Source organism: Ehrlichia muris AS145 (assembly GCF_000508225.1).
GTDB classification, from domain to species: Bacteria; Pseudomonadota; Alphaproteobacteria; order Rickettsiales; family Anaplasmataceae; genus Ehrlichia; species Ehrlichia muris.
The window spans coordinates 576,714-692,056 of the sequence record NC_023063.1; the positions used below are offsets into that span (position 1 = coordinate 576,714).

At 28.4% G+C, this 115,343-nt stretch carries 86 protein-coding genes, 4 tRNA genes and 3 pseudogenes (2 of these 93 cut by a window edge); 29 read left to right on the plus strand and 64 right to left on the minus strand.

Annotated elements, in window-relative coordinates:
- The 3 genes from MR76_RS02185 to MR76_RS02195 form a co-directional block, all read right to left on the minus strand.
- Positions 1-288, minus strand: the start of a protein-coding gene (locus MR76_RS02185) for a DUF3023 domain-containing protein (protein WP_024072063.1). It extends 1,164 nt beyond the left edge of the window; the window shows 288 of its 1,452 coding nt (coding positions 1-288); the start codon lies at positions 286-288; its stop codon lies beyond the left edge, outside the window.
- 670 nt (positions 289-958) lie between these two features.
- Positions 959-2,368, minus strand: coding sequence for a glutamate--tRNA ligase (gene gltX / locus MR76_RS02190; protein WP_024072064.1), 1,410 nt, complete (start codon positions 2,366-2,368; stop codon positions 959-961).
- 485 nt (positions 2,369-2,853) lie between these two features.
- Positions 2,854-2,924, minus strand: a tRNA-Thr gene (locus MR76_RS02195).
- A 133-nt stretch (positions 2,925-3,057) separates the two neighbouring features.
- Here MR76_RS02195 and MR76_RS02200 point away from each other — a divergent pair.
- From MR76_RS02200 to MR76_RS02210, 3 genes and pseudogenes are all read left to right on the plus strand, one after another.
- Positions 3,058-3,469: pseudogene (locus tag MR76_RS02200) on the plus strand (DNA-formamidopyrimidine glycosylase family protein).
- A gap of 275 nt (positions 3,470-3,744) precedes the next feature.
- A complete protein-coding gene (locus MR76_RS02205; protein WP_024072067.1) occupies positions 3,745-4,263 on the plus strand; it encodes a hypothetical protein in 519 nt (172 codons plus the stop codon).
- A gap of 124 nt (positions 4,264-4,387) precedes the next feature.
- Positions 4,388-5,920: an acyl-CoA carboxylase subunit beta gene (locus MR76_RS02210; RefSeq protein ID WP_024072068.1), complete on the plus strand. Its 1,533-nt coding sequence runs from the start codon at positions 4,388-4,390 to the stop codon at positions 5,918-5,920.
- Positions 5,921-7,317: 1,397 nt separating this feature from the next.
- Here MR76_RS02210 and prfA read toward each other — a convergent pair.
- Positions 7,318-8,397 (minus strand): peptide chain release factor 1, encoded by a 1,080-nt coding sequence (prfA, locus tag MR76_RS02215; protein WP_024072070.1) that lies wholly within the window; start codon positions 8,395-8,397, stop codon positions 7,318-7,320.
- A 162-nt stretch (positions 8,398-8,559) separates the two neighbouring features.
- Between prfA and yihA the strand changes: the two genes are divergently transcribed.
- From yihA to hemF, 4 genes are all read left to right on the plus strand, one after another.
- The gene (gene yihA, locus MR76_RS02220) at positions 8,560-9,162 is read left to right on the plus strand and encodes a ribosome biogenesis GTP-binding protein YihA/YsxC (protein ID WP_024072071.1); all 603 of its coding nucleotides are present in this window, start codon (positions 8,560-8,562) and stop codon (positions 9,160-9,162) included.
- On the plus strand, positions 9,134-10,102 hold the full coding sequence (gene argB, locus MR76_RS02225; protein WP_024072072.1) for an acetylglutamate kinase: 969 nt from the start codon (positions 9,134-9,136) through the stop codon (positions 10,100-10,102). The genes yihA and argB overlap by 29 nt, the downstream gene beginning before the upstream one ends.
- 204 nt (positions 10,103-10,306) lie before the next feature.
- Positions 10,307-11,473 carry a porin gene (locus MR76_RS02230; protein WP_024072073.1) on the plus strand — a complete coding sequence of 389 codons (1,167 nt, stop codon included), beginning with the start codon at positions 10,307-10,309 and terminating at the stop codon, positions 11,471-11,473.
- Positions 11,474-11,820: 347 nt separating this feature from the next.
- Complete coding sequence (gene hemF / locus MR76_RS02235; RefSeq protein ID WP_024072074.1) at positions 11,821-12,675, plus strand: oxygen-dependent coproporphyrinogen oxidase; 855 nt, start codon at positions 11,821-11,823, stop codon at positions 12,673-12,675.
- A 185-nt stretch (positions 12,676-12,860) separates the two neighbouring features.
- Here hemF and miaA read toward each other — a convergent pair whose 3' ends face one another.
- Positions 12,861-13,754 carry a tRNA (adenosine(37)-N6)-dimethylallyltransferase MiaA gene (gene miaA / locus MR76_RS02240; RefSeq protein WP_024072075.1) on the minus strand — a complete coding sequence of 298 codons (894 nt, stop codon included), beginning with the start codon at positions 13,752-13,754 and terminating at the stop codon, positions 12,861-12,863.
- 115 nt (positions 13,755-13,869) lie between these two features.
- Here miaA and MR76_RS02245 point away from each other — a divergent pair, with 115 nt between their 5' ends.
- From MR76_RS02245 to serS, 3 genes and pseudogenes are all read left to right on the plus strand, one after another.
- Positions 13,870-14,334 (plus strand): hypothetical protein, encoded by a 465-nt coding sequence (locus MR76_RS02245; RefSeq protein WP_024072076.1) that lies wholly within the window; start codon positions 13,870-13,872, stop codon positions 14,332-14,334.
- Positions 14,335-14,430: 96 nt separating this feature from the next.
- Positions 14,431-15,648 (plus strand): 3-hydroxyacyl-CoA dehydrogenase, encoded by a 1,218-nt coding sequence (locus MR76_RS02250; RefSeq protein WP_044171454.1) that lies wholly within the window; start codon positions 14,431-14,433, stop codon positions 15,646-15,648.
- A gap of 72 nt (positions 15,649-15,720) precedes the next feature.
- Positions 15,721-16,991 (plus strand): annotated as a pseudogene (serS, locus tag MR76_RS02255) (serine--tRNA ligase).
- Positions 16,992-18,552: 1,561 nt separating this feature from the next.
- Here serS and MR76_RS02260 read toward each other — a convergent pair.
- Entirely contained in the window at positions 18,553-19,773 is a 1,221-nt protein-coding gene (locus MR76_RS02260) for a dicarboxylate/amino acid:cation symporter (protein WP_044171456.1), read from the minus strand.
- 306 nt (positions 19,774-20,079) lie between these two features.
- Here MR76_RS02260 and MR76_RS02265 point away from each other — a divergent pair, with 306 nt between their 5' ends.
- Complete coding sequence (locus MR76_RS02265; RefSeq protein ID WP_024072079.1) at positions 20,080-20,769, plus strand: VirB8/TrbF family protein; 690 nt, start codon at positions 20,080-20,082, stop codon at positions 20,767-20,769.
- A gap of 605 nt (positions 20,770-21,374) precedes the next feature.
- On the opposite strand, the gene MR76_RS02270 is transcribed toward MR76_RS02265, so the two are convergent.
- Positions 21,375-21,935, minus strand: a complete 561-nt coding sequence (locus tag MR76_RS02270; protein ID WP_024072080.1) for a hypothetical protein — start codon at positions 21,933-21,935, stop codon at positions 21,375-21,377.
- Between the two features lie 169 nt (positions 21,936-22,104).
- On the opposite strand from MR76_RS02270, the gene MR76_RS02275 reads away from it, so the two are divergent.
- Positions 22,105-23,406 (plus strand): DNA recombination protein RmuC, encoded by a 1,302-nt coding sequence (locus tag MR76_RS02275; RefSeq protein ID WP_024072081.1) that lies wholly within the window; start codon positions 22,105-22,107, stop codon positions 23,404-23,406.
- 97 nt (positions 23,407-23,503) lie between these two features.
- Here MR76_RS02275 and MR76_RS02280 read toward each other — a convergent pair whose 3' ends face one another.
- From MR76_RS02280 to MR76_RS02300, 5 genes are all read right to left on the minus strand, one after another.
- The gene (locus MR76_RS02280) at positions 23,504-23,785 is read right to left on the minus strand and encodes a DUF2312 domain-containing protein (RefSeq protein WP_024072082.1); all 282 of its coding nucleotides are present in this window, start codon (positions 23,783-23,785) and stop codon (positions 23,504-23,506) included.
- 201 nt (positions 23,786-23,986) lie between these two features.
- Positions 23,987-24,655: a transaldolase family protein gene (locus tag MR76_RS02285; protein ID WP_024072083.1), complete on the minus strand. Its 669-nt coding sequence runs from the start codon at positions 24,653-24,655 to the stop codon at positions 23,987-23,989.
- Positions 24,656-24,660: 5 nt separating this feature from the next.
- Complete coding sequence (locus MR76_RS02290; RefSeq protein WP_024072084.1) at positions 24,661-25,047, minus strand: F0F1 ATP synthase subunit epsilon; 387 nt, start codon at positions 25,045-25,047, stop codon at positions 24,661-24,663.
- On the minus strand, positions 25,047-26,516 hold the full coding sequence (gene atpD / locus MR76_RS02295) for a F0F1 ATP synthase subunit beta (RefSeq protein ID WP_044171609.1): 1,470 nt from the start codon (positions 26,514-26,516) through the stop codon (positions 25,047-25,049). Before atpD ends, MR76_RS02290 begins: the two co-directional genes overlap by 1 nt.
- Positions 26,517-26,694: 178 nt before the next feature.
- Positions 26,695-26,777 (minus strand) — tRNA-Leu (locus MR76_RS02300).
- Between the two features lie 188 nt (positions 26,778-26,965).
- Here MR76_RS02300 and mgtE point away from each other — a divergent pair.
- The gene (gene mgtE, locus MR76_RS02305) at positions 26,966-28,336 is read left to right on the plus strand and encodes a magnesium transporter (RefSeq protein WP_024072087.1); all 1,371 of its coding nucleotides are present in this window, start codon (positions 26,966-26,968) and stop codon (positions 28,334-28,336) included.
- A gap of 377 nt (positions 28,337-28,713) precedes the next feature.
- Here the strand turns inward: mgtE and MR76_RS02310 are convergent, their stop codons facing one another.
- On the minus strand, positions 28,714-33,018 hold the full coding sequence (locus MR76_RS02310; protein ID WP_144445931.1) for a hypothetical protein: 4,305 nt from the start codon (positions 33,016-33,018) through the stop codon (positions 28,714-28,716).
- A gap of 430 nt (positions 33,019-33,448) precedes the next feature.
- On the minus strand, positions 33,449-35,728 hold the full coding sequence (gene clpA, locus MR76_RS02315; protein WP_024072089.1) for an ATP-dependent Clp protease ATP-binding subunit ClpA: 2,280 nt from the start codon (positions 35,726-35,728) through the stop codon (positions 33,449-33,451).
- Positions 35,729-35,887: 159 nt separating this feature from the next.
- Between clpA and MR76_RS02320 the strand changes: the two genes are divergently transcribed.
- Positions 35,888-36,571, plus strand: a complete 684-nt coding sequence (locus MR76_RS02320) for a TerC family protein (RefSeq protein WP_024072090.1) — start codon at positions 35,888-35,890, stop codon at positions 36,569-36,571.
- A 37-nt stretch (positions 36,572-36,608) separates the two neighbouring features.
- Here the strand turns inward: MR76_RS02320 and rbfA are convergent, their stop codons facing one another.
- The 23 genes and pseudogenes from rbfA to rplU form a co-directional block, all read right to left on the minus strand.
- Positions 36,609-36,956, minus strand: a complete 348-nt coding sequence (gene rbfA / locus MR76_RS02325) for a 30S ribosome-binding factor RbfA (RefSeq protein ID WP_024072091.1) — start codon at positions 36,954-36,956, stop codon at positions 36,609-36,611.
- Positions 36,953-39,508, minus strand: coding sequence for a translation initiation factor IF-2 (infB, locus tag MR76_RS02330; RefSeq protein WP_024072092.1), 2,556 nt, complete (start codon positions 39,506-39,508; stop codon positions 36,953-36,955). The genes rbfA and infB overlap by 4 nt, the downstream gene beginning before the upstream one ends.
- A gap of 22 nt (positions 39,509-39,530) precedes the next feature.
- On the minus strand, positions 39,531-41,090 hold the full coding sequence (gene nusA / locus MR76_RS02335) for a transcription termination factor NusA (protein ID WP_024072093.1): 1,560 nt from the start codon (positions 41,088-41,090) through the stop codon (positions 39,531-39,533).
- 166 nt (positions 41,091-41,256) lie between these two features.
- Positions 41,257-44,355, minus strand: coding sequence for an efflux RND transporter permease subunit (locus MR76_RS02340; RefSeq protein ID WP_024072094.1), 3,099 nt, complete (start codon positions 44,353-44,355; stop codon positions 41,257-41,259).
- Between the two features lie 74 nt (positions 44,356-44,429).
- A complete protein-coding gene (gene tatC / locus MR76_RS02345) occupies positions 44,430-45,179 on the minus strand; it encodes a twin-arginine translocase subunit TatC (RefSeq protein ID WP_024072095.1) in 750 nt (249 codons plus the stop codon).
- Positions 45,180-45,199: 20 nt separating this feature from the next.
- On the minus strand, positions 45,200-46,468 hold the full coding sequence (ispG, locus tag MR76_RS02350; protein ID WP_024072096.1) for a flavodoxin-dependent (E)-4-hydroxy-3-methylbut-2-enyl-diphosphate synthase: 1,269 nt from the start codon (positions 46,466-46,468) through the stop codon (positions 45,200-45,202).
- Between the two features lie 107 nt (positions 46,469-46,575).
- Positions 46,576-48,327, minus strand: a complete 1,752-nt coding sequence (locus MR76_RS02355) for a TRP75-related protein (RefSeq protein WP_024072097.1) — start codon at positions 48,325-48,327, stop codon at positions 46,576-46,578.
- A gap of 261 nt (positions 48,328-48,588) precedes the next feature.
- Positions 48,589-49,752, minus strand: a complete 1,164-nt coding sequence (gene dxr / locus MR76_RS02360; RefSeq protein WP_024072098.1) for a 1-deoxy-D-xylulose-5-phosphate reductoisomerase — start codon at positions 49,750-49,752, stop codon at positions 48,589-48,591.
- 52 nt (positions 49,753-49,804) lie between these two features.
- Positions 49,805-51,229: an NADH-quinone oxidoreductase subunit N gene (locus tag MR76_RS02365; RefSeq protein WP_024072099.1), complete on the minus strand. Its 1,425-nt coding sequence runs from the start codon at positions 51,227-51,229 to the stop codon at positions 49,805-49,807.
- Between the two features lie 21 nt (positions 51,230-51,250).
- Positions 51,251-52,702 carry a complex I subunit 4 family protein gene (locus tag MR76_RS02370; protein ID WP_024072100.1) on the minus strand — a complete coding sequence of 484 codons (1,452 nt, stop codon included), beginning with the start codon at positions 52,700-52,702 and terminating at the stop codon, positions 51,251-51,253.
- A gap of 4 nt (positions 52,703-52,706) precedes the next feature.
- Positions 52,707-54,571, minus strand: a pseudogene (gene nuoL, locus MR76_RS02375) (NADH-quinone oxidoreductase subunit L).
- A gap of 82 nt (positions 54,572-54,653) precedes the next feature.
- Entirely contained in the window at positions 54,654-54,980 is a 327-nt protein-coding gene (nuoK, locus tag MR76_RS02380; protein ID WP_024072101.1) for an NADH-quinone oxidoreductase subunit NuoK, read from the minus strand.
- On the minus strand, positions 54,964-55,569 hold the full coding sequence (locus tag MR76_RS02385; RefSeq protein ID WP_024072102.1) for an NADH-quinone oxidoreductase subunit J: 606 nt from the start codon (positions 55,567-55,569) through the stop codon (positions 54,964-54,966). Before MR76_RS02385 ends, nuoK begins: the two co-directional genes overlap by 17 nt.
- 741 nt (positions 55,570-56,310) lie before the next feature.
- Positions 56,311-56,886 carry a hypothetical protein gene (locus MR76_RS02390; protein WP_024072103.1) on the minus strand — a complete coding sequence of 192 codons (576 nt, stop codon included), beginning with the start codon at positions 56,884-56,886 and terminating at the stop codon, positions 56,311-56,313.
- An 898-nt stretch (positions 56,887-57,784) separates the two neighbouring features.
- Entirely contained in the window at positions 57,785-58,366 is a 582-nt protein-coding gene (locus MR76_RS02395) for a hypothetical protein (RefSeq protein ID WP_024072104.1), read from the minus strand.
- A gap of 250 nt (positions 58,367-58,616) precedes the next feature.
- Positions 58,617-59,198, minus strand: a complete 582-nt coding sequence (locus tag MR76_RS02400) for a hypothetical protein (protein ID WP_024072105.1) — start codon at positions 59,196-59,198, stop codon at positions 58,617-58,619.
- Between the two features lie 262 nt (positions 59,199-59,460).
- Positions 59,461-60,042, minus strand: coding sequence for a hypothetical protein (locus MR76_RS02405; RefSeq protein ID WP_024072106.1), 582 nt, complete (start codon positions 60,040-60,042; stop codon positions 59,461-59,463).
- A gap of 262 nt (positions 60,043-60,304) precedes the next feature.
- Positions 60,305-60,541 (minus strand): hypothetical protein, encoded by a 237-nt coding sequence (locus MR76_RS02410; RefSeq protein WP_024072107.1) that lies wholly within the window; start codon positions 60,539-60,541, stop codon positions 60,305-60,307.
- 126 nt (positions 60,542-60,667) lie between these two features.
- Positions 60,668-60,886, minus strand: coding sequence for a hypothetical protein (locus MR76_RS02415; protein WP_024072108.1), 219 nt, complete (start codon positions 60,884-60,886; stop codon positions 60,668-60,670).
- Positions 60,887-61,073: 187 nt separating this feature from the next.
- The gene (gene nuoF / locus MR76_RS02420) at positions 61,074-62,336 is read right to left on the minus strand and encodes an NADH-quinone oxidoreductase subunit NuoF (protein ID WP_024072109.1); all 1,263 of its coding nucleotides are present in this window, start codon (positions 62,334-62,336) and stop codon (positions 61,074-61,076) included.
- A gap of 108 nt (positions 62,337-62,444) precedes the next feature.
- Positions 62,445-62,521, minus strand: a tRNA-Ile gene (locus tag MR76_RS02425).
- A 16-nt stretch (positions 62,522-62,537) separates the two neighbouring features.
- On the minus strand, positions 62,538-62,804 hold the full coding sequence (gene rpmA / locus MR76_RS02430; RefSeq protein WP_024072110.1) for a 50S ribosomal protein L27: 267 nt from the start codon (positions 62,802-62,804) through the stop codon (positions 62,538-62,540).
- 4 nt (positions 62,805-62,808) lie between these two features.
- A complete protein-coding gene (gene rplU / locus MR76_RS02435) occupies positions 62,809-63,117 on the minus strand; it encodes a 50S ribosomal protein L21 (RefSeq protein WP_024072111.1) in 309 nt (102 codons plus the stop codon).
- A gap of 191 nt (positions 63,118-63,308) precedes the next feature.
- On the opposite strand from rplU, the gene eno reads away from it, so the two are divergent.
- Both eno and cgtA read left to right on the plus strand, forming a co-directional pair.
- Positions 63,309-64,574, plus strand: a complete 1,266-nt coding sequence (gene eno, locus MR76_RS02440; protein WP_024072112.1) for a phosphopyruvate hydratase — start codon at positions 63,309-63,311, stop codon at positions 64,572-64,574.
- Positions 64,571-65,587 (plus strand): Obg family GTPase CgtA, encoded by a 1,017-nt coding sequence (gene cgtA / locus MR76_RS02445; RefSeq protein WP_024072113.1) that lies wholly within the window; start codon positions 64,571-64,573, stop codon positions 65,585-65,587. The genes eno and cgtA overlap by 4 nt, the downstream gene beginning before the upstream one ends.
- 434 nt (positions 65,588-66,021) lie before the next feature.
- Here the strand turns inward: cgtA and rsmH are convergent, their stop codons facing one another.
- The 4 genes from rsmH to MR76_RS02465 form a co-directional block, all read right to left on the minus strand.
- Positions 66,022-66,924: a 16S rRNA (cytosine(1402)-N(4))-methyltransferase RsmH gene (gene rsmH / locus MR76_RS02450; protein WP_024072114.1), complete on the minus strand. Its 903-nt coding sequence runs from the start codon at positions 66,922-66,924 to the stop codon at positions 66,022-66,024.
- 264 nt (positions 66,925-67,188) lie between these two features.
- Complete coding sequence (locus tag MR76_RS02455) at positions 67,189-67,710, minus strand: 5-formyltetrahydrofolate cyclo-ligase (RefSeq protein ID WP_044171611.1); 522 nt, start codon at positions 67,708-67,710, stop codon at positions 67,189-67,191.
- 4 nt (positions 67,711-67,714) lie between these two features.
- Positions 67,715-68,437 carry a 16S rRNA (uracil(1498)-N(3))-methyltransferase gene (locus MR76_RS02460; RefSeq protein ID WP_044171460.1) on the minus strand — a complete coding sequence of 241 codons (723 nt, stop codon included), beginning with the start codon at positions 68,435-68,437 and terminating at the stop codon, positions 67,715-67,717.
- 15 nt (positions 68,438-68,452) lie between these two features.
- Entirely contained in the window at positions 68,453-68,896 is a 444-nt protein-coding gene (locus MR76_RS02465; protein WP_024072117.1) for a peroxiredoxin, read from the minus strand.
- Positions 68,897-69,041: 145 nt separating this feature from the next.
- On the opposite strand from MR76_RS02465, the gene ileS reads away from it, so the two are divergent.
- Positions 69,042-72,365, plus strand: a complete 3,324-nt coding sequence (ileS, locus tag MR76_RS02470; RefSeq protein WP_024072118.1) for an isoleucine--tRNA ligase — start codon at positions 69,042-69,044, stop codon at positions 72,363-72,365.
- Positions 72,366-72,545: 180 nt separating this feature from the next.
- On the opposite strand, the gene argS is transcribed toward ileS, so the two are convergent.
- Positions 72,546-74,276: an arginine--tRNA ligase gene (argS, locus tag MR76_RS02475; protein WP_024072119.1), complete on the minus strand. Its 1,731-nt coding sequence runs from the start codon at positions 74,274-74,276 to the stop codon at positions 72,546-72,548.
- 368 nt (positions 74,277-74,644) lie between these two features.
- On the opposite strand from argS, the gene recO reads away from it, so the two are divergent.
- Positions 74,645-75,379: a DNA repair protein RecO gene (gene recO / locus MR76_RS02480; RefSeq protein ID WP_024072120.1), complete on the plus strand. Its 735-nt coding sequence runs from the start codon at positions 74,645-74,647 to the stop codon at positions 75,377-75,379.
- Positions 75,380-75,625: 246 nt separating this feature from the next.
- Complete coding sequence (locus MR76_RS02485; RefSeq protein WP_024072121.1) at positions 75,626-76,192, plus strand: hypothetical protein; 567 nt, start codon at positions 75,626-75,628, stop codon at positions 76,190-76,192.
- A gap of 226 nt (positions 76,193-76,418) precedes the next feature.
- On the opposite strand, the gene MR76_RS02490 is transcribed toward MR76_RS02485, so the two are convergent.
- Positions 76,419-76,495: transfer RNA gene (locus MR76_RS02490), tRNA-Pro, on the minus strand.
- 198 nt (positions 76,496-76,693) lie between these two features.
- Here MR76_RS02490 and MR76_RS02495 point away from each other — a divergent pair.
- From MR76_RS02495 to MR76_RS04650, 3 genes are all read left to right on the plus strand, one after another.
- A complete protein-coding gene (locus tag MR76_RS02495; protein ID WP_044171614.1) occupies positions 76,694-77,269 on the plus strand; it encodes an RlmE family RNA methyltransferase in 576 nt (191 codons plus the stop codon).
- Positions 77,270-77,453: 184 nt separating this feature from the next.
- Positions 77,454-78,956, plus strand: coding sequence for a YifB family Mg chelatase-like AAA ATPase (locus MR76_RS02500; RefSeq protein ID WP_024072123.1), 1,503 nt, complete (start codon positions 77,454-77,456; stop codon positions 78,954-78,956).
- 134 nt (positions 78,957-79,090) lie between these two features.
- On the plus strand, positions 79,091-79,492 hold the full coding sequence (locus tag MR76_RS04650; protein ID WP_024072124.1) for a hypothetical protein: 402 nt from the start codon (positions 79,091-79,093) through the stop codon (positions 79,490-79,492).
- A 290-nt stretch (positions 79,493-79,782) separates the two neighbouring features.
- Here the strand turns inward: MR76_RS04650 and MR76_RS02510 are convergent, their stop codons facing one another.
- Positions 79,783-80,619, minus strand: coding sequence for a YihY/virulence factor BrkB family protein (locus MR76_RS02510; RefSeq protein ID WP_024072125.1), 837 nt, complete (start codon positions 80,617-80,619; stop codon positions 79,783-79,785).
- Between the two features lie 159 nt (positions 80,620-80,778).
- Here MR76_RS02510 and thiL point away from each other — a divergent pair, with 159 nt between their 5' ends.
- Positions 80,779-81,726 carry a thiamine-phosphate kinase gene (thiL, locus tag MR76_RS02515; protein WP_024072126.1) on the plus strand — a complete coding sequence of 316 codons (948 nt, stop codon included), beginning with the start codon at positions 80,779-80,781 and terminating at the stop codon, positions 81,724-81,726.
- Between the two features lie 235 nt (positions 81,727-81,961).
- Here the strand turns inward: thiL and dnaQ are convergent, their stop codons facing one another.
- From dnaQ to MR76_RS02605, 17 genes are all read right to left on the minus strand, one after another.
- On the minus strand, positions 81,962-82,687 hold the full coding sequence (dnaQ, locus tag MR76_RS02520; RefSeq protein ID WP_024072127.1) for a DNA polymerase III subunit epsilon: 726 nt from the start codon (positions 82,685-82,687) through the stop codon (positions 81,962-81,964).
- Positions 82,688-82,896: 209 nt separating this feature from the next.
- On the minus strand, positions 82,897-84,381 hold the full coding sequence (locus tag MR76_RS02525) for a hypothetical protein (protein ID WP_024072128.1): 1,485 nt from the start codon (positions 84,379-84,381) through the stop codon (positions 82,897-82,899).
- A 419-nt stretch (positions 84,382-84,800) separates the two neighbouring features.
- On the minus strand, positions 84,801-86,831 hold the full coding sequence (locus MR76_RS02530; RefSeq protein ID WP_024072129.1) for an ECH_0525 family surface protein Esp73: 2,031 nt from the start codon (positions 86,829-86,831) through the stop codon (positions 84,801-84,803).
- Positions 86,832-87,276: 445 nt separating this feature from the next.
- Positions 87,277-88,725 carry a porin gene (locus tag MR76_RS02535; RefSeq protein WP_024072130.1) on the minus strand — a complete coding sequence of 483 codons (1,449 nt, stop codon included), beginning with the start codon at positions 88,723-88,725 and terminating at the stop codon, positions 87,277-87,279.
- Positions 88,726-89,165: 440 nt separating this feature from the next.
- Positions 89,166-89,921: a cytochrome c1 gene (locus MR76_RS02540; RefSeq protein ID WP_024072131.1), complete on the minus strand. Its 756-nt coding sequence runs from the start codon at positions 89,919-89,921 to the stop codon at positions 89,166-89,168.
- Between the two features lie 2 nt (positions 89,922-89,923).
- Positions 89,924-91,150 (minus strand): cytochrome b/b6, encoded by a 1,227-nt coding sequence (locus MR76_RS02545; RefSeq protein ID WP_024072132.1) that lies wholly within the window; start codon positions 91,148-91,150, stop codon positions 89,924-89,926.
- Between the two features lie 29 nt (positions 91,151-91,179).
- Positions 91,180-91,743, minus strand: a complete 564-nt coding sequence (petA, locus tag MR76_RS02550; RefSeq protein WP_024072133.1) for a ubiquinol-cytochrome c reductase iron-sulfur subunit — start codon at positions 91,741-91,743, stop codon at positions 91,180-91,182.
- Positions 91,744-92,243: 500 nt separating this feature from the next.
- Complete coding sequence (locus MR76_RS02555; RefSeq protein ID WP_024072134.1) at positions 92,244-93,116, minus strand: hypothetical protein; 873 nt, start codon at positions 93,114-93,116, stop codon at positions 92,244-92,246.
- A gap of 84 nt (positions 93,117-93,200) precedes the next feature.
- A complete protein-coding gene (locus tag MR76_RS02560; protein WP_024072135.1) occupies positions 93,201-94,004 on the minus strand; it encodes a metal ABC transporter permease in 804 nt (267 codons plus the stop codon).
- A 6-nt stretch (positions 94,005-94,010) separates the two neighbouring features.
- Complete coding sequence (locus tag MR76_RS02565; RefSeq protein WP_024072136.1) at positions 94,011-94,373, minus strand: Mth938-like domain-containing protein; 363 nt, start codon at positions 94,371-94,373, stop codon at positions 94,011-94,013.
- Between the two features lie 327 nt (positions 94,374-94,700).
- Positions 94,701-95,567 (minus strand): translation elongation factor Ts, encoded by an 867-nt coding sequence (tsf, locus tag MR76_RS02575; RefSeq protein ID WP_024072138.1) that lies wholly within the window; start codon positions 95,565-95,567, stop codon positions 94,701-94,703.
- Positions 95,557-96,423 carry a 30S ribosomal protein S2 gene (gene rpsB, locus MR76_RS02580; protein ID WP_044171466.1) on the minus strand — a complete coding sequence of 289 codons (867 nt, stop codon included), beginning with the start codon at positions 96,421-96,423 and terminating at the stop codon, positions 95,557-95,559. The genes tsf and rpsB overlap by 11 nt, the downstream gene beginning before the upstream one ends.
- 344 nt (positions 96,424-96,767) lie before the next feature.
- Complete coding sequence (locus tag MR76_RS02585; RefSeq protein WP_024072140.1) at positions 96,768-97,346, minus strand: Maf family nucleotide pyrophosphatase; 579 nt, start codon at positions 97,344-97,346, stop codon at positions 96,768-96,770.
- Positions 97,339-97,587: a translation initiation factor IF-1 gene (gene infA, locus MR76_RS02590; RefSeq protein ID WP_024072141.1), complete on the minus strand. Its 249-nt coding sequence runs from the start codon at positions 97,585-97,587 to the stop codon at positions 97,339-97,341. Before infA ends, MR76_RS02585 begins: the two co-directional genes overlap by 8 nt.
- A 153-nt stretch (positions 97,588-97,740) precedes the next feature.
- Positions 97,741-98,817, minus strand: coding sequence for an efflux RND transporter periplasmic adaptor subunit (locus MR76_RS02595; RefSeq protein ID WP_024072142.1), 1,077 nt, complete (start codon positions 98,815-98,817; stop codon positions 97,741-97,743).
- 36 nt (positions 98,818-98,853) lie between these two features.
- The gene (lpdA, locus tag MR76_RS02600; RefSeq protein WP_024072143.1) at positions 98,854-100,251 is read right to left on the minus strand and encodes a dihydrolipoyl dehydrogenase; all 1,398 of its coding nucleotides are present in this window, start codon (positions 100,249-100,251) and stop codon (positions 98,854-98,856) included.
- Between the two features lie 22 nt (positions 100,252-100,273).
- Positions 100,274-101,374, minus strand: a complete 1,101-nt coding sequence (locus MR76_RS02605; RefSeq protein ID WP_235111241.1) for a PQQ-binding-like beta-propeller repeat protein — start codon at positions 101,372-101,374, stop codon at positions 100,274-100,276.
- A 716-nt stretch (positions 101,375-102,090) separates the two neighbouring features.
- On the opposite strand from MR76_RS02605, the gene gpmI reads away from it, so the two are divergent.
- Positions 102,091-103,596: a 2,3-bisphosphoglycerate-independent phosphoglycerate mutase gene (gene gpmI, locus MR76_RS02610; protein ID WP_024072145.1), complete on the plus strand. Its 1,506-nt coding sequence runs from the start codon at positions 102,091-102,093 to the stop codon at positions 103,594-103,596.
- 69 nt (positions 103,597-103,665) lie between these two features.
- On the opposite strand, the gene der is transcribed toward gpmI, so the two are convergent.
- Complete coding sequence (der, locus tag MR76_RS02615) at positions 103,666-104,994, minus strand: ribosome biogenesis GTPase Der (protein ID WP_024072146.1); 1,329 nt, start codon at positions 104,992-104,994, stop codon at positions 103,666-103,668.
- A gap of 239 nt (positions 104,995-105,233) precedes the next feature.
- On the opposite strand from der, the gene carA reads away from it, so the two are divergent.
- The 5 genes from carA (at position 105,234) to MR76_RS02635 (ending at position 109,357) form a co-directional block, all read left to right on the plus strand.
- On the plus strand, positions 105,234-106,349 hold the full coding sequence (gene carA / locus MR76_RS02620; protein WP_024072147.1) for a glutamine-hydrolyzing carbamoyl-phosphate synthase small subunit: 1,116 nt from the start codon (positions 105,234-105,236) through the stop codon (positions 106,347-106,349).
- A gap of 391 nt (positions 106,350-106,740) precedes the next feature.
- Complete coding sequence (gene ispH / locus MR76_RS02625; protein ID WP_024072148.1) at positions 106,741-107,697, plus strand: 4-hydroxy-3-methylbut-2-enyl diphosphate reductase; 957 nt, start codon at positions 106,741-106,743, stop codon at positions 107,695-107,697.
- A gap of 157 nt (positions 107,698-107,854) precedes the next feature.
- Entirely contained in the window at positions 107,855-108,322 is a 468-nt protein-coding gene (dut, locus tag MR76_RS02630) for a dUTP diphosphatase (RefSeq protein ID WP_024072149.1), read from the plus strand.
- Between the two features lie 111 nt (positions 108,323-108,433).
- A complete protein-coding gene (locus tag MR76_RS04980; RefSeq protein ID WP_268744738.1) occupies positions 108,434-108,559 on the plus strand; it encodes a hypothetical protein in 126 nt (41 codons plus the stop codon).
- A gap of 198 nt (positions 108,560-108,757) precedes the next feature.
- Entirely contained in the window at positions 108,758-109,357 is a 600-nt protein-coding gene (locus MR76_RS02635; RefSeq protein ID WP_024072150.1) for a DUF2460 domain-containing protein, read from the plus strand.
- A gap of 155 nt (positions 109,358-109,512) precedes the next feature.
- Here the strand turns inward: MR76_RS02635 and MR76_RS02640 are convergent, their stop codons facing one another.
- The gene (locus tag MR76_RS02640; protein ID WP_024072151.1) at positions 109,513-114,717 is read right to left on the minus strand and encodes a type IV secretion system protein; all 5,205 of its coding nucleotides are present in this window, start codon (positions 114,715-114,717) and stop codon (positions 109,513-109,515) included.
- A 36-nt stretch (positions 114,718-114,753) separates the two neighbouring features.
- Positions 114,754-115,343 carry the final stretch of a type IV secretion system protein gene (locus tag MR76_RS02645; RefSeq protein ID WP_024072152.1) on the minus strand. It continues 3,391 nt past the right edge of the window, so the window shows 590 of its 3,981 coding nt (coding positions 3,392-3,981); the start codon falls outside the window, past its right edge; it ends in the stop codon at positions 114,754-114,756.

The window sequence follows — 115,343 nt, forward strand, 5'->3', positions numbered from 1 at the left end:
GACATCTTCTACCCTCAGCGCTGACCTAGTTGCGCTGCACACAAGTTTACATAACTCGGCTTCAGCTTTCTTTTCTTCAAAGTCCAACTGTTCTAGTATATGATGTAGATCTGTACCTGCAGATATTCTGCAATGTCTTGAACCTCCTAGAATGGGTGATGAGACTCCTCCTCCAGTAGCCCCACCTGGTTCATTATCTATAGTACCTTCTGTGCTTTTTTTATCACTTTGTTGTCCAGAAGAACTTTCACCCTTGCCTTTGAATACTTGTTGTAATTTCGAAAACATCTACACACCACTAAAATAACACATATTATCTAATAATATATCATAATAGTTGTATAGTCAATAAATTATTATTATTTCAGCTATTATAATTATTATATTAATATATTATTTCTATTAAAGTCTGCGTGTTTAAGCTAATTTGTATATTTTTATTATGATAAAGATCTAGTAAAAATGCTGTTTACATCTTAGTAATTATATGCTTTTCCTTGCTTCCTTTTATTATTTTTAACGTTTTGCTAAAAAAAAGGACTACAGCATCATGAAGAAATTTTTCTTATTATATTTTTCATTATTAATGATATATCATTTTAATAGCTTATCATATTTATAAAACTATTTTTAGATTTATGATAATTAGTATCGTTATAATTTTTTTGTAAGTGATATTATTACTTTCATCTTTTTTTTATGTATTTTCATCTAGCATATTTAGTAGTACATAAATTGAAAACCTTTCTTTATTATACTGCTAATATCGTTGATTTTGTTGTTAATAATATTACTGTTATATCTTTTGATGATTCCATTTTTTGCATTACACTAAGATTGCAGGATATTCTGATGTAATTATACATTTATTTCATGATAGTTATGAAGTTTTTTTTTTAACTATACACTAGTGTTTAAAAATTTTGAATTGCTTTTTACTAATGGTAGAATGAAAAAGTTACTTTATGTTTTGCACATACTTTATGCGTTGCAAACATTCTTTTTGTTCAAAATTAATCATAATTCCAATAATACTTGGTGCATTCATTCTTCCAATAATAGATGCACGCAAGCAATGATAGATAGTACTAATTTTGATATTCAAATTTTGTGAGATATTTTTTATTGTTGATGTTAATACACCGTTATTCCATTCATATTCTGAAATTTTTGATAATTCGTCATATAAAATGGAAAATATATGCTTGTAATCCTTTATAGTAATGCTAGATTCTTGGTCAATAGAAATTGGGATATCTTCAACATAAAATAAGGACTCATTGGCTAAATTTACTAAACTTTTTGTCCTTTTCTTTAATTCATTTAACCCTTTTAATAAATATCCTTTTTTTACGTCATTTATTGTATATCCTATTTTTTCTTCTATGATTGGAATGATCATATTAAGAATTACTTTATCCTCAGTTATATTAATGTAATGATTATTTAGAAATTCAAGCTTTTTATTATCTAGTCTTGCTGGAGATTGTCCGATGCCCTCTATAGAAAACAACCTTATTGCTTGATCTACAGTAATAATTTCATCATTTTTATGACTCCATCCCATTCTTAATAAGTAATTAAATATTGCATCTGGTAATATACCTAAGTTCTTATATTCATGTATGCCAATTGCTTGTTGTCTTTTAGATAACTTATTGCCATTTTCATCATGTATCAATGGAATATGAGCAAATTTAGGTGGATTCCATTCTAATGCGTTATATATTAATAATTGACGTGCTGTATTCGTTAAATGATCTGTTCCTCTAATAATGTGAGTAATGTTCATATCATGATCATCTACAACTACAGATAGAAGATAGGTTGGGGTATTATCAGAACGTAATAAAATCATATCGTCTAACTGTGTATTATTTACTGTAATGTTACCATATACTTTATCATTAAATGATGTCATACCGTCAGCAGGACTTTTTAATCTAATAACTCTAGTGAGATTATTACTTGGTGGATTTTTATTTTTCCATATGCAATTGTGTTTGTAATACAAACCTTTTTTACTAAATTCTTCTTTTTCTTTACTTATGTCTTCTTCAGAACAATAACAATAATATGCTTTATTATTTAATATTAGTTGATTTGCAATTTCAACATGCCTGGATATATTTTTTGATTGTAATATCATTTCTCCATCATATGAAATCTTTAACCAAGACATTGCGTTAATAATGGAGTCTATAAGTTCTTGAGATGATCTTTTCTTATCAGTGTCTTCAATACGTAATAAAAATTTACCATTATTACATTTAGCATATAACCAATTAAACAAAGCTGTTCTTGCACTTCCTAAATGTAGATGTCCAGTTGGTGATGGAGCAAATCGAGTTATTACGTTATGTGACATAAAAACAAAGAACCTTATAAAGAGTAGAATTGTTTTATATTTCAATGTTTTTGTAAAGTAATTATGTGCAGATACATATGACAAAGTAAGTATCTTGAATTGTATCTATACTATTCGTAGATTGTAGCTTTTTAAAGTTGGTTATATCATGTTGTTGTATTTACTATAAGAAGAAGTGTGCAGTATAAACCTAATGATACTAGAATTATTGCAATGTCTAAATTGATCAATTTTAAAGGCAGGGAAGTAATACAATATTTTTAATCTTATAATAATTCTAATTACAATTGATAGATCTTTTGCAAATTTATAATGTGATAATTATCTATAATAATATGTTACCTATAGTAACAATAAGTTTATTAGTTGAAGTATCATATAAATAGTTAGTATCAAACTTCTGTATAAAGCCCTGTATGAATAGCAGGAATTAGATTTACTAATACTTTACAATTTTATAAAAAAACATATGCTTAATAAATGGGTGCCGTTACCAAGAATCGAACTTAGGTACCATCATTACCAATGATGTGCTTTTCCACTAAGCTATAACGGCTTAATTAAATTTATTTTATTTTTTTATTATGGATAAGTCAAAAAAATTAAAAATATAAATAAAAGTAAAGCTTTATCTAATGCATTAAAAGCTAATCTGCTCCGTAGGAAACATAAGCAACGTCAAATGAAAGATGCCAGAACTACCTGAAGTAGAAATAGTTTGTAGAGCATTATCTACTGAAGTTTTAAATAAAATTATATTAAATATAGAAATCAATATCTCAAATAACCCGGAAGGGTAAATATATTATTTTAATGCTCAGCAATCAGTACTATATAATTATACATTTAGGTATGAGTGGCAATTTGGTTTGTAATGAGAATTGTATTAACCAAAAAAACCACAATCATATAATTTTTTACCTTAGTGATAATAAATTACTTATTTTTAATGATCCAAGAAGGTTTGGAATAGTGATATTACTAAATTATAATAAATATACAGAATTTTTTAAAGACTTTGCTATTGATGCATTATCTGATGAATTTAATAATGGTATCATCTCACAGGAAATGGATGTTTTAAAAAAGATTATTAATTGAATGGTAACAAAGCTATGAGCTTTGATAGTAATCTAGAGGAATTGTTTCAAAAGTTTTACAAAGTTAAAAAGTATGTTAGAAAATCTGAATCAATTAAGTGTTTTTATCCTATATAAATCTTTGGTAGTAAAACACATAATAGTTAAATTATTATAGATTTTTTATTTACATTATGATATAGCCTTATAGGACAATAGTTAAATTTTGGTATAGTTATTAAATCATTAATTTTCTTATTAGATAAAGATGGCAATGCTTTCTTATCTGACACAGATTTGTATAAGAACGAAAATGGAAAATTTGTTACAGATGATCCATATATTAAAAGTTTAATATATGATCCTGAAGAGGATTTATGTACCGGTTTAGCAAATTATAATCAATATTTATATGAAGCAAGGTTTGATCGATATTGCACTATTAAAGCTAAACAATGTTTAAATGAAATTGTGATACTTCAAGGTATTGATCAACACTCCAACCAAGTATTTTTAGCTATGTCACTGGCTAAAAATGAATTTAGCTCTTTTTTAACACGTATCGAAACTACTCCATTATTTTATGTGAATTCAGAGGATTATCTTGATGGAGGGTTAGTTGAAGGCCATAGTATTAGGGAATTATTTTATGATTTGAAGACTAATATGAGTTTTATACCTGAAGTTAATAAAAAAAAAGTTTATACACGTTTGGGTTTCTTTAATGAAGATAATAAAATGTTTGATACTATATACTGTGTTGGGAAATTATCTAGTATAAGTGTTACAGGATTAGGAAGTATGAAATTACTTTAACAATATCTTAGATCATATTCTACCTGCAAAATCTTAGTTACCAAAAGTACAAAACTTACATGTTTGATATAAATCGTGAAATGTGATAAGAGTATTCTAATATTTTTATTTCTTTTTGGATGTTATGAATTTTATAGGGTTACAAGATTTAAACAATAGGAAGTTAAAATCATATAACGGTGGTGGTTTATCTAGGATAGAAAAGCAACATCTTAAAGGTAAATTAACAGCAAGAGAAAGGTTAACTGTTTTATTAGACGATAATTCTTTTGAAGAATATGGAGCATTTGTAGAACATAGGTCCGTAAATTTTTCTATGGATAAATCTAAAATACCCGGAGATGGAGTAGTTGTAGGATATGGAACTATCAATGGCAGAAAAGTATGTATTTATTCTCAGGATTTTACTGTCTTTGGAGGATCTCTTAGCGAATCAAATGCTAAGAAGATATGCAATGTTATGGATAAAGCTGCTACATTAGGAATTCCCATAATTGGTATTAATGATTCAGGAGGAGCAAGAATACAAGAAGGTGTGGATTCATTATCTGGCTATGGAGAAATTTTTCAACGCAATGTTAATCTATCTGGTGTAGTACCACAAATATCTTTAATTATGGGACCTTGTGCAGGTGGAGCAGTTTATTCTCCTGCGCTGACTGATTTTATTTTTATGGTGCGTAATACCTCTTATATGTTTGTAACAGGACCAGATGTAATCAAAAAAGTTACATATGAAGAAGTTACTCAGGAAGATCTTGGTGGAGCAAAAGTGCATTCTAGCAAAACTGGTATCGCAGATTTGGTATTCCACAATGAAATTGAAGCATTATTACAAGTTCGTAAATTTATGAATTTTATTCCATCTAACAATATGGAATCATTACAATCTCACTCAATTACAGATTTTGCAAATACGGAAGATTTGTCTTTAAATACATTAATACCTAAAAATAATTCTGTTCCATATAATATGTATGAATTATTAGAAAAAGTATGTGATGAGAAGCTATTTTATGAAATAAAACCGGATTTTGCCCGTAATATCATTATAGGATTTGGCAAAATAGGGGGATATAATGTAGGATTAATAGCAAATCAACCATTGTATTTAGCTGGATGTTTAGATATTGATGCCTCAAGAAAAGGAGCAAGATTTATACGTTTTTGCGATGCTTTTAATATTCCTATTATCACTTTTATTGATGTTCCAGGGTTCATGCCAGGTGTAAATCAAGAACATGCTGGCATTATAACACATGGTGCAAAATTATTATACGCATATGCAGAAGCTACTGTACCAAAAATTAGCGTGATAGTACGTAAAGCTTATGGAGGAGCATATATAGTAATGAATTCTAAGCATTTATGTGGTGATATTAATTATGCTTGGCAAGATGCTGAAATCGCAGTTATGGGTGCTGAAGGAGCAGTTGAAATAATATTTAGAAATGAAAAAGATAAAGATAAAATACAACATATTATTGATGAATATCGTACTAAAATAGTCAATCCCTATGTAGCAGCTTCTAGAGGATATATTGATGATATTATACTGCCATCACGTACAAGAGAACATTTATTTAAATCTTTAAAATTTTTGGAAAAAAAGAAAATACATAAAATTATGCGTAAGCATGATAATTTGCCTTTATAAAGAAAAATAATGATTGTCACATCTAATAAATTTTTTTGTAATATTAAAGTTTAATTTTTCTTCTTCAAAAAATATAATAAACATTATCATGTCTTTTTGAGATATCATATATAGTTTTTATCACCTTCAATTCCTTAAATGAAATTATACAAGAATCATAATTTGAGTAATTATGTATTAATTTTTTTATATGCATGTCCATGACAAAATATAAATAAAATTAAAGGCTGTTTATAATATTAGGACATCTGCAATAGTCATAGAATCAAAAGTTGATAAAAATTGTGGAGTAAGTAACAATTTTAATGATACAGAAATGGATTTTGAAAGCTTGTAATATTATTGTTATTGGTCATAATTTTCATATGGTAAGTATATTTATAGTTATGAAAGAAGTGAAAAGGTTGCCATCTTACGTCCAGTGTCGGTGAAATGTGAGGATAAATAATCTTATATCTAATTCTAGATCTAGTTTTATTGTTGTGTAGATTCTGATAACAGCAAGTCACAATGTAATATGTGTAAGAATTATTTATACAGAATAGAAACAAGTACTAAACTAAAAATAGATGCTTATATAGTTTATATTAAGATTCACGTAATAATACTCTTCGAATCAACTACTACTTAATTATTTTAAAACTGCAAAAAGTTTCCATACTGATAAAGTAAAACACATCTAATGTATGTATAAATGACTAATTTGAATGTTATTGGTTATAGTAACATATTCATTATATATATCTGATAAAACTTTACAATTTTAAAAATTAGGAATTTTTCTATATTTGATGATATCCACATTTCAATATTGTGTATATACCTTGCTCATAATTAGCACTGTTTAAAAAACTCTAGCTTAAATATGTAAATTCTTTAATTTATTCGCTTCATCTTCAGCTATTAATGCCTCAATAAACTCATCTAAATTTCCCTCTTTCATTATATCATCCAATCTATATAATGACTAATTTGAATGTTATTGGTTATAGTAACATATTCATTATATATATCTGATAAAACTTTACAATTTTAAAAATTAGGAATTTTTCTATATTTGATGATATCCACATTTCAATATTGTGTATATACCTTGCTCATAATTAGCACTGTTTAAAAAACTCTAGCTTAAATATGTAAATTCTTTAATTTATTCGCTTCATCTTCAGCTATTAATGCCTCAATAAACTCATCTAAATTTCCCTCTTTCATTATATCATCCAATCTATATAATGACTAATTTGAATGTTATTGGTTATAGTAACATATTCATTATATATATCTGATAAAACTTTACAATTTTAAAAATTAGGAATTTTTCTATATTTGATGATATCCACATTTCAATATTGTGTATATACCTTGCTCATAATTAGCACTGTTTAAAAAACTCTAGCTTAAATATGTAAATTCTTTAATTTATTCGCTTCATCTTCAGCTATTAATGCCTCAATAAACTCATCTAAATTTCCCTCTTTCATTATATCATCCAATCTATATAATGTAAGATTTATCCTATGGTCTGTAATTCTAGATTGAGGAAAGTTATAAGTCCTTATACGTTCAGAACGGTCTCCTGACCCTATTTGACTCTTCCTCATTTGTGAAATTTCTGCATCTCTTTTTTGTTTTTCAAGATTATAGAGTCTTGCTCTTAGTACTTTGAGAGCCTTGCTTTTATTCTTATGCTGAGATTTTTCATCTTGTTGTATAACAACAATGCCACTTGGTATATGTGTAATACGCACAGCACTATCAGTAGTATTTACAGATTGTCCTCCTGGACCACTTGATCGATACACATCTATCCTTAAATCTTTCTCATCTATTTTTAAATCTACTTCTTCAATTTCTGGTAAAACTGCCACTGTAGCAGCTGAAGTATGAAGTCTTCCAGAAGCTTCAGTTTCTGGTACTCTTTGTACTCTATGAACTCCAGACTCAAACTTTAATCTTGCAAAAACATTAGATCCACTTATACATAATGATACTTCTTTATGCCCACCTATACCAGTTAAAGCTGAATTGATTTGTTCAAATTTCCAATTTTTCTGCTCAGCATACTTCGTATACATTCTATACAAATCAGTAACAAATAATGCAGCTTCTTCTCCTCCTGTACCTGCTCTAATTTCTAAAATAGCATTACGTGCATCATCCTTATCTTTTGGAAGTAAAGATAATTTTAATTTATGTTTAACCTTAGGTAATTGTTTTTGTCGTTCATAGAATTCTTCTTTGGCTAAACTTTTTAATTCATGATCAGTTTCTGGGTTATTTATCAGTTCCTCTAAATCTACTATATCTTTTTGTAAAGTATTATATTGATCTATTACTAACATTATAGGCGATAGCTCTGAATATTCTTTTGAAGCTGCAATAAAAGAATCCACACTTAATTGACTCGGATCTTCCAGCATACTTTTTAATTTGTAAAACTTTTGAGATAATTCTTCTAAATTACTATCAAAGCTCATAGCTTTGTCACCATTCAATTAATAATTTTTATTTAAAAACCCATTCCCTGTTAGATAATATCATTTGTAATATTAATTGCAAAATTTTTTTCTTTAAATCTTTATATGTGATACTATTGAAGAATAGTTTTTTAATGTCTTTATAATTAACTACCTAACTAAATGAAGCTAAAAGCCATAATGTCAAAGTGTGAATTTATAATAGGAGCTACTCACATAAAGTCATTACCTAACTTTTTAATACCAGAGGTTGCAATTGCTGGTAGGTCAAATGTAGGTAAATCTAGTTTAATTAATGCAATAACAAATAATAAAAAAAATGCTAGAATATCTTCTAAGCCAGGATGCACAAAACAAATTAATTTTTATCTAATTAATAAAGATTTTATGGTATTAGTTGATTTGCCAGGTTACGGATATTCTAAGGCAAATAAAACTACTATTAACAATTATCTCTGTCTGATGGAATATTATTTATTAAATAGTAAAAATTTGTTAAAAGTTATATTACTTATAGATGCTAAAGTTGGTTTTAAAGAGATAGACTTAGATTTTATCAGCTGGCTTGATTTACATCAAATATCTTATCAATTAGTATTAACAAAAATTGATAAAATACCAAAAGAAATGCTTGATGTTAATATAAATTATATTAAAAATCTTAATTTGGATTTTATTATGTATCCAGTTATCAGTACTAGTAGCCAATCTAAACAAGGAATAGAGGAGTTGATTTATGAAATTGCACAATGTATTAAAAAGTGATAATAACAAGGAAGATATTGTACCAAACATTGAGCAATTTGGAGGAAATGCTGATTGGTTTAATACAGCTAAAGTTTTATCAGAGTCCTTACCATATATACAACAGTTTTCTGGTGAAACATTTATCATTAAGTATGGTGGAGCTGCTATGAAGGATAGAAAATTAGCAGAAAGTTTTGCTCATGATATTGTATTATTAAAACAACTGGGCATCAATCCAATAGTTGTTCATGGAGGAGGAAGCAAGATCAATGAATTTCTAGAAAAGATAAATAAAAAAAGTACATTTGTCAATGGACTAAGAGTTACTGATGCTGAAACTTTAGAAGTTGTAGAAATGGTGTTATGTGGTTTAGTAAATAAAGATATTACACAACTAATAAACAAAGCTGGGGGTAATGCTATTGGTTTATGTGGTAAAGATGCTAATTTAATAGAGGCAAAAAAAATCTGCTACACTTATAGAGAAAATCAATCAAATAACGTAGAAAAAATATTAGATATGGGGTTTGTTGGGGAACCTCATGAGGTTAATACAGACTTATTGTTTTTTATGGAAGAATCAGATTTTATTCCAGTAATAGCTCCTGTATGTGGCGGTGAAAATGATCTTACATATAATGTTAATGCTGATTTAGTAGCTGGTGCACTTGCAAATGCCCTTGCTGCTGCTAAATTAATTATTCTAACAAATGTACCTGGAGTTACTGACATTAATGGTAATTTATTATCTGAAATATCAGTAAGTAATGCTGAAAATCTAATTGAGAAAGGTATTGCAAACGCAGGTATGATTCCTAAATTGCAAACTTGTATCAAGGTAGTAAAAGAAGGTTATGGTTCAGCTCATATAATAGATGGCAGGGTACCACACGTATTATTATTAGAGTTATTTACTGTACATGGTACTGGTACTATGGTACTAGGTACAGATGCATAATCTAAAAAATGCTATAACTATAGAATAAGACTGTATTGATTTATCTGCTTTATAACATTATAACTGAGTATAGTATCCTGCAGAAATCATAGTATATATCAAGCACAAAGTAGGATTTTTTATGAAAAGTCTTGATTTTCTCAATTATAGATGTTACTCTGCACCAAATACGTTTATTGATATCTGTTATGTGAGGTAAATTTGGTGTATAAAAAGAAGCTATATGTATCTGCTGTATTCTCTCTAATATTATTTATGAATCAAGCAATAGCTGGTGATTTTGCACTAAGTGGTAAATTAAATTTACAATACGGTTTTAATAGTGATGATTTTTTTAAAGTCTCATTTAGTGCAGTTCCTACTTTAAAGTATTCATATCATATTAATGATTATTTTTCTGCTGGACCTTTCATAAAGTTAAGCGCAAACCTTGTAAACAATACTATAGATAATCCTGGTAATACAAAGAATTCTATATTAGATATTAATAGCAATACGAAGGAAGCGTACATTTTTCTTAAAGCTACTAATGCTGGAAGTTTAACGATAGGACGAACAAGTCCTGTCTCTCAAAAAATGAAGCTTTCATCTTCAAATATATCAGTAGCTTCGGGTGGTGTTACTGGAAGTTGGTTACAATATTCTTCTTACAACTGCAATACAGAAAATACAGTTTTATGTGCACCAAATTTGTATGTTGCTTGTCATGGGTCTTCTATTCCAGTTATTAGTTATTATTCTCCACAAATTAAAGGGGTAGAGTTGGGTTTAAGCTATATTCCAAAAGATAAGCCTAAAAATATTAATAGTACTAATGATAATACTTTAAAACTTTATCATATATATAACAATATTATTAGTATGGGAGTTAAGTATCAAAATCAGTTATTTTCTAACGTCGATTATTCTATATCTGGAGTCATTGAACATGCTAATACATTACCTTCAGGAGATAAGTATAATGATTTACTATCTTATACTGTCGGTTTTTCGTTTAAGTATAAGAATATCACATTTGTAGGATCATACGCTAATCTTGGTAATTCCGGCAAAAAAGAGATTTCAATAACTAAAGATAGTACAATAAATACTTATAGAGTAAGTGATAGCAGGTTTTATGATCTGGGAATAAAAATTGAAAATGATAAGTTTGATGTCAGCTTTAGTTATTTTTACGGTGCTAAGGATGTTACAAGTAATTCTTCGACAAATTCTGAAACACATGCACTATCTGCATGTGCATTGGGTATAGAAAAAACATTAGCTGATACAATGACTGTCTACGCTGATATTGTTTTCTTTGATATTGAGCCACTTAGCATTAATAAATCTGGTTATGTTGGGTTAATAGGTACAAAACTAAGTTTTTAATAAAATTTAAAATATTAATACATTTATTACTATAAGATATTAAGTGTTTATGGGTATATATCGAGTACAGTTTTTCAGTCTTATCAGATATCGATAAAACGTAAAAAATTATACTTGATTTAAACCTAATGGATATAGTAAAGTGAGTAACTATTTCAAGTTAAATAATGATAACAAAATTTTGACATTAAGGTAATTAGTGATTACATTATAAATGATTGTCATGTCACGGAGTCCATTAGGACATAAAATTTGAGAGTATTAGATGAAATTTTACCAGTTATTTTAACATATTATTCCTGAAATAACAGTCTATTATATTATAAATTTGGTATTTTTTTAAGTTTATGGAAGAAAAGAAAAAAAGGACAGTTGTTTGGTTTAAAACATTACAAAATCAGCTCTTATCTAAATTTATATCAATAGAAGAACAGTTCTCATCTTCTATCCCACAGATAGACCACAAAGACTGGAAAAGACCTGGAGGTGGAGGAGGACATTCTATAGTAATACATGGTAAAGTATTTGAAAAAGCTGGAATAAATGTTTCAGAAGTATACGGAGATATGACAAAAACCAATGAGTTATTTAACGTTACAAATCCTTCTGAAACATTGAATCTCCATATAGGAGAGAATAAAAAATTTTGGGCAAGTGGAATTTCTGTTGTTGCACACATGTGTTCTCCATTAATACCGGCTATACATATGAATACTAGATTTATTCATATGTCAGACAAAAGTTGGTTTGGAGGTGGAGTAGATTTGACTCCTATATATGAAAATAAAGAAGATCAGGAGTTTTTTCATAATAATTTACGTAAAATGTGTGATAAGTATAACAAACAATATTATGAAAAATTTAAACAACAATGTGACGATTATTTTTTTTTACATCATAGAAAAGAGCCACGTGGTATAGGTGGTATATTTTATGATGATATAAATTCAGGAAATTGGGAAGCTGATTTTGAATATACTCAAGCAGTAGGTAAATTTTTATTAGATATCTACCCAATCATCATAAAAAGAAATTTAAATAAATTATGGACTGCAGAAGAACGTGAATATCAATTATTTAAACGTGGAAGATATGTAGAATTTAATTTGATTTATGATCGAGGCACAAGATTTGGGTTATTAACAAATGGCAATCCTGATGCAATCATGATGTCTATGCCTCCAGTAGTAAAATGGAAATAAATTTTTACTATATGGTTATCTTGATAATTATTAAAAGAAATTCTACTTTTTTCTCAAAATTTTTTATTTTTTTCTATAGAAATAAATACATAAACATACAAGATGTGATTGACTAAACAACAACAACAACATATGTTACATATCCACTTTTTTCACATAGCTTTTAAATTTTACATTAAATATAACTAATTCTGCATAGATTCTAATAACTGATCTTGAGATTCATAAAATGATGCATTTCGGAACTGATGCTTAAACCACGTGTATTGACGTTTAGCATAATGCCTAGTATTTTTTTGTGCTATTTCTATTGCTTGATCAATACTGACTTTATTTTGTAAATACTGAATTATTTCTGGAACACCATGTGCTTTCATTGCAGGAAAATGTACAGGTACATTCAATGATAATAAATTTTCTACTTCTTCTATTACAGATACGTTTATCATATCAATAAAGCGTTTGTTTATTTTTTTATACACCTCATCTCGTGGTGGCATGAGAACACAAAGTTGAAAATTTTTAAGTATAGGCTCACAACATGTATTCTTTTTCCATACAAATATGGAAGTACCTGTCTGTTCTATTACTTCATATGCTCTTAATAATTGATGTGAATTATTTTGATGTAAACATTTTGCCATAGGATCTCTATCTATTAATAATGCATAAAACTCTTTATTTCCTAGAGCTTCAAATAGCTTTTTTGTTTTATATCTTATATTATCTTCTATCTTAGGAATTTGCGACAACCCATATATTATACTATTGATATACATTCCACTGCCTCCAGTTATAATTGGTAGCTTTTTTTCTTGCATAATAGATAATATTTCTTTTTTTAAATCTTCTATCCATAATCCTACAGAATATTGCTGTGTTACTGATACGTACCCGTATAACTTATGTTTTACAGAATTATCGTTCAAGTTTGGTTGATCTGTAATTATAGGAATTTCTCGATATATTTGCTTTGAATCACAGTTTACAATAATTCCATTATTATCTTGCGCTATTTTCATAGATATCTTAGACTTACCTGATGCTGTAGGTCCAGTAATAATTAATATATTATTCATGTTGACTATGCATAATTAAGTTAATCGTAGTAGTATATAAATATACTAAAAGTGTAGCATATATAAAGAATTAGTTATTTTTACAATACATGATTATTAAGTTAGGTGCAAGTAAATGGGTGATGAGATAAATAAAGATTCAAAATTTACTAAGCAGTTTGCTGCTAATAGGAAAAGTCAAAGTGGAGGTTTTAGCGAAAAGTATAAAAATCCTAATGCTTTACCTAATAAATCAGCAAAATTTCTTAATATACTACAAGATAAGAATAATAGCGAGAAAGAAGTTCCTTTTTCTGATTCAAAGAGCGTGTTAAGAAAAAGCAAATTAAATAACAAAAATTTTGCAGAATCTACTAAAAAAAGTAGGTTAGATTGTCTGTTTCTTGTACGAGGAAAAGATAATGGAAGATCTGCTTGGCATTATGTATTAGTAGATAAGCACAAAAGAGAAATGTTTCTTGCTAAAAGTAGATCAGGTTCTATAGATGTTGCCTTATATGGGCAAATATTATATTCTGGTTGGGGAGAAAATCCTCCAGAGGATATCGTCAAAAAAATTGAAGATGAATTTGGCGTATAATTAGTTATATCTCTTTACTTTATCAATTATTTTGCTAAATTCGTGATAGATGCTCATTGAGATTTATGACTAAAAAAAAAGAAGGGCTTTATTCAAATGCAAAAGGTAGCAGTTGTAGATTTTAAGAAAGTCGATAATAGTACTCTTATTACCTACATGGTAGAACGTAATATTTCAGTGATTTTAATAAATTTAGATAGCAACGGTAATAATTTTCAAAGTCAAGTTGAACATGTTTTAGTAAACAATGTAAATTTAAATGATAATTTATCATGTCTTAAAGATGTAAAATGGATAATTAATATTAATTCTGAAAAATCAGAAGAGGATTACAATTTAATATATAATATATATAGTAAAATATTACCTTACCTTAGTAATAATATTATTATATCAGCCACTTCAAATTTTTTCTTAGATGTTGTGAGCAAAATACCATGTAATATATCTTGCAAGTTCACAGTAGTATCCTTTTTTGATCATATTAATAAAATCAAATTGATAGAATGTGCCTACCATAATAAGCTTGAAGATAAAAACATTGAAATATTAAGCAATCGTTTTTCTAATTTAATTGTATGTAATAATACACCGGGACTTATATTAGACAGAATACTTTCATTTTGGTTAATAATTTCGTTAATAGGAGCTTATAAATTCAGTATCAATGTAGAAGAAGCAGATTTTATTATAAGTAATCAATATATGGGAATACCACATGGAGCATTTAAACTATTAGATGAAATAGGATTAGACAATTTTATATCCACAATAAAACATTTAGTAAAACACTTACCAAGTGATGACCATTTATGTAAGTTATACGGTACCATACCTATAGTAATACTACAAATGATTTCTGATGGATATACTGGCTCTATGAGCAAAATTGGTGGATTTTATCGTCTTTATGAATCACATTATGGCAATAGCAATCAGGTCATAGATTTACATACTGGCTTATATAGACAATCATATGCTATCAATTACGAATTTCAAAATATTCAAAACTTATTTGATGTTCAAAATAAATATGGTCAATTTATGTGGTATATATGGTCTAATACTTTAATATATGTTTCATCTTTAATCCCAAAATTATCCTCTAATATATCGGTAATTGATAAAGCTATAAAATTAGCATACAATTGGAAGCATGGCCCATTTGAAATTATAGACCTACTTAATGACTCAATTGATAATAAGCTTTTTGATTCTGTTGGATATAACAATTTTCCACAGATTTTATCTATTAAAAAAAGAATGTATAACAATAAAGGACAATGCCTCAGTATAAATGGGACTTACCTTTAACATAGAAATTTTTTGTGTTTTTTTAATATAACCAAGTATAAGATAGAATATTATAGTAATTTATTGAACTTTATGCATGATGTAGATTTTATAAAACGGAATCCGGAATTATTTGATAATGCAATGCAAGCTCGAAATTCTGAAAAAGTTGCTCAAAAAATTGTAGAACTGGATCTAAAAAAAAACATTTATTAACTCAATTATATTCTTTACAAAAAGAACGTAATCAAGTTACTCAGGAAATTGAAAAATTAAAAAGAGATAATATTAAGTGTAATACACAAATAGAATTGTCAAAAGATATAACAAAGAAAATCAATAATATTAACAATATGATACGAGAAGATTCTCAATTAATTGATCTTCTCAATGTATTACCAAACATACCAGATGAGAGAGTACCTATTGGAAAAGATGAAAATAGTAATGTTGAACTTAGAAGATATGGAAACAAAACAAATTTTGATTTTCCAATAAAAACTCACTATGAATTAGGAGAAAATTTAAATCTAATGGATTTCAAACAAGCTGCAAAACTTTCTGGATCAAGGTTCGTAATACTTAAAAATCAGCTTGCACGCCTAGATCGTGCTTTAACTAATTTTATGTTAGATATTCACACCAAGGAATTTGGTTATTCAGAAATATCTCATCCAGTATTAGTATATGAATCTGCTATGTATGGAGTAGGACAATTGCCAAAATTTGCTAATGATTCTTTTAAAACAACAGAAAACTTTCGACTTATACCAACTAGTGAGGTAGTGCTTACCAATTTAGTATCAAATATGAGTATTAATGCATGTGATTTACCTCTCAGATTTACTGCTTGCTCTCCATGTTTTAGGTCAGAAGCGGGAAGTGCTGGTAGAGATACAAGGGGTATGATGCGACAACATCAGTTTAACAAAGTAGAATTAGTTAGTATTACAACTGAAGAACAATCAGCATTAGAGTTGGAAAGGATGACACAAGTTGTTGAAGAAATTTTAAAACGATTGAAACTACCATATAGAGTAATGATATTGTGCACTGGAGATATGGGTTTTTCAGCAAGTATAACGTATGATATTGAAGTGTGGATACCAAGTCAGAATCAATATAGAGAAATTTCTAGTTGCTCAAATTGTAAAGCCTTTCAAGCACGTAGAATAAATACCAAATATACTACTATAAGTAATAATATTAAGATTAGTAAATTTGTACATACATTAAATGGATCAGCTTTAGCAATAGGAAGAACCATTATTGCAATTTTAGAAAATTATCAAAACAGAGATGGTTCTATAACAATACCATATGTTTTGAGGAAATATATGGATCATCAGGAAGTTATAAAATAAGTATAGTGGATAAGATCTTGAAAAATGATGCAATTACAATCAATGTTATAGTTATTGTTATACATTTACAATATAATATTAATACAACGTATCATAACTAATCTGAACGCAAGATGAGAGTTATTTATACAAGTGGTCCAGTAGAGGACAAAAGTAGTTTTATTGATGGGGATTTTTATATACATAAAAGTCAAGCCTTCTCTTTTTATCTTTTATCAAAATTTCTTTAACTACTATCACTCCTTCTACTGATATTTCGAGTAATGGGTAAGCCTTCAACAATTATTTAAAATTTTAATAGAATATGATGTAATGTCATCTTGTTTACTAGAAAATCCAAAAATCTTCCAGTAAAAGTAGATGTAATAAGTGTTATTGATTTTAGGAACATATAAATAACACTATCACTTTGAAGAATATTCAAATATTGTTACTTGAAAAAAGAGGAATGGAAAGTACTATAATGAACTTAAAAATTCAGTAACGTACACCAAAAAATGAAGTGATAGAATACGTGGAATCAAGTTATACAAAGAGGTAGTTAGAAAATTAGATTTTGTTAGGAACAGTTGGAGTAATAATCATTGATAATATACAATAACTAGAAAGATTATTAATTTAATTCGATCACAAAAGAAGAATTAAAAAATTTAATCCAAACGAGAAATTGAGTTTGGCTCTCAGGCAAAAGTAAATCAAATGATGTTTTTATATTAGGTCACAATACTTCAAGAAGTTTATTCCATATAAGAAATGTTATAATACCTTTAAAAGATATATTTTATACTTCATATCACTATTTTAATGAGGAGTGTCAAAATATCAAATTAATTACATGAAAAATAACAAAACACCATTAATAATTAGCATCTTTATAATAAAATAATACTAATTAACATATAAACCAAATAATAATTTTAACAAGAGCTGGTTTTTAGTGTAAGAGTTTTTAACTTTATATTTAAAGATATTAGAATAAATATTTGAAAATATGCTTTAAATCATTACATAATCAAGCTGAGTAATTAAATCTGAGAAATTAAATTTGTAGATATAATACAAATATATTGCGAGATAGCTCTGTGTCAAAAAAAGACGATCTCGTAATTTCATAATTCTAGGGCTTTTGAAGTGGTCGTAGCATATAAATGCTATTTCTGGACATTCTTAAATGTATAAAATGATAAAAATGCAAAGTTCTAGATATTTCTCTACTTTACTTTCTAGTATAGATATTTGTGAAATGATATCTGAGATTAGCAGAAAGTCAGCATTCATCATTGTTTCTTATATTTAAGGTTATAAAAAAATATTTTTACTACAAGTTTTAAGCTTATTAGTAACGTTTTTTCTATTACGTCAACAATTTCTGGATTTAGTAAATCTAATTACTTGTTTTTAGCAGCAAGAAAGTACTATCATATTTTATAAGTGTGATAAAGTATCAACACTTAAGTCATCCTCACTCTTAACTATAAAATTACCAAATAAATCAAAATAAATATTACTCAAATAATAATATTTATATATGCTATCAACGTGCTTCACAAAATTATCATAATTATTTATTTAATTCTTCATCTTTTTTAGTAAGGAGCACACTTTCTTTATATACTATTTGAGTAATGCATACATCTGACCATACGTTAATTGCAGTTTCAAACATATCTATTATTGTATATATAGGTAATATAACTCCCATAATACTTAAAGGGACTTTCATTGATATGAGATAACTCATAGCCATAAAATAACAGCCCATTGGAACTCCAGCATTGCCAATAGCTGCTCCAGTAGCTAAAAATATCCATAAAAACATTTCACCAATAGAAAATGTATATGCGTTCATTTCCGATACAAAAAATACTGTAATTAATATGAAAGCAGCACATGCATTCATGTTAATAGTTGTACAAACTGGCAATATAAAAGATGATATTTTTTTTGAAACATTTAAGTGATCTTGTGTACAACGAAGAGTAGTTGGCAAAGTAGCTGTAGAAGATTTTGAAAAAAAAGCTATAGTTAAAGCTGGAAAAATACCACGAAATGTTTTTATTACAGAAATCTTTTTTAATCTTAGCAATAATGGCAATACTATGAATGCTTGTATAAAATTTGCTATTATGATACATAGTAAATACTTTAAAATACTTGATATATTATGTCCTGCTTTCAGATCGTATAATAATACAGTAATAAACGACCATAATGCTATAGGCATTAGCTTTAGTATAAGTTTCGCTATTTCTAGAAATGTATCAAAAAGAGCATCAAAAACTTTATGAAGCAATTTGCGCTTGTTCTTATCAGGTAATAATAGTAGTGCTCCTCCTATAAGGAATGCAAGTATAACACATCCTATTACATTATTATCTAAAAATACTTTAACAAAGTTATAAGGCAATATAGAGATTAAATATGACAAGTAATTTGGAGTATTAAACGCATTAGTATTTAACATATTATGTATAAGTTCTTGTTTTGATGGATCAATGAATAAATATGTGATGAGGGCTATAGTAGCTGCAATAATTGTAGTAGATATTGTATAAAATATGGTTTTCTTTATTAAAGTTTTTATTTCTGCCAAATTTGCTAATCCAGAAATTGTTGATGTAATAGACAAAAACATTACTGGTAAGCTAATGAGCTTAAGTAAATTAATAAAAATATCCCCAAACACTTTAGCAAATTCCACTATCCACAATTGATTCATATAATATGAAATTATAGCAATAATGATAGGAATTAAGATTTGAAAACCAAATTTATGAATCATAAAATACAAAAATAAAATATAATGCACATATGCTAATACACATTAGTATCTGATAATAGATGTTTTTTTATAAAGTTTTCTATTCAATTAGTTATAAAAGTTAAAATTACACAAATTTTCGTTCATAGATTAAAGATTCTACAAGAGTAATATTTGTAATAGGGCATTATATATATTTTAATTGTATATCATTACTATAAGTTTTATAAACATTTTTATAGTAATTAAGCAAATTTGATAGTATCACTGCTTTCATAGTAATGTTACTTATATATATTATATTTGTATATTTTTATGTAGAATTTTATGAATCATAGCCAAAGTAATAGTGATAGGTATATTGGAAGTAATAAATATTTTCAGGATGCATTAAATTGGTATTGTAGTCGTTATTTATTATGTGTAACTGAAAGGGCTTGGTTGTTTGTAATATCACTGTTTATGTCTTCCATATTGTTAATACTAATACTTGATATATTTTCATATTTTCCATTAAAAACGGATTTTTTCTTTATCAAATATACCGATCATTACACTGATGAATTTTCTGTAATAAAAAAGCTAAGCACCAATAATAAAGATAGTGAAGAGGCAATACTATCACAATATCTTGTTGCACAATATGTTAAAAAGTACGAATCATATCTCCATAATGATTTAGAGAGTCAGTTTAATTTTATAAAAAATAATTCTTCAAGAAAAATATACTTAAAATTTAAAGATATGATAGCTTCTAAGCATTATACTGATAATTCACAACATAAAGAAATATCCATTGAAACAATAATCCATAATGTAAAACTTTTATCAAAAGATTTTACTTCTTTAAATAATGCTATTGTTACTTTTAAAACACAAGTTGCGATAAATGGAATAGCATCACATCTGCAGTCTAACAAAGTATTAGTTACTTTTTCTTTATCTAATATTAAAATGGCTGCATCAGGCGTTATGCCATTAGAATTCATTGTACATGATTATAAAAAACTAGATTAAGATTCATTGTACATGATTATAAAAAACTAGATTAAGATTCATTGTACATGATTATAAAAAACTAGATTAAGATTCATTGTACATGATTATAAAAAATTAGATTAAGAATTAAATAACACAATTTTCCATAATAATTATTATGTAATTTAATTTTTGAACATTAGAAAATACAAAAATGTATCTGATTTTATCCACAAATATGTTAATCACGGAAGATTATCACATCTCTTATGACATTTTGTGTATGATTTACGAGGTCTACTTTATATAAACATTCCTATGCTTCTAGTTTGTGTCTATTGAAGACACTGTTTCAAGTTTTAATGGATTAGTGAAAGTAAATATGATTATCTATCCTGAAGTTACATTTAATTTATATGGTTAGTAATATAAAAAATTATATAGAAAAATCCTTACCCTACTCGACTACAACACTGAACAAATCTTATGAAAATAGCATTTGTATTTCAAGTAATATACATAATAATATATTGATAAAGTGCTTTAGACCATAATATTGGTGGAACTGATACTACTATCAGTAGATAGTTGAAGTTACTTATGCAAGATTACACTACTAAAAATTAAATAGATCCTTTACTTTTCTAACTGTTAATCCTAGTATAACCTCCTCTTTGCACAGGGATGATTTCTACAATATTCTGAATTAATTTCCCCCAATAAGTTAGTGGAAAAGTCATACTATTAAGCTGAATATTATCACTATTTTTACATATATCTTTAAGATCTTTTTTTAACTTAGATAAAGTCATTTTACCTTGACCAGAACATATTATTTCACCATAACTATAATTTAGCATATCATCTATATGAGCAATTATTCCTAGAGGATTATTGGTTTTTTCTGCATTCATAATAGCTAAATTCTCAGTTATAAACTGTACTACTTCAGATCTTTTTACTAATATACAGTTCCATACTTTAGTATCTTCTTCTTTACCTTTCATGAAAAATATATAATATGGTATAATTTCTTGTTTATAATAAAAAGGAGTTTCTTCACCCCGTAAAAAAACTAATTTATTACTTATTGTAATAATGCCTATACATATAGATCTATAGAACCATACATAATCTTTACATGTGACCAATCTGTTCAAACGCTGAGATTCATCAACATTTACACCATTTATATGAAATATCATATTATATACCATCGTTAATTAATAATGTAGATATTATATATAATATTTTAATATTAAAAAGTAAAAATTTTAATTATTTTTCATAATAAAATTTCATTCATAAGTATAAATCATAGAATTATTATTCTTTTTATTGTATTTATATAAAAATTATGAACGTAAAAAAACTATGATAATAATTCTTATATGTGTTTTAGAAGGGTTATTAATAGCTTCAATTAGTTACTTTATTGCATTAAAATGTAGAATGTCAAAGCTTGACTATCAAATGCTTAGTATGCTTAAAAATGGCTTAGAAAATCAAGTAAAGAGATTAGAACATGAAAATAATCACTTAAAAAATAAAAATGATGAACTTTCTAGTAAGTTACAAAATATGCAAAATAAGATTATAGGGCTGGAATTTGAAAAAAAGACTTTACATAATACACTTGATTTATATAAGAATGAATTTACAACAATCGATGAGAAATATAAACTATATTTTGAAAATTTAGCAAATCGTATTTTTGATGAAAAAACAGATAAATTCAATAAAATATCCATAGAAAGTTTAAGTAGAATACTAAATCCGTTACAAGAGCATATTAATTTATTTAAAAAGAAAGTTGATGATTCATTTAATATACATAATAAAGAACAATTTTTATTAAAACAAGAAATTCAGAGGATTATACTTGCAAATGAAAAAATCACTTTACAAGCTGAGAACTTAGCTGATGTTTTGAAAGGAAATGTCAAAATTCAAGGCAATTGGGGAGAAATGATACTAGAAAAAATATTAGAGAGTTCTGGTTTAAGAAAAAATCAAGATTATATTCTACATGGTACTGGTATGGACTTACAAGATAGTGAAGGTAAAAAACAACAACCTGATGCTATTATTAATTTACCAGAAAACAAACATTTAATTATTGATTCAAAAGTCTCTTTAATTCACTATGAAAAATATTTTTCCACAAAATCAGAAGAATCAAAAAACACACTTCTTAAACAATTTATAACATCTATAAGGATACATGTTAATGTGTTATCAAACAAAAAATATCAAAACATAGAAAAATTAAAAACACCAGATTTTGTATTGATGTTTATTCCTATAGAAGGTGCATATACCCTTGCAATGCAGGAAGATATTATGCTGCATAATTATGCATGGAATAAAAAAATAGTCATAGTATGCCCATCAACGTTATTTGCTACTTTAAGGACAATTGAATCTGTTTGGAGATTAGAACGCCAGAATCGTAACACTATGGAAATAGCACGTCAAGGTGGTGCATTATACGATAAGATAGTAGGATTCGTATCTGATATGCAGAAACTTGGAAAACAAATGAATGTTTTAAGTAGTGTATACAGCGATGCAATGAAAAAATTGTCAGAAGGACATGGTAATATATTATCACGTACCGAAAATCTAAAACATTTAGGTGTTAAAACTTCAAAGAAAATACTAGAAGATGTATGATACTTTTTGCTTTCTTCTATTATAAATCCCATTATAATGTTGTCTTTAAATTCTCCATCTAGTACGATAAAAACAATTCTTGTGTAAAAAAATAAACTTAATCATCAATTTCAACTAATATTCCAAGTGCTCTCTTATAAGTCATTAAGAGCATCTCATGTTCTTCTCTATCATCATTACTCATCTTTCTCAATTTTACTATTTGTCTCATTACTTTTGCATTAAATCCATTACTATTTGCTTCATTATATATTTTTCTAATATATTGATTTATCTCTTCTTTTTCAGATTCAAGTTTTTCAATTCTTTCTATATAACGTTTTAAATTTTCAATAACTACATTATTTTCATCTTTTGAACTAATATTAGAAAGGGACATGCTATTTTCTCATGTTTTCATATATGAAGCAGTATATCATAAATTTAGTAAACATAAATGACCAAATCATGATATTTTCATATAAACAAACAAAAAACAATTACAATGTTCTATAATGCTATAAAAAAACGACTATACAGAGCATACATATAAATACTACATACCATTGTATAATGCCTGCAAAAAGATATACAAAATTCATCAAGAAGAAAACATTTTTTTTCCAGATGCATTCCAATTTTGTAAAAAATCCTCAAGACCTTTATCAGTAAGAGGATGCATAAACATTTGCTTGAAAATAGATGGAGGAACTGTAACTATATCAGCCCCTATTTTTGCAGCTTGTATAACGTGTGTAACACTACGTACAGACGCTACAATAATTTCAGTATTAAATGCATTATTATAGTTAGTATAAATTTTATGTATCGCTTCAATTAGCTGCATTCCCGATTGTCCAATATCATCTATTCTTCCCACAAAAGGAGATATAAAATAAGCTCCAACCTTTGCTGCTAAAATTGCTTGAGATACAGAAAAGCAAAGAGTTACATTAACTTTTACATTATATTCATAAGATAAAACTTTACACGCAATTAACCCATCATAAGTTAAAGGAAGTTTTACTACAATGTTATCAGCAATTTTAGATATTTCTAAACCTTCTTTAATCATATCTTTATAAGACGTAGATATGACTTCAATACTAACTGGACCTGTAATTAATGAACAGATGTTAAAAATCAAATCATGACACTCTAAATTTGATTTTGATAGTAATAATGGATTGGTTGTAATACCGTCTATTAAACCAGTAATACTAAATTCTTTTAAAAACTCTATATCTACAGTATCAAGAAATATTTTCATAAGATCTAATCTATTATTTTATTTATAAAAGTTAAATGCCTCGTTGCCATTTTAAGTAACGTTTTATCACTTATAGAATTTAATATTTTTTCTATATCCTCTTTATATCCTTTAAGCATAACAGCATTAACATCACAAGCATCAATGAACTGATTTGCTATAATTTTACAATTATATGGATCTACCTTTAATATAGGGTTTAATACATAAAACATATTAACACCTGTATCAATCTTTAGCTTAACAAGACCAGAACACAATTCTATGATAAATTTTTCATGTCCAGGCAATATTACAAACTCTCCATCTATAACATACGACGTAATAGATAGAACATTAGATATACTTAAAAAAGCATCTGGGGTAATAAATTCAACAGAGAGATACTTCATTAAACTTTACCTTCTTTTTGAAGTAATTCCGCTTTTTGTATAACATCATCTATACTACCAACCATATAAAACGCAGCTTCAGGCAGATGATCATACTTACCTTCCACTAATCCCTTAAAACTTGAGACAGTATCTTCAATAGATACAAACTTACCAGGAGCACCTGTAAATACTTCTGCAACATGAAAAGGCTGTGACAAAAATTTTTGAATCTTCCTTGCTCTTGCAACTATAAGCTTATCTTCCTCCGAAAGCTCATCCATACCAAGAATTGCAATAATATCCTGTAAAGATTTATACGTCTGTAATATACGTTGTACCTCCTTAGCAACTTCATAGTGTTCTTGACCTACAACATCAGCAGATAATGCTTGAGAAGCTGAATCTAAAGGATCAACAGCTGGATATATCCCTAATTCAGATATCTGTCTTGATAAAACAGTTGTTGAATCAAGATGAGCAAAAGAAGCAGCAGGAGCAGGATCTGTCAAGTCATCAGCTGGTACATATATTGCTTGTACAGAAGTAATAGATCCATCATTAGTAGAAGTAATTCTTTCTTGCATTGCACCCATTTCAGCCGCTAACGTTGGTTGATAACCAACAGCAGATGGTATTCTACCCAATAATGCTGAAATTTCTGATCCAGATTGAGTAAATCTAAAAATATTGTCTACAAAAAATAGAACATCTTGGTTTTCAGTATCTCTAAAATATTCAGCCATAGTCAAAGCTGACAATGCAACTCTTAATCTGGCCCCAGGAGGCTCATTCATTTGACCATATACTAAAACTGCCTGCGACTGATCTTTTTCTGCTAAGTTTATCACACCAGATTCTATCATCTCATGATAAAGATCATTGCCTTCACGTGTACGCTCTCCAACTCCAGCAAAAACTGATACTCCTTTATGTGCTTTTGCAATGTTATGTATTAATTCCATGATTAATACAGTTTTACCTACCCCAGCACCACCAAATAAACCAACTTTTCCACCTTTAAGATATGGAGCAAGTAAGTCTATTACTTTAATTCCAGTTACAAATATTTCAGTTGCAATTTTTTGATCAGTAAGCTTAGGACTTTCTGAGTATATTGGTTTAATAATATAACTTGATTCTTCTAATGGACCACACTCATCTATTGTATTACCTAATACATCAAAAACTCGACCTAATGTCCCACGACCTACAGGCACTGATATAGGAGCACCAGTGTCAATAAATTTATCATTTCTAGATAAACCATCAGTTCCATCAAGTGCTATACATCTTACAATATTATCACTAATATGTTGAGATACTTCAAGAATTAATTTTTTTCCGTTATAAACTTCCTTACTTTCTAATGCATTAAGTATTTTTGGTATATTACCACTAGCAAATTTTATATCTACAACTGCCGTCATAACACGAACTACTAATCCAACATTTTCATTCAATGCATCAATAACCTGAGTATCTTTCATATTATTTTTATTTTTGCTATTTTTAACCTTACCTTTTGCTTTACTAGCTAAACTTGACATCTTATACCTTAAATAAAAAACCAGTAAGGGAAACCCCCTTTTTTAAACTATTATTCAAACTCACCAGTATTGTAATAAAATAAAAAAAACTTGCAACAACTAACAATTTATTTTCAAGTACCCCTAGCCGGACTTGAACCAGCACATTCTTTCGAACAGTAGATTTTGAGTCTACCGCGTCTACCATTCCGCCATAGGGGCTAAAAATATTAAATACCATATATAAATTTCAATTTTTAGTCAACGATTAGATTGAGGGAATATTACTTTGAAAACTAAATATTTATTATTAACATTAAAAATGTATTTAGAATTTATTTATATAACCATATACTTGTTGCTGATAATTTTTTGTCTTATTTGCCAATAATTTTAAGGACTATACTACTATGTATACACAGGAAAGTAGCCATGCTTTACACTATATATTAGATGAAAAAACTAGTAATTCTCTAACTGAAGCACTAGAAACACAAAATTACCCAATAATAGAAGAAATAATTAGTAAATCAGATAATGTACAACTTGCATATTTTTTATTAACTTCAACATATCAACATCGCAAAGAGTTTTTAAATAATATAAATGATAACCTAGTAAAAGATATTCTTATCCACCTTGTTCCAGATCTACGTCAAGAAATAATTAAAATTTTAGGAATAAAAAAAGTAGCATCTTTAATATCTCAACTAAGTACAGAAGATATAGTCACAATTATTGAAGATCTTGACAAAGAAAGTCAGATAAATATTTTAAATGTGCTACCAGAAAGTAATAAAACTCACGTTAACGAATTATTATCATATCCAGAAGAAAGTGCTGGTAGGTTAATGCATAAAGATATTATTATTGCTCCAGAATACTGGACCATAAGTCAGTTATTAAATTTTTTACAGCAAAATAACAAATTAAATAAAGAATTTTACGAAATTTTTATCGTAGATCCCAAGTTAAATCCTATAGGATATTTAAGGTTAGACAACATAATCTGTTCAAATAATACTCAAATCATAAGAAATCTCATGAAAACTGACATAAAGATTATAAAATCACACACTACACAAGAAGAAGTTGCAGAAATTTTTAGAAAATATTCCTTGTTATCAGCTCCAGTCATAAATAAGGACGGAAGAATCATAGGATCGATAATAGTACACGATATATTAAATGTAATACATCAAGAAGCTGAAAAAGATGTTTTACATTTAGGGATGGTATCTAATAATGACATTAGCTCTCCTCTTTTAAAAACCGTTATTAAAAGACTGCCATGGCTAATCATAAATCTATTTACAGCTACGATTAGTTCAATGATTATAGGAATATTTAGCAATACTTTACAACATTTTATAGCATTATCAGTAATAATGCCAATCATTGCATCTATGAGTGGTAATGCAGGATTACAAGCTTTAACCGTCACAATCAGAGCTTTATCTACTAAACAACTCACTAATAGAAATGCTCAGAGATTACTTTTTAAAGAATTGTTTGTAGGATTCATTAATGGTTTAATATTAGCAATTGTATCCTCAATAGCACTTATGTTTAGAGGACAACATATTGATATTCAAATATTAGCCGGAACTTCAATGATAATTACCTTTTCAATAGCAACATTTTTAGGTACAGCCATACCGATGATATTGAATCTTTTTAAAATTGATCCCGCTATATCTTCCTCTATTATTATATGTGCTACAAGTGATACCTTATCTTTTCTAATTTTTCTAGGAATGGCTACAATATTTTTATTATAAATAATATTCTGTTACATCTCACATAAAATGTATAGCATACTTTGCTTTTATGTCTATATAATGGATAAACTATATTTAGGTATATAATTTGCGATCTAACTCTAATATTTATTCTTGCTGTAATTAACTTTTTGAAAAGTGCTAATCATCATGAAAAAGATAGTATTAATGCAATATCTCTATCTATAAGAAAAAATACAAATATATTATGGACAAACTGAAAGACCTCTTATAAATCAATGGTCATTATTAAAAATAATCACATCAAGAAAACCTCTAATAGTAAAAAATAAGTTGAATACAGAATATTAATATAATTATAAAAGCAATTACAGGAAATTATCTATAGAACAAACTTTACTTCAACATATTTTGTTTTATATATTAACAACAACCATTCCATGTTGAAATGTATCTTCAGAAGAAAATAGGGTAGCACTGGGCTGCTGTATATTATCATCATCAATTCCTCTTAGATACTGAACATTAACTGCATCTATAGATTTACTATCCATGAATTTTTTAATTACTGTATATAATTTTAATCTACAAGCATGTGACCTTTGTTCTTGTTTATAAGTATCTATCTTATTTCTAAAATCACTAATGCTTTCTTTACACATTAATGCCAGCACTACATTAGTTGAACACTCTACTTTTTCTCTTACATTATCTTCTAAAACATCCATCAAATCATCACATATAATTTCATTATCCATAAGCTTTTTCTTTATCAATCTCACATTGATTAAATCTTGAGGATAATATACTGATTGACGTAGTAAAACTTGCACATTTCTATCCAATTCTTTAATAACTGCTGTTCTTAACTCTGATATCAGTATTTTTTGCCGATGTATTTTATCGTTTAAGCTTCCAATTATATTCTTTTCGAAATTAAACTTTCCTTCAATTATAGTATAGCTTAAGAACTTGATAAATGATAAGAAATGAGCAGCATATGAATTCAATGCTAATTTTTCTTTACAGCTTTCACTTTGTGATTCTATACTAAATAGTATACTAGGTATCTCATCATCTGTTAAAAACATATTTTGCAAATCTTTATATATTTCTTGAAATTTTTTCTCAGCATTAGATATCATTATTTGATTGTCTTGTCGTAACATGTTTCGCAAATCTTGAAGACTACTTTCCATTTTTAAACATAACGTTACTTCTATTCCAGACACTTTATCATGCAAAGACACTAACATACTATTTATAGTCTCTATGATAGGATCTACAAATTCATTTAGTTGATTTTTATATTGATTGAGTTTTTCATCTCTAGTTTTATAAATACACCTTTTTAAGCAGTTAAGAGTTTCATTTTGATTCGATAATGTTGTCACATCTTTTACATCTTCATGTAGCTTTATTATTTCTGTAGGACTTAAAATATCTTGTGAAAGTTTTAATAATTGATCAATTATTTTTTTAATATCATTAGGTTCTTCTCTTAATTTTGAAATACAATCTTGTAATTGTATTAATTTGTTCAAATTTTGATATTCTTCATATGTAAAACTATTGGTTATTTCTAATAAATCAGAATTATTATCTAAAGACTCCAGCTTTTCATTTATTAATTTTATCAATGAATTTTTATTACATTCTTTAGTACCTACAGTTTCTAGTATTACATCTACAGTTTTTTGACGTAACTCAACAAGTTCTGTCTGCAAGTACTTCACTACATTAACAAAACTGCATAAATCATCAAATACACTCAATTGCTCCTTAACACTTAACTGTTGTTCAATATTCATTAATTTTTTAATCAAATTAAGTGATTTTGTATTATCTAATTTTAACTTTTCAATCTGTTTTGCTTGTAATTCATTTGATAGTTTAGAAATGTTTTTTAAATGATTCAATATACATTCAACAGAATCCTTTTTATCACCTGAAAAACCTACATGATTTTCTAGTTTAGATAATGAATCATTAAACTTACTCATGCAATACAAAAACTCTGATATATCTTCCTTGTTACTAATCCCATCTAATAAGTCAGATAGTAATCCAATAAATTCTTTCATTTCATTTGCATCTTCTTTTACTATAAACAATTTTTGCTGATTAATCTGATCTATTATTTGATTAATATTATTTTTTAGGTCAAGTAATGTAAATGTTATTTCTTCACTTTCTAGAAACACCGCTTTTAATTTTTCTAATATAGGAATACGTAATTTTTCTTCTGCTTGAATTTTCGTTTTTAAATATAACAATTTTGATAACTGATCATCTGTTACAAAACTTTCTTGAAAGAATTCTAAACAACTTGTTAACTTTCTTAGTTTTTGTGCTGGAGTTTCGTTATCATTATACAATAATTCTGGCACTCCATTTATTAAAGTAATAACAGAATTAATTTCTTTTATATATCCATCAAATATTAACTGCTCATCCTGATTGAGCAATAACATTAATACCTCTTTCAATTTTTCTAACCTATCAACCAAATCAAGTATTTTTTCTTTAGATAGATGCCCTACAATATTTGGATGCATTAATATTTTATCTCTTTTATCTTTAAAAGCAGCTAAAGACTCCTTAAGAGATTGAACTTTTCCATTGTATTGATCTGTTAGTCTGTTATTAAGCATATAAAAATCTATTTTTTTCGCAGACAATAATGCCAGAAGTTTTACTGAGTCCTCTTGCCGATTTAATTCGGCTAGAAAATCTTTTTCCTCATTTTCTGGAATATCTAATAAATTTAAATAAGATGATCCATCCTTTATTACACAAGCTGCCTTATTTAATTCTTGTAATTTATTTAATAAAGGGTCAATACCACTGTATTTAGCTTCTAATGTTAGTAACTCTTTAAATACATTATGAATGGGTTTCATATCTTTGCATATACTAGACAAACATGAGTTTATCGTACGTATATCAACTAATTTTAATAAAATTTGTTTAATCGTATTGTAATTTTGCTCTAAAAACTCATATCTTTTATACAAAATGTCATACACACTTTCTAAATCCGATAACTCTGCACTTAGTAAGTCTGTACACACAATGTTATTATCTTTCATTATTCTGTTTTGCTCAGAAAATACTATTTGCATATTTTTTAATAAATCATCATAATATATCAAATTATCATATAATGTTTTTAATATAAGATTTTCCATAGAATGATCTATGTTAGATATAGCTGCTTCAACTGTATCTCTTATGCATTGCAATAAGCTTATTTGATCTTCCTCTTCATTAAATAACTGTTTAGATAAAGATGAAATTTGTATTTTTGCATTTTTTGTACTTAAAAGTCTTTTTCTAAACTCCACAGTGACAGGACTTTCCAAACCTAATAATGCTGCTTGCACTTCCATAACTTCGCAATATGCAGCATCAGGCAAATTTATTACAATACGATCATGAATTTCACTAAATTGTGATCTAATATAAAACATCATTTGATTTATTTTTGCCTGAGTGCCATTTTCTAAACTCAGTTCCTCTTTTTCTTGCATTAATTGTTTTAAGTCTTCTTTTGATAGAATTAACTTAATAACCTTTTTACTTAATGACGCTTCAGGTAAGCTTGATTGCATATTATCAATATGCATTATTCTAACTGTTTCTAATAAATCTAATTCTCTAACTATATCTTGTATAACTGGATCACAACTTACCATTATTCTATTAATCTCATGCTTTGGTATTTGTACGTTTACTGAATTTTTAAGTTCATTTATAGTACTTTCTATTCCTGATTTTCTACAAGAAGTAACCATATCTAAATATTCTTTATCTGAATACCTTAAGCAATGTTCAGCCTTTTCTATACTACCAATCAATCTACTATGCCATTCTTTATATAAATACGAGTTGTTTATCCAATAGTTAATATTAACATATGTATGTAAATCAGATTTCAATTCATCAAATAAAGATATTTCTGTATTTAAAGCTACCTTACAATCAAAATCATATACCCTTTGACAATATTGAACAAATGGCGCTTGATGATCTGTTTTTAAGCTTCCAATTGTATTCAGTAAAGCACTTGCTGATTTAAAAATACACGTTATAGATGGTACACAATTAATATAGATCATAGCAGAACTTAAAGTAGGCTCAAGTTCACCAAAATTGAACTTAGGACCAACTTTAAACTCATCTAGATAAGAGCAAAAACAAGAATGTGAATATCTTTCATGTTTAATATGTTTTATAAAAATATCCTGTGCATATTTGATATCTTTACCATATTGCCAATTTTGCATTTGGAATTTATGTGTTAAACTATTCGATTGTTGCAGTATCTCTATTTGCCTCTCTTGCATATTTTCCAAATGCTTTATCTCCATATCATATTTTTCTAAAATTAACTGACTTTGTTGCGTCTCTACAGTATAGTCAGTAGAAAGATCTTCAAGCGCCGATTTCTTTAACTCTAATAATCGTTTTATAGATTGTTCAAAATCTTTATTTAACTCAAGCTGAGGTAATTCTACTTTTTCCTCATGCTCTTTTCTAAATAAATTTCCTGATAATTTAATTCTAGGTTGAATGTTATCAGATAAATATTTAAAACCAAAAGCGATAATAACAGTTACTAAAAATAAAGCTAGAAAACCTGTCACTAAATTACCAATAGTATTATCTTTTTCGAAAAACATTATAGCCAAATGTGTCACTAAAAGCATCAGTAACATAAAAAATGCAATATAACTTATAATTAAGTAATATCTAGGTAATCTCTTATTAAAGTTTAACATCTTTAAGTTGTAATTTAATAAATTAACCAGATATTAGCACCTATTATTTTATTAATCAAGAATAAATATTAAAGATTTTTATATCGAAAATTTATTTTTTTTCAAAAAATTAAAATAATATACTTATTATTTAAGTAATTAATTAACTAATATAACTATAAATATTTTTATTTATATATTAAAGAAATAATTATTAATAGCTCTATCAAAGGTATTATGATAGATTTTTATCAGCTAACTATTTCTGTAATTGATTACATAATAATCTTTAGAAAAACAGCGTATATAAAACAAATTTTATTTTATATAAATATACACTATTTTAAATAGCTATTTGTTTCTAATAACAACTATTAATATATTAAAATTATACTTCTGCACAACAAAAATCATACACTAATTTATTAGTATTAGTATCAAGTTTAATTTTCACATTGCCACCATTAAGTAATCTACCAAACAATATTTCCTCTGCTACATATTTTCTAACTTTTTTAGAAATAATATTCTCTATATTTCTTACACCATAAGCATCATTATAACCAGATTGTGCCAAATACATTAACACATCGTCAGATACATCTATATGAACATTTTTTTTTGCTAACTGTTCTTGCAATTGAAAAATAAATTTCTTTACTACAAGCAACATGACCTTTTGATCTAAAGATGAAAATGAAATTACAGCATCTAATCTATTACGAAACTCTGGACTAAAAATCCTTTCAATTGCTTTTTCGTTATCCCCATGGTTGAAATTTTTATTTTTAATAAAACCCATAGAATTTCTACTTAACTCAAAAGCACCAGCATTAGTTGTTAATATAATTACCACATTATGAAAATTTACTTTTTTCCCATAAGTATCAGTAATACATCCATAATCCATTATCTGTAGTAATATATTATATATATCACTGTGAGCTTTTTCTATTTCATCAAGTAACAATACACTATACTGATGTCTTGAAATAGAATCAGTTAATAATCCTCCTTGATCATATCCTACATATCCTGGAGGAGATCCTATAATTTTAGAAACGGCATGAGATTCCATATATTCAGACATATCAAATCTTATCAATTTCATACCCATATGGTGTGCTAATTGTTTTGCTAATTCAGTTTTACCTACCCCGGTTGGCCCAGAAAATAAATAACTTGCTAAAGGTTTGTTATGATTCCTAAGTCCTGCTTTAGCAATTTTAATTGAATCTACAAGATGAGAAATTGCAAAGTCTTGACCAAATATATTTTTTTTAAGATTTTTTTCTAAGTTTTTTATTCTATCTAAGTCATTAAATGATAAATTACTACATGGTATTTCAGTAATTCTAGAAATTATATGTTCAATATCACTTCCAGTAATAATTCTATTACCAGTATTATGTAATTTACAATATACTCCAGCCTCATCTATAACATCTACAGCTTTATCTGGAAGCATCTTTCCTGAAATATATCTATCTGATAACTCTGCAGCATATTTAATTGCTTGATTAGTATATCTAACTTGGTGATGTGATTCATAATAAGACTTTATTCCATCTAAAATCCTTAATGTTTCGCTAACTGAGGACTCTTCAACATTAATTTTTTGATATCTTCTAGCCAATGCTCTATCTTTTTCAAAATTATTATTATATTCTTTATAGGTAGTAGCACCTATACATCTCAATGTTCCTCTTGCTAAAGCAGGTTTCAGCAAATTACTTGCATCAAGTGACCCACCACTAGTAGATCCAGCTCCAACAATTGTATGAATCTCATCAATAAATAATATTGCATTTTCCTTTGCTTCTATTGCCTTAATTACAGATTTTATTCTTTCTTCAAAATCTCCACGATAGCGTGTTCCAGCTAATAATGCCCCCATATCCAAAGAATATATTACCATTTTCTTTAATTGCTCTGGTACATCACCTTCTATAATTTTTAATGCTAATCCTTCAACAATTGCGGTCTTCCCAACACCTGGATCCCCAACATATAATGGATTATTTTTCCTCCTCCTTAATAGAACTTCCATAGTCCTATCTAACTCATATGATCTTCCTATTACATAATCTATTTTCCCTTTTTTTGCCGATTCATTTAAATTTACACAGTAACTATCCAAAGTCTCATTATCTTTTAATACATCTTTATTTACATTACTAGCTGCTTTAGCATACTCGCTATATTTTACAAATTCTTGATCTATGTTGAATTCTCCGGCATACAAATTATTATTAGAGGTATAATTTAAAACATCTACGTATTTTATGTTTTGTTCATGTAAAAAACATGCACTATAAGAATCCTTTTCTGATAAAATCTCAGCAAGAATATTTGCACCTGTTACTTCAGTTTTACCAGAAGTATGAGCATGTATAATGGCTCTATGTACTAATCGTTCAAAAATAGCAGTAGGCTTAACCTCTGAAATACTTTTATCAATTAAAGTTGGTATTTCATATCTTAGAAAATTTATAATTGTAATCTTTAGCTTATCGATCGATACACGAAAAGCATAAAAAACACGTCTTGCATCTATGTCATCAGTTAAAGCTAATAAAAGATGCTCTAAAGTGGCATATTCATGATGAAAATCAAATGCAATCGATAGCGCTTTGTGTAAACTAGCTTCTAGATTTTTTGATAACACTAATATCCCCAGTTTCATAATTAAAAAAACTCTATCACCTAAGAATTAAAAATAAGTTGAAAATAAAAATACAAGCGCTATAGGATCAATAATATTCAATAGATTTTTAATATTATATGCATTAAATAATATAATTAATATCTTATAAAAATATCAAATATGGAAAGTTATATTATTCAATTTCTAACATTACTAATACTAGAGGTAATTTTAGGAGTAGATAATATAATTTTTATTTCACTTGCTGTTACAAAAATATCACCTGAATTACGCAATAAGGCAAAATATATAGGATTATCATTAGCATTGATAATGCGTATTATTACTCTATATGGAGCATCAGCCATACTAGCTCTAAATAACCCCATTATTTCATTATCACAACTTAACCTTTCCCCAAATAATTTATTTATGATATTTGGAGGAGCATTTTTAATTTATCAGAGTTTATCTGAAATATGGTATGATATTTTTAATAAAAATGATAAAATGAATAATTTAAAATCAAATTTCTATCTAGTAATACTACAAATAACAGTAGTAGATTTAATATTTTCTATAGACTCAATACTAACTGCTATAGGCATAGCACATAATATTTTTATTATTCAAATAGTCTTTGTTATTTCTATCATATTTACAATTTTGTTTTCAAATTACATTATAAAAGCAATCACGACACATAGTAATATAAAAACTATAGCTGTCATGTTTGTACTAGTACTAGGTATAATCTTAGCATTAGATGGAATACATATTAAGGTATCACACAACTATCTATATTTTACGTTTGCTTTTTCTATAATTACTGAGGGAATAAATATAATCAAAAAAACAAAGTAACCTATTAAATATACTATGTGAATAGTAATAATAATACCTACTGAGATTCTAATATTTGATTTACCCTAACTAAATTATCAAAACAATGATCTAATTTAAAATACAACCTAGGTATATATCTAAGGTTTACATAAGAAAATATCTCTTTCCTAATAAAATAAGATGAATCATTTAATGTTTGTATAAGATCTTTTTTGTTTGAACAATTTTGAGGAAGTACAATAAAAACAGTAGCATTCCTTATATCATTACTTACTTCCACTTTAGATACAGTTACTAAATGACCATCAACTAAATAAATATCTTGCATCAAAACTTTAGATACAGCTCTATTCAATACTGAAGCAATTTTTAAACTTCTAAAATTCTCAGATTTATAAATCATTTAATAACTCTAATTTCTTCTACTATTTCTAATACATTAATTATATCATTTTCTGGATACACTTCTTTTGCATAGTCCAACAAGATACCACATTCAAACCCAGCAGCAACTTCTTTTACATCATCTTTAAAACGGCGCAAGACCTTAATTTTTCCTTCGTGAATAACATTACCATTACGGATCAATTTCACTGACGCACCTTTCTTAACCAATCCACTTGTCACGTAACATCCAAGTACACTTCCTGCACTTCCAGAAGAAAACACTTTCCTTATAGACAAAGTACCAACTTGTACTTCCTGCTGTAATGGCTTTAACATACTACTTAATATCTTTTTTACATCATCAATTATATCATATATAACTGAATAATGCCTTATTTCAATACACTTTTGCTTTGCTAATTCTTTTACCTGTGTATCCGCTTTTACATTAAAAGCTAAAATTAAAGCATTTGATGTCTCTGCTAATAAAACATCTGATTTTGTAACATTCCCTACACCTTTATATAAAATATTCAATTTTATATCTTCATGAGTTATTTTACTAACTGAGTAGCATATTGCCTCAACAGACCCCATCACATCACACTTCAAAATCACATTTAATTCATCAACCTTATTGCAAGTTAATATACTATTAGCATCCATTTTTGGTTTAGCACTTGCTTCTAATTGTGCATTAAATAATTCTTGCCTATAATTAATCAATTCACGTGCTTGCTTTTCAGAATCTACAACAATAAAACTAGCTCCAGAATTAGGTATATTATTTAATCCTAAAACCTTCACCGGCATTGACGGAATAGCAACCTTTTCACTCCTTCCATCACTATTAAACATATTACGTACTTTACCATATGAATTATGACCAACAACAATAATATCACCAGCTTTTAAAGTCCCTTTTTGTACTATTAAAGTTGCTACTACTCCACAATTTTTATCAATTTTCGACTCTATGACTACTCCAGATGCCCTAGTATTATAAACAGCTTTTAATTCTAACAGCTCCGCTATTAATAATATGCTTGACTTTAATTGATCTAAATTTATCTTTTCTTTAGCAGATACAGGAACAACTATTACATCACCTCCTAAACTTTCCGCTATTACCCCATGATTAAGTAAACTATTGGTAATTTTATCAATATTAGCATCGTGCTTATCAATTTTATTAACTGCAACTATCATTGCTACATTAGCTGCCTTTACATGATTAATTGATTCAATCGTCTGAGGCATAATACCATCATCAGCTGCGACAACTAATACTACTATATCAGTAACATTAGTACCACATGCTCTCATGGCAGTAAATGCTTCATGACCTGGTGTATCAATAAAAGTAATTCTTTTGTCACCATCAAGCATTATCTGATATGCACCTATATGCTGTGTAATGCCTTTAAATTCTCCATCTGCAACATTTGATTTACGTATAGCATCAAGCAATGAAGTCTTTCCATGATCTACATGTCCCATAACAGTTACAACAGGTGCTCTAGGAAGCAATTCTTTGTCATTACCATCAGAATATAAATCTTCCTCTAATTTACCATCATTTACCAATTTAAAAGTATGGTTAAAAGCTTCTACAATCATAGAAGCTTGATCTGGATCTAAAAAATCTGTTGGCTTAATATCACGCTTTCCCATTTGAAACAACATATGCTGTACATCTTTTATTCTTTCAGACATATTATTTGCTAATTCCTGTACAGTAATTCTTTTTGGTATTAGGACTTTGCGAGTAACCTTATTCTTTGTAGAGCCAACTGAACGATTTTTCTTACTTTTATGTGTTTGAATGACCTGTTTATTATTATCTTCCAATTCTTCTTCTATTACTAATTTTACATGCTTACTATACATGTTATTAGAAACTACTTTCTTAGGATTTCCTTTCTTTTCTTCATGTTCTTTCTCGAATTTCTTAAGCTTTTTCTCTTCAATACCCTTAGACTGTAACAAATCACTTATATTACTATCTTCAACTTGATTATTTACTTCAACCTCTTTCTGCTTGTCCTCAACAATGTTTAAAGACATTGAATCAACATTATTACTACTTTCTTCAAGTACTTGTTCCATATTTTCTTTTTCAACTTGTTCAGTATTATCTTCTTCAACAGTAACAACATTACTGTTATCCTCTTCAGTAAATACTGACTCTGTTACTTCAACATCAATAACTTCTTCTTTTTTAAGAACTTTATCATCACTTGTATCCTCCTTTTTCTCATAAATACTAGCATTCTGCAAAGCATTCATACGAGAAATTTGTTCTTGTATAGTCAAGGAATTATTACGTTCACTACCTTGATAAGCATTATCATTTTGCAATATTACAGAAGCCTGTTCAATATTATCAATATCCCTTCTCTTCTTGCTCTTACGAACTTCTACAGTAGTTATAGACTTCTTTGAGGCAAATTTTGTACCCTGTTGTATACTTGAAGACAGTTTTAACTTATCACTAAGTTTTAGTGTTGTACGTTCAGTTTTACCTGACATCAACCCACTACCTACAACACCTTTAGACTCATTCATAGACAACTACCCAAAACAAAAGTTATAACCACCCTATTTTTTTACGAGACTCTAATATAACAGAGTCTACTTGATCTTTAGTCAATGCAATATCAGGAATAATATCGAAAAATTCATCTGTACACAACCCAGCAACATCTTCAAGACTCTTAATACCATTATTAGATAACGCTATAATGTCACTTGGTCTTAAAAACGGTAGCATAGCAATATCTTTATCAACAGACAAATTATCTAGAATCTGTTTCATTTCAGCATCTTTACGCATTAAATAATCAGCTGCTCTATTCTTTAACTCCTCTGCAATTTCTTCGTTAAACCCATCTATTGCAGAAATATCATTAATAGATGCTTGATCTATATCTTCAATACTAACAAACCCTTCAGTAAATAACAATTGTCCTATTATCTCTTCAACATCTAATCCTTCAACAAATATTTTTGATCCTGCACTTAACTCTTTTGCTTTTCTACTAGATTCAGTTTCATCTCCTATTACATCTATTTTCCACCCAACTAATTCAGATGCCAATCTAATATTCTGTCCATATCTACCAATTGCTAAACTTAATTGATTTTCAGGAATTATTAACTCTATTTTCTCTTTATCTTCATCAATAATAACTTTTAAAACTTCTGCAGGAGCTATAGCATTAACTATAAACTTAGCGAGTTCTGGAGAATATAAAATTACATCAATCTTTTCTCCATGCAATTCAGAAATAATACTTTGAATTCTCACACCCCTAGCACCAACACATGCACCTACTGGATCTATATTTTTATCAGAAGAAAAAACTGCAACCTTTGACCTTGAACCTGGATCCCTAGCTATAGCTTTAATTGTAACTATTCCATCATATATTTCTGGTATTTCCTGCTTGAATAATTGCCCCATAAATCCTTTGCTAATTCTTGAAAGAAATATCTGAGGTCCTGAATTTTCTTTTCGTACATCTTCTATATGAGCTTTTACTCTGTCACCAACACGAAATACTTCACCTTTTATTAAATTTGAAGCTGATAAATAACCTTCATTCCCATTTAAATCTACAATAACATTATTATATTCTATACGTTTAGCAGTACCATAAACAATATCACCTATACGATCTTTGAAATCTTCATATTGCCTTTTACGTTCTTCTGAAATAATAACTTGAGCAATTTTTTGCTTTGCAATTTTAGCAGAACTATAATCAAGATCAATAACAGGCAGAGGCTCTAACATTATATCACCAACTTCAATGTTTTTATCAATTTGCTTAGCTTCCGTTAAAGTAATTAATTTATATTTGCTTATATCAGAAAAATCTACTTCATTTTCCTTTTCCTTGCTTTCAGGAATAACAACATCACCATTATCATTAATAACTAATACTTGCCTGTAAGTAGCCACTACACCAGTTTTTCTATCTACTGTAACCTTAATCTTACAATTTCCATATCTACTGCGACTAGTTAATTGAATAGCTTCTTCTATAGCCCTGATTATTACATCTAAACTCAAGCCTTTCTGATCAGCAATATCCTTAGCCACCCTTATTAATTCTAAGTTATCAAAATTTTGTAGATTAACCATAAAAACCCTTAGTAAAAACCTATGTACAAAAAACTAAGATTTAGTGCACCTGATTATTTAAAAATGACACATATTCAGATAAAACCGCGGTAGCAGTTTATATTATAACTACTATTCAAGTCAAGCAATTTCTCCCAACAGTAAACTTACTATACATACTGCAAGCTTACTTAGCAGTTTTATCATATTTTCCAATCATAAGCAACGCAGGAGTAAAAAATAAGGTAATAACAGTAGCTAAACATAATCCAGTAGCTATAGTATAAGATAATTCAAACCAAAGCTGACTTGATGGCGAATCATAAATAATTTGTCGGTTAATAAAATCACAACTTATACGTAATATCATAGGAACTAATCCTATAATTCCAGTAATAACTGTCAATAATATTGGCCTAACTCTAGACAAAGCTGCTCTCGTTATAGCCTCCTTTTTACTACATGTAACCTTCATGTTAATATAAAAAGCATCAAGAAGTAAAATATTATTATTTACTATTACACCAGCTAAGACAATAATACCCACTCCTCCCATAACTACAGAAAAAACATGGCCTGTAATGAAAAATCCGAAAAATATGCAAGTAGTTGACAAGAAAATAGCTGTCATAATAATTAATGTATCATAAATACTATTAAATTCAGTAATTAGAATCAACATAATAAGTATTGTTACAATAAAAAATGCTTTTATTAAGAACCTTTGCGATTCTTCTTGATCCTTTATCTCTCCTTTTACTTCAACTGACACTTCTGAATCAAAATTATCTTTAAATTTCTGATTTAAAAAATTTATCATTCTTTCCAATAAATACCCCTCAGACAAATCAGCCGTTACACTAACTGTTCTCATACCATTAATATGATTTATCCCACCTTCTTTACGTTGAGCTTGATGAATAATAAAATCACTGACAGCAGTATATCCATGTGAAGTACTGACAAATAAATTACTTAATGTATTTAAATTACGATATTCCTTAGGAAATCTCATAATAATATCTACTTCATCATTAACATTATCTGGATGATAACTATTTAATAATATTCCTTCAGCTGTCATCTTTATAAATTTGCCAATTATGGAAATATCAACACCAGACTTCATTGCTTTATTTTTATCAATATTGACTTTCCATTCTATTTCTAAGGATGATCTATTATCCGTAATATTCTCAAATCCTAAAGAATTATTCATAATAGATATTACCTTATTAGTCATATCATTAATTTTAGTTATATCATATGAGCTAATATCAATGCGTATTGGCTTACCAATTACTGGCTTCATTTTTTCCTCTGTAATATTTACAATGATACCTTTTACATCTTGTAACTTACTTTTTATTTCACCTAATATTTTTTCAGATTTTCTACGAAGAGACCATCTTTTTAATTCTATTTGAACTTTCCCAATAATATCATCCACATCTAATGAATAATCAAATAGGCCAGCTTTTATGTAAATAAATTTTATACCAGGTATATCAGAAATTCTTTGCTCAATTTCTTGTAATATATCATTTCTTTCATAAACAGATAAATTATTATTTGCTCTTATAGTAATAAGCATTCTTTCTGAGTCAATACTTGGAAAAAATTCTATACCTGGACCAACTATAAAATATCCAAATGTAGAGATAAGTAAAATACCAATTATTATACAAATAAATTTTTTAGGATGATCAAGCACATTATTTAAAATTTTACTATAACCTTTAGTAAATTTTCCTAAATGTATAAAATCACCAGTACTTACTGCTACAATCTTTGCTATACTTTTTTTATCAGTTACCGATGGCGTTCCAATAATAGCACCTAAAACTGGAATAAAAATCAAAGCCATAATCCACGAACCACTCAAAGTCGTAATTAATGCAATAGGAATATACTTCATAAATTCACCAGTAGTTCCAGGCCAAAATAACAATGGAATATACACCACCAATTTTGTTAAAGTAGCCGATGCAACTGGCCAAAACATATCATATGCAGCTTGTTTAAAAGCTTCTACCTTGTTTAAACCATTAATCATTTTCCTATCTGCATATTCAGTAATGACTATAGCATCATCAACAAGCATTCCAACAGCCATAATTAAGGAAAATAAAATCACTATATTCAACGTATACCCTAGTGAATACATAATGATAATACCAAATAAAAAAGATCCTGGTATTGATATAGCAACTAATACTGCAGTTTTAGTTCCCATAAATATCATCATAATGATCACAACTAGTAAAACTGACATTAAAATAGAATTTTGTAATTCATTTAAAATGTCCGATATTTCTCCTGACTCATCTTGAAGATAAATAACTGATAAGTTGTTTGGCAACACATCTCCTAAGTTACTTATAAGTTCTTTTACTTGAGATATAGTTTCAATAATATTCTTACCTGTTTGTTTCGATACCTCTAATACTAAACATGGATGATTGTTTACTCGAACAAATTCTTTGTTGTTTTGATAAACTGGTCTTATAGTAGCAATATTCCCTAGAGTGATAACAGAATATCCGTCAGTTTTTATTGGTATATTCATTATATCTTGCATATTTTTTAGAATACTTGGTAAATGTAATGTATACTTACCCACCATAGAATCCAAATTTCCAGCATTTACAAATTGATTGTTATTTAATACAGCCATTACTACATCTTGTACTTGTAAGTTATAACTATTAATAACATCAGGAGAAATATTTATCTCAACAACATCTTTACCATTTCCAATAATTTTTACACTTTCTACATTAGGTAAATTTTCCAATCTAGATTGTAAATTACTTGCAATTTTAGATAACGTTCTATTAGGCAAATCACCAATCAAAGCTATACTTAATACTGGAAATAAACTGAAATTTTCTTCACTTATTATAGGAAAAGTTGCCTCTTGAGGCAATTTAGCACGTATTATATCTATTTTTGATCTTACATTTTCCAAAGCTTCTTTATAGTTAAATCCTACATTAAATTCCAATATTACATTTGCATAGCCGTTTTTAGCGATTGAGATAATCCTATTAACACCTTTAATAGACTTTATTTCTCGTTCAATAGGATATACTAAAAATTTTTCTACATCTTCAGATGACATTCCTTGTAAACTAGTATGAATAGACAAAATAGGTTTTTTTATTTCAGGATTTTTTTCTTTAGGAATATCAAAATAAGAATAAGAACCAAATATCAATATAATCACTAATAGAAATATTGATACTCTATTCCTTTGTAAGAATATTTCAGCAATCTTTCTCATTACTTAAGCCGCTATAAATTAATTAGCTCACAATACCATTACATATAAACAACATTTCTATAAGTAGCAAAACATTATTTATTACGCTCAATATACTTACAAGCTAATATTGATGCTTCATATAATAATAACATTGGTATCGCTAATCCTATTTGGCTTAATACATCAGGTGGTGTTAGTATAGCAGCAAGAATAAAAATAACTACAATTGCAACTCTTCGTTTTCGTGCTAAACTTTTTGCAGATACTATACCAATCCTGGACATTAATGTTAAAAATATAGGAATTTGAAATGCCACACCAAATGCAAACATTAGTTGTAAGACCAAATCTAGATATTCGCTTACTGATGGCATAAATTCTATTGGCACACCCATTGAAGCATCTCTGTTTTCAAACGCAATAAAAAATTTCCAAGCTAAAGGGAATATATAATAATATACCATTGCAGCTCCAAGAATAAAAAGTACTGGAGTTGATATCAAGTAGGGTAACAATACTAATTTTTCTTTCTTGTATAACCCTGGAGCTAAAAACATATAAAATTGCCACGCAAAAACAGGAAAAGAACATAACAAAGCAGCCATAGTAGCAACTTTTAAATATACAAAGAAAGCTTCTGTTAAATCAGTGTATATTAAAGAAAACTCAGGATTAGTACCTTCTAAATCTATTAGAGGAATTAATAAAAAGTTATATATTCTTTCGGAAAAGAAATAACATATACCAAACATGATACAAAAAAATATAAAACTAAAAAATATTCTATATCTCAATTCCTCAAAATGCTTAAAAAAGAACATTTCACCAGTTGTAGATTCCATTAGATAGATTACCTTTCTTACTATTGATAATATACATTAACATAATTCTCAATTATTGATGTAAATTGCTCAAAAATATTATCACCTTCTAAGGTACATAATTTTTCTCCATTTTGATACACTGCAGCTACAGGTCTTTCACCATAGCCAGGAAGGCTAATGCCTACATTTGCATGTTTACTTTCACCAGGACCATTCACTATACAACCCATAACTGCTACAACCATATTTTCGGATCCAGGATTAGTATTTTTCCATACTAGCATACGCTCTGCAATATAATCATTTACATCTTTAGCTAACTGATGAAAATATTTAGGGTTAGTTCTATTACAACCTGGACATGAAGTTACCTGTGCAGTAAAACTCCTTAACCCTATACTTTGCAAAATTTCTTGACATAACTTAACTTCAGTACTTCTTGGTTCTCCTGGCTGCTGAGTTAGAGAAACACGTATAGTATTACCTATTCCATTTAGTAATAGGTAAGATATTCCTGCAGCACTACTAACCATTCCTTTTGTACCAGAGCCTGCTTCTGTTAACCCCAAATGTAATGGATAATCACATACATTTGACAACACTGTATAAACAGGAATTAAATCTTGTATTTTACTCGTTTTACAAGATATAACTATTTTATTTTTAGATAAACCAATTTCTTCTGCACGTTTAGCACTTGTTATAGCAGAAATTACTAATGCCTTCTGTAAAATCACATAATCTGGTTTAGGGTTACTAAGCAATGCATTATCATTCATTAATTTTGAAGCTAAATATTTATCTAAACTTCCCCAATTTACACCTATTCTAATAGGGATATCATACTTTATTGCAAATTCGATAATATCTTCAAAATTCTTATCTCGCTTATTCCCAAATCCAACATTTCCTGGATTAATACGTATTTTCCCTAAAGCAGCTGCACATTCCGGATATTTTCTTACTAACCTAGCAATTTCATACTGCCCACATCCTATTATCATTTTAGCATTAAATCCATGATCTACTAACACATCCCTCATATAAGGAATATTTTTCATAGCTTGTTCTGAATTAACTGCAACTCTTACCAACTCAGATCCAGCTTGTGCCAATTCTAAAATCTCATGTGCATCTTTACTTACATCCCCAGATCCACCCAATGCCATGGATTGCACTACTATAGGGTTATTACCACCAATTATAACATCACCAACTTTTACTTCATAAGTTACTTTACTTTTCTTTAGAATACAGTCAAACAACCCCTCTTCATTTAAAATTCTATCCACAACATCACACTGCATACTACAATACAATTTTACACATAAAATCAAAATTATACATAGCTAAATCAATAAATCTACTATAATTTCTCTAAATTTACGCTCTACTCTTCATAGTATGCCATACCTTAATCATCATAATAATAAGTAATACTATAGTCTTCATCATATTCTTTCATCTCTTTAATACCTTGTAATAACATGTAATCTTTCTCTTCTTCAGACATTACAACCACTTGTTCGCCATTATTACCGTTATTACTGATATCAATTTGACCATTGTGTCCAGACATTCCAACGTTATCTTTTACAGCATTATCTTGCTCTTTTGTAGAATTATCTTGATCATTTTTATTTTCTGCTTCTTGTAATTCTTCTGTAGTATCATTTTGATCTTTATTTTGCTCTTTTAAAAATGACAAAAAGTGTACAGCTTTATAATTATTTTTTTGTTCACTCACTTCAGAAACTGGATTAGCAGGTTCTACGTCATGCTTAGATTGAGATAGCACAGGTTCTTCATCACTATCAATATTATCTTTATGATTTTCTGAATCACCACTGGAATTTTTGTCTTTATTATTTTCTATTTTTGTAAATTTTAACAATGAACGAAATCCTTTGTCTTTTTTATCAACCTGATTGTCACTATTATCACTCAAGTTAGGTGTATCATCTGTACTCCCAGTTATTAGAGGTTTAACTTCATTTTTAACATCTTGTAATTTAGTCTTATCTTCAGCTTTAGCTACTGGAGGTTCATTTTTAACATCTTGTAATTTAATCTTATCTTCAACTTTAGCTACTGGAGGTTCATTTTTGACATCTTGTAATTTAGTATTATCTTCAGCTTTAGCTACTGGAGGTTCATTTTTGACATCTTGTAATTTAGTCTTATCTTCAGCTTTAGCTACTGGAGGTTCATTTTTGACATCTTGTAATTTAATCTTATCTTCAACTTTAGCTACTGGAGGTTCATTTTTGACATCTTGTAATTTAGTCTTATCTTCAGCTTTAGCTACTGGAGGTTCATTTTTGACATCTTGTAATTTAATCTTATCTTCAGCTTTAGCTACTGGAGGTTCATTTTTGACATCTTGTAATTTAGTCTTATCTTCAGCTTTAGCTACTGGAGGTTCATTTTTGACATCTTGCAATTTAATCTTATCTTCAGCTTTAGCTACTGGAGGTTCATTTTTGACATCTTGCAATTTAATCTTATCTTCAGCTTTAGCTACTGGAGGTTCATTTTTGACATCTTGCAATTTAATCTTATCTTCAGCTTTAGCTACTGGAGGTTCATTTTTAACATCTTGTAATTTAGTCTTATCTTCAGCTTTAGCTACTGGAGGTTCATTTTTAACATCTTGTAATTTAGTCTTATCTTTAGCTTTAGCTACTGGAGGTTTATTTTTAACATCTTGTAATTTAGTCTTATCTTTAGCTTTAGCTACTGGAACTTCATTTTTATCCTTTACATCTTGAACATGTATACCATCATCATCTTCTATAGGATCAATAAATTTAGCACCTGCTACATCAATCAAATTGATTCCATTATCATCTATCATAGAATCATGACCATCTTCTTTCAAAAAAGCCTCATATTCTTTATCCTTTACCTGCACTTTAGGTTTTACTTTGCGTCTTGTATTAACACTCTTACTATTTTTATCAACACCAGAGTTCAATGCATCCCTATGTTCTTTATAAATTGAGTAATCACGAGCAAATTCCACATTACTATCAAAAGCTTCACCATCAGGATTATAAATCGGAGAATATTTCCTACTAAACTGATACCTACTCTTATTTGAGCATGAAACAACAAAAGAGAAAATTAATACCAATAATATATTCAAGATATTACGTCTAAACATCTAACACCTACAAGACACATCTTCATTTTAAAATATTTATACCAAATACACTATGTTAAGTAAACGCATTATTTAATAAAATTAAATCAATATATCATTATTTAAAGAAAATTAACTTTTAATAATTAACATTCCTCTCTTTTTATTAATTACTATTAAGCATTAACGACATTATTTATACAAATTAGCAAAAATACAAATATATCACAAAAATGGATTCGCAATGTATTATTAAATATATTAAACAAATAATTTAATATATTAACATAATTTATCAACAATATTACTTGCTACTCTTCTACTTACTGCATCACAATCAAGAATATTTGATAGAGAATTAATACGACCGTAATCAAGTAAGTTTAATGTTTCATAGACTACACTTATAATATCAAGAAATCCTATTTTCTTATTTAAGAAAGCATCAACAGCAACTTCATTTGCAGCATTTAAAATAATGCTATTAGCATGAACATTAGATGTTTTTAATACCTCAAATCCTAATTTTATACCAGGAAACTTATAAACATCAGGTTTTATAAAAGTCAACTGATTACATAATGCTAAATTCAGTTTTCTACATAAAACAGCTGACCTATCTGGCCAAGATAACGTATACATAATTGGAATTTTCATATCTGGTACAGACATAACAGCAACAGATGTACCATCTATATAAGACACTATCCCATGCACTATAGATTCAGGATGTATAATTATATCTAATTTTTCAGCTTTTACTGAAAAAAAATAATAAGCTTCTATAACTTCAAGAGATTTATTGATCATAGTTGCACTATCAACAGATATTTTTTTTCCCATCTTCCAAATGGGATGCTTCACTGTATCTTGAATTGTCACGTTTTTCATTTGATTATAATCCATTGATAACAATGGACCACCAGATGCAGTTAAGGTAATTTTTTCCAAATCTTTTTTATCATTATTAGAAAACATCTGATGTATAGCATTGTGTTCTGAATCTACAGGAATAATATTAACATCCTTTTCTTTAGCTAAACTAAGTAATAACGTCCCACCACAAACTATACTTTCTTTATTTGCTAATGCAATAACTTTAACATTTGAATTAATTAAATAAGTCATCGGTATAAGTGCCGCCACTCCTACAATAGCCATCATTGCATAATCTACATTTAAAGATGTAGCCATAACCATCCCAGAATCGCCAGCACTAACTTTAATATTAGTACCAACCAATAAATCTTTTAGTTCTTGATACAAATCAACATCAGAAATAACAACTCTTTCTGCACCAACTAACTTAGCCTGGTATGCTAATAAATGAATATTCGATTTTGCAACCAATACTTTTACTTGATATTTATCGAGATCAGCAAATATTATATCAATAATCATTTGACCAATAGCACCAGTTGAGCCAAATATTGAAATTGTTTTCACACGTTTTAATATTGAATAAACTCAGTATATTATATATCGAATATTCAGATTATTATCCATTAAAAAAATTAAAATGTAGAAAATAACCTATAACACGCCTTACATCACCAACAAATACAAAAAATATAAAATATATTAATACTGTAAACAATAGGACAGCAGATAATTTCTTATTCATTACTAATATACTACAAGAAGTATCATTTAAATCAAAATACATTACCTTAATAATTCGCAAGTAGTAATAACATGAAATAACACTTACAAGAGCAAAAATTATTGCAATTTTTATAAAACCATTTTCTATTAAACTTGATAATATATCATACTTAGGAAAAAATCCAGCTAAAGGTGGTATTCCAGCCATAGATAACATAGTTACAGCAATACAAAATGCTATTACTGGAGAGTTAGTATGTAACCCTCTTAAATTCAATACATTACAATTATCATCACGATACTGTATCAAAACAGAAAAAAGCCCTATATTCATAATAACATATAACAATAAATACATTATTACAGCTGTATTACTAGCCAAAGTATTCATTGCTAATGCAATTAACATATACCCCATATGTCCAATAGCAGCATATGAAAATAATCTTTTTAAATTACTTTGCCTCATTGCCCCAAATGCTGAAACAAATATAGATAATACGGATACACATATCACTATATGTTGCCAATCTTTAGATAAAGCAGGTAATACTTCATTTAATATTCTAATCAATAATAGTATAAATGTACTTTTTGGTACTATAGAAAAAAACGCTGTCATAACAGTCGAAGTACCCTGATAAACATCAGGAACCCACATATGAAATGGAGCCACTGATAATTTAAAAAATATACCAATTAAAATAAACACCATACCTAAAATAGAACCTAAAGGTATATTCTGACCATGAGAAAAGAAATTGTATAATTCATAAAAACCCACTTCTGTTGTATAACCATATAACATAGAAATTCCATACAGCATTATACAAGAAGACAGTGCACTTAATACAAAATATTTTACACCTGATTCAGAAGACCTAATTGCACTTTTATCAAAACATGTTAATGCATATAAAGTTATACTTTGTATTTCAAATGATAAATAAAAAGAAAGTAGATTATTTGCAGAAATCAAAGTGATTAAACCAAAAACTGCAAGTAAAATCATTATTGAAAATTCATAACAATACTCCCTACCAGATGCTAACATCATAAATAGAACACTACTGCTAGAAAATAAAATCACAATTTTTGCAATAGAAATATACAAATCAGACTTTAACAGTCCATCAAAAATTAGCCGTGGTTCAATCTCTAAATTAATTAAAACAACACCAATAGTTATCAGTGAAGTAATCAATGACAAAACATGTATAACTCTTTTATTCAGTACAATCCCTAATAATAAGAAGATCAAAGATGAACTAACTAAAAAAATTTCCGGTATTATATAAACAAAATTATTCCAATACATAATAAACAATCTCAAATGCTACTAAAGTATAAAGTTTCTTAAAGACAACTGCTCTATGAATGGAGTTAAGCATTTTAATAAGATATAATAAGGATACAATCCAAATAATAATATAAAAGCAACTAACACTATTAAAATAAATAACTCATCCTTATTAAGATTACAATCAATTAAATCACAATTTGGTACACCCCAGATTACTCTCTTACACAAGAACAACATATATAAAGCACCTAATACAACTCCAACAGCAATAAAAACTGAAAATAATTTAGAGTAATGAAAAATCCCTAATATAGATAAAAACTCTCCTATAAAACCTGAAGTACCAGGTAAAGCAATCGAAGCCATTGCAAAAAATATAAATATAACAGAAAATTTAGGCATTGTTTTTGCTAACCCCCCATATCTTGCTATTTCCAAAGTATGAGTACGATTATAAAGTATACCAACACAAATAAACAAAGCTGCAGATATTAATCCATGGCTAATCATCTGAAATACAGCTCCTGATATCCCATATTTATTAAAAGAAAATATTCCAGCAGTAACAAACCCCATATGAGCTATCGAAGAATATGCTATTAACTTTTTAATATTAGTTTGGACAAAAGATATCAATGAAGCATAAATTACAGCTATAATACTTAATATTATTACAAAATTTGAAAAATATACACTAGCTTCTGGTAACATAGGGAGAGAAAATCTTAGTAATGCATATGTACCAACTTTAATTAGAATACCAGCCAATAAAACAGATCCTACTGTAGGTGCTTGAACGTGAGCATCAGGTAACCAAGTATGAAAAGGTATAATAGGTATTTTTATTGCAAATGAAATAAAAAATGCAACCCATACCCATTTCTGTGCTGTCAGACTTAAATAATTTGATAAAATATAAGTTAACTGCCCTATATCACTTACTTTACCAGAAAAGAAATATATATACAGTATTGCTATTAAGAATAATAAAGAACCAAGTAAAGTATATAAAAATAATTTAAATGTAGCATATACTCTGTCTTCATGTCCCCACATTCCTATAATAAAAAACATTGGAATTAGAACAGATTCAAAAAATATATAAAACATTACTATATCAAGTGAAGCAAATACTCCTATAGTTAATCCCTCTAGTAACAATAATAAAGCAAGAAACATACGCAAATTTCTTAACTGCGTATTACATAAAGTGAAGATAATAGATAATAAAAATAAAAAAGTCGTCAATAATAGAAGCAGCAAAGACAACCCATCTATACCTAATACAAAACCTGGAGCTAGATTATGTATAAATTGAAAACCCTTATACAAATAATCAAATTTTACAGCTACAATAACATTTATAAAGAATGCAGTTACAGCACATAACAAAGAAGTTATCTTTGCAACTACTAAATTCGCCTTAAAATTACTAATTGCTAATAAGCATGACCCTAATATTGGCAATAAAATCATCAAAAATAGCATTACTTTAAAATCTTATATTATTATAAATTAACCACATGATAATACTTATCAAACCTAATAGCATAATAAATGCATAATCGAAAACAAAACCAGTTTGTATCTTAACGCTACCCTTTGAGCAAGAATTCACTATTTTAGTAATACCACCTAACCCAAAATAATCAATAATTTTTTTATCAATTACTCTAGAAAAGAAATTAGCTATAAACTTAATAGGTATTATAAATACAAGATTATACAACTCATCAAAATACCACTTATTATATAGAAATTTAAATAACCGGTTAAAATGCAAATTACTAGAATAATTGCAAAAATATTTTAAGTAAGCACATACTATTCCAAGTATACTTAGAAATAATGGTAACATTTTTACAAATAACCCAACTTCTACATGTTCATGTATTTGTATACTACCCTTCCAAAATGCAGCATCATTAATTAATAATAAATTTTGTCCCCACATACCAGAAAATATAGAACCTATAGCCAACACTAATAGAGGCAAAAGCATAATCTTTCCTGACTCATGTATTGGACCATTTCTTGAGTTGATTCCATGAAAAACTAATATAATCAATCTCCAAGAATAAAAAGCTGTTAGAAATGCAACTAAATTACATATTATAAAGGCAATTGTACTAGTGTGATAGCTACTTTCAATAATCAAATCTTTTGAATAAAAACCAGCAAAAGGGAAAATACCTGCTAATGCTAAGGATCCTATCCAAGTCAACACATATGTAAATGGTAACTGACGCCAAGAAATACATATTTTATGAATGTCTTGTTCATGTGTAGCATGTATTATATTACCAGCACATAAAAACAACAGTGCTTTGAAAAAAGCATGAGTCATCAAATGAAATACAGCAACACTATATGCTGATAACCCACATGCAATAAACATATATCCTAACTGACTACAAGTAGAATATGCTATTATCTTCTTTATATCACTCTGTACAATAGCAACAGTCGCAGCAAATAAACAGGTACATGTGCCAATAATCAAGACAACATTGCGTGCCATTACTGACAATTCAAACAATGGAGAACATCTAACAACAAGAAATACTCCTGCTGTTACCATAGTTGCAGCATGAATTAATGCTGAAGCAGGAGTAGGACCTTCCATTGCATCAGGCAACCATGTATGTAAACCAATTTGTGCAGACTTACCCATACATCCAATAAAAAGTAACAAGCATATCACATCTAAATAAGGTATCGGATAACCAAAAAAATTAATTGCACCTTCAACATATATTGAATCAAGCATGTTAAACACTTTACTGAATTCTAAAGATCCAAATACCCAAAATACGGCTATAATTCCTAATATAAAAAAAAATCCCCTATTCTATTCATAATAAATGCTTTTATTGCTGCTTTAGTAGCTGAAGCTTTATCAAACCAAAAACCAATTAACAAATAAGAACATAATCCGACACCTTCCCAACCAAAAAAAAGTTGAACAAAATTATCACTTGTTACTAAAATTAACATAAAGAATGTAAATAATGATATATAAGATAAAAATCTAGATACACCTATATCGTGAGACATATAACCTATCGAATAAAGATGCACCACCGCTGACACTGTATTAACTATTATCAGCATAATCATGCTTAATGAATCTATATACAATGACCAGTTAATTTTTAACTTATATAATTCAATCCACGGAAATAAAGTAATAACATAACTATCTTTAAAATCAAAAAATAAGTACCACGATAACAATGATGCACAAACCACCAAAGAAGTGGTAACTAACTGAGAAATTAACCTATTATTTATCATATTACCAAAAATAGAACCTATTAAAGGCAAAAGAACACATAATAGCTCAACCTTAATCATAAACCTGATCCTTAATTAATTGACCACAAATCAATTAAAATAACTAATTATAATTAGTCAATAAATACTATAAAAACCTTCTTTACTCTTTCATTTTATTGGCTGTTTCAATGTCAATATTTCCACAATTTCTAAAATATACTACAATAATAGCTAAACCCACTGCAGACTCTGCAGCAGCTACTGTTAATATAAACATGACGAAGACTTGTCCTAAAATATTATCAAGATATACCGAAAAAGCAGTAAAATTAATATTAACTGCTAACAACATCAGTTCTATCGATAAAAGAATAGTAATTATGTTTTTGCGATTAATAAAAATTCCAGATACACCAATAGTAAATAAAACTGCACCCAAAATAAGGAAATGATTTAAAGTAATACCAGCATCAGTTAGAATTTTCATAATCCACTCCTTCTCGTACTTTAACATTTACATATTTTATAGTAGATGACCTATTAACCTGAACATCTATATTTTGTCTACGCACACTATTGCTCTTAGTACGTAAAGTTAATACTAAAGATCCAATTATTGATATTAAAAGTAATATCCCAGATAAATGAAATATATACATATACTTTGTATATATTAAATTACCAATAGCAATCACATTACTTACATAAGGAACAGATCCTGTACTTACTAACTCAGTTGTTGCAGATTGCTTAATAATAAACACTATATTAATAAATAATATCATCCCACATAATAACCCTATAGCAAGATATTTTGTAAATCCACTTTTAAATCTCGAATAGTTTATATCTAACATCATAACTACAAATAAAAACAGTACTGCTACAGCCCCTACATATACTATTATAACTAGCATTGCTATCAACTCTGCACCCAACAAAATAAATAATGTACTAGATATGAAAAACGTTAAAATTAAACATAGCACAGAATAAACAGGATTTGACACATAAACTACAGCTATAGCTGATAATACTATCAACACTGCAAAAAAATGAAACAAAAAATAAATCATTATATTTATATCTGTTAATAATTAACAAATTCAACAAAAGAGTATAACTATATTAAATACTCAAGTAAATTATTATTACAGCTGAAGCACATAAGTCAATAAGTATTACTGAATGACCAAGTATACTCTAAAGAAGTTCACTATACCATTTATATCATTATTAGATGCATCTACTGTAACATGATTTAAGTGTCTACCTTGATATTGAGTATGAAATAATTCCACACTATCATTAAAAAAATTCAACATATATAGGGGGCAGATTTTTGCCAGAAGAAAACCCTAGACAAGATTTATATTTGTAAAATAATAGTATACTATTTCAGCTGCAATGCTATCTAGGTAAATTTCCACGCTTATAAAAACTATTTCCTTAGTAAATTAATCCATTTGCCTTCAAGTCACGCAAAAAATTAAGTTTAACTTGAATAGCTAGATAAAATTTTCGCCTCTCTTTATTTTCAGCAAATAAAAAGTAACATTTTGATTTAAATCTTATATTACTCACAATACAACATTTTTGAAACATTGTTTGATGTATGGGCATAAATATATGCATTTTTAGAAGAAGGTAGGTTACTATCAAAATTAGGATTTACTCCATAGTATGCTCCACGAGACTTATCATAACGACACTTCCCATCTCAGGTACTAAAGCAAGATGTCTATCTAAAAATAACAATATTAGCAACATATAATTTCACCTTTTTATAAGTATTTTAATATTATTTTGAATAATCCTTAGAATTTCATAATATAACTTAGATTATTATCGGACACATTTATTTTAGTGTGACTTAAGTATGTGCTTTGATATTGAGTATGAAATAATTCCCCACTATCATTAAAAAAATTCAACATATACGAACGAGGTATATCTTGCTTAAAAGAAAGTTTAACATAAGACTTATACATGTTAAACAACATAATCGTATACTCTTCTGGTGTAGTTTTATCTAGACAAACTTTTCCAGCAATAACAACTGTTTTCTTAGTCAATATTAATCCATTTGCCGTAAAGTCACGCAAAGAATTAGGTTTAACTGCAATAATTAGAAAAGATTCTTGTCCTGCTTTATTCTTACCAAATAAAAAGTAATACTCTAATTCAAATCTTACACTACTCATAATACAATATCTTTGAAATATTGCTTGATGCATGGGCACAAACCTAACAGTTTTAATAGAAGTTTGGCCAATTTCACCATTAAAATTAGGATTTAGTGGATAATAAGCTCCGTTGGATTTATCATAACTATACTCTTTCTCAGGCACTAAAACAGGATATCCATCTAAAAATAACAATATTAGTCGCATATAATTTTAATTTTTTAATAAGAAATATCAATTACTATTAATGCATATTAACTATTTTTAATAAAATGTAAACTATTATATTAATTTTATATTGTACCTAGTATAATCTATTACTGAATCAATGCTAGTCTTACTCAACTTTATTTTTCAAATTCAGTGCAAAATAATTATTTCTTTCACACTAAAAAATCCCATTATACATGAAATGCTTTACATATAATATTAGACAAAATGATGAATATCTTGGCATGCATATCAATTATGACACATTGTATTAATAATTATGTTATAAATGAGGGATTTAAAAAAAAGCAAGAGTAAGAACTTTGGAAAAAGAGAAGGCTTGACTTATGTACTATTAATCGTAATCTTAAACTAAGAAATTGTTCTATAATATTTAATATATTAAGAATATGATATTATATCAACATTTTAAGTTTCGTTACCTGACTGGTTTTTACCAAAAAAATACTATGAATACAAGACGATTGATTACGACAATAAAATCTGTACTTCTGATCAATACAATAAGTGATAAAAATGATCTTCTTGAGGATCTCCTAATTCTATTCACATTAGCATCTGCTGTATAAATCACTAAGCTTTTATCATACTTTACTGAAATTTAGTTAATAAAAGGTGTACCATTTGTAAATGATAATAATACTAAGTACATACCAATTAACAATCATTATATTTTATTGTATGACAATTAGCAAAATTATCCAAAAACACACAATATAATATTACAACTCATCCAGTAAAAATATTTACCAATAAGATTATATTGACATATAAATTAGATAAAATAATTGCATATATACAACATTAAACAGATAAATTTCTTAGATTAAAATCAAAAACCACCTATTGATAAAAATGACTCCACAGCACAAATTTACTGCATTTTCATAACAAATTCTACATCATTACTTACTTCATCCACTCGTACAAGCTCCAAAACTGTACTTTGATATGATTGATGAAACATATTACCACTACTATCAAGATAACTAAACCGATACATACGGCCATCTGGAACACTAGATCTTATACTCACTCTATTCTTAACATCATCAAACAAGCACTTGGTTTTATCTTTCAGTGATAGATCTGGCCTATAATTTACTCCAGCTGTTAAAAAAGTACTTGTATTTAATAACACACCTTCCTGAAACAGAGTAGGTATCAAATCAGATGGACACATAAAAACTAGATGTGCAGGTTCGGATACTGGATTCTTACCATATAAAAACACCAAAGATAAGTTTAAGAGTTCACTAGATACAATATTATAATCAGTAAATTTTGTCCGGTATATACGTTTATAAAACATATCATCCATGACAGGCATTGCTATTTGCATATTCAGATTATTATTACTTGTATAACAGTACCCTAACATCTTGTTAAAGTGAACATCTTTTGCAGGCAACAAAATAAGTTCCGATCTTACACTAGATAATAATATTAAATGCATATAATTATAACCAATAATCGTTATATTTCAACTATACTACAATTAGCAAATCTCAGAAACACACAGTATAATATTACAGCTCATCTACTAAAAAATATTTACAAACAAATCACATTAATATACAAATTGCTTATACACAATATTAAACAAATAAATTTTTTAGATAAAAATCAAAACTATTTATCTAAAAAACTTACTTTCATAAATAGAGTTACAACTTTTTATAAATCTTTAACTTTACAGCATAAACTTACTGAAATTTCATACAAAATGTTTGATCACCTGCTTGATCCACATTTACACTATTCAAGGCTGTACTTTTATAATCTGTAGAAAATAAATTACCGCTACTATTAAAAAAATTAAACTGATCCAAACGGGGTCTTGCGCTTTTGGTAATTATATCAACCATACTAATAATAGTAGGAAACAGTCTTATAGTTTTCTCTTCCGGTGTCAACGTTGATAATGACTCATCAAGCACTTCAGTTGATATCAAATTATACCTATTTAATATTACACCTTCCTGAAACAGACTAGGCATAAGACCAACTGGCTGAAATAAAGCCATATATACAGGCTGACCTGATGGATTACTACCATATAAAAACACTATATTGCGCTCTAGTTTAGGATTACTTGCAATACAATAATCATCAAATTTTGACCGGTATAGATTCTGAGAAAACTCAGCTATACCGACAAGTTGAAATAGTATATCCGTATCAGGATCCCCTGTATAACAAACATTTAGCGCTTTATCATAATGTATACTCTTTGTAGGAAACAAAGAAAGTTGTGAATCCCCATAAGGCAATAATATTAACTGCATATAACACCATTGTTACATTTCACTATATTAAAACATTCGCAAAAAATCTAAAAACACACAATGTAACATTGTAGTGCCCATTGAATAACAAAATATTTACCAATAGGATAATATTAATATAAAAATTAGATAAAACAATTGAATATATACAACATTAAACAGATAAATTTTTTAGATAGAAATCAAAACTATTTATTTACAAAACTTACTTTCATAAATAGAGTTACAACTTTTTATAAATCTTTAACTTTACAGCATAAACTTACTGAAATTTCATACAAAATATCTGCTCACCAACTGAATCCACAGTTACATTTTTCAAGGTCACAGTTTTATAGTCAGTATTAAATAATTCACCACTACTATTAAAATAATTCATCTGAGTTATATAGCTAATTGAGGTTTTGGCAAATATCTCAAGTTGAGAACTAATTTGATCAAACAAGGCAATAGTTCTCTCTTCCGATGTTGCATTTAAGATTATATCACCAAGAAATCCACTTGATAGAAAATTACTGTTATCTAATACTAAACCTTGCTCAAATATATCAGGTATAAGACCATTTGGATGCAAGAAAACTATATATACAGGCTTGCCTGATGGATTATTACCATATAAAAACATTACATTGCCTTCTAATTTAGGACTACTTACAACACAATAATCACAAAATTGTGACCGGTATAGATACTGACTAAATTCAGATTCATTTTGAGGATTAATAACTCCATCTATATCAGGATTCCCTGTATAACAACAATTTAACATTTTATCATAAGCACACATTTTAGAAGGCAATAAAGCAAGTCTTGACTCACCATAAGACAACAACATTAACTGCATATAACACCATTGTTACATTTCACTGTATTAAAACATTCGCAAAAAATCTAAAAACACACAATGTAACATTATAGTGCCCATTTAATAACAACATATTTACCAACAGGATAATATTAATATAAAAATTAGATAAAACAATTGAATATATACAACATTAAACAGATAAATTTTTTAGATAGAAATCAAAACTATTTATTTACAAAACTTACTTTCATAAATAGAGTTACAACTTTTTATAAATCTTTAACTTTACAGCATAAGCTTACTGCAATGTCATATAAAATAATTGAGTACCATTTACTTGATCCACACTTACACTATTCAAGACTGTAATTTTATATTCTGTATGAAATAACTCACCGCTACTATTAAAATAACTAAACTGAGTCAAACAGCTTGTTGAGGTTCTGTCCTTTATAGCCATATTACTATTAACAACAGTAAACAAGTTCTTAGTTTTCTCTTCCACTGATAAATGTAAGCTTAACTGATTAACCACTCCAGTTTATAAGATTATACTTAGTTAATATCATACCTTGCTGAAACAAATCATGCATATAACCAACTGGATGCAGCAAAATTAGATATACCTGCTTGCCTAATGGATTCTTACCATATAAAAATACTATATTTTTTCTACTCTATTATTAGTTATAATACAATAATCAACAAATTTTGACCGGTATAGAGTCTTATCGAAAGTAAAATTACTGCTAGAATTTAATTGCATATCTATAACAGGATTCCCTGTATAACAAAGATCTAACGCTTTATCATAATGACATACTTTCTCAGGTAACAAAACAATTTCTGAATTCCCATAAGACAATAATATTAAGTGCATATAACACCATTGTTACATTTCACTGTATTAAACATCAGCAAAAAATCTAAAACACATAATGTAACATATAGCACCCATTCGTAAAAAAAAAATATTTATCAATAGTATCATATTAATATAAAAATTAGATAAAATAATTGAACACATACAACATTACCACAATCACTAAATTAATTTAGCTTTATTATTAACTTTTTATCCGATCTTCAATTACATCCCTAAAATGCCTAATCAACCCTTGTATAGGCCAAGCTGCAGCATCACCAAGAGCACATATAGTATGCCCTTCTATCTGATGTGTAATATTTAATAATAAATCAATGCTTTCAGGCGTAGCATCACCCATTACTATTTTTTTCATGATTCTCCACATCCAACCAGTACCTTCTCGACATGGTGTACATTGTCCACAAGATTCATGCATATAAAAATGCGATAATCTTTCTATAGCCGCTACTAGATCTGTTGATTTATCCATAACTATTAAACCCGCAGTACCTAACCCTGACTGGACAGCCCTTAAAGAATCAAAATCCATAGTTACAGTATCACAAATAGATTTTGGAAGCATTGGTACTGATGAACCACCAGGTATTACTGCTAATAAGTTATCCCATCCTCCACGAACACCTCCAGCATATTTTTCTATAAGTTCCTTCATGGGAATTCCTAATTCCTCTTCTACATTACACGGATTATTAACATGTCCTGATATACAAAAAATCTTAGTACCTGTATTATTTTCTCTACCAAGAGATGCAAACCAATCACCACCCCTTCTCATAATCTCACTAACAGTTGCAATAGTTTCAACGTTATTAATAGTAGTAGGACAACCATATAACCCTATTGCAGCTGGAAAAGGAGGTTTCAACCTTGGCATACCTTTTCTTCCTTCTAATGATTCAAGCTGAGCAGTTTCTTCCCCACAAATATATGCTCCAGCTCCTCTATGAATAAAGATATCTAAATCATATCCAGAATTACATGCATTTTTTCCTATTAACTTAGCTTTATATGCTTCATCTAAAGCCTTAGACAATACTAAATATTCATTATAAAATTCACCACGAATATAAATATAAGCTGTAGTTACATTCATTGCAAACCCAGCTATCAATATTCCTTCAATAAGCCTATGTGGATCATACCTTAATATGTCACGATCTTTACATGTACCAGGTTCTGATTCATCCGCATTAACTATCAAATATGCTGCTTGGCCTTCTTTTCTAGTTTTTGGCATAAAGCTCCACTTTAAACCTGTAGAAAATCCTGCTCCACCTCTACCACGTAATCCTGACTTCTTTACCTCTTGAATAATATATTCAGGACCTAGATTCAATATTTCTAAGATATTACTCCAAATACCTCTACTTTTTGCAGATTTTAAAAATGGAGAATATTGACCATTAAGATTAGTAAATACTCTATCACTATCTTTTAACATAAAGCTTTATACAATACTAGAAATTATTAATAGATTAATAACGATTAGCATAAAACATAGCCATACTAAAACATTACATAATCCCTAAAGCAAAAACACGGCTATAATTGGTGGGCCTGGGAAGAGTTGAACTTCCGACCTCACGCTTATCAGGCGTGCGCTCTAACCACCTGAGCTACAAACCCCAACAAAAGCTCTATATTAAGAAGCAGAATTAGCTTCTAGTACATCAACAAACATCTTATTAAGTACTCCTCTCCTAAAATGTACAAAACCTGAAATCTTAGAAAAAATAGTATGATCTTTTCCCATTCCAACATTCTTACCAGGATGATATTTTGTACCTCTCTGACGTATGATAATATTACCAGGAATTACTTTTTCACTCCCAAATTTCTTTACTCCTAATCTTCTACCTCTCGAGTCCCTACCATTACCGGAGCTACCACCAGATTTTTTCGTAGCCATACTTCTACTCCATATTATTAATTTTAGTAATACGTAAAACAGTCATGTACTGCCTATGACCATTTTTCCTTCTATAATTCTTACGACGTTTTTTCTTAAACACTATTATTTTATCATTTCTACATTGCTCAAGAATTGATGCTGTGACAGTTGTATTCTGTGCAAAAATCATATTGTTATTTATATCAGTTAACGCAATTACCTTATTCAGAGTAACTTCTTCCCCTACAGAAGCATTTAATTTTTCTATTTTTATAATATCTTGCTCTCGTACTTTATATTGCTTCCCACCAGTTTCAACAATAGCAAACATAACCCATCTCTTAACGTTTAAATCAATTATTATTTTTAGTAATTCTGCTCAATATAATACAATATGTCAATAACATTGTTATTCTTTTAAATATAAGTCAACATTGAGAATAAATTTACATTTTATATAAAAGATATTACTATCTTTTTTGAAATTTTTCAACATACCATAAAAAACAAAAAGGTAATGCTGTGTTTAATGTAACAATTAATAAAATATTAGCTAGACAAATCTTAGATAGTAGAGGATATCCTACCATTGAAGTAGAAATTATATTATCAAATAATATAAAAGCAAAAGCTTGTATACCTTCAGGAGCTTCAGTAGGAAAATTTGAAGCAGTAGAATTACGAGATAATGATAAAAATTTTTATAATGGATATGGAGTGACAAAAGCAGTTAATTTAATTAATTCAGAAATTGCTCCACAAATCATAAGTATGAATACGTTAAATCAAGAAAAAATAGATAACGCATTAATTGAAATAGACGGAACAGATAATAAATCAAGAATTGGAGCAAATTCAACACTTGCAATATCATTAGCAATCGCAAAGGCTGCAGCTTTAACATTAAATATTCCTTTATATCAATACTTAGGAGGAATTACAGCAAAAGTTCTTCCTACTCCACTTATTAATGTCATTAATGGTGGAATGCATGCAGATAATAATTTAGATTTTCAAGAATTTATGATTATTCCAAATGGAGCTAATAAGTTTGAAGATGCAATAAGAATGTCAGCTGAAGTGTTTTTTCAATTAAAACAAATTCTAAAATTCAAACAATTAAATACTAATGTAGGAGATGAAGGAGGGTTTGCTCCAAACATAAAATCAAATACTGAAGTATTCGAAATCATTATAGATGCTGTAGAAAAGTCAGGATATAAAATGTATGAAGATTTCTCATTAGGATTAGATGTTGCTGCATCTACATTTTACAAAGATCAGAAATATAAATTTGCAAATTACGAATTAAACGCTCAAGAATTAGTAGAATATTATAAAAACATAACCTCACAATATCCTATTATATCAATTGAAGACCCAATAGCAGAAGAAGATATAAATGGATGGAAACTTATAACACAAGAATTAGGCAATAAAATACAAATAGTAGGAGATGACCTATTCGTAACTAATTGTAAATTAATTCAAAATGGAATTAATAATAACATGGCAAATGCAGTATTAATAAAACCAAATCAAATTGGTACATTAACTGAAACTTTCAATGCTATAAGACTTGCTCAAAAAAATAACTATAATGTAATAATATCTCATAGATCAGGTGAAACAGAGGATACTACAATTTCCCACATAGCTGTTGCAACAAACTGCGGACAAATCAAAACTGGTTCTCTATCTAGATCTGAACGTTTAGCAAAATACAATGAATTATTATATATAGAAAAATTATTAGACATTTCATCAATCTACTATGGAGCATTATGAGCTTTATTGATGAAGCAAAAGTATATTTAAAAGCAGGAAATGGCGGAAATGGTTGTAGTAGTTTTCGTCGTGAAAAATTTATTGAATTTGGCGGGCCTGACGGTGGAAATGGAGGTAATGGTGGAAATATCATCTTTGCCACAAGTAATAATATTAACACGTTACTATATTTTAGATATAAACAACATATAAAAGCAGAAAATGGAAATCCGGGTTCTGGTAAAAAGAAATCTGGACTATCTGGAAAAGATATGATCATAAAAGTTCCTATAGGAACTCAACTATATGATGAAGATGGAATATTAATCGCCGACCTTAATTCAGAAAACCAAAAATTTATAGCAGCATATGGTGGTAAAGGTGGAACAGGGAATGCTAACTATAAAACATCTACCAATAGAGCACCTAGACATTTTACTCTTGGAGAAGCAGGAGAAGAAAAATACATTATATTAAAATTAAAAATCATTTCAGATGTAGGAATCATAGGATTACCCAATGCAGGAAAGTCAAGCTTTTTAGCTTCATGCACTCAGTCAAAGACAAAAATTGCTGATTATCCGTTTACAACTTTAGAACCACATTTAGGAGTCGCTTTTATTGACAACAGAGAATTAGTGTTAGCTGATATACCGGGATTAATTCCTGGAGCACATCTAGGCTACGGCATAGGTGACAAATTTTTAAAACATATTGAAAGATGTTCTATATTATTACACATCATAGATTGTACCTCAAATAACATTATTGATTCATATGAATGCATTAGAAAAGAACTAATACTTTACAATAAAGAGCTGGCTGATAAAACAGAATTTATAGTACTAAATAAAAGCGATTTATTAGATAAAAAAGAAATTAAGAAAAAAAAGCAATTATTATCAGAGCACACACAAAAAGAAATATTTGTATCATCGATAAAAGATAACCGTTACACTATTCTAGCTACTTTAATTCAATACATAAACAACGATAATGCTGAACCATATATATATGATCCATTTAATATATGACATATATTTGTTTTTAAAAAGCTAAAAAACAATATATTATATATTATACTTAAACCATTTTTTATATAATTGATATGCTATATCAAAACTATATAATCTAATAAAAAAATAAAATTCACTAGTCTAGTATTAATTAAAAAAGAGTGTCTCAATACTAAAAATTTTATAAAACACTAAATCCAGAAAGATGCTCTTGTAATTAAAAAATACAAATTTAATAATACATCTAACAAAAACATTACCTAGATACATATCTTTTTTACTAAATTCAAAAAAATAGTACTATATCAATTATATCAACCCATAACTGAAACTAAAATTTTATATATTTAACTACAAGATGTTATATCGATATTCATATTGGAAATATAAACTTAAGAAACTTCTCAAAAAGCATATTATAAATCTACAACTTGATTGATCTAAAAAGTACATTATATTTTTAATATAGCTCTCAACTTTGCAGATCTAGATCTAGGATTTTTTACTATTTCCTCAGAACTTGGTCTTATTATTTTTTTATTAATCAATTGAAATCTCATATTTAACTTTGATGAAGTTATAGTATTTCCATTACACAATGATTTAAATATTACTTTTACAATTCTATCCTCCAACGAATGAAAAGAAACTACTATTATTTTTCCACCTGGATTCAATAAATCAGCAGCATTAGTTATCCCATGTTCTAATTCTTCTAATTCTTTATTAACCCATATCCTAATTGCCTGAAACGTCCTTGTTGCAGGATCAATACTATGGTTTTTACTACGTGATATTACAGATTTAACTATAAATGCAAGCTCACCTGTAGTTTTTATTGCTTTCTTTTTCCTTGATTCAACAATAGCTTTTGCTATTTTACGAGAGTATTTTTCATCTCCATATTGATATATAACATCAGCTATCTCTGCTTCAGAAGCTGTATTCACAAACATTGATGCATCAATACTACACATAGAAGTATTCATCCTCATATCAAGAGGTCCATCTTTAGAAAAAGAAAAACCACGATTAGCATTTTCTAATTGCATAGAAGAAACCCCTATATCAAATACTATACCATCAACTCTTTGCAACTGAGCTTTATGTAAAATTTGTTTTATTTTACTGAATTTATTAATATAAAAATGTATTCTGCCTGGAAAATCATGAACTAGTTCCTCATAGAAAACATTAGTATATTCATCTTGATCAATAGCATAGACCTGACAATCTGCAGATCCCAAAATTGCTCTAGTATATCCTCCTGCTCCAAATGTTGCATCAACATATATTTTCCCATCTTGAGGATCTAATATGTCTAACATTTCTTTTAATAAAACTGGAGTATGCATATATAAACTTCTCATTCGAATAACAATCATTCAATCTTTTAACATAAGAGATGTTTTTTATTACATATTCATATATTTGCGTAGTTATTAACTATAATATACTGTATATTTCATAAAAAACAATTTACAAACCAAAATATTAAAAAGAAAATGCAGAAATTGCGTATACTAATATATACATAAATTATAAATCAAAGCTCAACATATTAATAACAATTTTTAGATAATTGATATTCAACAACAAGATCTTAAGAAATTATAATGTTACATCTGCTTATAAACTTTCTTTTCCGTAATCACCATATCTAAAATTTCATCATGACTTTCAATAGGTACTACATCACACAACTGTATATCGTACGCAACTCCTACAACTTTACAAGTCGGTCTTAACTTAGAAATAGTACTGTCATAATATCCACCTCCAAAACCCAATCTATTCAAACATCTATCAAATGCAATAAGAGGTACTATTAAGATATTTGGAATAACAGAATTAATTGTATTCCATTGATGAAATAATAATATTTTACTATTTTGATTTATTACAGGAACTGCCACTACATGCTTTTCTCCCATTAAATGATTCATTAATGGTAATACATCAATTTCACCATCTATAGGGATATATCCAGAAATTATAGATGTTTCTTCTATTGTTATATTATCAATATAATTTTGTAATAAAGAATAAGAGGCCTCTTTTTGACATTGTACTTCTTTTCTTAATTTCCTATATTTTTGACGCAACTCGGTTTTCCTATCGCTAATACTTTTAATAATCATAACACTATAACATACAATAATATTCATTTACATAAGCTAGCGCACTAACAACTGCTGTATCAACTCTTAGTATTGTTGTACCTAAAGATAAACCATCACAAAAACTATATGCAAAATTCAATTCATCATTTGAGAAACCACCTTCTGGCCCTATAATGACATAAATATTATTTTTGTTTTTTAGAATTTCTGATGGGTAATCACCTTTACCTGTTTCATCGCAAATTATAAAATTGTTATCACTAGTCTTCAAATTTTTTAAATCAGTAAAATTAATAGGAGAAGCAATATATGGAATATCAAGCCTTCCACATTGTTCAGCAGCTTCAATAGACCACTTTCTGCATTTATCTAAATTTATATTACTCGTTGCTATATGTTTTGTATAAATAGGCTGCATAAATGTTACTCCCATCTCCGTAGCTTGTCTAATTACATTTTGTAACACAGTGTTTTTTACAATGGAAAAACATAATGTTAAATCTTTAGTTATAATTTGCTCTCTAACCAATTCATTTACTCTAATTTTAGTATTATTAGATAATTCAAATATTTCACCTATCCATTCCCCATCCCTACCATTAAACAGTTTTATCTTGTCAAATTTTGTAGCTCGCATTACATGACATATATAGTGAGAAGCAAGATTATCTAAGGTTATAATAGAACATTTTCCAAGAGCACAAGTCACATATAATCTAATGTTTAACTTTCTTCCTTTTTGCATCACTAATTCAGTAACTTACATTATCTCTCTTATTATCTCAAGAACATTATCAACATGTCCACTAACTTTTACATTCCGCCAAATTTTTCTTATTTTGCCATGTTTATCTATTAGAAATGTAGAACGGTCTATACCCATATAAGATTTTCCAAACATATTCTTTTCTATCCAAATACCATATTGCTTTGATAGCTCAGAATTTTCATCAGATATTAGTTCAAATGATAAATCATGCTTCTTCTTAAAACTCTCATGAGATTTATCACTATCCTTAGACACACCAATTATAACGGTATTCAAATCAGTAAAATCATTCACTGCTTCTTGAAAATCTTTTGCCTCTCTCGTACAACCAGGCGTATCATCTTTTGGATAAAAGTACAATACTACATTCTTCTTACCTTTATAGGTATCAAGATTCTCAAAATATGGTGCATCATCTCCTATTTCCACTGTCATAAGCTCCTCAATATAAATTAATTTTTTAAAACAATGCTATGAATATTAACAAGAGTCAATAATTTTTACATATTTTAATAGAACTGTGATTGCAGCTTGAATAAATATGTGTATAGTAAAACATCTATACTAAATAACAAACATTATGACAGAATATTACTCACAATCAATAGGAGAACCTAATTTTCCATCAATAGAAGAAGATATATTAAAATTTTGGAAAGAAAATAATATTTTTAAAAAATCTGTAGATAATCGAGATGAAAATAAAAGATTTATATTTTATGATGGACCACCATTTGCAAATGGATTACCTCATTACGGACATTTACTCACTGGATTTATTAAAGATGCTGTAGCTCGTTATAAAACAATGGCAGGATTCAAAGTTGATAGAAGATTTGGATGGGATTGCCACGGATTACCCGCTGAAATGTTATCAGAAAAAGAACTAGGAATATCAGGAAAGTTAGCTATTGAAAAATTTGGTATAGAAAAATTTAACAACCATTGCCGAAACTCTGTTATGAAATTTTCAAAAGAATGGCAACAATATGTAGAAAGACAAGCACGATGGGTAGATTTTGAAAATGATTACAAGACCATGAATTTACCTTTTATGGAATCAATAATATGGTCATTTCATGAATTATGGAACAAGGGACTAATATATGAATCTATAAAAATAGTACCCTATAGTTGGGCATGTCAAACACCATTATCAAATTTTGAAACTAGGATGGACAATGCATATAGGCAAAAAACAAGTAAAACTGTGACCGTAGCATTCGAATTATTAGAAAATCCTAAATTCCTCATAATAGAAAACGTTAAAACCTATAAAATACTAGTTTGGACTACTACTCCATGGACCTTACCTTGTAATCTTGCTTTAGCTATAAGCGCAAATATTAAATACCGTGGAGCCATTATCAATCAAGAGATGTTTATTTTTGCTGAAGGATATTTAAAAATTTTTCAAGAGCATTGCAAAAAAAATAAGATAGAATATCAATTATATAATGAAGATATTTCATACATTAATTTAGAAAATTTGCATTACAAACCTCTATTTGAATATTTCATTGATATTAAAAATGCATTTAAAATCTTAATAGCAGACTTTGTAGTAGAAGGAGAAGGCACTGGAATAGTACATATTGCCCCAGGATTCGGAGAAGATGACTTTATCTTATGTCAAAAGCAAGGTATTCCAGATATTGATGGAGATACATCTAATTTATTATCAATTATCTGTCCTATAGATGATGGAGCAAAGTTTACTGATAAGATTTCAGATTTTGCAAATATGCATGTATTTGATGCAAATGATAAAGTTATTACTATATTAAAAGAAAAAAATTTTTACTTTAAGACAGATCAATATTTACATAATTACCCACACTGTTGGCGTACAGATACTCCATTAATATACAGAGCAATGTCATCTTGGTATGTTGAAGTTACAAAAATAAAAGACAGAATATTGGAACTTAATAAGACAATAAATTGGATCCCTCATTATATACGTAGCGGACAATTTGGCAAATGGATTGAAAACGCTAAAGATTGGGCAATATCACGTAATAGATTTTGGGGCACTCCTTTGCCAGTATGGAAATCAGATAATCCCAATTACCCAAGAATAGATGTATACGGATCAATAAAAAAAGTATTTGACAATGTAAGAGCACTAGAAGAAGACTTCGATATATCATGTATAAACGATTTACATCGTCCATATATCGATAATTTAGTACGCCCTAATCCAGATGATCCAACCGGAAAATCAATGATGAGACGTGTTAATGACGTATTTGATTGCTGGTTTGAATCTGGATCAATGCCTTATGCACAATTGCATTACCCATTTGAAAATAAAGAATTCTTCGAGGATTATTTTCCAGCAGACTTTATTACTGAATATATAGCACAAACCAGAGGTTGGTTTTACACATTATTTATATTATCCACAGCATTATTTGATAAACCTCCATTTACAAATTGCATATGTCATGGCGTAGTATTAGATACTCAAGGACAAAAATTATCTAAAAGACTTAATAACTATGCTGATCCAATGGAACTATTTAAGCAATATGGCTCAGATGCTATGCGATTCCTAATGTTATCACATGCAGTATCATATGGTGGAGATCTATTACTAGACAAAGAAGGAGTAATGGTAAGAGACGTACTACGTAATGTGATAAAACCAATATGGAATAGTTATAATTTCTTTACTATTTACGCAAATATAGACAAAATAAAAGCAGAAATTATTACAGATCTCAGTGGACTAAACAATATTATGGATAGATACATAATATGTGAATGTATCAGTACTATACAGTCCATATTTAATGCTATTGAAGGATTAGATAAATGTTCTAACAATTTTGGATATAACATAAAATTAGCATGTAGCAATATCACTCAGTTTTTCGAAATATTGAACAATTGGTATATCAGAAGATGTAGAGTACGATTTTGGTCATCAGAAATCAATCAAGATAAAATAGATGCCTATAATACATTATATACTGTTATATATTACATAATAAAAATTTCTGCACCATTTCTACCTATCATTACTGAGGCAATCTGGCAAAAATTAAATTTTCAAAAAGAAGAGTCCGTACATTTATCATCACTACCAAATATGAGTAATTTCATATTGAATGATAAAGATCAACAAAATACCCAATACATGAAACTAACAATAAGTATATGTAATCATGTGTTGTCTATCAGAAATATCCATAACATTAGAGTTAGACAACCTCTTAATAAAATTGTTATATACAGTTACAATTGCACAGATTTACTTAATTTGCCTGTAGAATACCAAAATATTTTATTAGAAGAAATAAATGTAAAAAGCATATTATTCAAATCTGACATATCTGACGTAGCATCATTTCAATTAAAGTTAAATTTCCCAGAACTGGGAAAAAGAATACCAGACAAAGTCAAATCCTTAATATCTTTATTAAAAAATAATAAGTGGGAAATACTAGAAAATAACCAATTACTTCTTGGTACAAGAGAAGCAGAACATTATATCATAAATAATAACGAATACACTTTAACTATCAAAATTCATAATGATTTTGCATCCACTATTAATTTAGATCAAAATTTACTTGGTATAGTGTTACTAGATCATGAACTTTCTGATGATCTAATAATGGAAGGTATCGCAAGAGATATAGTAAGACTAATACAACACTCTAGAAAAGATAATAAATTCAATATCTCTGATAAAATTGACGTTATCATACATACAAAAGATCACATAGTACAAAAATCTATTAAGATATGGTCTCAATATATAATTCAACAAACTTTATCTACGTCATTAGCTACGTGCAAAGAGCTTACAGATATCGAAAATATTACAAAATACTATAAAAATACAATGAAAGACAGGGATGTGTCTGTGTTTTTAAAAAAATCACAGATTTGAGTGTATGATCACAAATTAACTACAAATTTATACTAGCAGATATTTTATACACAACCTTATACAAAATACATTTTATTGTAATTGTAACACACTAAGGTTTTTATAAAATACATTCTATATATAAAACCAGCAGCTTTTATGTAATAAATATATCACTAAAAAGATATATAACCATAACAATCAGTGCATTTCTTTCAAGGGAAGTATAGAAAATATCTTTAAACCACTACTAATAATGTATGCAACAGATTTAGCTAAATATATTCTTGCAGACGTAAGGTTAACATCACCATCTACAATAAAACGTCTATTTGTATTCTTATTTCCGTAACCCCACAATACATGAAATGCTTCTGCAACTTCTATTAAATAAAAAGTTATCCTATGTGGCTCTGCAGTCTTTGCAGATATTTCAACTACATGCGGCCATTTTGCTAATAACTTAATCAATAGTATTTCTTCTTTTGAAGATAACACAGAAAAATCTGTATCCTCTATTTCTAAAATGTTTGGAGCATTACGCATTAATGAATAAACACGAGCATGAGCATATTGTACATAAAATATTGGATTATCTTTAGATTGTTCAACGACTTTAACAAAATCAAAATCCAAAACTACATCACTTTTACGAGTCAACATTATAAATCTGACTACATCTCTACCTACCTCTTCCACAACATCTCTTATAGTTAGAAACTCGCCGGATCTTTTTGACATCTTTACTTGCACACCACCATCAAGGAAATTTACAATATTATGTAACTTTATATCTACAGTAGCATTATTATTACTTAATGCTTTCACTGCCGCTTTTAATCTTTTTACATAACCAATATGATCAGATCCTAACTCTAAAATCATATGCTGAAAACCACGTGACATCTTATCAAAATGATATGCTATATCACTTGCAAAATAAGTCCAACTACCATCAATTTTCTGTAAAGCTCTATCTACATCATCTCCAAAATTAGTAGATTTAAATAACATTTGTGTTCTAGGCTTCCAATTTTGATTCTCCATACCTTTTGGGTGGTCCAAAACCCCATAGTATATCAATTGCTTGTCTTCTAAAAGTTTCACACATTTTTCTATAACATTATTTTTTAATAATTCTGCCTCTGAGGTAAATACATCATGCTTAATTCCCAACAATGCAAGATCTTCCTTTATAAGATTCATAAGGTATTTGAGAGATACATCACGTATAATCTTCATCTTATTATTAGAGCTCATCTCTAATAAATCTGTACCATATTTTTCATATAGAAGCTGCCCTATTTTTTTTAAATACAGTCCTGGATATAACCCACTACCTATCACAATATCCTGACCTGCAGCTTCTTTATATCTCAAATATACAGATTCAACCAATACATCTATTTGTGTACCAGCATCATTAATATAATACTCTCTAACAACTTGATATCCTACTTTTTCCAGCAAATTTGCTAATACATCACCAAATATAGCACCACGAGCATGTCCAACATGCATCGGCCCAGTAGGATTAGCAGAAACAAATTCTACATTAACTTTCTGTCCGTTTCCTATATTAACATTAGCAAAATTTTCTTTTAGCATGTTAATAGAAACTATCATTTCATACCAAATACAAAAAGAAATACTAAAATTAATAAAACCTGGCTTTACAATACTGATATTGGATATTTCCTTAATACTAGAAAATTCACACAGCAAAATTTCTGCTATATCTAGTGGATTTTTTTTTACATAACTACCTAAAATTAAAGCTGCATTAGTATATAAATCTCCATGATCATTATTATTAGGATAATCCACTATTAACTTGCTTAATAGAACATCATCTATTATTATTAACTTCTTATCACTTAATATATGCAACTTTTCTATTATGCAATTTCTAATGGTATTAATTAAGTTCATTTATGTAATCTCTCATAATTCTGATTGTATTATATAATTTTCCATCAATATTGAAAACAAGCAAATACAATATTCATTAATTTATAATGTTTATAATTAAATACCTATCAAATAATTTATTAATAACATAAAAAGATTATTTATTTAAATATCAATAATAATAGATAAATTACTTATAATTTTATACTAATTAAGATATAATTTTAAAAATTAGCTCAACATTAACACTGAACCTTAATTATACACACAATAATTTAGCGGCAATTAAGTAAAATAATTACCGACTAATACATAAGCAAACATATATATTTTCCAATTTTATTTTCATTGTATGATAGTATATCAACTACTATAAAATGAGTTTTAGTGTGAGATGGCAAGACCAAGGAATAGTAATTGCAACAAGAAAATACGGTGATGATCAAATCATAATTTCCATATTTACTCAAAAACATGGTTTAAAAAAAGGATTAGCAAAATATCTGAAAAAAACAACTCACAGATTACAAATAGGAGATTACGTTAATGTAACATGGAGCTCAAGATTAATAAGCAATTTAGGCTACTTTAAATATGAATTAATTAAATCCACTTTATACCACTATATACAGGATAATCTTAAAACAATGTGTATAGCTTTTTTGACTTTTACACTAGATCAAGTATTACCAGAGAATGAAGAAAATTATACCATTTATAATTGTTTAGATACTTTTATCAATTCAATACAAATTAAGGATATTAACTGGCAAATAAAATATCTTAGATTAGAATTAACTTTACTATCAGAACTAGGATTCGGATTAGATCTATCACGATGTACTGTAAATAATACAAATGAGAATTTAACTTTTATTTCTCCAAAAACTGGAAAAGCAATATCGAAAACTGTTGGATTACCATACAAAAAAAATCTATTACCTTTACCACAATTATTACATGACGTGTATAATAACTGTGCATACAAATTCTCTAAAACAGAGTTCAAATCAAGCTTAAATGTATTAGGATATTTTTTTAAAAAACACTTTCTTATAGAACAAAACACAATTTTAATAAAATATAGAGAAGAAATAATAAAACTTATAGATTTACAAGATTAAACAATGTCTTTGATTTTTATCAACTAATCTAAAATATTCATTTATTGATTGTTACGAACAATAACTCACCAATACCTTATATATATTACATAAGATATCACTAACCCTATACTAAAATTTCATTTTTTACATATTAATAAATAACAATCACCTAATTTCATTAAATTTAAGCAATACATATTTAAAAATATATTTACAATTATACAATATAATATAGATTATCATATTTTATACAGTAATTAATTTATGGAAGGAAATGAAGGCGGTGGAATAAATGTATCCGCACTACAGTCTTACCTACATCAACAACATGCCGGCAGTGGCCATGGAGAAGAAGAAGAAGAGACTGCACTTTCTATTTTTATATTTCTTGCTTGGTTTTACAAAAATGTACCATGTTTCCTCGATAGCACCACTGGGAATATAGTTGCTTCAGTTACATGCTTAGGAGCACAATTACCAACTACAGTAGCATTCGGATCTGAAATGAGAAAAAATATCTTTGGATTACCAAAACTGCTACCAGATCCACAATCAGAAGGTGCTTCTGGCGAAGGTGGAGGGGGTGAAGATGCAACAGCTGCCAGTGGAGAAAATGATGGAGACGGCATACAAGCTACACACCACGATGACCCATATGCTCATGATGATTATCCTCATGCTAACCAAGAGATTGCTGATGCTGCAGGCCAGGGACTAGATAATGTAAATCATAATCCACTACAACAAGAACCTGAATATCATCACGATCATTCTCCTAGCCCTACTCCTACTACATCTCAACAAAGTCAATACGATCATGCTTTCCATTGATCTTAAAGAGAACAATACATCAATATACAATCTATTTTATCTAAACATAACTTATAATCTAGTGTAATGTTATATAATTTCCTAAAGATTATAGAATTACAAGTAAGTAACTTTATCACAAGTATATTCTCTATAATATATTACCATATTAATCAAAGTACAAACTAGAAGCACATCAGAATAAATAAAATAGACTTAGATTTTATAATTAAAGCATAAATACTAATGGTCGGAGCGGAGAGATTTGAACTCTCGACCACTTGGTCCCAAACCAAGTACGCTACCAGGCTGCGCCACGCTCCGTAAAATATTCCACACGTAATCGTATCAAAAATATAGATTATATCAATAAAATAATTCTTGTCATTAAGCAAAAATAATTTATCATATTACTTTAATATAATAAATGTAAGTCATATATCTACTATTGTAAAAACTGCTAAAGGACGTAAGGTTTCCTCTACACGGTGGTTGCATAGACAACTAAATGATCCTTATGTTTTGCTAGCAAAAAAACATGGTTACAGGTCTAGGTCTGCATTTAAGTTGATAGAAATAGACAATAAGTTTTCTATATTAAGAAAAGGACAATACGTATTAGACCTCGGGTCATCCCCTGGAGGGTGGTCTCAAGTTGCAGCTCAAAAGGTATCACATAGTAATAATAATTCAGTATTTGCTGTTGATATCCAAAATATGGATAGGATTTCTAATGTGGTATTCATTCAGTGTGATATTATTAATGACATAGAACTTTTAAATACTAAGTTCCATGACAAAAAATTCGATGTAATATTGTCTGATATGGCACCAAAGGCCTGTGGAAACAAACAAGTTGATCATGCCAATATCATGAATTTATGTGAAATATCTCTTGACATCACTATAAAGTTTGCACGCGAAAATGGAGTATTTATTACTAAAATCTTACAAGGAGAATATGAAAAAGAATTCTACCAATCAATGAAAGCTCATTTTAAGCATGTAAAATACTTCAAGCCAAAAGCAAGCAGAAAGGATTCATCGGAAATATATTTAGTAGGATTAGGATTTATAAGATATTCACAACATATTTAACAGAGAAAGCATAACTATAACATTACACAAACCAATAAGCTGTATGCTTCAAAAAAATATATTTTACTACAAATATCAAAAACTACTTTACATAAACAATAATAAGTAAGATATATAGAGCGGTAATTAATTATTAAAAAATTAGTAGTTTTTTATTTATAGTAATATATCAGTTGAATATCTTATGATAGCACGAGTTAAGACTATAGCATTTTACGGAATAAACACAATAAATGTTGATGTACAAATACACGTTGCAAAAGGTATACCTGCATTTAATATTGTTGGATTACCAGATAAGGCAATTGCTGAATCTCGTGAACGTATTAGAGCTGCTTTAAATTCAATAAATATATCATTACCAACACAAAGAATCACCATAAATCTATCTCCTGCAGATTTATTCAAAGAAGGGAGTCATTATGATTTACCTATTGCTATAGGACTATTAATGATTATTGGAACAATACCAAAAATTAATGATTTACCATATATTGCACTAGGAGAGTTATCTTTAGATGGTTCAATTATTTCAGTTTCAGGAGTATTACCCACTGCTATAAGTGCTCAGAAGCAAAAAATTGGCATAATATGTCCACACAATAACGGAGCAGAAGCATCATTAATCAAAGATATCTCAATATTATCCCCTAAACATCTTATATCATTGATTAACTATTTTAATAAAAACGAACCTATACCCGTTTCAAACGATAAATTATCCATAGAAAATCCAGAATATTTAGATATGAAGGATATCAAAGGACAATTTATAGCAAAAAGAGCTTTAGAAATTGCTGCAGCTGGAGGTCATAATATATTAATGGTAGGTCCTCCAGGTACTGGGAAATCAATGTTAGCAAAAAGATTGCCCGGAATATTACCAGATTTAACTTATGATGAAATAATAGAAATAAACAGCATAACAAGTATTATAAAAAAATCCAACAAATCAATATCAGTAATGCGTCCTTTCCGGGATCCTCATAGTTCATTATCTATAGCAGCCATGGTAGGTGGTGGAAAAAATGCAAAACCAGGAGAAATTACACTAGCACATCAAGGAATATTATTCTTAGATGAGCTACCAGAATTTGCAAGATCAGTACTAGACTCTTTAAGACAACCATTAGAAAATAAAGAGATCCTCATATCTAGAGCAAATATTCATATAAAATATCCAGCAAATTTTCAATTAATCACAGCAATGAATCCCTGTAGATGCGGCTATTTTGGTGATTCATCAAAATCTTGTTCTAAAGCTCCTAAATGCGCTATTGAATATCAAAGCAAAATTTCTGGTCCATTAAATGATAGAATCGATATACACATAGAAGTACCATATATAAATATGCTGTCACACAACAATTATAGAAACATAGAAAGCTCAAAAACAATAAAAGAACGTGTAGTCCTTGCCAAAAAATTACAGAAAAATCGTCATGGGAAACTTTTCAATAATATAACAATATCAGAAGATATGATAACAAAATTTTTCATCCCAGATAAATCTGGTATACAACTTCTCAAATCCGTATTACAAGAGAAAAATATCTCTGCTAGGGAATACACAAAAATCCTCAGAGTTGCTAGGACTATCGCTGATTTATCTCTACAAGATCTTATATCATATGATCATATTGCAGAATCTTTATCTTATACTCAACAAAAACATATAAAAAGATAAGTTTATTATAAAATAATGCTTAAAAACATTATATATATATATTAATATTTTTAATAAAAATTTATATATTTCTTGATTTATATTAAATTTTTATTTAATATTGAATTAAATAATTAATTTTTAAGGCAATAACTATGATACACAATAATAGACCATCTTATGCAGGAAATGTAACGCTTAATGTGGCAGCTGCATTGTCTACTGTAGTAGCGTTATCCGCTACAATTTTTACAGTACTTTCTGGAATGAATCTTGCATTAGATCTAAAAATACCTGGTGTTCCTAAAGCATCAGCAAGTATGTTTCTTGTATTCTTTTTAGCTTTTGCAACAAGTACAGTATTACTCATAGGCATATCAGCACTAAGTAAACATTTTACAATACAAGAACAACAAAACAATCAGAATCCTATACCAACATCACATCTTTCTGTCGCCAAGAACCACGGCACACAAGCACAACAAGATAAGAAGTCCGAAGACTTACCACCACTAACCCCCCAATCACACGAAGATAAGAGTTTGCCGTGCAAGTAGACGTCTCAGCAAGTAGCTTCATGAAAATGCAACCTAATAAGTAAGTATGGTAGAAGATGATCCAAAGTCGAAATATCATTAAAGGTTAATTAATGCATTCATAAAAACAAGATAAGATAGAGGTATAATATGTATGCACGTGCTACTACACTAATAGTGGTTAAGTAGCACATGCTATGCTACTAATCCATTGGAAGATTTTCTATCTATATTTTTAAGTACGGGGTTGTATAAATTTATGTACAATCCCGTATGAGCTTTTTCCAGTAAAGTAAATAACAGTTTGAGTATTACATGAACATGTTTTTTAGCCTATAGTTTAGTTCTGCTCCATATATAAAAAATATACTCAAAATATAGAAAAATAACAACGATGCAATAATGCTAGCTAAGCTACCGTATATTATATTCAATTGATGGAAAGTTTTTATATACCAAGTAAAAACAAAAGATGAACATGTCCATAATAAAGTAACTAATATTGCACCTGGCATTACATTTATCAAATTTTGTTTAATATTTGGAACAATAAAATACAATAAAGTAATAGATATAAACAATACTAACTCACTGATAGCATATTTTAAATATCCCAAATCTTTATTCAACATATTATAAACAACAGGAAGCAAAATTATACATACCATAGCAATAATTATCGTTACAGTAATCACAAGAAATTGAAAAATACTTAATAATCTACGGAAAATATAAGAAGGAGGGCTAGAAACTCTATATGCTTTATTCAATATAGTCCTTATTCCTTCTACAGCAGATGAAGCAGTCCATATTGTTCCTATAACTGCCAATGTTAATAAGCTATGAGGAGGTCCTGAAATTATTTCTTGAATCCGTGGCATAAGCCCTGAGATAACTTCATGAGGAATATTATCATTTATTAACACAATCAACTTATCATTAATACTAATATCGTATTGATTCAATAACTGGGCCACATTTGATATTAATGCCATAAAAAAAACTAAGAAAGGAAAGATTGATAATAAGATAATAAATGATAGATAGCCTGCATGTTCTATACCATCATGCTTTATCATATCAACCATTGCATGGTATACACATTTGAATATACACTTAAAAGGATTTTTTACTTTTTTTCTTAACATATTTTCATTGCCTTTAAACAATAATTATTAAAGATTACAACAATAGAATTTTATCTACTTAAAATCTTAAAAACACTAAACTCTAATACTACAAATATGTTATAACAAATAATACATTTTATTACAAAAAAGCACCCTCTACATATTTAAGAGAATACTATGAAAGAATTTGAATACATTAGAAATTATATATATAAACTAGATCATGATTCATTAATAGGAGATGATGCTGCTATTATCAATTGTACACACAAAAAATTACTAGTAACAAAAGACATACTTATAGAAGGTGTACATTTTTTTAAACAGTGCAACCCAAACATATTAGCAAAAAAAGCTATTAGATCAAACTTATCAGATATTGCAGCTATGGGAGCTACACCTTACGGCTATTGCTTAGGATTAGTATTACCTAATAATATTTCTCAAGATTGGTGGAAAAATTTTACTGATAGCCTAAAAGAAGAACATGAAAAATTTAACATAAAACTATTAGGAGGTGATACAACATCTCACAAACAAGATAAAATTATAATTAGCATTACAGCATTTGGCACAAGTAATGGCAATGTATTAAAAAGATCTGGAGCAAAAATTGGAGATTCTATCTATGTTAGTGGAAGTATTGGAGATGCAGCACTTGGATTACTTGTATATCAAAACATTATCAATAAAAATTACTGTAATTTAAAAAATAAATATGACCTACCACAACCGAGAATTAATTTAGGAATCAATATTAACAAAATTGCATCTTCATGTATAGATATTTCTGACGGACTAATACAAGACATTGAACACATTTGCAACTCATCTCAAGTAGGAGCATCAATATACTTAGACAAAATACCCTTATCAAATGAGGCGAAAGAAATCATAGATAACACACCTCAATATATAAATAACATTTTGTCTGGAGGAGATGATTATGAATTGATATTTACAATAAATCCTACATTTTCTCACTTAATACAAGAAATATCTTGCAACAGTGAAGTAAAAATAAGCAAAATAGGGGAAATAATACCAGGACATCACGTAACACTTTATGATCACAATAGAAACATTATTACCATAAATAATAAAGGATTTAGTCATTTTTCATAAACAAAACATATATACTTTTTTTTCTAACATTCAACCATTTCAACAAGATAAGTTGATATAAATCAAAGTACTTCTCTATTTTTTATATAAAAAAATATTTTACAATACATATCAAAATCTTTCAATCAAGCAATACCTATTTTCCTTGAAAAACTCTCGTAATTCATATTTCTAATTTATGCAAAAATTTTTTAAATTTCCTAAAATAGACTTTTATAAAATGTAAAAACAATACTTAATGATACTTGGCTTCTGTGTAAAATATATTATTCCAAATAGGATTTTTTATTTTTTTTAACAGCATTTTATGCTTTTCTATCTCTTCTCCGCTTACTTTGTAAGTTCGTGGTTCAATATAAAGCTTCTCATATTTATTATTCAGATTATTAGCATTTGATATGTTATTATTACAAGCAAAATCTAGAGATCTTTGCAACCCACCCATTAATTGCACATATACTTTCCCTAGTAAAGTTGCATCTAACAATGCGCCATGAAATTTCCTATCTTGTAGAGAAATATTAAACCTCCGACATAAAGCATCTAAAGTAGATGAAACTCCAGGAAATTTTTTTCTGGCTAAAATCAGTGTATCAACAACTTGAAATTCAGAGTCATAATTTTTCTGAATTTTATCAAGTTCCATCTTAATAAACTTAATATCAAAACCAGCATTATGAACAACCAATATACTATTATCAATAAATTCTAAAAATTCATCTGTTATCTCTGAAAATCTAGGCTTATCCTTTAGCATATCAATAGTAATACCATGAATTTTTGTTGCGTAATAAGGGATATCACGTTCAGGATTAATATATTTATGAAATACTTTACCAGTAAATACACGATCTATTAATTCTACACATCCTATCTCTATTATTCTATCTCCTCCATCTGCATCTAATCCTGTTGTTTCAGTATCTAATACTACTTCTCTAACCCCTTTATAATATGACATGTATTTCTCTACTAATCTTTTTGATATATTGAAAACACTTTCGTATATACAATATATACATATAAAAAACATCAATAATATTAACTATAAACAAAATAAACTTATATTCTAAAAAAGACAGTAGTATGTATTTCATCAGTTAATTAATGCATACTACATACAAGTAAACTATAGTAATTTCTCATTACATAAAAACAAAATTTAATATTTTAAAATTCATATTTTACACCTAATGATAGTACACTACCACTACCTAAAACTTTTAAAATTTTATTCTCTATATTAAAATAATGATAATTTCCAAAAACTTTATATTGCCCTTTATAATTACTGTTTATAGATAAATTATAATCAACCCCTACACTATAATCATAGAAATAAGTATTAACTTTACTACTTCTAAAATAAGATGTACTTATTGAAGCTTTATCATAAATAAATTTTGCACCAATGTTCCAATAATAAGTATAACAGCTATCAGAGATAGAAGCTTGGTTAGCAGGAACAGGATGAATAGCATTAATATAACCAGATCTTCCTAAATATCCATAAGAACCTGCAACTATAACATTACGATAAGCAACAGATGTACCAATAGCAAAAGCTGCTAACTCTTCAACAGATGATGGATACTTGTCATATGACTTATCAATATTACTGTACCCATGCTCTCCTACAACAGATGCTTGAACATCAATATCATTAAAAGAATGATTATAAAATAATCCAAGACTTACAATATTTTCATAATGTGCTTGTAGAAAATCTGTTTTAGATGGCACAATACCTTCCATATCAACATTTTTAACCTTTCCTTTACTCAATATACCAAGCAGAACTGTAGATACTTCCTCAGTAGTTTGTCCTGGTGGCGTGTTAATTGCTTTAATATCCTCTATCACAGGCGGTAATGCTAAATTTTTTATAGTATAGGAACTCACACGCTCAAATAAATTAGTATCATAACCTATTGGAGAATAACTAATACCAAATCTTACACCCATACAATTTGGAGATTGATAAGATATCCTAAATGGTAAGCTATTAATAAAATCCTTATCTTCAATGGAAATAACATTATCACTACTTCTATTAAATATACTCTCACTATATAATCCAGGAAATAGTTGATACTGCATCTCCTGATTGAGATCTGATAACCCCGTATATTGCAACCAAGCAATACTGTTATCCCCAGCCCCTATGCTAGAAGCATCCACCTTCATTATAGATTCAACCCCTTCTTGATATCCAAATGATAGATTTCCATAACGAGATTCAACAAATAACTGTGCTCCCCTATTATAGGCTTTCACTGAAGGCATAAAATTCTTAATTTTCATAGTAGGTACTGCTAATTGAAAATTACCACCATAGTAAATTCCAAGATCAGAATTAATATTTATAGATTTTATATTTAAAACACCATCTAATCTTACTCCATGATCTTGCATTGCTTTTACATTATTTGCAAACCAAGTGTAAGATAATATTTTTCCCTCAAGATCAATTTTATGATAATTTTTAGTTGACTGATCCAAGTTTTCTTGTTTAGCATACTCACTACCTTTTACAAAGTTTACTGATTTTTTCCGATTTCCATGATTTCCATCTATATCATCTACTGAAAAAGCATCAACATTATACAAAAGCAAAAAAGAAACAAAAGCAGTAGCAAACGAAAATTCTTTCATAAAAATTACCAAAATTAATTCAATAAATAAATATATTAACAATACTTAATCAAGTATAATATGTAATGTCAAGAAATAATCTGTAATATTATTAATAAATTTTACTAAAGTATAATGATATCTAAATTTCTTCATTAAAAACTAAGCTAACAACACAAAGAATACAATTTAATTAAAATTAGCAAGAAGAACACTAAAAGAATAAATATTGAATAGAATAAAAAAGATAATAATCCAAACTTTATGAAAAAACTTAAACTTAATTTCTGAAATTAAGACAATTATAGTCTTCAATAACAGACACAAATAGATATGTATAAAAATTTAAGAATATAAATATTATTCAATTATAACTTAGGTACATATTTAAAAATGTTGGACAACTCCATAAATGTAATAATATATAATAATATAAGTGCTTAAAACTCTAGTTTAGCACCTACTAAAAATATATTACCTGATCCATTCTTTTTAGTTTTCACAACACTTTGCACAATAATGCCCTTTCCAGTATTGGTTTCTGATTTTCCTGATGCTTGAGCTGTATATTGTCTACCATTATCATAACTAACACTATCAACAATTGAGATCTCTGAAAACTTATAATGGTGATAATTTCCAAATAACTTACATTTCATTTTACTTTGTTCTTTTAATAAATTATATTCAAAACCTAAGTTAATATCCTGTAATATATTATCACTCCTATTACTTTTAAAGTATGCAACACTAATATAAGAAGACTTATATTGATACCCAAAAGCCATATCCCAATAATAAGTACTAGGTCTTTCATACATTGGATATAACGTTTCAGTATCGCTTTTATGTGCAATATAATGCTTTATAAAACCGGATTGCCCTAAATAGCCATAAGCAAGAGCAAAATTAACGTTCTTATAACTCAATATAGAACCAATAGATATTCCCTGTAGATTATGGCTCTCAGCATAAATATCATAGTGATTCTTTGCATTAAAATACAACCTAGGACGAGCATATTCACCTACAACAGAAGTACTAGATTTAAGATCATTATTAAAATCATAATTATAAGCTATACTAGCACTTAATATATGTTCATATTTTGCACCAAAAAATACCTCATCTTCTGTATTTTTAAGGGATTGAATCACCTGAGATTTATTATCATCTACGCTCTTAGGTGTAATAGAGATTTTACCATCTTGCTTAACTGATAACTGGCTAATACCTCCTAAATCTGATAACGTAATAGTTAAATCTTTTAATTCAATATCAGATGCAGGAATCTCCATTTCTACAGACTCTCCTTCAATACCAAATTTAATTGGATCATGCTCCGATACAGATCCTTTTTCATCCTCTCCTGCCTGCCCTAATAAAGTAATCTTCCCTACACATGGTATATACTCCAAAAAGTCTTCTGTCATATCTTCTGTATTTTCGCCTTTGTTTTTAAATTTAACCTTAAGCTTTGAAGCTTTTTCTTTATCTTGTTTTAAAGTTAAAGTACCTGTCAAATTAGCTGTCTTTAATTTTTCAATCAATGTACTCAAATCTACAGTACCAGGTGATGGAGTTACTACGTCAAACTCAGGTATTTTATTAATCACATTAATTATATCAGTAGTATATAAGTCAAGCACCCTACCAAAATGCTCAAACTTATACCCTAGAGGAGAATAACTTACTCCAAACCTTAATCCCATAAAATTAGGAGATTGATAAGACATTCTAAAAGGCAGATTATTAATAAAATCCTTATCATTATCTACAGTACGTACCATATTATCATTATTCCTAAAGATATTTTCACTATACAACCCGGCAGAAAAAAGAAACGGATACATTGAGTATCCTAAAGCGTTTTTTCTTTCAGATAATGCACCTCTTACATGTTGTGTCCAACTACTACTCTCATCTCCAGCAATTACATTAGAAGAATCTAACTTCATTATAGATTCTACACCTTCCTGATAACCTACTGAAAAATCACCATAAGGAGTAGAAGCAAATATTCTAGAACCTCTATTTAAAGCAGCTTTTTTTTCAAAATTTTTTCCTTTAACATTAGGCATAGATACCTGAAAATCTACACCATACTTAACACCAGAATCATTTGATTTTATTTCAGCTCCTACACGTAATATAGCATCGTAATTCATACCCCAATCATTCATATCACCAGATATATCAGAAAGACCTCTATATTCATCAGACGAAGACCACATATAAGATATAGCTTGCCCGCTTACTAGAGCCCGACCTACTTTCAATGAACGATTATACTCTTTATTTTCTAAACTATTTGTTGTAAAAACATCCTTTGCATTAATACTATCAACTTGTTTTTTCCCTATATTAATATCGGAGATACTAATATCACTTAGTATATCTACCGAAAATGAAGCATTACCATACAACATAAGAAAAGAAGCTAAAGTAGATGCCACTAAAGTACACTTCATAATAAGACCATCTAATACTAACTTAAGCTTGGATGTTAATCCACAAATAATAGTAAGTCAAAGCATTTCATACAACTTTTAGTAAAATTCTATTAAAATTGAAAATAATATTATTAATAACATAATTTATAAATAAAACTAATTAATCAATAAATTTTATTTAATAATAAATCATCAAATACAGTTAGCAGACAATATAGCATCCATCTAATACAGTCTATAAATAAAGTTTAATTGGAGAATATATTATGTGAATATTCATAACCTAGTATACACTACCAAAACGTTCAGATTTTTTAATAACGTAAAGCTATATCAATAACAAGCAAATATAGAACTTTATTTTATGTATTCAAGGAACATGTTATTATATTTTATCACTAATTAAAGTATAAAATTAAAAAAATTATGGCTTTCATAGAATAATATATTTTAAGATGAAAATTTAAAATTCCAACTTTGTACCTATCAGCAATACACTACCTTTACCGTTTCTAGTATTCCCATAATCATGCTCAAATTGGTTGAAAGTATAATAATGATAATTAACAAACAAGCTATTTTTAAACCTATTATATCTTAAAATGTTATATTCAATTCCCACGCTTATATCGTTTAACTTATTACCACCCCTATTACTCGTAAAGTAAATAAGACTCAAGTTTAAAGGCTCATGTTTATAAGCAATACCTATATCCCAATAGTAATCAGTATCTTTCAACAATGCCCAATAGGACCTACAGTGAATATTTGCAGTACATCTAGCATAAGGAATTCCAGAACCATTTAAATTTCCATAAGATCCTGCAAACTCTATTCTTTTATAGCCAATATTCCACCCAACAGATATTCCTTTTAATTTATGATGTTTAAAATATACGTTATAGCGTTCCATAGAATCAGAAAAAACATCTTCTCTACCATATTCCCCTATAATGGAAGTACTAAATTTAAAATTTTTAAAGTCATAAGTATAAGAAATACCACCACTAACAACATGCACATACCTTGGCCCAATAAGAATTAAATGTGAAGCATAGTCTTTTAAAGGTTTAATTACATTACTGGAATTTATCTGTGACATTTCAGATAACTCCCTATCATATCCAAAAGGAGAGTAACTTATTCCGAATCTTAATCCCATAAAATTTTGTGATTGGTAAGATAACCTAAATGGCAAATTATTAATAAAAGCTCCAACAATAACACCAGTTACTATGTTATCACTATTACGAAAAAAACTTTCACTATATAACCCAGAATAAAAATTTAAACAATATACAAAATAACCTGAGGCACCCTTGATATCATACAGAATATTCCTTAAATGTTTTGCCCATATATTATAATTATCACCAGCAATTATACTAAAAGCATTTAATTTTATAATGGATTCTATACCTTCCTGATATCCAACTGAAAAATCACCATAAGGAGTCTTAGCAAATATTTTTGATCCCCTATTAAATGCAGCATTATTACCAAAACTTTTTCCTGCAACATGCGGAATATGTATTTGAGAATATACTCCATATATAATTCCATATTTATCTGGTTTCGAATCAATTCCAAGACTCAACATACCATCATGTTTAGCACCGATATTATCAACATTTCCTCCTATATCTATATTAAAACGCTTATTCCGTATAACTATTTCTGAATTCTTACTACTACCACCTGAATACCAACCATAAGAAACCATATTGCCAGCAAATTTAATACGCCCACCCTTTGCTTCCACCTTATTATTAATTCCTGAAAATGAATTTTCAGCATTACTTATATTATGATTACCTACAAAAATACTATCTAATACTTCATCAGAAAAAGCATTATGAGAACACATTATTAATAGAAAGGTTAAAGCAGAAATTAGAAAAAGATTTTTCACAAATACACCAATTAGTTACACACTACACTAATTATATTACCATTAAAACAATAATAATATTATGTTATATCATATATATCTATTAAACAGTATTATCAACAGTAAAATTGTATTGATTATCCTAAAAAATAAAAATATATGACATATTTATGTTTAAACATAAATATGTTTTATATAATGCAACTCTAATGTAAAGGAATTTATAAATTTTATAAAATTTTAATATACTAAGAAATTAGTGTAATATGATTTATACAATACCAGAACCTTATCTTAAGGATATGCTTCAATGTCTCTACATTAAAAATAAAATACAAATTAAAATGAAATTACTCTATTTATAACACCAAACTTAACATATATTTAAAAATAAACATGCCAACTCATAATGTTAGATTCTAAAAAAAAGACTGGATTATAAGAAAACGTTATAAGCACAATTACTTTTTATAAAGACCTTCCCACAATCTCTTATTTATAAATATCACAAAAACTGTAAGTATTAATAAAAAGCTAATAACTTTAATACCTAGTTTTTTACGCATTTCCATTTCAGGCTCAGCCGCCCATTGTAGAAAATTCACAACATCATACGCCATATTTTCCACTTTAGAATCTGTACCATCTGTATATTGAACTAAATTATCAGAAAGTGGCGGAGCCATGGCTATTTTCCCAGTACTAAAATAAGGATTTGTATATAATCCACCTTCATCAGACTCATGGCTTTCGTAACCAGTTAATAAAGAATATACATAATTGGCACCATTATGCCTTGCTTTAATTATTAAAGACAAATCAGGTGGAAATGCCCCTCTATTAGCAGCCACAGCAGCCTCCTTGTTAGGAAAAGGAGATACAAAATAATCTGATTGAATTCCTGGACGTTCAAACATCTCACCAACATCATTTGGACCATCCATAACCCGATACGATGCAGCGATAGTTTTTACCTCGCCTTCAGAAAATCCTACATCACGTAAATTACGAAATGCTATTCTCTTCATAGAATGACAAGATGAACACACCTCTCTATATACCTGATAACCACGCTGTACAGATTGCTTATCAAATGAACCTAATATACCATCAAATTTCCAATTAATCTTCTTAGGAGACAGATGTTTAAACTCTTCTGCTACAGATATGAATGGCACGTAAATAAAACAAACTATAAGAAGAAACCGCATTAACATCATTATTTCATCTCCGGTACTGTATCGCTTATTGTTTTTGGAATTACAGTTGGTTTTTCATATTTAGACAATATAGGCAATACGATTAAAAAATATGAAAAATAATATAATGTAGATAATCTACTAAGTGTTACAAATGGTTCTCTAACTTCTTGTCCACCAAGCCAAGTTAAAAAACAAAAATTTATTATAAACACAAAATAAAAAATTCTAAAAATTGGACGGTAACTACCACTTTTAACTTTACATCTATCTAACACAGGTAATAAAAACCACACCGCTATAGAACTAATCATAGTAACTACTCCTAATAATTTATTAGGAATAGAACGTAACATAGCATAAAAAGGCAAAAAGTACCACTCAGGAACTATATGAGCAGGCGTAACCATAGGATCAGCTTCAATATAATTATCTGGATGCCCTAAATAATTCGGAATATAAAATACAAACAAAAATAAAAATATAAAAAATATACCAAATGTTATACAGTCTTTAACAATAAAGTAAGGATAAATAGGGATAGTATCTCTATTAGATTTTACTTCTATTCCACTTGGATTACCTGATCCAAACCTGTGCAATGCTACAACATGTAATGAAGCAAGCATTACTATAATAAAAGGTAATAAATAATGCAATGCAAAAAATCTATTTAATGTAGGATTATCAACAGAAAAACCACCCCATAACCATTGTACAATATCCTGACCAACTAAAGGTATAACAGAAAACAAGTTAGTAATTACAGTTGCACCCCAAAAACTCATTTGCCCCCACGGTAATACATATCCCATAAACGCAGTCGCCATCATTGCAAAAAAGATAAAAATTCCAACAAACCACACTAACTCTCTAGGACTTTTATAAGAACCATAGTATAGACCACGTAATATGTGTATATATACAACTATAAAAAAGAACGAAGCACCTACAGCATGAGTATATCTTATTAACCAACCATAATTAACATCTCGCATTATTCTTTCCACGCTATAAAATGCATGTGCAACGTGTGGTGTATAATGCATTGCTAAAAATATCCCTGTTATAATTTGCAATATTAAAGCAATACCAGCAAGTGAACCAAAATTCCATGCATAATTTAGATTTTTAGGAACCTGATATGAAGCCAACCCTTTTAAAAAAGCACCAACTGGCATCCTATATTCTATCCAAGCCAGAATACCTTTTCCTTCGGGATTTTTCATATTATCATGTCCAGACATTAACCAATACCTCTTACCTTAATGTTTATTTATGCAGCATCAATCCCTTTTGCCCCTATAACAATAACGTCTTTACCAGAAAAATAGTAATCAGGTATAGGAAGATTAAGTGGAGCAGGACCACTAATAATCCTTCCAGATGTATCATACTTAGAACCATGACAAGGACAATACCACCCTTTTTTTCCGTCATCTACTTCCACAGGAACACACCCTAAATGTGTACAAATACCCACCATTACTAACCACTCTTCCCTTCCCTGATGTGTGCGCTCTCGATCAGACTGCGGATCCCGTAAGCTATCTATTTTTACAGCTTTTGCTTCTTCTATCTCTTGTATAGTACGCCTACGTATAAAAACAGGTTTACCTTGCCATTTTACAACTTTAGTTTTTCCTTCTTTAATATCTGATAAATTTACTTCAACAGTAGACTGCGCTATCACTTCTGCAGATGGACTTAAAAATTTTATTAAGGAATACACCGATGAAAACAACCCAATACCTACCATAGATAAAGTCGTTAAGCCTAAAAAATCCCGTCTTTTAACTTTTGCCTTAAATACAGAGTATTTATTTTCATCGTGACTCATAACTATCCTTCAATATTATAATGCACAACACCAAATTAACATTATAAAAGCAATACCTAGTTGCACAAGTATATTTTATCTATTAACTAGCCATTTTATATAGGAATGCTACACCACTCCTTAATCTTTATATACAACCGTTACCAAAAATTTACAAGTATGCAAGAGCTCCCTTCATAAATGATTTAAACAGATATCATTCACATATCACAACAAATTTATATAATACATTATGATAAAAAGTAAAGTATCAATAACAATTAAATTCCCTCAGCACTAATAATATTTACATAAATTTGATCTTGATTACTACTTAACAATATAATATGTCTTTAGTCTATTTGCTTAAATAAAACATAAAATCTAACTTTACAAATATTTATATATTTTCATAAAAAGTTAGATTATAAATTTCAAGCACATAGAAATACATTATCCATAGAAATTTGCATTATAAATATAAATCTTCTTGCTTATATAATCAAACTTAATAATACAAATTAAATTCTATCTAAAATATTTAGTATTTTATCTCTATGATCTTCTAATGCAGAAATATGATTTACATTTTCCCAGTTTCTAACAGTAACCCTATTATACTTTGATATTTCTTTTAACAAAGTATTATACAATTTCTTTTTCATCTGCAATTCAGCATTAAAAATATTAATGTTATCACCTTCTTCAATAGATTTATAATTCTCTTTAATATAATAAATAGTTAACAGGTCTATTACAAATGTGAACAAAAATAATGATACTAAAGTATAATACATAAGCAACTCAACCGATCGAAATTTTTGATTAAGAGAACTATAAAAAGACTGATATAAAAATACCAATAATGCTACACCAAAAGTAATGAATTTTGTTATCTTACACAAAAAACTAATATCATAAAATTTTTTATTAGCTGGAAGTAAGTATTCTTGTTTTATATCAATACAAATTTTAGTATCAGAGCATAAATCACTAAAATACCACTCTATTTCCCTTTTTATAATATTAAGTTGTATTTCTAAGTTAGTGATCTCAACCCTTAAAGAGTGAATTTTCTTACTTTGTTCTTTAAATTTGGAATGACATTTACTTTCTTTTCTCAACACTAAATTAGCAATACAAAACATTATTAAAGCACTAGCTAATAACATTGCATATATCTTAATATTAATAAATGTTAATGAATTTTCATTCCTACCATATATTTTAAAAAAAGCGGTAATTCCAATGCTTAATAACAAAATTACAGCTATAGAAATGTAATTACTCTTTTTAGTACAACGTCGCATTAATATATTAAGACTAAATATTAGCAATAGAGAACCCATTACTAAACCAGCAGTACGTATTATTAAGCCTTTGAAAGATGACATACTATACCTAATTATTATATTATGCTAAAATTAGCATAATATCTTTAAAATAACTAGGATAATATTTAAAATTATGTATAAATATTAATTTATAAATCTATTTACACAATACATAAATAATAGAAGTACAAACGATACCATGATAATCAGAGGACCAGGAAAAATATCAAATCTTTCAGACAACAAAAGTCCTGTTATACCAGAAAATATAGAAATAATTGTAGAAATTATTATCATTTGTAATGGCGTTTTTGATACTAACCTTGCTGTTGCAGCAGGAATAACTAAAAAAGCAGTAATTAACAATATTCCTACCAATTGAGCTGCAAAAGCAATAAAGACAGACAGTATTACTAAAAATTCTAATTTTATAAAACCTACATTTACACCTTCCGATGCAGATAAATCATTACTTATTGATATAATTAACCAATATTTCCACCTATATATAATGAGAATAATAATTACTAATGCTACTAAAGCCATTATTATAAGATCCTTACTAGTTAACATTAGTACATCCCCAAACAATGAATGTATAATATTATTACTTGCAGTTGGAAAAAAAGATAATAGTATCATTCCCAAAGACATAATTACATTAGTAACAATGTTCAACACCGTATCTATAGAATAAATCCTATTTATGCTATAAGACAACAGCAATGCAAAAATAATAGAAATACATAAAATTCCACTAGATATACTAATATCTAGTAAAACAGCCAAAGCTACACCTAAAATAGATGAATGAGAAATACTATCACCTAAATATGAAAGATTTTTCCATATCATAAATGATCCTAGTGAACCTGTAACCAAGCTCATAATTAGTATAGCAATTATACCATTAATAAAAAAATATTCATTAATAATTTCAAAAAACATAAGGACTTATAACGATATTAACGCTGCACAAACATTCCTACCTTCATATAATAAAACATTATATGTACGACAAACTGCTCCTGTAGACATATGTTCAAGATTAAAACCACGCTTTAAAAAATTGTCTTTTACTTCATTAGGTAAAAATATATGATCTTTACCAGTACCAATTAACACTATATCTAAAGTTTCATCTAATAATTCAATTATATCTTCCAAGTTAGAAATATTAAGATTTAAATAAGAAATAATTTTATTTGGAAAAATTATGTGAGACCCTAAATAGATATTATCATTTATAAAAAACTTACCTTTACCATAGCCAGTAATCACATTTTGATTAGCATAAATAATAGGCGTAACATCCATAATCTCTCATTTAATAATTATACTTATCTACAAATTAATATTTTTAACAAAAAACTACCATATCAATTTTAACATACACCCCGCAATACACAAAAACACGTGTATAGTTATGCTATAACATACAGATTTTAATTGTACATGAAATACACACACAATGCTAATCTATTTAAGATAAAATATGCCTCCACAAATATTACATAAATACTGTATAACCAACCATTAGGTATACCTAAATCACTATATACAAAGCCATAAACCACTGGTATCCTGTAACACCATACCTTAAACTTTTTTAAACAAATAAAAATGCTATTCTTAATAGTATCATTATTTATTAATGACAAATAGCTTATATCCTATAAGATTAATATTTGCAGCCAATTCTGATTCTTTTCTTTTTATTAATTCAGAAATTGTCAATTGATTATCCATTACAAAGATTTGTTCTAATAAAACAACATCTTGATAAAACTTAGCTATTCTACCATCTATTATTTTTTCTGCCACTGATATTGGTTTATTTAACTGATCAACCTGTTTCTTTACAATCTCACGTTCCTTATCTAAAATATCTTTATCTAAAACATCTATAGACAATGCTTCTGGCCTTGCAGCAACAATATGCATAGCTATTTGCTTTGCAAGCACATTTAATTTTTCCCTATCACCAGTAGATTCTAAAGCAACTATTGCTCCTATTTTACCAAGACTATCAATTACAGGATTATGTATATATCCACTAACAACACCACTACCTACAGATAAGTATCCTATCTTATTCAAATGAATATTTTCTCCTATTATTGCAATATTACTCATTATTTCATCATGAATACTAGTACCATTAATATATTCATGTTTTAAAAAATCTTCTATATTTTCAACAGAATACTTATTAGCCAAAGAAACAAGATTTAATACCAATCTCTGAAACTTTTCATTACGAGCAACAAAATCAGTCTCTGAATTTACTTCCAAAATTGCACCTTGATTTCCATTAACATGAATTGCTACTAAACCATCTGACACATCTTTATTAGATTTTTTATAAGCTTTTGCAATACCTTGTTCTCTAAGATAATCTTTTGCTTTTTCTATATCACCAGCACAAGAACTTAATGCTTCCTTACAGTCACCAACACCAGCACCTGTCAAATTACGCAATTCTTTTATTGCATTAATATCAATTTTCATTATTACTGCCTCCTATAAGATCTTCTTCCTTAAGATTTTCAATATTATCAATAGCACTATTACTTTTATTACTCTTATTATCTCGATTATTTGCTTTCAAAAGACCTTCTCTTTTCTCTGCTGAAAAATCCTTAATACCATCAACACTAATACCAGACTTAGCCAAATCAGAACGTATCGCCTCTAATATAGTATCTGATACAATCCTACAGAAGAAATCAATTGAACGTACTGCATCATCATTTCCAGGAATTGGATAATCTATACCAGTAGGATCTGAATTAGTATCCAACACTGCTATAATAGGAATATTTAATTTATTAGCCTCTTTAATTGCAATATGCTCCTTATTCGTATCAATTATAAACAAAGCATGAGGCAATCCACCCATATTACAAATACCACCTATAGATCTATCAAGTTTTGCTCTTTTCTTCTCAAAAAGTAATAATTCCTTCTTTGTAAACTGATTATCAACATTTTCTATTAATTTTTCATATTCCCTCAGTTTTTTTATTGATAGAGAGATAGTTTCCCAATTTGTTAACATACCTCCTAACCATCTATTATTTATATAATATTGCCCACAACGTATTGCTTCATCAGCAATAATAGCAGAGGCTTGTACTTTAGTTCCTATAAATAATACCCTTCCCCTCTTAAGAACTATATCATATATGGCTTTTAATGCATTTCTAAGCAAGACTACAGTATTCTGTAAATTGATAATGTGAATATCATTATGTACCCCATATATATATGGAGCCATCTTAGGATTCCACCTACTTGCTTTGTGACCAAAGTGAACACCAGATTCTACTAAATCTCGTATTGTAAATTGTGGCAAATTAACCATTTTTTTCTCCTGATTCCATAACAGTTACTCCTCCACGACAATAACCTGTCAAGTATATAACAGGACCATTATGTTACGTCATGTGTGAAATGCAATTTCAATAAATAACCCAATAAATGTATCTATAATGCATTAATAAACACTTCTATAATAAATTATTCTTTAAAATGCTTACCATGTTAGCAACTGACACAACTCTTAGCAAGGAATTTATTACTAATAATAGCACTATTGGTATCTATAATAGAAAAAATACTTAAGCAAGTACACTATCATAAACATTACTTGACTAATACGTAGCTATAAGTGTAGCTCTACTATATCAACAATTATAACTAGGAAATCTATATACTAAAATATTGACTCAAAATCGAATAAGTTTCATACAATGGTAACCCTATAACAGAAGAGTATGATCCATTAATTGATAATACAAACTTACCAGCATCAGTTTGTATACTACATCCACCTGATTTTCCTTTCCATTGTCTAGACATTATATAACAATTTATTTCTTGTACCGATAAACGCTTAAATTTTACTATTGTTACCACACTTCTACAATGCAATTTATCATGTGGAGTATACAAACAAATAGTTGTATAAACTCTATGTCTACGTCCTGATATTAATCTCATACATTCAATAGCTTGTTCTTCTGTTTCTGCTTTTGGCAATACCCTACTACCACAACATACAACAGTATCTGCACTTAATACAAACTTATCAGGATATAATACCTTTACTTTTGTACCTTTTTCTTTAGCTATACGTATTGAATAAGCTTTAGGTAATTCCTTCTTTAAAACTACCTCATCTATACTAGGAGATACCACATGTCCAGGAACGACACCAATTTGCTCTAATAAAGATAACCTTTGCTTTGAAGAAGAAGCTAATATCAAATCATCAAACTTAAGCATCTACAATTTTTAATCGTCTAATAATTCTACCTTTCCCTACTTCACCTTTATTAATACCATAAGTACTAATTTCAACTAATACCCTATCATGCATTAATATACGTATTTTACTTTTTCTTATTTTCCCTGAAGCATGCGCTATAATTTCGTAATTATCATTAAGCCTGACCATAAAAGTTGCATCACGCAACAACTTAACTACAATACCTTCAGCTTCAATTATACCTTCTTTTGTTACCACTATATTTTATAAAATAATGAACCTCCTACATTGTAGAATACACAATACCAACCTGCAACATAATTTTTATAATACTAAAAAAGCAGACTCACTTATTAAAATTATTTAAATTTCTTGATTTTACGAAATTCTAACTAAATTCAGTTCAATTTTTTACGACTCATGTTTAATATGTGTATTATCTTTTACATATTCATGACCTAAAGTGATTAATTTAATAGTATCAGGAGAATTTGCAATCCAAACATCCCCGTTATACTCACTATCAACAACTTCGACAGGTATAAACTTCACTTTCTCATCAACAATCACTTTAATACCTAAATCCCCATTATCTTGTAAATCTAAAGCAGAAGGTGAAATTCTATGAGCTCGATAATTCCCCACAGGAATCTTTATAGAATAAACAGCCCCTTGTGTAAAAATCTTTAAATCACTATTATCCAATACCATTTCCACTCGATAAGTTCTTGTATTACGATTTATTATTTTACTGATAAAAACAATAGGAGCATCTATTTCTTCATTTTGCGCAATTAGAATCTTACAAATATCACCCAATTTTAATCTATTAAAATACTTCTCTGGAACATAAGTAATCACCCTTATTTTATCAAAATTAACTAACTGCACAATTGATAGTCCTGAACCAGGAAACACCAATCCACCAATTTGCACATTAATTTTATCTACAAATCCAGAAAAAGGAGCCTTTATCTCTGTATTACTTAAATTAATTTGTGCTTTTTTTACATCTGATTTAGCTGATTCTAAAGCAGTAAAAGACAATGCATCATTTACTTCAGATCTGTATCCATGTTCATTTAAAGACTGAGAAGCTTTATATTCAAGTTCTCTTTGCTTTAACAGAGCTTTAGCCTGTTTTAATTGTTCTTCTTTTTCATATTTTTCTATTTTTACTAAAATATTTCCTTCTGTTACATAATCCCCATCCTTTACCAAGACATCTGATACCCTACCAGAAACTTCTGGCATAATATTAACATAACGGAAAGCTTCAACTTCACCTATCAAGGATAAGTACACTACTCTATCTTGAGCATTAGATTCTACTACCTTAATGTTAACAGGATAATTATGAAAAACATTTTGTTCTATCTGCTGATCGTGTTTCTTAAAAATTCCACTACTAACCCAAACAATAGATAACAAGAGAATAAAAAACGCTACTTTATACTCTAACTTTAACCCTAATAGGCTACGCAACACAATACCTGAACCTCATGCTAACAATGATAAGCTAATTCATTTTAAAAATGCTGCTTCACATGCATCTTTAAATACTTCATTAACATCTGGATGTGAATGACAAATACGGAATATATCTTCTGATGATGCTCTATAAGCCATAGCAACAGCAGCTTCATTAATCATAGTATCAGCATATGCACCAATAATATGAACACCTAAAATCGTATCATTTTCTTTAGAAGCCAACACTTTTACAAATCCTACTGCATTATCTGTAATTTTTGATCTACCATTTGCAGCAAAGCTAGACTTACCAACAGTATAACTATAATTAATATTCTTTAAATTCTCTTCTGTTTTACCAATAGACGCAACAGCAGGATGCGTATATATTACAGATGGAATAATCTCATAATCCACATGTGGATTATGCCCAGAAATCAATTCTGCAACAGCAATGCCTTCTTCTTCCGCTTTATGAGCAAGCATTGCTCCACCAATAACATCACCAATAGCAAATATGCCTGGTATATTTGTCTCATACTTACTATTAACTTTAATAAATCCTCTAGTATCACATTCTATAGAATTATTATCAATCAATCCATTCGTATATGGAATGCGTCCAATAGAAACAAGAACCTTATCTACTTCTATTACTTCAGAGCTACCATCTTTTACAGACTCAAGATGTACAGCTAAACTATTTCCTTTTTTATCAATTGAAGTAACTTTAGTTGATAATTTAAAATTAATCCCCTGTTTTTTTAAACTTGCAAGCAAAGCTTTACTAATATCGCCATCCATACTAGGAGCAATTTTATCTAAAAATTCAACAACAGTCACCTCAGATCCAAACCTACTCCAGACAGATGACATTTCTAAACCTATAGCTCCAGCCCCTATAACTATCAATTTCTTTGGTGGCTCTTTAAAAGATAAAGCTGCAGTAGAAGACACTATTCTTTCTTCATCAATATCAATACCAGGAAAACTTGCAACATCAGATCCAGTAGCAATAACTACATGCTTACTCATTATTTTCTGCTCACCATTATCACCAATTACAGCAACAACAAAATCATTAGAGTTTACAGATTGTATTTTACCAACACCATGTAAATAATCAATTTTATAACTAGAAAACAAATAACTAATCCCACTTCCTAACTCAGTAATATTTTTATCTTTAAAAGACATAATTTTGTCTAAGTCGAAACTTAAATTATCAAATGTTATCCCAACTTCAGCTAAATTATTTTTTAAATGATAATATTCATGAGAAAAATGCAACAAAGCTTTAGAAGGAATACATCCTATCCTTAAACATGTACCTCCTAAAATCTTATTTTTATCTATACATGCAACTTTTAATCCAAGCTGAGCTCCTCTAATTGCACATTTATAACCACCAGGTCCACCACCGATAACTACCATATCATAATTTTGCATACTCACATCCTTATACTATCACTTAACGAAAAATAATTATCTTATCTTTATTTGTTACAACGTAAATTGAAGAATCTACCAATACTGGAATATAATAAGCTGATGGCAATATATAATTCACTAATTTTAAAGCTCCAGATCTATAATCTATTAATATTACACAACCATCATTCCCTATAACTAAAATTTCATCATTCATTATTACAGGAGAACTCCATTGATTTTTCGATTTCCCATGTTGTAATAAATCATACTGCCATAAAAAATCTCCCGTATCGATACTCATCAAGACAAGTTTATTATCAATAACAGCTGCTATATTACCTTCCTCAATTTTAGAAATACCCTGAATTTTTAATTTTTTTGACCACCTAGTGTTACCAGATTCTATATCAATATTTGATATGCTATGTAATTTATCAATGGCAATGACAGTACTATTTGCAGCCTGTAAAGAAACTCCATTATTAAAAGCAACATTAGCATTTGATATATTGCTTTCCCATATCTTTAAACCATTCAAAGAATTAAACGCAGCAATTTTTCCATTAGAAAAAGAAAATATTACCATATCACCATATGATGCTGAAGATAGTGAACTATAGCTTTTTACCTCAGGAAGTGATTCCTGGTTACTTGATATCAATGACCCATCAGATACATTGAAAAAGTACAAATAATTATCTACAGTAACAACCATCAGATGATTATCAATAACAACAGGAGATCCAGCAATCACACTTCTTAATTCTTTTTGCCATTTTATTTGTCCAGTTTCAAAATCAATACCGTAGACATTATCATCTACAATATATAGTATTAAATTTTCAGAATATAATATACTTGCTCTATATAGGTTAGTATGTTTCGTAACCTGCAGTTCCCAATAACATTTTTTAACATCTTTACTATCTACAGAATGCAAAACACCATCTTTACTTAAAAATATAATCCTATCGTTAACAAATACAGGAGTAACATCTCGATACATTCTCAAAGAAATTGTACCTCTGTTTACCAAACTACTAGATCTAATATCATTAACATGATTACCATCAGAACCATTATCTGATACTTCATAGAGATTATGTCCTTCCAATATCTCATCTGCAAACAACAACATCGGACTAAAGAAAATAAAAACAAACAAGAATACAATTCTGGATTTTATCATTTACATATCAAAAATTATTACATTACTAAACTAACTATATTACTTGTAAAAATAAATCAACTACTTTTACATCATTATAACGATTAACATTTTTTCAAATTGTCAGACCTTACGTAAAGGTATCATACATTTTTTTACTAAGATTAATTTTATATCCTCAACCATAATTGTATAATCATAGACTACATTGCATTTTCATATATTAAAAATTTCTAATCCAAAGTAATAAATAAAAACAAGTATACCAGATAATTAAAGTCAATTCTTCAATATATAATTTTTTAATACCTCAACAATGCATTCAATGCTCTATTCCTTAACACTTCAAATTCTTCAATAAGTATACATTTATATACATAAATTTAGACTGTAATTTTAGATCATATATTAAATTCACAAAATTATTGGTTTAGCATCTTTACAATCTATACAATACTACATTACACAGTACTTTTAATTCTTTTTAAAATACATTACAATAGAATCTATATTGCAAAAAATCTAAATATCATAGATTTTTAGATAGTAAACCCGAGTTCTTTAAGAATTACTTTAATATTAAGGTAGGTTATAAAAACTACTAGCTACTTACTATTTAAAAATATATCTACTATATGTTCACAATTATGATATAAAGGTATAATAGTAGATTTTCCATTAAACATATGATCAACCATTCTGTAATTTTGTGCATATTAGACGGATGGGGTAATCGTGAAAATAGCAAGTTCAATGCTATTGCTCAATCTTACAAGCCTTGTTGGGACAATATAATTTCACAATACCCAAAAAGTCACTTAATTACCCATGGACTAGATGTAGGGCTTCCAGATGGCCAAATAGGAAATTCAGAAGTTGGACATGTTAACTTAGGAAGTGGCAGGATTGTGTTACAAGACCTATGTAAAATAAACAATGAAATAAAATATATAAAAAACAATCATAATTTATTAAAATTTATCAATAAAATAAAGAAAAACAATGGCATATGCCATATAGCTGGTCTGTTATCTGATGGTGGTGTACATTCCCTTTATACGCACATGTTGGACATTATTAAAGCATTATCTGATTTTCAAATACAAGTCGCAATTCATATATTTTTAGATGGGCGTGACACACCTCCAATATCAGCAATTAAATATATCAACATCTTATGTAAGCATATCAAATACTTAAATAATGTGAATATTGCAACAATAAGTGGACGTTATTATTCCATGGATCGCGATAATAAGTTGGATCGTACAGCAAAAGCATATAATGCAATGGCATTTGGAGATGCTAAACGTTATGAAAATCCATTATTAGCTGTCCAAGACAGTTATAATGCTGGTATTACAGATGAATTCATATTGCCATGTGTAATCGGTAATTATAATAAGATGAATCCACACGATGGGTTTATCATGACAAATTTTAGAAGTGATAGAGTAATACAAATCATAAAAATGATCATAGGAGATATCAAAACTGATAATCACATTACATTAGAAAATACAATAAGCATGGTAAAATACTCGGATAGTATTAATATACCATGTTTATTTACAAATAATAATATTACAAATACATTAGGAGAAGTTATAGCAAACCATCAATTACATCAGCTAAGAATTGCAGAAACAGAAAAGTATGCACATGTTACCTTTTTTTTTAATGGAGGAAAAGAGGATACATTTAAAAATGAAGACAGAATAATAATACCATCACCCTCTGTAGCTACATATAATTTAATGCCAGAAATGTCTGCAAAAGAAGTTACTGACACAGTTATTGAAAAAATAAAATTACAAAAATATTCCTTAATCATTTTAAATTATGCAAATGCTGACATGGTCGGACATACTGGAAATATAGAGGCAACAAAACAAGCTATAACTACCTTAGACCAATGCTTAAATAAAATAATAAACTGTATACAAAGTACCAATTATGTACTAGTAATTACCGCTGATCACGGGAATGCAGAAGAAATGTTTGATGTAAAAAATAATATGCCATATACAGCACATACATTAAATCCTGTACCATTTATAATCTGTAATTATAGTAAACAAATTAGATTAAGAAATGGAAGATTATGTGATGTAGCACCGACAATCTTAGAAATCCTCAACATAGAGAAACCAAAAGAAATGACAGGTATTTCATTGATTGAATATATTTAAGATTCAATAATAAATTTGTATTAATTAACACGTCACACTAGGTGAATATCTTTAATTGAAAAATTGCCTTTAAGTCTTAGAAAAATTATTATCATACGGATTCTTATTTTTCTTTAAATTTAACCTTATTGGAATTCCATTGATATAAAAGTGTTTCCTTAAATTACTTATTAAATACTGCTTATAGGTTAGATCAATAGCATGAGAACCATTAATAACTATAACAAAAGTTGGAGGCATTACTTTAATTTGTGTAATATATTTAAGCTTAACTACCTTTCCATTACATAATGGAGGTCTATGGTGTTCTACAGCTAATTTTAACCATTTGTTCAGCATAGGAGTACTAATACGCATTGTCAGATATTTATATAATTCTATGCTTTTATCTATTACTTTATTACAATTAATATTTTTAAGTGCAGAAACCTCGATAATTGGAACTTCAAAATTTAATTTATTATAATTACAAATATCTTTTAACAAATCAGATCTATTTTTTTCAGCAACCATATCCCACTTGTTTAAAGCAACAATGATAGCTTTACCTCTTTGTATTGCAAGCTCGGCAATTGATAAATCCTGTTGTTCTATACCATAAGCAGAATCTATCATTAGAATTACAATATCCGATTTATTAATTGATTCAATAGCTTTTTGAACAGAAGTTACTTCTATATTTTCAGTTACCTTTGCTTTTTTACGCATACCAGCAGTATCAATCAATGTAAATCTTTGACTTTTATATACATACTCTATGTCTATAGAATCTCTAGTTGTTCCAGGTTCATGGCTTACAATCATTCTACTTTCACCAAGCAATCTATTAACAAAAGTTGACTTACCAGCATTTGGCTTTCCAACAATAGAAAGTCTAATATTACGTGAATTTAACGTATCCAAATCATGCACTTCAACAAATGGCAACAATGCTTCATACAAATCAATCAAACCTAAATTATGTTCTGCAGAAATATAAACCGGACCTATAAAATTAAAATATTCCAAATAATCTACGTTGTAGCACCTTTTTTGACTTTCACATTTATTTGCAATCAATATCACTGGTTTCTTTGTATTCTTTTTTAAATATTTTGCAAATTCTACATTTTTATCATCTTGCTCAATCCTTGCATCAACAATAAAAAATACAATATCAGATCTTTCTATAGCAAATTTTACTTGATCTAACACCAGTGCAGATAATTTTATTGTATTATCTACTCCACCTGTATCAATAATTTTAAATTTTAACCCACATAAATCAGCATTCCCCTCTCTCCTATCTCTTGTTAAGTTAGGAATATTACTAACAATTGCAGACTTTTGATTAGTTAATCTATTAAAAATAGTAGATTTTCCAACATTAGGTAATCCAACTATAGCTATTTTTAACATAAAAAATTTTACACTTCATATAATATGAAATAACACATTATTCAAAACAAGTCATTGAATATATGTATATTACTATTGATCCTATGTATAACATATTATTTAAATTCACAGAAACCAACATTTGTAGAGAATATGTAAAAATGTATATTCAACAAATCTCACAAAAGTAAATTATATAGTTAACTTTCAAAGAATTTGCTATATAATTTTCCAAATTTGTTAGCTTTATTATGTAAACAATGTCTCAATTAAAAAGTTATTATAATTCTGTTCTTGTATTATCAGATGGAAAACATTTTTTTGGAAAATCAATAGGGAAAAAAATACCCGCTATTGGAGAAGTCTGCTTTACTACCTCAATAACAGGATACCAGCATACTATAACTGATCCATCATTTGCAGGTCAAATAATTACATTCACTTTTCCTCACATTGGCAATGTTGGAATAAATTATAAAGATTTTGAAGACCATAAGATACTAGCCCATGGAATTGTAGTTAAAACAATATCAGAAGGCTCTCATTCAAGATCTTATGCAAATTTAGAGCCTTGGATGATAGAAAATAACTTAACTGGAATATCCGAAATTGATACTAGAGCATTAACATGTTATTTGCGTAGGCATGGCTCACAAAATGGAATAATATATCACTTTAATGATATCAACTCAATAAACTTAGCAGAATTACAAAACAAAGCTTCTCAATATAATTACACAAATCACTGCGCATCTATACGATTTGTAAATAATTATAAAACAACAGATAATACAATACCACTTTATAATATAGTAGTGATTAATTTTGGTGTAAAATTAAGTATATTAGACGCCTTATCTAAACTAGGATGTAAAATTCATTTAATTTCAGGAAATGAAGATAATTTACCTGAAAAGATACTATCCATAAAACCACAAGGTATAGTCTTATCAAATGGTCCAGGGGATCCATCTGCAATTCCTGAAAGGACTATAAAACAAATAAGAACTATCATTGAATATAAAATACCAATACTAGGTATATGTTTAGGGCATCAACTTATTTCATTAGCTTTAGGAGCAAAAATTACCAAAATGTTATTCGGACACAGAGGAAGTAACCACCCAGTTTATAATAAAATAAATAATAACATAGAAATTACAAGTCAGAATCATGGATTTACCGTTAAAGAAGATTCTTTACCTACAAACGTTAATGTAATTCACAGATCATTATTTGATAATACAATAGAAGGTATCCAAGTAGATAACTATCCTATAATTTCAGTACAATATCATCCAGAAGGAAGCCCTGGACCTAATGATGGAAGCTACATATTTAATCATTTTATTAATCTAATAAGGAAAAATAATTAAAACATTTTAATAATATAGTGTTAAATTACAGGAAATTTCCTTCTGGATAAACATCTATAATTATATATACTAAATTTATCAAAGTTCTATGTCTCAGCCATATGAACAAGCAAAACATTACTTTTATCTCAAATTTTAAATATAGTAGGACACATAATAACATTATTTTAACAAGATTATTTTGCTATAATTAAAGTAAGATCTGACTATTAACTTATCTCTTTATACTAAAAACATCGATAATCTTATTTAAATTACTAAAAAGTTCTGATTTTACATATCTAACATCAAGGATTAAATTATATCCATTGCTGTACTTACTATGCTTCATGTATTGCAATATTTTGTTGTAAATATATACTTATCAAGTAAAGCTAGGAATGTAAATGCAATGCATCAGGGTTTAAAAAAAAATGTAGAAGTTATTCTTGCTAATCCAAGGGGGTTTTGTGCAGGAGTTTCGAGAGCAATAAAAATCGTAGAATTAGCTGTAAGATACCACAATAAAAACAGAAAAATTTATGTATTACACGAAATTGTACATAATAAATACATAATTAATTCTTTAAAAGAAATGGGTGTAATTTTTATAGATACACTAGATCAAGCTGAAGATGGTTCAATATTAATATACAGTGCCCACGGCATTTCAAAAAAAATAGAGTATCTTGGACAACTACGCAATTTAGAGATTATTGATGCAACATGTCCACTAGTAAGTAAAGTACATAAAGAAGTACAGATTTACGATACTGAAGGCTATCAAGTAATTTTAATAGGTCATAAAGGACATCGCGAAGTTGAAGGTACTATAGGACAAATTACTAATCCTGTACTACTAGTACAAAATTTATCTGATATTGATAACATAGAAGTAATAAATCCCAATAAGCTTGCATACGTCACACAAACAACCTTAAGTGTAGATGATACAAGAACAATAATTGATAAACTAAAACAAAAATTTCCCTATATTAAAGGGCCAGATTTAAAAGACATATGCTATGCTACTCAAAATAGGCAGATTGCTGTAAAACAATTATCAGAGTTAGTAGATATTGTATTCATATTAGGAAGCAAAAACAGTTCTAATTCAAATCGTCTAAAAGAGTTAGCTGAATTAAAAACACCTTCTTTCTTAATAGATTCTTATAAGGAAATTGACTTAGATCTCTTAAAAGATGTAACAAAAATTGGGATAACTGCAGGAGCATCAGCTCCAGAAATATTAATCAAAGAAGTAATAGATTCACTTAAACAACATATGAATATCACGTTATCAGATCTAGATGTAATACGAGAAAATATTGCTTTTAACATACCAAAACAATTACGAGAATATAAATAATAACATACTTTTTGCCTGAAAAAGATATATCATCTAATTTAGAATATATTTCAAATAAAATAAGAAAAATTACTCTATTTATTATATATATTCGATAGACTTGGTAACAAATTTATTGAATAATACAAATAATTATAATTACAGGGAAAAAAAGTTCATGGAACGTTCTATTAGTACAGATATTTCAATTAAAGTGATTCAGTTAAATAACCATGATCTTCCTCTTCCATCTTACTCAACAGATAATAGTTCTGGTATGGATTTATATTCAGCAATTGTATCAGATGTTATATTAGAGCCAGGCTGTAGAACTTGTATTAATACTGGTATTGCAATTTCTATCCCTAATGGATATGAGGCTCAAATTAGACCAAGATCTGGACTCGCGCTTAAATTTGGTATTACTGTACTCAATACTCCGGGAACTATAGATGCTGATTACCGTGGAGAAATTAAAGTTATTTTAATCAATCTTGGAAGTGAAGCATATACAATAAAATATGGAGATAGAATAGCACAAATGATAATAGCACCAGTAACTCGTGCTTCATGGAACCTTGTTAAAAATTTCGATAATGATATAACAAAACGTGGAATTGAAGGATTTGGGTCAACCGGTATATAAGTATTATTATTTGATTACATGAATTTCAATATGTGTATATAATTTTCTATACTTTAGCTATTGTGGGAAAGATTCATAAAGCATACTACACTTTGTATTATAAACCATTATATGAATCATAGTAATCCAGCATTGTATCGGAAGAATATGACGTTAAAAGCAAAAGAGACTAAATATTATCGTAAGAAACAGAATAGTATATTACAACTTATACTAAAAAACTTTGTTGAATATTAAAATAATGGTATAACAGACAGCACTAAGGATTTGATTCAACTGGCATATAAGGAACTATATTATTTATTTGATCACATAAACCCAATATCCAAATAAACACAGGACTTAACAATTTAAATTATCTAGCATTAAAATTAGTATAAAAATACTTCACACTGACAACACTATAAAGTACATTTCATACAATTAGTAATAACAATGACATTTCACGAAATAAGATTTCCAGAAGATATTTCTTATGGATCAACTGGTGGTCCAGAATTTTCAACAACTATTATTGAAACAAATAATGGGAGTGAGTATCGCAAAATTAATATATCACACCCACGCAACAAATATAATGTAATGCATAATATAAAATCAAAAGATCAATTACTTAAACTCATTAATTTTTTCTATATTCATAAAGGCAAAGCTATTGGATTTCGTTTTAAAGATTGGTCAGATTATAAAGCAAAAAAGCAACAACTTGGCATAGGAAATAATCAGCAACAAATTTTTCAAATAATGAAAACATATAGTATTGATCAATATTCATACATACGCACGATTACAAAACCAGTTATTAATACAGTAAAAATTTACTATAATAATATTGTAAAAGCTGATGGATTCTCTGTAAATTTTTCCAATGGTCAAATAGAATTCGATACTCCACCTCATAATGGTATAAAAATATATGCAGATTATGAATTTGATGTACCTGTAAGATTTGATTTAGATTACTTACCATGCTCTGTAGATAATTACAAAGAGTATAATTGTAATAACATTGCACTCATAGAAATAAAAGTTTAGCTCTAAATAATATTAGTATAAATCTTTATATAAAAAATACTTCATATTGCCCTATAGCATTTTATAAATTTAATAAATAAATAAAAATTATAAAAATTTTTTCAGTAGTATATTTATACCTCAAACACTATACCAACTCTCTCATAAGATCGAAATTATTCCTGACCTAATAGATTCTTAATAGTAGATTCTGCTTCTTTAATACTTGCTTCAATCTCTCTTATTTCATTAATATCAGTAAGATGTCTTTTTCTATCTTTTAATGACGCTATAACTGCTTCAAGTTGCCTTATCATTAATAAAATATCTTGTTTTGATAATTTACGCTTTTGTTTACCACTTTTAGAATCTTCAAATATTTTATCAATAGATAACCAGAATTTCGCTGATAAGTCGTTTGTACATTGATTTAATATCACTTTCAAAGTTTTCTTTAAAGATTTTCGATTAACAGCGGTTTTAGCTGATTTTGCTTTGCCAGCATTATCAGCTTTACTTTCGCCAGATTCTTTTTTCTTTTCTTTAACAATACCTACATCTTTAATATCCAACTTATCACTTGAGATATTTTTATCTACCACGACATCTTTATCTTTCTTTAATGACATAGCATTAGATTGTATATTAGGTTGCACATATTGTTGTAAACCTTCAGCTATAACATTCTCTTCACTAGTAGTAGCTACATTAATCAATCCTTCAACATCGGATATCTCAGCATTATTGCTAAATTCACCATCACCACTTTCATAATCTCGTTCATTATCAGATTGATCAGATACATCATCAGTTTCTTCAATTTTAAGCTCTTCATCATCTACACCATCTGTCTCATTATCAACTTGATCATCAGATTCATTTGCGTCTTCCAGTTCTTCAGAACTCTCAGGCACTGTTTCTTCAGCATGATCAACAGCCCCATCTCCTGTATCATCAGTACTACCAGCATTACTTTGATCTAAATCGCTTTCTTGTGTTACAACATCACCTTTATTTCCCAATTCACTATCATAAGGTACATAATCATGCATTTTTTCATCATCAACTCGCTCTGAGGTAGAAATATCATATGGTTCAACAGATAACGTAGATGATACCTCTGCATCTGATTGTTGCAATCTTTCTCTATCATCTTCCCCTTGTTTAAAAATACTGTTATCATCGACTTCTTTTCCACTCTCCACACTAAATTGTTGTAGCGTCTTATCAGATTCAATATCAGTACTATCCAAATCTTTTTCTAATTCACCTACATCTAAAACATTATAGTCTAAATCCAACTTATTAGTGTATTTAGAAGTATCTTCTGCTGCTTCTTGTTCAACATCTTCAGTAGTGGCATTATCCGCTAACACCGACAAACCTGATTCATTATCTTTTTCGGTTTCTGAATACAAATCACTTTTCTCTTCGGGACTTAAGCTTATACTCTGTTGTTCATCATATACATTTTGCATAAGCATTGTATTATTTTCCTCTGAAGCAGTTTCAGATGACAAATCGTCACCATCATAACCTGTAATTTCACTAATATGATCCTTTAATTCCACATCTTCTTGCGATAACACACTTTCTTGTAAACGTTCTACATCATCTTGAATTCGAATACTATCATCTACAGAATTTTGTAACTTAGATACATCCAAAGAAACACTTGTTTCAGCATCACTATGAACTTGTGCTATATCTACCTCTGCTGGATCTTTTACCATTGAAGTTTCATCTGATGCTATCCCTAAATCTTTTGATTCTATACCTTCCTCTAACGATGCACTATATTGTGACATATCTAAATCTGTAACCGCTTTAACCCCACCCTTGATATTATCTTCTAAATCCTGTTCTAAAATTTCTGATTTTGTATCACTCATAGGAGATACAACATCTTTTGGTGTATCTATAAAATCTGTAGATGATTCAACTCTATCTTTAACAGCACCTTCTGAATCTTGTTTTAAACTTTCTGATTTTGTATCACTCATAGGAGATACATCATGTTCTGATATATCTGCAGAACCTGTGAATACTTGAGTTCTATCTTTAACAGCACCTTCTGAATCTTGTTTTAAACTTTCTGATCTTGTACCACTTACAGGAGATACAACATCTAAGGTATTATCTACTTGAGTATCATTATACATTTGTATCATATCACTTAATGCTGTATTATCACTAACACCTGAAATTTCACCTTCTGAAGGAGTACGCAGCATAGATAAATTTTCAGGAAGTAAATCTTGAGGATGAGGTATAAGATCGCGAGAATTAGCATAACTTTGTATAACATCATCAAATTTATCATCTAAATGTTGACGTAAAGCATTATCAAGCCTATCAATATCATATTTAATATTCCGTAATGCAGTATCGTCCTTAGTATTATCAAGCATTGTTTTAAGCTGCTCTCTTGCCTCAAGTGCATCTTTTAAATTTTCTTTATTTACATATACATTTCCATCATCATCTAATAACGTACTACTACCCGCCTTATGTGATCTTTCCTTAGCAAAAGGATTTTTATCATCATCTTCTTCCTTATTATTAGGAATATAAGGACTTGGTTTATATTTCTCAGGTCCTAACATGTGTGCTTTTAAGCTATCTAAAACAGCTTGACGATCCTCAATTGCATTACGAATTAAGTTACCTTCTCTATAACCTAATGCCTTTCCAACAATATGACCACCTAAGTATTTCATTGCATCCAATGGAGAAAATCCTAAATGAGCACCTATAAAAGCTCGGGCATAATTTAATTTCCTAAAGCTATTACTAAAATTCCTATCATGCTCATTATATGAAGAGGTCAATACATCAGTAGCACCAGCAGTAAATTTAACAGCTTTACCTAAATAAGGAATACTCCGTAACGTATTCAAAGGCATACGAGCAACTCTAGTAACATAATTACCTGTTACAAATTTAAAGCTATCTATACCTTGATCAATTTTTTCAAATACAACACCTACGACTGGAATTCCAGAAAAAATCCTTATGAACCCACCTTCATACATACTAGCAAGAGTTTGGGACATCATACTACCACCAGCCAAAGATACTGCTACACTTTGAATAAAGGCACGCATTTGCCATATTAATAATGCAGCTAAGAATAAAGAACCAACTTCTGTCCATAATATCAAATATCCAGCTCTAATTCTCAAAATTAAATTATAATCGTACTGTTTATTTAATTCTTCTTGAGGAGTAGGATCTTGAATAGCACCTGCCATAATATCATTAATAATACTATTAATTACTTGAAATTTAAAATCCTCATCTTTATACTTATCCAACTCACTTTTTTGCTCAAGCTTATCTTTCGCTCTTCTTTCTTGTATAATTTGTAAAACCTTATTTTTACTAACTGAATTTATAACTTGCTTTTTCTCTAAAACATCTAACTCATCCTCTATATCTTTTATCAATCTAGCAGCTACATATCTTTTTTTAGAAGAAAGCAATGCATTAATATAATAAGATAATTGTCTAAATGGGCTACTTTGAGACACGTTAACACCAAATGGATTTCCATCAGTCTTAGTATCTGGATCAAGGAAAGGATAATCTAGATATCTAAAATCCTTATATTTACGATCAGGAGGAACATCAATATATGCACCTCCACCAGTAAACTGATATCTTGCATTACCAGAAAGCTTTCTATCCATAAAAATGTCAGCACTTGGCGGAAACCCAATAATTTTTGGGTCATAAACTTGCCCTGGAGTCCATCCAAAAACACCTTTATCCAATATACATCCAAGATTACCGAGCAAACATACTCTTACCTTTAACCACTCATTATAACACGTTGTAAACCCAAAAATGCGATAATAATAATTCATAATAAGCGCACCAAACAAGGAAATCAGAGTGAATATCAATATTGCCTGCATTGCAAAGCTTATACATTGTGTTAGCCATCCATCAAACAAGTGTTTGAACTGAGAAAAAAGAATACCTAACAATAACAATGGAAATAATCCAACTAAAAATGTAATACCAACAAATGCTGTTAGATATATAACAAACCCATAAATACATAAAGCAATGTAAAGGAATATGGCAATAATAATTACACATACAGCAAATATTGAAGAAAAATCAGCAATGATTAATGCTCTAATCTTTATTTTCCAAATAACTGGAGAAAATATTTTATTTACTATCATGTCATCCAGAAAAGCCAAAGGTTCTTTAGGATTATAAGCACTTGCATGACTATTAATTATTGCAATAATTTGATCTATGCCATGAATAAATAGACTAAGTAAATGATTATAAAAGAATTCCCAACTACTTGGAGAAATCAATAATATTATTAATGATACTTTTAATACTCTAACAATAATATCACCAAATGGACTCTGCACTATACCAAAGATATAAGCCAAGGCCCCAAATAATAAAAATAAAGTCAGTAAACTAAAAACAAAATTCTTAAATACTGGATTTCCAACTATATGCTTAAAAATCTTTTCACCTGCTTTATCTAATTCACCTCTTATCTGCTTGCGAACCCATTCAAAAACAGAAAATTGCTTTTCTGTTTTTACACCTTCAATAAATGTTATTGCATATCCCCCAACATTATCATAATAACACTTATCTAATATCTTTACATATATCTTCCATCCTGGCTCCAATGTTACTTTTTGACAAAGAGAATCCATAATCGGTTTATTCTTAGTAGAATAAACATCATTACCAGCCAATTCTAAGGGCTTGTATCCTATGTGCATCACAGGAGAGACTGGATACCTCATATTATTTAACGTTTGATTTGGATCAGGATCATTTGGTCTCTTAAACAATAAATATGCACCGTACCCATTCTTAAACCAACAAGGAGGTCCGTATGCACCTCTTTCTAAATCATCTTTAACTCCAGAAATTAACTCACATGATACTTTACATGCAGCCTGACCATTAGGAACAAAGGTTTTCTCTATCTTATTATAAGGGCCACAAATTCTTTCAACAGATAATATATCATTATAATGATCCAATTCCTCTTCATCCAAAACTATACTACTTACATTATTAGCATTACTTTGATCTACCCATGCAGTCCACATTCCTTCAGCTCTTAATATAATTGGACGACCATCTGTCACATATCCAGTATATTTCCATCGTACTACTTGATCATTTTTTATAGAATCTCCTAATAATTGATCATCAGAAACAAAATCTTCCGATTGTGGAGCAAAATATGCTGAAACAGACGCTGTTTTAGTTTCAGATAACATATCAGCTGGTATACATCTAGGTACTGGATGCTGATTAGATTCACATGCAGTTATTACTAAAAATAATAATAATTTTATAAAATTCTTTTTAATAAAATCACACATATTTACTCTTTATAGTACCACTTACCTTCCAAAGTCTTATTCTTTCTGATCTTTCTCATTAAGCTTTCTAACAATCCCTCTTTCATACGACTCTTCTTCAACTTTAATTGCTGATTCATGCCCTGCAATTTTTTCTGCCACACTAGAATGTTCATCCATATAAAGTCTTTTTCGTTGAGGACCATCTAAAAAGTAAATATCTTTTTTTCCTCTTTTTCTAGCATTAACATCACCATCATCATCAGATTCAACAATAACAGAAGCTTTTTCTGCTTCTACTTGTGTGTCAGAATCATTATTTTCAGTTGTACTTTCATTATCACCAGTCAAACTATCTATATTACTTAAATCCTGATCATTAATACCATATTCTATATTAGTAGAAACATCAGCCGCATTCTTAGAGTCATCAATATCTGGAATTACATTCAAAATGTCATCACTAACAGTACTATGTACTTCATTAGCACCTTCACTATCGTCAGTAGTATCACGCGTAGCCATACCTGAAACATTATCAGTGCTATCATTTGCTTCACTAGTATCTCCACCATCATTAGTAGCATCATGCGTAGTTATACCTGAAATACTATCAGTACTATCATTAACTAATTCCATTCTTCTAC

What these genes read in the sequence shown, in the direction of transcription:
- lpdA (WP_024072143.1), bottom strand. Translation starts at nt 100,251, where the DNA reads ATGCAAAATTATGATATGGTAGTTATCGGTGGTGGACCTGGTGGTTAT.
- argS (WP_024072119.1), bottom strand. Translation starts at nt 74,276, where the DNA reads ATGAACTTAATTAATACCATTAGAAATTGCATAATAGAAAAGTTGCAT.
- cgtA (WP_024072113.1), top strand. Translation starts at nt 64,571, where the DNA reads ATGAGCTTTATTGATGAAGCAAAAGTATATTTAAAAGCAGGAAATGGC.
- MR76_RS02370 (WP_024072100.1), bottom strand. Translation starts at nt 52,702, where the DNA reads ATGCTATTTTTGATGATTTTATTGCCAATATTAGGGTCATGCTTATTA.
- MR76_RS02245 (WP_024072076.1), top strand. Translation starts at nt 13,870, where the DNA reads ATGGGTGATGAGATAAATAAAGATTCAAAATTTACTAAGCAGTTTGCT.
- MR76_RS02405 (WP_024072106.1), bottom strand. Translation starts at nt 60,042, where the DNA reads ATGCAGTTAATGTTGTTGTCTTATGGTGAGTCAAGACTTGCTTTATTG.
- MR76_RS02525 (WP_024072128.1), bottom strand. Translation starts at nt 84,381, where the DNA reads ATGAAAGAATTTTCGTTTGCTACTGCTTTTGTTTCTTTTTTGCTTTTG.
- rbfA (WP_024072091.1), bottom strand. Translation starts at nt 36,956, where the DNA reads ATGATTTATAAATCTGAGAATTTTAGAAGTTTAAAAATTGCTTCAGTA.
- MR76_RS02565 (WP_024072136.1), bottom strand. Translation starts at nt 94,373, where the DNA reads ATGGATGTTACGCCTATTATTTATGCTAATCAAAATGTGATTACTGGC.
- MR76_RS02500 (WP_024072123.1), top strand. Translation starts at nt 77,454, where the DNA reads ATGATAGCACGAGTTAAGACTATAGCATTTTACGGAATAAACACAATA.
- MR76_RS02395 (WP_024072104.1), bottom strand. Translation starts at nt 58,366, where the DNA reads ATGCATTTAATATTATTATCTAGTGTAAGATCGGAACTTATTTTGTTG.
- der (WP_024072146.1), bottom strand. Translation starts at nt 104,994, where the DNA reads ATGTTAAAAATAGCTATAGTTGGATTACCTAATGTTGGAAAATCTACT.
- MR76_RS02365 (WP_024072099.1), bottom strand. Translation starts at nt 51,229, where the DNA reads ATGTATTGGAATAATTTTGTTTATATAATACCGGAAATTTTTTTAGTT.
- carA (WP_024072147.1), top strand. Translation starts at nt 105,234, where the DNA reads ATGTCTCAATTAAAAAGTTATTATAATTCTGTTCTTGTATTATCAGAT.
- prfA (WP_024072070.1), bottom strand. Translation starts at nt 8,397, where the DNA reads ATGAGCTTTGATAGTAATTTAGAAGAATTATCTCAAAAGTTTTACAAA.
- miaA (WP_024072075.1), bottom strand. Translation starts at nt 13,754, where the DNA reads ATGAATAATATATTAATTATTACTGGACCTACAGCATCAGGTAAGTCT.
- rpsB (WP_044171466.1), bottom strand. Translation starts at nt 96,423, where the DNA reads ATGGTTAATTTGCCACAATTTACAATACGAGATTTAGTAGAATCTGGT.
- MR76_RS02640 (WP_024072151.1), bottom strand. Translation starts at nt 114,717, where the DNA reads ATGTGTGATTTTATTAAAAAGAATTTTATAAAATTATTATTATTTTTA.
- nuoF (WP_024072109.1), bottom strand. Translation starts at nt 62,336, where the DNA reads ATGTTAAAAGATAGTGATAGAGTATTTACTAATCTTAATGGTCAATAT.
- MR76_RS02460 (WP_044171460.1), bottom strand. Translation starts at nt 68,437, where the DNA reads ATGCAAAAAGGAAGAAAGTTAAACATTAGATTATATGTGACTTGTGCT.
- MR76_RS02635 (WP_024072150.1), top strand. Translation starts at nt 108,758, where the DNA reads ATGACATTTCACGAAATAAGATTTCCAGAAGATATTTCTTATGGATCA.
- MR76_RS02465 (WP_024072117.1), bottom strand. Translation starts at nt 68,896, where the DNA reads ATGACAGTGGAAATAGGAGATGATGCACCATATTTTGAGAATCTTGAT.
- MR76_RS02545 (WP_024072132.1), bottom strand. Translation starts at nt 91,150, where the DNA reads ATGTCTGGACATGATAATATGAAAAATCCCGAAGGAAAAGGTATTCTG.
- MR76_RS02455 (WP_044171611.1), bottom strand. Translation starts at nt 67,710, where the DNA reads ATGATTATTAAAAGTATTAGCGATAGGAAAACCGAGTTGCGTCAAAAA.
- dnaQ (WP_024072127.1), bottom strand. Translation starts at nt 82,687, where the DNA reads ATGTCATATTATAAAGGGGTTAGAGAAGTAGTATTAGATACTGAAACA.
- MR76_RS02275 (WP_024072081.1), top strand. Translation starts at nt 22,105, where the DNA reads ATGATAATAATTCTTATATGTGTTTTAGAAGGGTTATTAATAGCTTCA.
- MR76_RS02210 (WP_024072068.1), top strand. Translation starts at nt 4,388, where the DNA reads ATGAATTTTATAGGGTTACAAGATTTAAACAATAGGAAGTTAAAATCA.
- MR76_RS02485 (WP_024072121.1), top strand. Translation starts at nt 75,626, where the DNA reads ATGGAAGGAAATGAAGGCGGTGGAATAAATGTATCCGCACTACAGTCT.
- ileS (WP_024072118.1), top strand. Translation starts at nt 69,042, where the DNA reads ATGACAGAATATTACTCACAATCAATAGGAGAACCTAATTTTCCATCA.
- MR76_RS02415 (WP_024072108.1), bottom strand. Translation starts at nt 60,886, where the DNA reads ATGCACTTAATATTATTGTCTTATGGGAATTCAGAAATTGTTTTGTTA.
- argB (WP_024072072.1), top strand. Translation starts at nt 9,134, where the DNA reads ATGAAATTGCACAATGTATTAAAAAGTGATAATAACAAGGAAGATATT.
- nusA (WP_024072093.1), bottom strand. Translation starts at nt 41,090, where the DNA reads ATGGTTAATCTACAAAATTTTGATAACTTAGAATTAATAAGGGTGGCT.
- MR76_RS02385 (WP_024072102.1), bottom strand. Translation starts at nt 55,569, where the DNA reads ATGATTTATTTTTTGTTTCATTTTTTTGCAGTGTTGATAGTATTATCA.
- rplU (WP_024072111.1), bottom strand. Translation starts at nt 63,117, where the DNA reads ATGTTTGCTATTGTTGAAACTGGTGGGAAGCAATATAAAGTACGAGAG.
- ispH (WP_024072148.1), top strand. Translation starts at nt 106,741, where the DNA reads ATGCATCAGGGTTTAAAAAAAAATGTAGAAGTTATTCTTGCTAATCCA.
- mgtE (WP_024072087.1), top strand. Translation starts at nt 26,966, where the DNA reads ATGTATACACAGGAAAGTAGCCATGCTTTACACTATATATTAGATGAA.
- infB (WP_024072092.1), bottom strand. Translation starts at nt 39,508, where the DNA reads ATGAATGAGTCTAAAGGTGTTGTAGGTAGTGGGTTGATGTCAGGTAAA.
- MR76_RS02260 (WP_044171456.1), bottom strand. Translation starts at nt 19,773, where the DNA reads ATGATTCATAAATTTGGTTTTCAAATCTTAATTCCTATCATTATTGCT.
- MR76_RS02605 (WP_235111241.1), bottom strand. Translation starts at nt 101,374, where the DNA reads ATGTTGTTGTTTGCAGATGAGATATTGGAAGGACATAATCTCTATGAA.
- nuoK (WP_024072101.1), bottom strand. Translation starts at nt 54,980, where the DNA reads ATGAAAATTCTAACTGATGCTGGTATTACTTTAAATCATTTCCTTATT.
- MR76_RS04650 (WP_024072124.1), top strand. Translation starts at nt 79,091, where the DNA reads ATGATACACAATAATAGACCATCTTATGCAGGAAATGTAACGCTTAAT.
- MR76_RS02355 (WP_024072097.1), bottom strand. Translation starts at nt 48,327, where the DNA reads ATGTTTAGACGTAATATCTTGAATATATTATTGGTATTAATTTTCTCT.
- tatC (WP_024072095.1), bottom strand. Translation starts at nt 45,179, where the DNA reads ATGGAATCTACAACTGGTGAAATGTTCTTTTTTAAGCATTTTGAGGAA.
- rpmA (WP_024072110.1), bottom strand. Translation starts at nt 62,804, where the DNA reads ATGGCTACGAAAAAATCTGGTGGTAGCTCCGGTAATGGTAGGGACTCG.
- MR76_RS02310 (WP_144445931.1), bottom strand. Translation starts at nt 33,018, where the DNA reads ATGTTACTGATGCTTTTAGTGACACATTTGGCTATAATGTTTTTCGAA.
- yihA (WP_024072071.1), top strand. Translation starts at nt 8,560, where the DNA reads ATGAAGCTAAAAGCCATAATGTCAAAGTGTGAATTTATAATAGGAGCT.
- petA (WP_024072133.1), bottom strand. Translation starts at nt 91,743, where the DNA reads ATGAGTCACGATGAAAATAAATACTCTGTATTTAAGGCAAAAGTTAAA.
- MR76_RS02530 (WP_024072129.1), bottom strand. Translation starts at nt 86,831, where the DNA reads ATGAAGTGTACTTTAGTGGCATCTACTTTAGCTTCTTTTCTTATGTTG.
- MR76_RS02265 (WP_024072079.1), top strand. Translation starts at nt 20,080, where the DNA reads ATGAATCATAGCCAAAGTAATAGTGATAGGTATATTGGAAGTAATAAA.
- MR76_RS02290 (WP_024072084.1), bottom strand. Translation starts at nt 25,047, where the DNA reads ATGAAGTATCTCTCTGTTGAATTTATTACCCCAGATGCTTTTTTAAGT.
- gltX (WP_024072064.1), bottom strand. Translation starts at nt 2,368, where the DNA reads ATGTCACATAACGTAATAACTCGATTTGCTCCATCACCAACTGGACAT.
- MR76_RS02285 (WP_024072083.1), bottom strand. Translation starts at nt 24,655, where the DNA reads ATGAAAATATTTCTTGATACTGTAGATATAGAGTTTTTAAAAGAATTT.
- thiL (WP_024072126.1), top strand. Translation starts at nt 80,779, where the DNA reads ATGAAAGAATTTGAATACATTAGAAATTATATATATAAACTAGATCAT.
- atpD (WP_044171609.1), bottom strand. Translation starts at nt 26,516, where the DNA reads ATGAAAGATACTCAGGTTATTGATGCATTGAATGAAAATGTTGGATTA.
- tsf (WP_024072138.1), bottom strand. Translation starts at nt 95,567, where the DNA reads ATGAAAATTGATATTAATGCAATAAAAGAATTGCGTAATTTGACAGGT.
- MR76_RS02560 (WP_024072135.1), bottom strand. Translation starts at nt 94,004, where the DNA reads ATGTTTTTTGAAATTATTAATGAATATTTTTTTATTAATGGTATAATT.
- MR76_RS04980 (WP_268744738.1), top strand. Translation starts at nt 108,434, where the DNA reads ATGAATCATAGTAATCCAGCATTGTATCGGAAGAATATGACGTTAAAA.
- MR76_RS02540 (WP_024072131.1), bottom strand. Translation starts at nt 89,921, where the DNA reads ATGTTAATGCGGTTTCTTCTTATAGTTTGTTTTATTTACGTGCCATTC.
- gpmI (WP_024072145.1), top strand. Translation starts at nt 102,091, where the DNA reads ATGATCAACCATTCTGTAATTTTGTGCATATTAGACGGATGGGGTAAT.
- MR76_RS02555 (WP_024072134.1), bottom strand. Translation starts at nt 93,116, where the DNA reads ATGTCATCTTTCAAAGGCTTAATAATACGTACTGCTGGTTTAGTAATG.
- MR76_RS02390 (WP_024072103.1), bottom strand. Translation starts at nt 56,886, where the DNA reads ATGCGACTAATATTGTTATTTTTAGATGGATATCCTGTTTTAGTGCCT.
- ispG (WP_024072096.1), bottom strand. Translation starts at nt 46,468, where the DNA reads ATGCAGTGTGATGTTGTGGATAGAATTTTAAATGAAGAGGGGTTGTTT.
- MR76_RS02320 (WP_024072090.1), top strand. Translation starts at nt 35,888, where the DNA reads ATGGAAAGTTATATTATTCAATTTCTAACATTACTAATACTAGAGGTA.
- MR76_RS02340 (WP_024072094.1), bottom strand. Translation starts at nt 44,355, where the DNA reads ATGAGAAAGATTGCTGAAATATTCTTACAAAGGAATAGAGTATCAATA.
- MR76_RS02400 (WP_024072105.1), bottom strand. Translation starts at nt 59,198, where the DNA reads ATGCAGTTAATATTATTGCCTTATGGGGATTCACAACTTTCTTTGTTT.
- rsmH (WP_024072114.1), bottom strand. Translation starts at nt 66,924, where the DNA reads ATGCATACTCCAGTTTTATTAAAAGAAATGTTAGACATATTAGATCCT.
- MR76_RS02250 (WP_044171454.1), top strand. Translation starts at nt 14,431, where the DNA reads ATGCAAAAGGTAGCAGTTGTAGATTTTAAGAAAGTCGATAATAGTACT.
- MR76_RS02280 (WP_024072082.1), bottom strand. Translation starts at nt 23,785, where the DNA reads ATGTCCCTTTCTAATATTAGTTCAAAAGATGAAAATAATGTAGTTATT.
- MR76_RS02510 (WP_024072125.1), bottom strand. Translation starts at nt 80,619, where the DNA reads ATGTTAAGAAAAAAAGTAAAAAATCCTTTTAAGTGTATATTCAAATGT.
- MR76_RS02270 (WP_024072080.1), bottom strand. Translation starts at nt 21,935, where the DNA reads ATGATATTTCATATAAATGGTGTAAATGTTGATGAATCTCAGCGTTTG.
- dut (WP_024072149.1), top strand. Translation starts at nt 107,855, where the DNA reads ATGGAACGTTCTATTAGTACAGATATTTCAATTAAAGTGATTCAGTTA.
- hemF (WP_024072074.1), top strand. Translation starts at nt 11,821, where the DNA reads ATGGAAGAAAAGAAAAAAAGGACAGTTGTTTGGTTTAAAACATTACAA.
- MR76_RS02585 (WP_024072140.1), bottom strand. Translation starts at nt 97,346, where the DNA reads ATGCTTAAGTTTGATGATTTGATATTAGCTTCTTCTTCAAAGCAAAGG.